Here is a 112,067-nt window from a genome sequence, read left to right on the forward strand (position 1 = left end):
GGATTCACGCCGGTGCTGCTGAACGTCTGCATGATCGGTTCGGCGGTCCTGCTGTCGCCGTATTTCGACGAGCCGATCATGGCACTGGCCTGGGGTGTGTTCATCGCCGGTTTTGCTCAGTTCGGCTTCCAGCTTCCCTACGTCGCCCGGCTGGGCCTGCTACCCCGGCCGCGGGTGCGGTTTGGCGACGAGGGCGTGCGGCGGATCATGCTGCTGATGGTGCCGGCGCTGTTCGGCGTCTCGGTCAGTCAGATCAATCTGCTGCTCGACACGGTGCTGGCCTCCTTTCTGGAAACGGGTAGCGTCTCCTGGCTCTACTATGCCGATCGCCTGTCCGAGCTGCCGCTGGGTGCGTTCGGCATCGCGATCGGCACGGTGATTCTGCCGAGCCTGTCGCGTCAGCATGCCGGTGACGATCCCAAGGCTTTTTCCTCGACGCTGGACTGGGCGCTGCGCATGGTGCTGCTCGTCGGTGTGCCGGCCGCCCTGGCGCTGGGAATTCTTGCCGAACCTCTTATCGCCGGGTTGTTCTTCTACGGAGCGATGACCGAGCAGGCGGTGGTGCAGTCGGCCAACGCGCTGCAGGCTTATTCGCTCGGGGTGCTGGCCTTCATGCTGATCAAGGTGCTGGCCCCTGGATTCTTCGCGCGACAGGATTTGAAGACGCCGGTGCGTGTGGCGATTACCTGCATGATCGCGAACATGGTGTTCAATCTTCTGCTGATCTGGCCGCTCAAGCACGTCGGGCTGGCCCTGGCGACCTCCATGTCGTCGATGCTCAATGCCGGTCTGCTGTTCTGGGGGCTGTATCGCATCGGCGTCTATCGGCCACAGCGGGGCTGGCTGCTGTTCGGCTTGCGCCTGGCTGGCGGCTGCGCGGCGATGGTGGGTTTCGTCTACTGGCTGAACCCGCCTGCGGCCGAATGGTTCGTCTGGGGCTGGCAGCAGCGCGCCTGGCAACTGGCGCTGCTGGTCTGCGGCGGTATTCTGGCCTACGGGGCCGGGCTCGTGCTGCTGGGCTTGAGGCCTCGCCATCTGCGTCACTGACTGCGATCAGCGCCGGTTTAAGCCTGTCCGCAGGGGTGGGGTCTGCGTATAATCGGCCACTTTTCAAGCAAGAAGTGCGGTATGCAGCTGGTTCGTGGTCTTCACAACCTGCGCCCCCGACATCGGGGCTGCGTAGCTACCATCGGCAATTTCGACGGGGTGCATCGGGGGCATCAGGCCATCCTTGCACGTCTGCGCGAGCGTGCGGCCGAATTGGGGCTGCCCAGCTGCGTGGTGATATTCGAACCGCAGCCGCGCGAGTTCTTTGCGCCGGACAAGGCGCCGGCCCGCCTCACCCGTCTGCGCGAGAAGCTGTGCCTGCTCGAGCAGCAGGGTATCGATCAGGTGCTCTGCCTGGCGTTCAACCGGCGGTTGCGCGAGCTCAGTGCCGCGGAGTTCGTGCAAGCGGTGCTGGTCGAAGGGCTGGCGGTACGGCACCTCGAGGTCGGAGACGACTTCCGCTTCGGGTGTGATCGGGCGGGTGATTTCGATTTCCTGCTCCGGGCCGGAGCCGCCGAAGGGTTCAGCGTCGAGGCGGCGACCACGATCGAGGTGGACGGTCAGCGGGTCAGCAGTACACGGTTGCGTGAGGTGCTCGCCCGCGGCGATCTGCAGGCGGCCCAGGCGTTGCTCGGGCGCCCGTTCAGCCTGACCGGGCGGATCGTGCACGGTCAGAAACTCGGTCGCCAGCTCGGCGCCCCAACGGCAAACGTGCAACTCAAGCGCCGTAGTACGCCACTGAGCGGCGTGTACATGGTCAGCCTCGTGCTCGACGGCTCGCCGCACCCCGGGGTGGCCAACATTGGCATGCGTCCCAGCGTCAGGAGTGACGGTCAGCCACACCTGGAAGTGCATCTGCTGGATCTGCAGGCCGATCTGTACGGCCGTCGCGCCCAGGTCGTGTTTCATCACAAGCTGCGCGACGAACAGCGTTTCGCCTCCCTCGAGGCGCTCAAGGCAGCGATAAGCGCCGATATCGCCGCCGCCCGTGATTACTGGCGGGCTTCACTCTCCACCATGAGTCAGGACTGAAATGACCGATTACAAAGCGACCCTCAATCTGCCGTCCACGGCATTTCCGATGAAGGCCGGTCTGCCCCAGCGCGAGCCGGAGATTCTGCAGCGCTGGAACAGCATCGACCTGTATCGGAAGCTGCGGCAGATCGGCGAGGGCCGCCCCAAGTTCGTCCTGCACGATGGCCCGCCGTACGCCAACGGCAACATCCATATCGGCCATGCGGTGAACAAGGTCATCAAGGACATGATCGTCCGCTCCAAGACGCTGGCTGGCTTCGATGCTCCGTACGTGCCGGGCTGGGACTGCCATGGGCTGCCCATCGAACACAAGGTCGAGACCACCTTTGGCAAAAACCAGCCCGCCGAGCTGACCCGCGAACGCTGCCGCGCCTATGCCGCCGAGCAGATCGAAGGGCAGAAGGCCGACTTCATTCGTCTCGGCGTTCTGGGTGACTGGGACAACCCCTACAAGACCATGGACTTCGCCAACGAGGCCGGTGAAATCCGCGCGCTGGCCAAGATGGTTGAGGGTGGCTTCGTATTCAAGGGGCTGAAGCCGGTCAACTGGTGCTTCGACTGCGGATCGGCGCTGGCCGAAGCGGAAGTCGAGTATCAGGACAAGAAATCCGATGCCATCGATGTCGCCTTCGATGTCGAGGACGCCGACAAGCTGGCCGCGGCCTTCGGCGTCGCCGGCTTGGCCAAACGCGCCAGCATCGTCATCTGGACCACTACGCCCTGGACCATTCCGGCCAACCAGGCGCTCAACGTCCACCCCGAGTTCGTCTACGCGCTGGTCGATACCGGCGAGCGCCTGCTGGTGCTGGCCGAGGAACTGGTCGAGTCCAGCCTGCAGCGCTATGGCCTGGCCGGTGAAATCATCGCCCGTTGCGAGGGCAAGGCGCTGGAGCTGATCCGCTTCCGTCATCCGTTCTACGAGCGCTTCGCGCCGGTCTATCTGGCCGATTATGTGGAAACCGGCGCCGGTACCGGCATCGTCCATTCGGCGCCGGCATACGGCGAGGACGACTTCCGCTCCTGCAAGCACTACGGCATGGAGAACGACGACATTCTCGGCCCGGTGCAGAGCAATGGCGTCTATGTCCCTGACCTGCCGTTCTTTGGCGGCCAGTTCATCTGGAAAGCCAATCCGGCGATCGTCGAGAAGCTCGCCGAAGTCGGCGCGCTGCTCAAGCATGAGTCGATCCAGCACAGCTACATGCACTGCTGGCGACACAAGACCCCGCTGATCTATCGCGCTACGGCGCAGTGGTTCGTGGGCATGGACAAGGTCGCCCACGACGGCAGTTCGCTGCGTCGCCGTGCGCTGGATGCCATCGAGCAGACCGAGTTCGTCCCGGCCTGGGGACAGGCGCGTTTGCACGGCATGATCGCTGGGCGTCCTGACTGGTGCATCTCGCGCCAGCGCAACTGGGGCGTGCCGATCCCGTTCTTTCTGCACAAGGAAAGCGCCGAGCTGCACCCACGCACCGTCGACCTCATGGAACAGGTCGCCCAGCGCGTCGAGCGCGAGGGCATCGAAGCCTGGTTCAAACTCGACCCGGTCGATCTGCTTGGCGACGAGGCGGCGCAATACGAGAAGACCAACGACACCCTCGATGTCTGGTTCGACTCCGGTACCACCCACTGGCACGTGATGCGTGGCTCGCACCCCATGGGCCACGAGCAGGGGCCGCGTGCCGATCTCTATCTGGAAGGCTCCGACCAGCATCGCGGCTGGTTCCATTCCTCGCTGCTGACCGGCGCCGCCATCGATGGCCACGCGCCGTACCGCGGCTTGCTCACCCATGGCTTCACCGTGGATGAGAACGGCCGCAAGATGTCCAAGTCCCTCGGCAACGTGATCGCCCCACAGGAAATCACCGACAGTATGGGCGCCGATATCCTGCGTCTGTGGGTTTCGGCCACCGACTATTCCGGCGAGATGGCGGTTTCCAAGCAGATCCTGCAGCGCAGCGCCGATGCCTACCGGCGTATCCGCAACACCGCGCGTTTCCTGCTCTCGAATCTCGACGGCTTCGACCCGGCGCAGCACATGGTGCCGAACGATCAGCTGATCGCGCTGGACCGCTGGGCCATCGACCGTGCGCTGTTGCTGCAGCGCGAGATCGAAGAGGCCTACACGACCTACAAGTTCTGGAATGTCTATCAGAAAGTGCACAACTTCTGCGTGCAGGAGCTGGGCGGCTTCTATCTGGATATCATCAAGGACCGTCAGTACACCACGGGCGCCGACAGTCTACCGCGGCGTTCCTGCCAGACTGCGCTGTACCACATCGCCGAGGCACTGGTGCGCTGGATCGCGCCGATCCTGGCATTCACCGCCGAAGAGATCTGGCAGTACCTGCCGGGCGAGCGCAACGAGTCAGTGATGCTCAATACCTGGTACGAAGGGCTTGCCGAACTGCCGGAAGGCTTCGAGCTGGGCCGGCCGTTCTGGGACAAGGTCATGGCGGTCAAGGCGGCGGTGAACAAGGAGCTGGAAAACCAGCGTAATGCCAAGGTCATCGGCGGCAACCTGCAGGCCGAGGTGACGCTGTACGCTGAGCCGTCGTTGGTCACCGAACTGGCCAAGCTGGGCGGTGAGCTGCGTTTCGTGCTGATCACTTCAGCTGTCGACGTCGCGTCGTTGGCCGAGGCGCCTGCCGAGGCGGTGGAGAGTGAAATGCCCGGGCTCAAGCTGCTGGTCAGGAAGACGGCGCATGCCAAGTGTGGACGCTGCTGGCATCATCTGCCTGACGTTGGCGCCCACGCTGAGCATCCGGAAATCTGCGGCCGCTGCGTCGAGAATATCGAAGGTGCCGGTGAGGTGCGCCACTATGCGTGACCGGGCTCGCTGGACAGCATGCGTCACGGAGGGCGGGCGATGACCGCACGCTTCGGCAAGCTCGCGTGGCTGTGGCTCAGTGTGCTGGTGATCGTGCTCGATCAGGCGACCAAGCACTGGTTCGAGGCCAACTTCAGCCTGTATCAGAAAGCCGATGTGATCCCCGGTTATTTCGCCTGGACCTTGGCCTACAACACGGGCGCGGCCTTCAGCTTTCTCGCCGATCATGACGGCTGGCAGCGCTGGCTGTTCGCAGCCATCGCCATCGGCGTGAGCCTGGTGCTGGTGGTCTGGCTCAAGCGACTGAAGCCTGGCGAGACCTGGCTGGCCATTGCGCTGGCGCTGGTGCTCGGCGGTGCATTGGGCAATCTCTACGACCGCATGGTGCTCGGGCATGTGGTGGACTTCATTCTTGTCCACTGGCAGAACCGCTGGTACTTCCCCGCATTCAACATCGCCGACAGCGCGATTACCGTCGGCGCCGTGATGCTGGCGCTGGACATGTTCAAGGGCAATAAAACCGGAGAAACGGCAAATGACTGACCAGCGCATCGGGCCGGACACGCAAGTCACCCTGCATTTCGCCCTCAGCCTGGAAAATGGCGAAGTGGTCGACAGTACGTTCGACAAGAAGCCAGCCACCTTCAAGGTGGGTGATGGGAGCCTGCTGCCTGGCTTCGAACAGCAGCTCTATGGGCTCAAGGCCGGCGACAAGCGCCAGTTCCGTATCGAGCCGGAGCAGGGCTTCGGTCAGCACAATCCGCAGAACCTGCAGACCATGCCGCGTAGCCAGTTCGAGGAGATGGAGCTTTCCGAGGGTTTGCTGGTCATCTTCAATGATGCGGCGAACACCGAACTGCCTGGCGTGGTCAAGGCCTTCGACGAGCGCCAGGTGACTGTCGACTTCAACCATCCCCTTGCGGGCAAGGCGCTGTCGTTCGAAGTCGAGATCTTCGACGTCAGGCCAGCCTGACCCGCCCGCCGGCGTGTCCGGCGAACTTTCCAGTGCGTGCCGAGACGACCATGCAAATCAAACTCGCCAACCCCCGCGGCTTCTGCGCCGGCGTCGATCGCGCGATCGAGATCGTCAACCGTGCGCTGGAAGTGTTCGGCCCCCCGATCTACGTGCGCCACGAGGTGGTACACAACAAGTTCGTCGTCGAGGACCTGCGCGCCCGCGGCGCGGTGTTCGTCGAAGAGCTCGACCAGGTGCCGGATGACGTGATCGTGATTTTCAGTGCTCACGGGGTTTCCCAGGCCGTGCGCCTGGAAGCCGAGAGCCGCGGTCTGAAGGTTTTCGACGCGACTTGCCCACTGGTCACCAAGGTTCACCTCGAAGTAGCCAAGTACAGCCGCGAAGGACGTGAGTGCATTCTGATCGGCCACCAGGGCCACCCGGAGGTCGAGGGCACCATGGGTCAGTACGATGCGCGTAACGGCGGTGCGATCTATCTCGTCGAAGACGAGGCGGATGTGGAGCGTCTGCAGGTACGCAATCCCGAGGCGCTGGCCTTCGTCACGCAGACGACGCTTTCGATGGACGACACCAGTCGTGTCATCGATGCGTTGCGTCAGCGTTTCCCGTCGATTGGTGGGCCACGCAAGGACGATATCTGCTACGCCACCCAGAATCGTCAGGACGCGGTCAAGCAACTGGCTGCCGAATGTGACGTGCTGTTGGTGGTCGGCAGCCCCAACAGTTCCAATTCCAACCGCTTGCGCGAATTGGCCGAGCGCATGGGCACCCCGGCCCATTTGATAGACGGAGCCGAGGACCTGGAGCGCAGCTGGTTTGCCACAGCAGAAAAGGTTGGCATTACCGCCGGTGCATCGGCCCCCGAGGTGCTCGTTCGCGGCGTCATCGAGCGCCTGATGCAGTGGGGGGCAACCGCCACCTCAGAATTGGATGGGCGGCCGGAAAACGTGACGTTTTCGATGCCGAAGGAACTGCGTTTGAAAGCGCTTTAACGTAACGGTAGTAGTCACACAGGCATGTCAGCCTGCTGTGCTATTGCAGGGCTGCTTATTGGCTAGGGCTGTTCCGGTGCATCCGATACAGCCCTCCCGGAGCGCGGCAAACCTACTTCCAGCAGCTTTCGACAGCCTTGCTGCCAGTGCGACCCCGTATGCCGACGGCATTGAGCGTGAGGTTTCCGCATGCCGTGTCGCCAAACTGCTGCGTTGCGGTGAGGGTATAACCCCCATCGTTGGCTACGGAGCCAACCGTCAGCCGGTATTTACCGTTGTCCGAAGTCACCGTCGTGCCATTCGTATTGCGAAGGCCAAGTCGGGCAATATTCGCCTGGTTCGTGACGTAGGTGTTGTTCTGCGCAAAGAACCGTTCCTGACTTGCCGCGGCATCGTTGAGTAGCGCCTGGCCCTCGCTGCGGTTGCTCCTCTGGATGTATTCGATGTAGTTGGGGTAAGCGATAGCTGCCAGGATGCCCACGATGGCTACGACGATCATCAGTTCAATCAGGGTGAAGCCTTTGGAGCGAGTCATTGTGACTGTTCCCTCTGCTCGACAACACGTACCGACTCTGGATACAGGTAAAGCGAGTCGATAATGGAATGGGGTGACGCTTTGGTGCCACTGAAGCCGACCAGGTATCCCGGCTTGAGTTGCAGGATCGCCGGGGAGCCGCCGAGTAGCGTCTTGTTGGGCAGCGAGTAGGCTTGTCGGTCGACGACTATCAGGTTGCGCCCAAGCTGTACGTCGCTGATGGTACCTACGGCCTCAAAGGTCGCCGCATGCAGCCCACTTGCAAAGCCTATCGCGACTATCGCTGAGTAATACGAATTTCGACGAGTCATGGGTCTCACTCCGCAATCGGTCGCCAGCTCTGGCGTCCCAGGCTGGAAGGGTCGGGATAAACCTGCTTGCATTCGAGCCCCGTGCACAGCTCGTACTTGCTGTCCGGCGTCTGGCCGAGCGTAAGGCCGCCCTCGCCATCCTGGCGTATTGCTGAAATGACGGTATCGGCGTTGTTTGCGCTACGGTGGTCAACAAACGCGTGGTGCTGCGTGCGTCCGCCGGTCTGTGGGTCGATCGCGTACGTCCAGGTCTCGACGCCAGAGGAACACGGGTCGGCATTGGGGACCAATGTCTGGAAGAACAACGTGCGGCCAAGTGTGACCATGTCCTCGATCATCATCTCGCTGTCCAGCGGCAGGTCGAAGTACCAGCCATATTTGCGGCCGTCGTCATCCCATTCTGGATTTGTTGGGGTTGGCGGTACGGCCCATTCGACGCTTTCGCTTCTCAAAAGGCGCGCACCGCGGCCGTTGATTTCGTCTTCGAGCGTCGCGTCCATGCTTTGTGCCTGCAATGACGTCCGGGTCAGATTGGCAGGCTGCAGTGTGGCCGTCGGCGCTAGTGTATCGGTGTCCCAGATGCCATAGATGCTCTGGTCGACCGTCGAACCGTCCTTGTCTCCTTCCTCGAAGTACTTTCCTGTGCCGACGACGATCAGGTAGCCGTGCAATGTAGGGTGGCGAATGATCGAGGGGGCGGCGGTAATGGGTTGGCGAACGCCCGCACCCGTCCTGGCGCGGAACAGCGGGTCACCGCCGTACGAGACCACAAAGCCAATTTCCGCATCGGTGCTCTCGACTTCCTGGCGGAGATAGGGAGCCTCCATCCCACTGGGGGTCAGGTTGAAGCGCCAGAGGTTGCCTTGCAGATCCCCTGCGTAGGCAAAGTCGGCGATCCCGTCGGCGTTGAAATCGGCCAGCTTCGGTGTCGATAAGCCATTGCTCACACCATCGGTGCCGACCACCTCGAGGCTCTTGGTCAGTGCGCCCGTTTCCATGTCGATGATCAGCAGCGCAGCCTTGCCGTTGTCCTTGCTGGTGCTTTCATAACCATTGCCGGTCACCACGGCCCACTTGCCGTTATGCAGACGGGCAATCGTGGGCCGAGGGAAGCTGTAACCCAGCCGAACGGATTTCTCTTGCGGGATATCGCCGTCGTCGAACTCCCAGAGGAGTTTGATATTGCTCGGGTCGGTCACATCCAGTGCGAATAGGCCCTTGCCCCCGGCCCGAAGCGTACCGACCAATACCGTGCGCCATTCGCCGCTCATGTAGACATCGGCCACCACGGGTGAACCGTCGACGTAAAACTGGTGATGGGCGCCTTCATAGCTCTTGCCGGTCAGCTTGTGCAGCTTGGGAAATACGGCGGACGGAACGAAGGCGAAGGTTTCTTCGCCGTTAGTGGCATCGAAGCCGTGCAGCATTCCGTCGTTGGCCCCTACGTAGACCCGCGGTGCTCGCGTCTGCTGTGCCGTCACGAAGTCGGCGTAGCCGCTGTCTGGGTGTAGGCGCTCGGCAAAGCTCGTCAGATAGCGGGCGCCTCTCACGGCGGCTGGCTTGGAGGCAATCATGTCGCCCAGGACGGTGGTGCGTGTCCGGAACAGGGAGCCCTCATCGCCCCGTTGGCCGCGAAGGAAGCTCAGGCGCAGCTGGGCCTTCGTAGTGGCGACGTCTTCGAGAGTGTCGCCATCGTCCGGGTTTTGGCGCAGGTAATAGGCCAGCGTTCCGGCCTGGTTCAAGTCCCCTGCGTTCGTCCATGAGAAGTCGCTCAGGCCGTCCGGGTCGCTTAGCGACCCGTCGGTAGAGCTGGCGATGTAGATGTTTCGTGCAGAGGTCCGGGCGGCCAGCCTGGCTTTGGCGCTCCATTCCTCTTCTACCGACAGCTCGTAGCTGCTGGTGGTCGTATTGTACGTCTTGCTTTTCAGGTAGCCCTTGATGTCTCCGGCCCAGCCGTCTTCGCTTGAATACGACGTCTGGTAAGCGTAGCTGACGAGGCCGCCGGTGCCGTCGTCCTGCATGCCTGAGTTGATTGCCGGACTGGCTGCCGAGGTGGTGCGCTCCGAAATACGGCTCAGGATGTCGGCGAAGGCTGCGACCAGGCTGTCCGGTGAATCCGCACTAAAGAACTCGCCACGGGAGTTGATCGCCGCGTGCCAGAGGTCATAGACGTTGTCGGGGTCATCGTTGCCTACGGTTGGCCAGCGCTTGCCGTTGCTGCCCATGTTCATCAGCTCGGTATGGTTGGCGAACGTCGAGCCGCTCCAGGTGGGCGCGGTGTTGAGCTGCAGCGCGTTGGTCAGGCCCAGGCCCACGGTGAAATTGACCATGTGTTGCCAGGTGGCGGGATTGTTGCGGGGGTCGTTGTCGTCAGTGTCGAAAGGCATGTAGGGAGTAATGCGATTCGCCAGGCCTGATCGCAGATCTGTGGCCCAGTAGTAGTAGGCCCAGTCGGCGAGTGTATTGGCCTGTTCATCCTTGTACGGGTAGTCGAGTACTCCGTCGTTGTTGGTCGACCCGCTGGGTTGGCCATTCCACATGCCGTCGGTCATGAGAATGTGATAACTGGCCCGGCAGCTGTACTCGCTGCCGTCGTCATCTCGATATGCCTTGGCATTGCTCTGCAAAAAGCCGCCGGCTCGTTTTAGAGCTTTGTGTAGTGGCGTTCCGCCTGAGCGTGGCAGGCTGCTCAGCCAGTTGAAGAAATTCACCCGATGCTGGCCTGCGAAGCGCTGGATGGTGTTGTTGTTACAGTTGCCGGACGTGCTGCCTTCGCCGATATCGCAGGTATTGAGTGCGCCCCAGGTCAATCGGACATTTTCCGGCAGGGTATAGAAGGCCAGATTGGCCGCCGTCCGTGTCGCGAGGTTCCGCGTGCGATAGAACGAATACCAGATGGCGAAATTCTTGCGTTCGTCCCCGGTGACGGAAACCTTGGTAAAGCAACTGTTAGCGGGCTTGCTGGTCGGGTTCGATGGGCAAGTGGAACCGCTTACGTTGTAGCGGTAATAAAAAAACTCGTCGACTGTATTGGTGGTACAACCCCACCAGTTGCAACTCTGCGTAGTACCGTACAGCACTGCCTTGCTGCCGTTGGGATTGAAGCCATCCACGGGTACCGCGGCATAGTCCGTAGGGGCGCTGTACTCCTGGACCACCACCTCTCCCGAGCTGTCCAGCGAGATCCGTTTCGGCAGCCGGTAGCTATGGTTCGGGTTGTAATACATCGAGTTCGTCGCATTCGATTGCAGTGCGATCCCCCAATTGGAGCGACCGTCGGGTGCGTATTCCCAGGCCATACTGCCCGAGTCGTCCAGAGTGACCAGCAGGTTCGGGGCGACGCCCTCGGTGAGCGACAGGGGTTGTTGCGAAATGGCGGCCTGGAGGTTGAGCGAGGCGCCAAGAATGGCAATACCCAGTCCTGCACAGAGCAGTGATTTTGCAGTTAGGCTTGTGGGCATATCCGTTCCCTTAGTTGTTCAGGCCGACATAGACATTGGCGCTTGTGGATTGCAGCCCCAAGCGGTCATCGGCCTGGCCATTGATCTGGTAGAAATAGGTCCCGCGTCCTTCCATCACGGCGCCGTACTCGGCGTTCAGGGCTGTTGCGTCGTCCTCGCCAACGCTGATGAGCATCGTATTCCAGTACGCACCGAAGTCGGCGGAGGTGGCGTTGTTGTTGCCAGCCTCGCGCCCGCGATAAGGCATCCAGGTGACCACGTCGGTGTCGCCAGCCGCCGCGGTGTCGTGCCCTGTCTTGTTCTCGGCCGAGCTGCTCGCGAGGAATGCGAGGGGGTCGAGCATGAAGCTCCGTCGATCGGCTTCGTCAGCAATCGCTAGAAGGCAAGGGCGGTTTGCTCCGTTGGTCTGAAGCGTGTTGCTCTTTTGGCAGTTGCTGTCGCTAGGCTCCAGCTTGTCGCGCAGATAGGCCGGGCCGTAAAAGCGGAACTCGCCCTCGCGCAAGGCGGCATCGGCGGCAGCCTGTAGGCGCAGGCTTTCGGCGCGGTTACCGGTGATACGACTCTCCAGTACTACGCCACGCATGCTGGATACCGCCAGAACGGTCAGAATGAGCAGCATGATCAGGGCAACTAGGAGCGCAGCGCCACGCTCCTGGGATGGCTGTTTGAGCGTCATGGCATAAGGTTCCTGATCGTCTGGGTTCCGCGCGCAATCTGATAGATGCGGTCGTCATCGCCTGCCGCTAGTCGCGCTTGAGTCGCGGTGTCGGCGCTGTCGTACCAATCGCTGTATATCTGCGATTCGCCGTCGCGCTGGCTCTCTCGGCTGGCGAGCAGCATGGCGTAGCGTACGGCTCTGATCGGGCCGCTATTGGTCGTCCAGTCGGCTGCCGTCACGAAGCGACCATTGCCTTCGGCGAGTTTCTTCTCGAGCAGGTCCTGGCTGCCAACGCCGAACTCAAGGCGAAAATCGGCGACGCCGTTTAACAGTTCGACATAGGCCGGGCTGGTGGCGCTGAGGCTCTTGCACTGCAGTGCCCCCTCGTCCAGTTCGGTACCCGGGGAGTAGCGCAGCACCAGGGTGACCAAGCTGCTTGCCGGAGCAGGCTTGAACGCCTTGGAATCGTCGAAGGCGACGGTGCTGGCACCCTGACAATCCAGTTCTCCGCTGACCAAGGGCTGGTATCGCAAACAGATTCCTCTGCCGTCCGGGGTGGCCGTCACTGCGCTGCCCTTGGTGAATGCCTCGCAATCGGCGCTCGACGATGTCTGCGGAAAGGCATCTTCGATCAGCTGGTCGGGTGCCCGGCGATAGCCGGCCCGGCTTAGATATTCATTGAACATCAGTGCTGCGAAGCGGCTGTTCTCCTGGTTCGCTGTCTGGCTCTGCTGGAACAGGTGGGTCCGCTTGTTATCCAGATAGATCTGGGAGATGCCTAGCAACAGGAAACTGCTTATCGCCAGCGCTACCAGAAGTTCGATCATCGATAGGCCGCGTTGAGCGGGCATGCCGGTCGGTTTCATAGTTCTGCTCGGGCTCGGTAGATACAGGTGGTGTCGTTCGGTGCCCGGTCGTCCGGGCAGGTGCCTGCCTTGACGGTCCAAGCCAGTTGGATTTCCAGCATCGAGCCCTTGTCGTCGCAGTTCCCTGGTGTCGAACTGCGACAGACATAGAAGGCGTCTTCGAACAGGTCGGCAGCGCCCGGTAGGCTTGCCTGGGCGCTAGCGACCCAGCAATCACGCATTTCCTGCGCCGTCTTGGGGTTGCTCGGGCAATCCGCTGGTGCCGTGGCGAAATCGCTACCAGCTGCCTTGTAGAAGATCGAGGTGTTCTTGAAACCGCTGTAGAAGGGATCGGAAGGGGGAGCCTTCTGAAAGATCTCCGTCGGATTGGCACGAATGATTTCGAGCAGATCGCTGGTCAGCATGACAGCGGCATTTCGCTGCACGGCATCCTGGGTGTACTGAATGCTACGGCCCTGCATCGCGACCATGCCGAGAATCCCGATGGTGGTGAGCACCAGGGTGACCATCACTTCGATCAGGCTGAAACCGTTGCTTTTCATGTCCGTCCTCATGGCGTACAGCTGGTTAGAACGCTGCCGTCGGTGTCTTCCCCGCGAGGGTGCAGCCGCGGCGCTCCGCTGGGTTGAACCTCGACGACAAAGCCCGTTTCAGGGTCGCTTTCCCGGCACAGCGTGATGACTGCGGGGCTGGCTGTTCCATTGGGGCGGAAAGTGATCTGCGTGACGTCTGCCAGAAGCTGGGCCTGACTTGGAATATGTTCCAGCTGCCGCTCGTCGCTGCCGACGCGCAGAATCCAGGGGCCGTCGTCGTCGACGGTAATGGTGGCCGTGGTGCGCCGGGTGACGGCTTCGCCGCGTGCGTACTGCAGCAGACGGACAAGGTCGTCCGCCTTGCCTTGCAAGCGAGTTTTCTGAACCAGAAACGTGAAGTTGGGAACGGCGATCGATACGGCGATCGTCAGCAATGCCAAGGTGATCATCAGCTCGATCAAGGTGAATCCATGCATGTCGCTACGGCGTGACATGGTGGTGCTCCATAAGAAACCTCAGGGGATGATGTCGCCGGCGGCTCTGGATTGTCCTGGCCTTGAAGATAACCGGCGGGTTTCTGCGGACAGCCGGTAAGCCTGCATTATCGAGTGTGACCGGCATCGCAGGCGTGATCGGGGCCAAGCATTTGCGATGTCGCTCGGTGGGGTCAGCTGCTGCACAGCGAAGCGTCTTGATCGTTTTCGCTGGCGCTAGTCAGACGCAGGCGGCCCTGGCGGCTTAGCTTAAGCTGCCAGGCTGTCTCGCTCTCATAGCATTGGAAAAAGGTGCCATTGCTCAATGGCGCCGCACCGGTGCTGCGAAAGCGTATGCTGCCGCCCAGGCCTTTCCAGCGCAGCCCCGCGGCCTCGGGTGGCTGCATGATGCTGAGCGTCCGCCCGGCGCTTACGGAGCGAATGAGCCATCCGCTCGTCCAGTCGGCATTGCAGGTGGTCCCATCATCAGAACCGCAGATTTCGATCGTTTCGCGATTGAGCACCGCTGCGGCGCGCGCGGTCTGGATTGCTGTCCACAGGGCTTGTCGCAACGCCTGCTGGCGATTTCGGTCAGCCAGTCCGCCAAGGGCTGGTATGGCGATCGATACGAAAATGGCCAGTAAGGAAAGGGTGACCATCAATTCGATCAGAGAGAAGCCTTGATTTCGGTTCGGCATGGTGCAGTTCCTTTGCACGTATGATGTTCCGCCGCTCTGGCAGCGCACGTCTTCAGCGCGGCGATCCGGAGAGTCAAGAGGCGGAGTTCTTTTAAATGAGTCTGGCTGCATGTCAAGCGCTAGGCCGGCGAAATGTGAATAGAGGCGGAGGGGAATGTGAAGCAGGGTGTCGTAGTCGTCGGAGGCGGAGTAATTGGTTTGCTGAGTGCGCTTCAGCTGGCCGAAGCAGGTTGTCAGGTCACCCTGCTCGATCAGGGCGATACCGGGCGCGAAGCATCCTGGGCGGGTGGCGGCATCGTGTCGCCGCTGTATCCCTGGCGCTACAGCGAGGCGGTCACGGCGTTGGCGCACTGGTCGCAGGATTTCTATCCGCAGCTGGGCGAGCAGTTGCTGGCGCAGACTGGGGTTGACCCGCAGGTCTACCGGACGGGGCTGTACTGGCTTGACCTTGACGATGAGGAACAGGCGCTTGCCTGGGCGCGCGAGCAGCGCCGCGATCTGCGTGCCGTAGCGATCGACGAGGTGCACCGCGCGGTTCCGTCGCTCGGGCCGGGGTTTGCGCGCGCGGTATACATGCCGGACGTCGCCAATGTGCGTAATCCGCGGCTGCTGCAGTCGCTGCGCGCTGCGCTGGCCGCACTGCCCAACGTGCGGATCGTCGAGAACTGCCGGGCCACCGGGTTCGTGCTGGATGGCAGCCGGGTAGTGGGAGTGCACACGAGCCAGGGCGAGCAGCGGGCCGAAGAGGTTCTGGTCGCTGCCGGCGCGTGGAGCGCGGAACTGCTGGCCACGCTGGGACTGCAGTTGCCGGTCAAGCCGATGAAGGGGCAGATGATCCTCTATAAATGTTCGGAGGACTTCCTGCCGAGCATGGTCCTGGCCAAGCGACGCTATGCGATCCCGCGCAAGGACGGTCATATCCTGGTCGGCAGCACGCTCGAGGACGTCGGCTTCGACAAGCAGCCCACGACCGATGCACTCGACAGCCTGAAGCGGACCGCCGAGGAGCTGTTGCCGGCACTGGCCCAGGCAGAGGTCGTCCGGCACTGGGCCGGGCTGCGGCCGGGTTCGCCCGATGGCGTTCCCTATATCGGTGCGGCGCCCGGTCATGCCGGTCTGTGGCTCAACTGTGGGCATTTCCGCAACGGGCTGGTGCTCGCACCGGCTTCCTGCCGGCTGCTGGTGGACCTGATGCAGGGGCGGGAACCGATCATCGACCCGGCGCCCTATGCTCCCGCTGCGCGGCTGGCTTGAGCGCGCAAGCGGCGCGCGACGCTGCGAGACAGGCTGCTTAGCTGGTAAATTTGCGCATCACGGCCCGCACTGGCGGGCCGCTGTCTTTCTGTGAGGTCAATTGCGTGGCGAAAAAAACCACCTCGCTGGCCGGCCTGGGCGGGCTGGTCTATTCGACCGATGCCGGGCGCCACTGCCCGGCCTGCGGCCAGCCGATCGATGCCTGCATCTGCAAGCAGGCGCAGCTGCCCGAGGGCGATGGCATCGCCCGTGTGCGCCGCGAAACCAAGGGGCGTGGGGGCAAGACGGTCACGACGGTGAGCGGTGTGCCGCTGGCCGAGGCCGAACTCAAGGAGCTGGCGAGCGCGCTCAAGCGTCGCTGCGGCACCGGAGGGGCACTCAAGGACGGCGTCATCGAGATTCAGGGCGATCACGTCCAATTGCTGCTCGACGAGCTCGGCAAACGTGGCTTCAAGGCGAAGAAGTCGGGCGGCTGATAGGCTTCGCCGTCACCACGGCTTTCGCGGATTCGCCTGTCGCGGCTGTCCAAATCGTTGAACTCGCGTCGCCCGCCGACGCTGCCGATTTTTCCTAGGGAGGCCCAGATGCCTGTAAGACGTACGCGCAAAGACGACGGAAGCCAATGGACCGCTGCAGACAGCCGCAGCGTCTATGGCATACGTCACTGGGGCGCCGGCTACTTCGCGATCAACGACCAGGGCCGGGTCGAGGTACGGCCGCAGGGGCCCAAGGGCGAGCCGATCGAATTCTGCCGGCTGATCGAACAGCTGCGTGAGGCCGGCCTGTCGCTGCCGCTGCTGGTGCGCTTCCCGGACATCCTGCAGAACCGCGTGCGGCGGCTGACCGGTGCGTTCGATGCAAACATCGAGCGCCTCGAATACGCCGGTCGCTACACCGCGCTGTATCCGATCAAGGTCAACCAGCAGGAAGCGGTGATCGAAAACATCATTGCCACGCAGAATGTTTCGATTGGCCTGGAAGCCGGTTCCAAACCCGAGCTGATGGCAGTACTGGCACTGGCGCCGAAGGGCGGCACCATCGTCTGCAACGGCTACAAGGATCGCGAGTTCATCCGCCTGGCGCTGATGGGGCAGAAGCTCGGGCACAGCGTGTTCATCGTCATCGAGAAAGAGTCCGAGGTGGACCTGGTGATCGAGGAAGCCGCCGAGCTGAAGCTCATGCCGCAGGTCGGCCTGCGTGTACGCCTGTCCTCGCTGGCATCGTCGAAGTGGGCCGATACCGGCGGCGAGCGCTCCAAGTTCGGCCTCTCTGCGGCCCAGCTGCTGTCGGTGATCGAGCGTTTCCGAGCGGCGGGCGTGGATCAGGGCATTCGCCTGCTGCACTTCCATATGGGCTCGCAGATCGCCAATCTCGCCGACTACCGGCAGGGCTTCCGCGAGGCGATCCGCTACTACGCCGAGCTGCGCGCGCTGGGCTTGCCGGTCGAGTACATCGATGTCGGCGGCGGCCTTGGCGTGGACTACGACGGCACCCATTCGCGCAACGCCAGCTCGATCAACTACGACATCGACGAGTACGCTGGCACCGTGGTTGGCATGCTCAAGGAATTCTGCGACCGCCAGGGGTTGCCGCATCCGAACATCTTCTCCGAGAGCGGCCGGGCGATGACCGCGCACCACGCCGTGCTGGTAATGCAGGTCACCGACATCGAGCGCCACAACGACGAGGTGCCGGAGGTCGGCAACTACGACGAACTGCCGGATATCGTGCAGTCGCTGGTCGATCTGCTCGGCCCGACCGACCCGGAAATGGTCACCGAAACCTACTGGCGGGCCACGCACTACCTGAGCGAGGCCGGCGCGCAGTACGCCTCCGGGCGGCTGACGCTGGCACAGAAGGCGCTTGCCGAGCAGAGCTACTTCGCCATCTGCCGTCGCTTGTACAACCAGCTCAAGGCGCGCCAGCGCTCGCACCGTGCGGTGCTGGACGAGCTCAACGACAAACTGGCCGACAAATACATCTGCAACTTCTCGGTGTTTCAGAGCCTGCCCGACACCTGGGCGATCGACCAGATCCTGCCGATCGTGCCGCTGCAGCGTCTGGACGAAGAGCCGGTGCGGCGCGCCGTGCTGCAGGACCTCACCTGCGATTCGGACGGCAAGATCAAGCAGTACGTCGACGAGCAGAGTATCGAGAGCAGTATGCCGGTCCACGAAGTGCGGCCTGGCGAGGAGTACTTCCTTGGCGTGTTCCTCGTCGGCGCCTATCAGGAAATCCTCGGCGACATGCACAACCTGTTTGGCGACACCGATTCGGTGAACGTCTACCAGCGCGAGGATGGCAGCTACTACCACGCCGGGATCGAGACCCACGACACCATCGAGGACATGCTGCGCTACGTCCATCTCTCGCCGGAAGAGCTGATGACCTACTACCGCGACAAGGTGGCCAGTGCCCGGCTCAGCGCCAAGGAGCGGACCCAGTACATCGACGCGTTACGGCTGGGGTTGACCCGCTCGTCGTACCTGACCCCCTGAGCGGCCAGGGCCGGGTGTGCTGGCCGCGATCATTCGGCCAGCACACCGAAGCCGCGTGTCATCAATACCGCCAGCAGCGGGATGAACAGCAACGCCAGCAGCTCGAGGCGAATCACCAGGCGTACCCAGCGGCCTGTCGCCGGGCTGACCTGCGGGGCGTGCCCGGCCTGCAAGGCCGGCCGCCAGCGCAGAAAGGTGACGGTCGGATAGATCGACAGCAGTGCGACGCCGACGAACAGGCCGATCTTGGCGTGGAACAGGCTGTTGTTCAGGTAATAGGCCAGGCCCTTGCCATAAAAGATCGCCCGCGCGGCGCCGGTCAGCAGCACCAGCCCGGCGGCGATGCCGAACAGGATGTCGGTGCGAAACAGGCTGCGCGCGCGCTCCAGCGTGATCGGCTGGCGGAACAACTGGTGTTCCAGCAGCAGCAGGCCGAACAACAGAAAGAGGCTGAGAAAGTGCAGATAGGCTGCGATGGCGTAGGCCATTTCAGTGTCCTGTAACGGTTTTTCCGGGTGACGATGGGCATGTGCCTGGGAACCAGGCGCCCGATTGTTGCAGACGGAACGCTACCGTGCCGAGAAAGATCCCGCGCAGCAACATGAAAGCGAGAAACGCCAGCCAGAGCCCATGGTTGCCCAGGCCCTGCAGCCACCAGCCCAGCGGCAGCGCCACGGCCACGGCCAGCAGCATGCTGTCGCGCATTTCGCGGGCACGGGTGGCGCCGATGAACAGCCCGTCGAGCAGATAGCTCCACACTGCGATCAGGGGCAGGGCGGCGAGGTAGGGCAGGAACTGCAGTGCGAGCTGGCGTACCTCGGCGATGTCGGTCTGCAAACGGATGAACCAGCCGCCGGCGAAGAGAAAGAACAGCCCGAAGGCGAGGCTTGCCAGCACCGACCAGCCGCATGCCACCACCATGATCCGGCGCAGCTGCAGTGGCGCGCGCGCGCCGATCGCGTGACCGCTGAGTGCCTCGACCGCATGTGCCAACCCGTCCAGGGCGTGCGCCGTCAGCAGCAGACCATTGAGCAGCAGGGCGTTGGCGGCAACCGTGGCATCGCCCAGCCGGGTGCCTTGCACCGTGACCAGAAAGAACACCAGCTGCAGCGCCAGCGAGCGCAGGAAGATATCGCGGTTGACCGCCAGTAGCGGTCGCCAGCTCGACCAGCATCGTAGCGCCGCACGATCGATACGGCCCGGATGCCGTGCCAGCACCCGCCGTGCCAGCAGCAGGCCCAGCAGGGCGCCGCTCCATTCGGCGATCACCGAGGCGCGCGCGGCGCCGGCCACGCCCCATTCCAGGCCGAGCACGAACCAGAGATCGAGCACGACGTTTGTCAGGTTGGTTGTCAGCAGGATTGCCAGCGGCGCCCGGGCGTTCTGCGCGCCGAGCAGCCAGCCGATCAGGGCGTAGCTGGCCAGTGCTGCCGGCAGGCCCAGCAAGCGGGTATGGAAATATTCGCGGGTCAGATCGTCGAGCGCCGTGGATGGCTGCATCAGCTGCAGTGCCCAGGACTTGAGCGGGATGGCCGCGAGGGCCAGCGCCAGCCCGCAAAGCAGAGCCAGCAGCAACCCTTGCAGAAGCACCTGGCGCAGCGCGCCGCCGTCACCGCGGCCGCTGGCCTGGGCCGCGAAGCCGGTGGTGCCCATGCGCAGGAAGCCCATTACCCAGACCATCAGCGTGTACAGGCTGCTGCCGACCGCCACCGCACCCAGCTGGTGGGCATGCGGCAGATGGCCGATCACCGCGCTGTCGACCAGCGCCACCAGCGGCACGGAGAGGTTCGACAGAATCATCGGGGCGGCCAGCGCCCACACCCGGTGATGAGTGGGGGCGTGGCGCCAGGCAGCGAGCATGCGGTTCATCGCGGTCTCCAGTCAGCCGGCTACTATACGGCCGCCGGCGCCGCGATTCAGCTCTGCCGGCCCCGTCTCAGTGGATCAGCCAGCTCAGCAGCCAAAGGCCGAGAAACAGCCAGATCAAACCGGAGATGAACGAGCGGCGCACAAAGGCACTGACGGCCGCCGCCAGGAGCATCAGGCCCAGCACCAGTGCCGCCAGGCTGAGCAGCGAGCGGTCCATGCCCAGGGTGCGGGACAGCCCCTCGAGGAACTCGTGGCCGGCGTTGGCGAAAAATGCGAAGAAGCCGCTGAGCGCCTCGACCACGTAGCGAATCAGAGTACCGATCGCCTGCCCCAGCCATTCGAAAACGCCTTCTACCCGCATCTTGCTCTCCCTGGACGATCGCGACGCTGCAGCGCAGCGCCATTCGTCACTTTGGCTACGGCGGTGCAGGCGAGTTCCGTCACGTCGGGGGAACCCGCCTTGCCTGGCGGGGTCCGTACTCGGCTTGGCCATGCGTGTCGCTTTCGGGACGTCTTGCCTGCGTCATCCAAATGCAACTGCCGGCAGGCAGGCTGCAAGACCGAACCGGAGAACGAACGATGAAGGCGATTGCACGCTTGCGCGAACATGCGGGCCGAAAATTCTGGCTGGGCGGCCTCCTGCTGTGTCTCCTGTATGCCGCCGGCCAGGTGCACCTTGACGAGCGACTGCTGTATTCGCTCCGCACGGCGCTCAACGAGTCGAGCTGGGAGCATCGCAGCCTGTGGCTGCCCGAGTACCGGGTGCGCATCGACGCCCAGCCGGTCGCCACGGTGAAAGGCAACCTCTCAGGGCTGACCTGGGATGAGCGCCGGGGGCATCTCTGGGCGGTGGTGAATTCGCCCTCCGAACTGCTGGCGATCGACCGCGAGGGTGGCTTCATCGCGCGCTACCCGCTGCAGGGCTTCGAGGATGTCGAGGCGGTGACCTATCTGGGCGACGACCTGCTGCTGGTGGCTGAAGAACGCCGTCAGGCGCTGGTGGTGATGCCCGTACCGCAGCAGGCAGGCCCCTTGCGGCGCGCCGATTATCCTTCGCTGACCCTTGCCCTGCACGCGGACGAGAACAGCGGCTTCGAGGGCGTCGGTTACGACCGTGCCGGCGACCGCCTGTTCGTGGTCAAGGAACACTCGCCGCGCAAGCTGTACGAGATTCGCGGCCTGCGGGCTGCGCTCGCTGGCGACATGCGCCTGGAGATCATCGATCGCCAGGCCTGGATCGAGGACAAGGACATGGCAAGCGACCTGGCTTCGGTGCACTTCGACGAGCGCACCGGCCATCTGGTCTTGCTCAGCGACGAGGCGCGCATGCTGCTGGAACTCGACGGCAACGGCGAGATGGTCAGCTTCCGCTCGCTGTGGTCTGGCTTTGCCGGTCTCGAGGATAGCGTTCCGCAGGGCGAAGGCCTGACTCTGGACGCGCGTGGCGACCTCTATCTCGTCAGCGAACCGAACCTGTTCTATGCCTTCGAGCGCCGCTGACGGCGCCGCTTTCAGCCGCGCTGAATCAGCCAGACTCCGCCGACGATCAGCGCCAGGCCGGCCAGCTTGCCCAGGCTGACCGGCGCCTGGCGAAAACCCGCCCAGCCGAAGTGATCGAGCATCAGCGCCATGGCCAGTTGCCCGGCCAGCACCAGCACCATGAACAGCAGGGCGCCGGTCCGGGGTGCGGCGAAGGCGGCGGTAGCGATGAAGAAAGCGCCCAGCAGGCCGCCGCTCAGGTGCCACCAGCTAAGGTTGCGGAAGGCCTCGGTATTGGGCAGCGCTCGCTGCGCCAGGACGATGCAGAGCAGCGCCAGGGTGCCGACGGCGAACGACACCAGTGCGGCGCTCAGGGCGCTGCCGAGCTGGCGGGCCATCTGGCCATTGATACCGGCCTGCAGCGGCAGAAATGCCCCGGCAATGAAGGGTAGGGTGAGCAGCCACCAGGCGACGGTGGGCATGGGCGCCTCCAGGGAACGATCGATGGGGCGCGGATTATCCTCGCCGCTGCCAGCCAAGGCTACCGGCAGCCGGCAGGGCAGCGCGCCGATCGGCTCAGGGGCGCGGCGGATACTGCGAGAGCACCCGTGCCACGGCCTGGCGGATCATGCCGGCGCGCTCCTCGGGGCTGCTGGCCCGGCGCAGGATGTCCTCGCTGCTGGCACGCCAGACAAGTTTGCCGTCGCGGGCGTCGAACAGGTCGATCTGCAGCGTGGCGACCTGATAGTCCACGGTGCGGCTGTCGGCGTAGGTCGGCCCCCAGTAGCCTGGCCAGTAACCGGCCCAGGCCCCGCCGGACAGGGTGGTATAGGTCTGGGTACGCTGGTCGACGATGTACCAGGCCTGCACCAGCAGCCCGGCACCTGCCGCGTCGCGTGCCGGCCGCAGGCCGCGCTGGTCGAGCTGCTCGGCGATGGCGTTACGGATGCGCTGCTCGGTCAGGTCGCTCTTCAGGCGCGGATCGTCCGGGCGGTACTGCACGGCCGGTTCCTTCCAGCTCCAGTTGCGATAGCCGGCGAAATCCCGGCTGGGGTCGAAGTCGCGCTGCAGCTGGGCGGTCTGGCACGCGGCCAGGGCCAGCAGCAGCGGTATCAGAACGAGGTGGCGCAGCATGAGCGATCTCCGACGATAGCGGCCAACGGCCTTGAGGGGTGAGCGCCGGCCTGGGCATCAGCGCGGCGGGTAATCTTCCAGGGCCTGGGCGATGGCCCGGCGCAAGGCGTCGGCCCGCTCGCCGCGGTCATCGCTCACGCGTGCCTCGGCCCGGTTGCTCCAGACCCGACGCCCGAGCGCCGGGTCGAACAGTTCGATCTGCACCACCAGCACCTCTTCTTCGTAGCTGCGCACCAGCGGAACGCTGCCCCAGGCGCCATAGGCACGATCGTAGGGGCCGCGCCCGTAATAGCCGCCATAGTCGTCGTAGACCTGACGGATGCGCCGCTCGTTGCGTACCCCCACGCTCACCTCGACATCGGCCTTCTGCTGCGCAGGGGCCGGTCGCAGGCCGTGCTGGTCGAGAGCGCCTGCGACCATCTCCTGCACTTGTTCCGGGCCGATGACGCCGGAGCCGGCCGGCAGGGCCTGCCAGCGCCAGCTGCGGTAGGCGGAAAAGTCCAGCGGTGCTGCGGGGTAGGCGGAGGGGTCGAGCGCCCGCTCGCTGGAGGCTGCTGGTGCAGGCGGCAGCGGCGTGGAGTCGGCGGTGTATGGATTGCGCGCGGCACACGCGGCCAGGCCCAACAAGCCGAGCAACACGCTCAACGCGCGCGCGCCGCTGCGCAGGGTTCTCGCGGCTGGCGCCATGGTTTCCTCCTCGCCCTCAGCGGGGCCGGCACAGCCAGTGCAGGTAGCGGCCCAGGCCCTGGAAGGTGGGATGGCGTCGATAGGCCAGTTCCATCTCCAGCAGCTCGCCAAGCTCGGTACGCGCCTGGAAATCGCTCGGCATGTAGTCATGGAAGACGCGCACGCCGCTAGTCCGTTCGACCGCGAAATACTCGGCCAGTTGTGCCGCCAGCTCGCGCGGGTCCAGCGGCTGCTGCGGCGTCAGGCTCTGCCGCTCACCGGCGAACGACTGCGTACGCAGCTTCTTGAAATGCCCCTTCAGCAGGTTGCGGTAGATCAGCGCATCGCGGTTGTAGAACGCCAGTGACAGCCAGCCATCGGCGTCCAGCAGGCCATGCAGCACCGGCAGGATCGCTGCCGGTTTGGCCAGCCACTCGAGCACCGCGTGGCAGATCACCAGATCATAGGTCTGCTCCCCGGCGCTCGCCAGCTGCTGCCAACTGGCCTGGATGAAGCGCGCCTCGAGCCCGGCGGCGGCGAAGCGCTCGCGGGCGCCGTCGAGCATCGGGGCGGCGGGTTCGGCGAGCGTGACCTCGTGGCCCTGCTGCGCCAGCCAGAGGCTCATATGACCAAGGCCGGCGCCCACGTCGAGTACGCGCAGCGGCCGTGGCGGCAGGATTTCGGCCAGGTCGGCCTGCAGCACCGCCAGGCGGATCGCACCCTTGGCGCCGCCGTAGATCTTTTCGGCGAAGCGTGCCGCCAGCGCATCGAAGTGGCGGTCGCTCATCGGGCAAACCGCCGTTCGTTGTCGGCCAGCTTGTCCAGCAGCGCCTGCTCCATGTCGATGCCCAGTTCGCTGCACATCAGCAGCAGGTACATGAGGATGTCGCCGACCTCCTGGCCGGCATGGGCGAGGGCCTCGGCCGGCAGCTGACGCGATTCGTCCTCGCTGCGCCACTGGAAGATTTCCACCAGCTCGGCCATTTCCACGCTGGCGGCCATGGCAAGGTTCTTGGGGCTGTGAAAGCGCCGCCAGTCGTTGCGATCGCGGATCGCATGCAGGCGCTGGATGATCTGTTCGATGTTCATTGCAAGGGTGGGTTCGTTCTAGGGGGCTGGGCTATCAGGCCGCCGGGTTAACGGTCTGCCTATAGTGGCAGAACCTGTAGGGGCGAGCTTGCTCGCGAATTACGCCAGGCCCGGCCTTGCCTGCGAGGTCTGCGCAGGCAAGGTGCCGATTCGGGGCTTGGTGGCGCGCGTCAGAGCCGGCGAATCTTCAGTTCGCGGGCGATGGCGATCACGCCGGGCCGATAGTCGTGCTCTTCGATCGCGCGAATCGCCTGCTCCAGCGCCTGTTCGGCGATCTGCGCGTGCTGCTGGGAGATCGCGTTGACCCGGATCGGCAGGAAATCCAGGAGCTGCGCATCGCCGAAGGTGCCCAGCCGCAGCTGTTCGGGCCAGAGCAGATCGCGCTCACGCAGCGCATCGAAGACACCCTCGAGCAGCACATAGGCCGTGGTGACCAGCGCATCGGGCAGCGCGCCGCGGTCGAGCAGGGCGAGCATCTGTTCGCGGCCGCAGGCGCGGCTGAACTGCTCGGCCCGCAGGATGCTGACCGGCCCGCGGTGCTGCGCCAGTGCTTGCTGGAAACCTTCCTCGCGCTGCTGGCTGATGCGCAGCGCCGGGCGCGCGCTGATCAGGGCGACATGCGCCTCGGGCGGCACGTCCAGCGAGCGGGTCAGTTGCGCGCCGGCCTCGCGGTCATCGCTGACCACCGAGCAGAAGTGCTCGGCATCCAGCGCACGGTCCAGCGCGATCACCGGGGTTCCGGTCGCCTGGAGCTTGCGGTAGCCGGCATCGTCCGCTGCCAGGCAGCTGGCGACGATCAGCGCATCGCAGCGCCGCGAGCGCAGCAGTTGCACCACCTGGCGCTCGGTAGCCGGCTCATCGTCGGAGCTGGCGATCAGCAACTGGTAGCCGCGCTGGCGGGCACGCTGCTCGAGCAGCTTGGCCAGACGTGCGTAGCTGGGGTTTTCCAGGTCCGGGACGATGAAGCCGAGCGTGCGCGACTGGCCGCGGCGCAGCCCGGCGGCCTGCTGGTCGAGCTGGAAGCCCTGCTGCTCGGCCACCGCCAGCACACGCTCGACGGTGGCCGGGCTGATTCGCCGCTGCTGCGCCTTGCCGTTGAGCACATAGCTGGCGGTGGTTACCGAAACGTTGGCGAGGCGGGCGAGGTCGGTCAGTTTCAACGAAAAAATCCTGCTGGAACGTGCGCTTGCACCTGGGCGCGGCGGCGCAGTGATGGCCCTGACCAAGACGGATGGTCGGCCTCCGGGCTTCTAGAGTTACGCAAAGTTGCGTAATGTGCCAGCCTTTGCTGAAACGTTTCAGCAGTGATTCAGTCACAGCCCACAGTCGGTGCAATAGCTGATGTCGCCGGCGGGATAAGAACAATCGCGTGCCCGCAAGGAGTGTTTCCATGCTTGAACTCAATGCCCAGCACATCCACATGCATCAGGTCGCCGCCGACAAGAGCGCAGCGCTGGCGCTGCTGGCCGAGGTGCTGGTCGCCGACGGGCTGGTGGCGCCCGGCTACCTGGACGGTTTGCGCGCACGCGAAGCCCAGGGCTCGACTTTTCTCGGCCAGGGCATCGCGATCCCCCATGGCACCCCGGAGACCCGCGATCAGGTGTTCACCACGGGCGTGCGGCTGCTGCATTTTCCGCAGGGCGTCGACTGGGGCAACGGCCAGCAGGTCCACCTCGCCATCGGCATCGCCGCGCGTTCCGACGAGCATCTGCGTCTGCTGCAGCTGCTGACCCGCGCCCTCGGTGAGGGCGACCTCAGTGAGGCGCTGCAGAAGGCCGGCAGCCCCGAAGCGATCATCGCGCTGCTGCAGGGGGCGCCGCAGGAACTGGCGCTCGATGGCGAGCTGGTCGGGCTGGGCGTCGCCGCCGAGGACTTCGATGAGCTGGCCTGGCAGGGCGTCAAGCTGCTCAAGCGCGCCGAGTGCGTGGTCTCCGGCTTCAATGCCGGGCTCGCGCTTGACCAGGCCTTGCCGCTGGGCGAGGGCCTCTGGTGGCTGAGCAGCGAGCAGTCGGTGCAGCGACCGGGGCTGGCGTTCGTCACACCCGCCGCGTCGCTGGATCATCACGGCCAGCCGCTCAACGGCCTGTTCGTGCTGGCCAGTCTCGGTGAAGCGCACCGGGCGATGCTCGAGCGCCTGTGCAACCTGCTGATCGAGGGGCGCGGCGCGGAGCTGAGCCAGGCGACCTCCAGTCGCACAGTGCTCGAAGCACTGGGCGGCGACGTGCCGGCGGACTGGCCGAGCGCCCGCGTGCCGCTGGCCAATGCCCACGGCCTGCACGCACGCCCGGCCCAGGTGCTGACCGAGGTCGCACAGTCCTTTGCCGGCGAGATCCGCGTGCGCCTAGCCGGCAGCCAGAGCGCGGGGGTGTCGGCCAAGAGCCTGAGCAAGCTGCTGGCGATGGGCTCGCATCGTGGGCAGGTGCTGGAGTTCATCGCCGAGCCTTCGATCGCCGACGATGCCTTGCCGGCGTTGGTGCGCGCGGTGGAGGAAGGGCTGGGCGAGGAAATCGAGCCGCTGCCAGCCGGCGGGGAGTCGGCGGAGCAGCCAGCTGCCACCGTGCAACTGCATGAAGCCGCCCAGGATGTGCCCGCCCTGCGGGCCGGCGAGCAGGTCATCGGCATCGCCGCCTCGCCCGGCATCGCCATCGGCCCGGTGCTGGTGCGCAAGCCGCAGGCGATCGACTATCCGCGGCGCGGCGAATCCCCCGTTATCGAGCTGCAGCGGCTCGACGCGGCGCTGGACAAGGTGTTCGCCGAAATCGGCACGCTGATCGCGCAGAGCCAGGTCGCCAGCATCCGCGACATCTTCACCACTCACCAGGCCATGCTCAGGGATCCCGCCCTGCGCGAAGAGGTGCAGGTGCGCCTGCAGAAAGGCCTCAGCGCCGAGGCGGCCTGGATGGAGGAAATCGAAAGCGCGGCGCAGCAGCAGGAGGCGCTACATGACCAGCTGCTCGCCGAGCGTGCGGCGGACCTGCGCGACGTGGGCCGCCGCGTGCTGGCCTGCCTGGCTGGTGTCGAAGCCGAGCAGGCCCCGGATGAGCCCTACATTCTGGTGATGGACGAGGTGGCGCCGTCGGACGTCGCCACCCTCAATGCCCAGCGCGTCGCCGGCATTCTCACCGCCGGCGGCGGCGCCACCTCGCACAGCGCCATCATCGCGCGGGCGCTGGGTATTCCGGCCATCGTCGGCGCTGGGCCCGGTGTGCTCGGCCTGGCGCCCAACACCCTGCTGCTGCTCGATGGCGAGCGCGGCGAGCTGCTGGTGGCGCCGAGCGATACGCAGCTCGATGAGGCCCGGGGCGAGCGCGCCGCGCGGGAGGAACGCAAGCGCCTGGCCCATGAGCGACGTCTGGAGCCGGCGATCACCCGTGACGGCCATCCGGTGGAGATCGCTGCCAACATCGGCGCCGCCGGCGAGACGCCCGAGGCGGTGGCGCTCGGTGCCGAGGGCATCGGCCTGCTGCGCACCGAACTGGTGTTCATGAACCACGCTCAGGCGCCGGATCAGGCGACCCAGGAAGCCGAATACCGCCGTGTGCTGGAAGCCCTCGAAGGCCGGCCCCTGGTGGTGCGCACGCTCGATGTCGGCGGCGATAAGCCGCTGCCGTACTGGCCGATGCCGGCCGAGGAGAACCCCTTCCTCGGTGTGCGCGGCATTCGCCTGAGCCTGCAGCGCCCGGACATCCTCGAAACCCAGCTGCGTGCCTTGCTCGCATCCGCCGACGGCCGGCCGCTGCGGATCATGTTTCCCATGGTCGGCAATATCGAGGAATGGCGCACCGCCAAGGCGCTGGTCGATCGCCTGCGCGTCGAATTGCCGGTGGCCGACCTGCAGGTGGGCATCATGATCGAGATCCCGTCCGCCGCGCTGATCGCGCCGGTGCTGGCGCAGGAAGTCGATTTCTTCAGCATCGGCACCAACGATCTGACCCAGTACACGCTGGCCATCGACCGCGGCCACCCGACGCTGTCCGGCCAGGCCGATGGGCTGCACCCGGCCGTGTTGCGCCTGATCGGCATGACGGTGGAAGCCGCCCACGCGCAGGGCAAATGGGTGGGCGTCTGCGGCGAGCTGGCCGCCGATGCGCTGGCGATACCGATGCTGGTGGGGCTGGGCGTTGACGAGTTGAGCGTGTCGGCGCGCAGCATCGCGCTGGTCAAGGCGCGGGTGCGCGAGCTGGACTTCGTCGCCTGTCAGCAACTCGCTCAGCAGGCCCTGATGTTGCCCGGCGCGCATGAAGTGCGCGCATTCGTCGGGGAGCATTGCTGATGGCGCGCGTACTGACCGTGACCCTCAATCCTGCACTGGATCTCACCGTGCAGCTGCCCGCGCTGCGCCTGGGCGAAGTCAATCGCAGCGACAACCTGCAAGTCCATGCCGCCGGCAAGGGGCTCAACGTCGCCCAGGTCCTGGCCGATCTCGGCCACCAGCTGACCGTGACCGGCTTTCTCGGCGAAGCCAATGCCCAGCCTTTCGAGCAGCTGTTCGCCGCGCGGGGCTTTGCCGACGAATTCGTCCGCGTGGCGGGCGAGACCCGCAGCAACATCAAGCTGGCCGAGGCGGATGGGCGGATCACCGATATCAATGGCCCGGGGCTGGAGGTCGGTGCCGCCCAGCGCGACGAGCTGCTCGCCCGCCTCGAACGCCTGGTGCCTGGCCATGAGCTGGTCGTGGTGGCCGGCAGCCTGCCGCGTGGCGTCGAGCTGCCGTGGTTCGTCGAGCTGCTGCAGCGGCTCGCGCGGCTCGATGCGCGTGTCGCGCTGGACACCAGTGGCGCTGCGCTGCGCGGAGGGCTGGCCCTGTCACCCTGGCTGATCAAGCCCAACGAAGAGGAACTGGCCCAGGCCCGCGCCCTCGATCCGGCCGACGCACAGGCCCTGGCCGACGAGGCGCGTCGCCTGAACGCCCGCATCGAGCATGTCGTGATGTCCCAGGGCGCCGCCGGGGTCAGCTGGTTTTCGCCGGCTGCCGCCTGGCATGCCCAGCCGCCGAAGATGCGGGTGGTCAGCACCGTGGGCGCCGGGGATTCGCTGCTGGCCGGCATGCTCCACGGCTTGCTGGCGGGTTGGCCGGCCGAGCGCACCCTGGCGCATGCCACGGCGATTGCCGCTCAGGCCGTCGGCCAAATCGGCTTCGGTATCACTGATCGGGCGCAACTGGCCGAGCTTGAAGCGGCCGTGCGGCTGCAGCCGCTCAGCCAATAATTACAAGAGGTGAAGGAATGAATCTGCTCATCATCACGGCCTGCCCCAACGGAATGGTCACCAGCGTGCTGACCTCGCGCCTGCTCGAGGCCGCGGCCCAGCGCCTGGGCTGGTCGACCGCCGTGGAAGTCCACGACCCCAAGGCCATCGGTTCGCCGCTCACGGCCGCGCAGATCGCCAAGGCCGATCTGGTGGTGGTGGTGAAAACCGGGCCGTTGTCGCTGCAACGCTTCGTCGGCAAGCGCGTCGTGCAATCGACCCCGTCCGAGGCCCTGCTCGACCCGGAAGGCTTCCTGCGCAGCGCCGCCGATACCGCGACCGAATTGCAGCCGGTCGACGAAGCCGACGCCGCGCCTTCCGCCGGCAAACCCAAGCTGGTGGCCATCACCGCCTGCCCGACCGGCGTGGCGCACACCTTCATGGCCGCCGAGGCGCTGCAGCAGGCGGCCGCGCGCAAGGGCTACGACCTGCAGGTGGAGACGCGCGGCTCGGTGGGCGCGCGCAACGTGCTCGACCCCCAGGCCATTGAGGAAGCCGACGCGGTGCTGCTGGCGACCGATATCGAGGTGGATGTCACCCGTTTCGCCGGCAAGCGCGTGTTCCGCTGCGGCACCGGTGTCGCACTGAAGCAACCGGAGGCGACGCTGGATCGCGCGCTGCAGGAAGCGGCCGTGCTCGGCGGTGGCGTCACGGCAAGTGCCGCTACGGGAGAGCAGAAAGCGGAGAAGACCGGCGTCTACAAGCACCTGCTGACCGGGGTGTCCTACATGCTGCCGATGGTGGTGGCGGGCGGACTGCTGATCGCCCTGTCGTTCGTCTTCGGCATCGAGGCGTTCAAGGAGGAGGGCACGCTAGCCGCTGCCTTGATGAAGATCGGCGGCGAAACCGCTTTCCAGCTGATGGTGCCGCTGCTGGCCGGCTACATCGCCTATTCCATCGCCGACCGCCCGGGTCTGGCGCCCGGCATGATCGGCGGCTTGCTGGCCGGCACGCTCGGCGCGGGCTTCATTGGCGGCATCATCGCCGGTTTCGTCGCCGGCTATGCGGCCAAGGCGGTGAGTCGCTGGATTCCACTGCCGGCCAGCATCGAGTCGCTCAAACCGATCCTGATCATCCCGCTGCTGGCCAGCCTGGTGACGGGCCTGGTGATGATCTACATCGTCGGCACGCCGGTGGCGAAGCTGCTCGCCGGGCTCACCGAGTTCCTCGACACCATGGGCACCTCCAACGCCATCCTGCTCGGGCTGCTGCTGGGCACCATGATGTGCGTCGATCTCGGCGGGCCGGTGAACAAGGCGGCCTATGCCTTCTCCGTCGGGCTGCTCGCCTCGCAAAGCTACGCGCCGATGGCTGCGACCATGGCCGCCGGCATGGTGCCGCCGATCGGCATGGGCATCGCCACGCTGATCGCGCGGCGCAAGTTCGCCCAGACCGAGCGCGAAGCCGGCAAGGCCGCGCTGGTGCTGGGTTGCTGCTTCATCTCCGAGGGCGCGATTCCCTTCGCTGCCAAGGACCCGCTGCGGGTGATTCCCGCCAGCATCGCTGGTGGCGCACTGACCGGCGCGCTGTCCATGGCGTTCGGTGCCAAGCTGCTGGCGCCCCATGGCGGGCTCTTCGTGCTGCTGATCCCCAACGCGATCAACCATGCATTGCTCTACCTGGTCGCGATCCTTGCCGGCAGCCTGCTGACCGGGGCGATCTACGCACTGCTCAAACAGTCCGAGACACAGCCGCTCTCGGTCGGCGCCGCACCCTGAGCGGTGCGCTGCAAGGGCTGAACTAAACGGCCCGCCGCCGTATCCACTGAATGCCGGGGGAGTCTTTGTGTCAGAACGTTTCGCTCCCGGATTTCCAGAACAAGACGGTGGAGGCACTGCATGAGCATCGATCACGGGCCACGGCCCCTGCGAATCACCCTGACGGCCCTGGTGGTGGTGGTGCTGGGCGTGGTGCTGGCTGTAGGCGGCGGCTACCTGGCCACATTGGGCGGCTCCTGGTACTACCTGATCGCCGGTGTCGGGCTGCTGCTGGTTGCCGGGTTGCTGTTCGCTCGCCGACGCGCCGCGCTCTGGCTCTATGCCGCGCTGTTGCTCGGGACACTGGCGTGGACGCTGTACGAAGTCCGTTTCGACTGGTGGCAGCTGGCGCCGCGCATCGACCTCTGGTGCCTCCTCGGGCTCTGGCTGATCCTGCCTTTCGTCAATCGCCATGTCGGCCGCCGGCGGGTCTGGCGTGACGGTGCCAGTGGCCTGCTTGGCGTGGGCCTGTTGGCCGGCGCGCTGATGGCCGGCTACTCGCTGACGCAGGACTACCACTCGATCGAGGGCCAGTTCAGCGACGCGCAGATGCAAGGCCTTGCCCCGGAAGGCCAGGCCGGCCGTGAGGCCGAAGCATGGACCGCCTACGGTGGCTCTGACCGCGGTAACCGTTACTCACTGGCGGACCTGATCACGCCGCAGAACGTCGGCAAACTGAAGAAGGCCTGGGAATTCCACACCGGCGACCTGCCGGGGCCGAACGATCCGGGCGAGTTCACCTACGAGGTCACGCCGCTGAAGATCGGCGACAACCTCTACCTCTGCACCCCTCACAGCATCGCCATCGCCGTGGACGCCACCACCGGAGAGGAGCGCTGGCGCTTCGACCCGAACATCAACCGCGAGGCCGAGTATTACCAGCACATGACTTGTCGGGGGCTGGCCTTCCACGACGCGACCCGCTACGCCGCGAGCCCCGGCGATACCGGGCAGGGAGCGGCGCGTTGCGAGCGCCGCCTGTTCCTGCCGACCAACGACGGTACGCTCGTTGCCCTGGACGCCGACGACGGCAAGCCCTGCGAGGACTTCGGCGATGCCGGCGTGGTGGATCTCAAGGCCGGCCTGGGCGAGGGCGCGCTGGGTGTCTATCTGCCGACTTCGCCGCCGGTGGTCACCGAAAGGCTGGTCATCGTCGGCGGCTCGATCACCGACAACGGCGCGGTGGATTCGCCCGGGGGCGTGGTTCGCGCCTACGACGTGCGCAGTGGCGAACTGGTTTGGAACTTCGACCCGGGCAACCCGGACGCCACCGAGCCCCTGCCACCGGGAGAGACCTATACGCGCAGCACGCCGAACTGGTGGACGACGTCGGTGGCCGACGAGTCGCTGGGCCTGGTCTACATCCCCACCGGCAACCAGACGCCCGACCAATGGGCGAAACCGCGCACACCCGAGACGGAGCGCTTCACCGCTACCCTGGTCGCGCTGGAGCTGGCGACCGGAAAGGTGCGTTGGGAATTCCAGACGGTGCACCACGACCTCTGGGACCGCGACCTGCCTTCGCAGCCAACGCTGGTCGACATCGACGGGCCGCAGGGTGTGGTGCCGGCCATTGTCCAGCCGACCAAGCGTGGTGACCTCTACGTGCTCGACCGGCGCACCGGCGAGCCGATCGTGCCGGTCAAGGAGATCCCCGTTCCGCAGGGCACCGATTACGGCGAATTCACCGCGCCGACCCAGCCCACCTCGGCTTTGAGCTATGCGCCACAGGCACCGCTGCGCGAGCGCGACATGTGGGGTGGCACGCCGCTGGACCAGATGATGTGTCGCATCGAGTTCCGCAAGCTGCGCTATGAAGGTGACTTCACGCCGCCGTCGGAGCAGGGCTCGCTGATCTACCCGGGCAATGTCGGGACCTTCAACTGGCCGTCCGTAGCGGTCGATCCACACCGCCAGCTGTTGTTCGGCGCGCCGAACTACCTGGCCTTCGTCTCGACCATGGTCAAGCGTAGCGAGGTCGCTCCGGATGAGCGCACCGGCGGCGGCGAAACCGGCCTGCAGCCGAACCTGGGCGCGCCCTACATGGTGACGCTCAAGCCCTTCATGTCGGTGATTGGCCTGCCTTGCCAGACGCCGCCGTGGGGGTATGTCACCGCGCTCGACCTGCGCAGCATGAAGAAGGTCTGGCTGCACAAGAACGGCACCAGTCGTGACAGCGCGCCTCTGGGGCTGCCTTTCCCGGTAGGTACGCCGGCGCTGGGCGGGCCGATCGTCACCGCGGGCGGGGTGGCCTTCATGAGCGGCACGCTGGACTACTACCTGCGGGCGTATGACCTGAAGACCGGCGAGCAGCTATGGAAGGGCCGCCTGCCCGCAGGTGGCCAGGCCACGCCGATCACCTACGTGTCGGAGAAAAACGGCAAGCAATACGTGGTGCAGATGGCCGGTGGGCATGGCTCGTTCGGGACGGAGATCGGCGATTCTCTGGTCGCCTTTGTGCTGGATGAGAAAGCGGAGTAGCGAGCGGGGGAGAGCGGGCTCAGGCTTGGTCCCGCAGGCTTGCGCGCCGGCTTTTGTAGGAGCGAGCTCGCTCGCGAAGCTGGCGGGGACGCAGCGGGTCGTGAGTGTCCGGTCGGTCCGGAGTCGTTGCAGAACTTCTCTGATCGCCTGGCCTGAGCCGCCGGAGACAGGCCTTTCGCGAGCGAGCTCGCTCCTACGGGCAGGCTTGCTGGCTTTTGTAGGGGCGAGCTTGCTCGCGAAGCCGGCGGGAGCGCAGCGGTCCGTGCGTATCCGGTTGGTTTGGAACCTTTGCAGAGCGCCCCGGCTCGCCTGGTCTGAGCCGCCGGAGACAGGCTTTTCGCGAGCGAGCTCGCTCCTACGGGCAGGCTTGCTGGCTTTTGTAGGAGCGAGCTCGCTCGCGAAGCTGGCGGGAGCGCAGCGGTCCGTGCGTGTCCGGTCGGTTTGGAGCCTTTGCAGAGCGCCCCGGCTCGCCTGGTCTGAGCCGCCGGAGACAGGCTTTTCGCGAGCGAGCTCGCTCCTACGGGCAGGCTTGCTGGCTTTTGTAGGAGCGAGCTCGCTCGCGAAGCTTCCAGGCAGGACGGGCCCTCTCGTCACAACCAGGCGGCGTCCCAGAGTGGGTAATCGGCGAGACGCCTGACCAGCCCAGCGCGCAGTGGGTTTGCCACGATGTACCGCGCAACACTGCGCAGATCTTCGTCGTTTCGCACAGCGCGGTCGTGATAGCCCTTCTGCCAGATCGCCCCGTGACTTCCGCGCAGGCGGTTGGTGGCGATCGCGCTCCGCGATTTCAGGCCTTGCATCAACTGGCCTAGCGAGCCGCTTTTCAGCTGCACGAGCCAATGCAGATGATCTGGCATGACGACCCAGGCCAGCGAGTCGACCGCGTGTGACTGACCGATCCTATGGATTTCCTGCGCTAGCGATGACGCGGCGGGCCAGTCTGCGAACAGGGTGGTGCGATTAAGCGTTACGCAGGTTAGGACGTAGGTCTGATTGGGCAGGCTGACCCGCCCCTTGCGCAGGTCGCATCCATGAAAGCGCATTCCGTTGCGTCTCTTTCAGTTGTCGTAGTGCTTCGCGAGCAAGCTCGCTCCTACAGGGCACGGACTCGTAGGAGCGAGCTTGCTCGCGAAGCATTTGCCGTTGGCCGCGTCGTCTCAGTGGTGCTCGCGGGTGGCGCGGAATTTCACGTCCGGCCAGCGCTCTTCCATCAGGCTCAGGTTGACCCGGGTCGGCGCCAGGTAGGTGAGGTGGCCGCCGCCGTCGACGGCGAGGTTCTCGTAGGCCTTGTCGGTGAATTCCTTGAGCTTCTTCTCGTCGCTGCACTCGATCCAGCGCGCCGACCAGACGTTGATCGCCTCGTAGGCGCACTCGACCTTGTATTCCTCCTTCAACCGGCTGGCGACCACGTCGAACTGCAGCACGCCCACCGCGCCGAGGATGATGTCGTTGTTGCGCTCGGGAAAGAACACCTGGGTGGCGCCTTCCTCGGCCAGTTCCTGCAGGCCCTGGCGCAGCTGCTTGGATTTGAGCGGGTCCTTCAGGCGCACGCGGCGGAACAGTTCCGGGGCGAAGTGCGGGATGCCGGTGAAGCCCAGCACTTCGCCTTCGGTGAAGGTGTCGCCGATCTGGATGGTGCCGTGGTTGTGCAGGCCGATGATGTCACCGGCCCAGGCCTCTTCCAGCATCTCGCGCTCGCTGGAGAAGAAGGTCAGCGCGTCGGCGATCTTGAGGTCCTTCTTCAGCCGCACGTGGCGCATCTTCATGCCCTTCTCGTAACGGCCCGAGCAGATGCGCATGAAGGCGATGCGGTCGCGGTGCTTGGGGTCCATGTTCGCCTGGATCTTGAACACGAAGCCGCTGAACTTCTCTTCCACCGGCTCGACCACCCGCTCGTGGGCGGCGCGCGACAGCGGCATCGGCGCCCAGTCGACGATGGCGTCGAGCACCTGGTCGACGCCGAAGTTGCCCAGCGCGGTGCCGAAGAATACCGGTGTCATCTCGCCCTTGAGGAACGCCTGCTCATCGAACTCGTGGCAGGCACCCTGGACCAGTTCGAGCTGCTCGACGAAATCGTCGTACATGTCGCCCAGGTGCGCGCGGGCCTCGTCGGAGTCGAGCTTGTCGATGACCTTCTGCTCGGTGCGCTCATGGCCGTGGCCCGGCACGTAGACGATGATCTTGTCTTCGCGCAGGTGATACACGCCCTTGAAGTCGCGGTAGCAGCCGATCGGCCAGGTGATCGGCGCGGCCTTGATCTTCAGCACCGCCTCGATCTCGTCGAGCAGTTCGATGGGGTCGCGGATGTCGCGGTCGAGCTTGTTGATGAAACTGACGATGGGCGTATCGCGCAGGCGGCAGACTTCCATCAGGGCGATGGTGCGCGGCTCCACGCCCTTACCGCCGTCGAGCACCATCAGCGCGCTGTCCACCGCGGTCAGGGTGCGGTAGGTGTCTTCCGAGAAGTCTTCGTGGCCGGGGGTGTCGAGCAGATTGACCATGTGCTCGCGGTAGGGGAACTGCATCACCGAGGTGGTGATGGAGATGCCGCGCTGCTTCTCCATTTCCATCCAGTCGGAGGTGGCGTGACGGTCGGACTTGCGCGACTTCACGGTCCCGGCGACCTCGATCGCCTTGCCCATCAGCAGCAGCTTCTCGGTGATGGTGGTCTTGCCCGCGTCGGGGTGGGAAATGATGGCGAAGGTACGGCGCTTCGCGACTTCGGCGGCCTGAGTGGTCATCTGAATAAGGAACCCGTCGACGGAGTAGTCGGTCTGTCAAAAAAGGCGGGGATTATAGCGGCAAACGACAGCGCCTGTGGCCCGCTCGCCCCTTCGCAAAGCCAGGATTTGTGCAGTTTCCAGGACGCTTTGTTGAGTATCGAGAACAACCGCCAGCGGATGGCCGGTCGGGGCGTTTTTTTGGTTGATCTGGGCCCCCCTTGGTCCTAAAGTTCGCGCCCGAACGTCCATGCTGGCAACGATCCATCCGGCTCAAGTACTGACGACGAGAGATCACCCGTGATACTCGGCGACATGCCTTGGGAAGTAGGCGAACCAAAGTGGGGAAACTGATCAGGCGTTCGTGACGGGCCGTATGCGCCCACTCCCTAATTTCGATTCCGTTTCCCGATTTCGGAGCCCTGGCATGATCAAGATCGAAGACTATTACCCTCGCGCCACCTTTCAGAAGATGAAGGCCTTCGCCGACCAGCACGAAACCCCCTTCGTGGTGATCGACACCGAGACCATCAGCAAGGCCTATGACGATCTGCGCGGCAGCTTCGAGTTCGCCAAGATCTACTACGCAGTCAAGGCCAACCCGGCGGTCGAGATCATCGACCTGCTCAAGGACAAGGGTTCGAGCTTCGACATCGCTTCGATCTACGAGCTGGACAAGGTGATGTCCCGCGGCGTCGGCCCGGAGCGCATCAGCTACGGCAACACCATCAAGAAATCCAAGGACATCCGCTACTTCTTCGAGAAGGGCGTTCGCCTGTTCGCCACGGATTCGGAGGCCGACCTGCGCAACATCGCCAAGGCCGCGCCGGGCTCCAAGGTATACGTGCGCATCCTCACCGAAGGCTCGACCACGGCCGACTGGCCGCTGTCGCGCAAGTTCGGCTGCCAGACCGACATGGCCATGGACCTGCTGATTCTCGCCCGCCAGCTGGGCCTGGAGCCCTACGGCATCTCCTTCCACGTCGGCAGCCAGCAGCGCGACATCTCCGTGTGGGATGCGGCGATCGCCAAGGTCAAGGTGATCTTCGAGCGCCTGAAGGAAGAGGACGGCATCGTCCTGAAGATGATCAACATGGGCGGCGGCTTCCCGGCCAACTACATCGCCAAGACCAACGACCTGGAAACCTACGCCGCCGAGATCATCCGCTTCCTCAAGGAAGACTTCGGCGACGAGCTGCCGGAGATCATCCTCGAGCCGGGCCGCTCGCTGATCGCCAACGCCGGCATCCTGGTCAGCGAAGTGGTGCTGGTTTCGCGCAAGTCGCGCACCGCGGTCGAGCGCTGGGTCTACGCCGATGTCGGCAAGTTCAGCGGGCTGATCGAAACCATGGACGAAGCCATCAAGTTCCCGATCTGGACCGAGAAGAAGGGCGAGATGGAAGAAGTGGTGATCGCCGGCCCGACCTGCGACAGCGCCGACATCATGTACGAGAACTACCGCTACGGCCTGCCGCTGAACCTGGCCGCCGGCGACCGCCTGTACTGGTTGTCCACCGGCGCCTACACCACCAGCTACAGCGCGGTGGAGTTCAACGGCTTTCCGCCGCTGAAGGCCTACTACATCTAAGCCGCGCCGCCGGTTGAAGAACGCCCCGCTTGCCGGGGCGTTTTCATGTCCGGGCGCCGCTGGCGAGGGCGGCGCGGCGCGCGGCGTAGGCGGCGACGATATCCTCGAGTTCGGGGAGCGCCGCGGCGCGCAGCGCGGTCAGAGCCGTGTCGATGAATTTAAGGTGGCCGTTCGCCAGGGCCAGCTGCAGCCAGTGGCGGGCATCGGCCAGGGCGCCTTGCGCCAGCAGCACCGCGGCGTGGCTGAACTGGCCGCGAAAGTCACCGGCTTCGGCCGAACGTCGGTACCAGGCGCGGGCGGCTGCCGGGTCAGCGGCGACGCCAAGCCCGTCTTCCAGACAGCGCCCGACCAGGTTCATCGACTTGGCGTGGCCAGCCTCGGCGGCCTGCCGGTAGAGGCAGTAGGCCGCCGGCAGATCCTGCGGCACGCCGCGCCCGGTGGCCAGCAGGTTGGCCAGGTTGTAGCAGCCCCAGTCGAGCCCCAGCGCGGCGGCGCGGCGATAGAAGGTCGCCGCCTCGGCGACGTCGGCCCGGCAACCCCAGCCGTGCTCCAGGCAGCGCCCGGCCATGTTGCTCGCCATGGCATGGCCGCGCGCCGCGGCGATGCGAAACCAGCTCAGGGCCAGTCGCGGGTCGGCCTCGATGCCGTGACCATCGAGCAGCAGCTGGGCGAGCAATGCCTGGGCGTGCGCATCGCCCGTGGCGGCGCCGTTCAGCGCCAGGCGTGCCAGGGCCCGGGGTTCGTCGCCAAGGGCACTGATGTCGACGGCCTCGCATCGGCGCAGGCGGTGCTCAGACATCGACCCAGCGGCGCAGCAGGTTGTGGTAGGTGCCGGTCAGTTGCACCAGGGATGGGTGGTCCGGCACATCGGCAGTCAGTTTCTGGATGGCCTGATCCATTTCGTAGAGCAGGGTGCGCTGGGCATCCTCGCGCACCAGGCTCTGGATCCAGAAGAACGAGGCCAGCCGTGCGCCGCGGGTTACCGCTTCGACCTTGTGCAGGCTGGTGCTGGGGTAGAGCACCATGTCGCCGGCAGCGAACTTCACCCGCTGCGTGCCATAGGTGTCCTGGATAACCAGCTCTCCGCCGTCGTATTCGTCGGGTTCGCTGAAGAACAGCGTCGCCGACAGGTCGGTGCGCACCCGCTCGGCGCTGTTGCGGACCTGGCGCACCGCATTGTCGATGTGATAGCCGAACTCGCCGCCGGCCGTGTAGCAGTTGAACAGCGGTGGGAACACCTTGTTCGGCAGCGCTGCGGACATGAACTGCGGATGCTGCCAGAGCCGCTGCAACATCGCCTCGCTGATCTCGCGAGCCAGCGGATCGTCCTCGGCCAGCTGCAGGTTGTGTTTGGCGCGCGCCGACTGGTAGCCGGCGGTGACGCGGCCATCGAGCCATTCGGCCGCTTCGAGCGCGGCGCGGATGCGGGCCACCTCTTCTGCAGAAAAGACTTGGGCGATGCGTAGCAGCATGGGCGATACCCCTGCGAGTGATAAAAGTTCGCGTTTGCAGTTCTCAAGCGGGGGCGGAATGTATCAGAATATATTCTCAAACAATATGAATTATCGTTTTGCTTTGCATAACATTCTCAAGGATGCCTTTATCGATGTCGCGTCAAATCCCGGAACCGAATTCCCCTCGCTTGTTTGCTTCTGCCTTGGGCGCCGCTGTCACTGCCCTGTCGCTTCCTGCTGCCGCCGGTGCCGGTCGGCCCGCCGACGAACCGGTGGCGCTGGACGCCGTGACCGTGGTCGGCGACCAACAGGAGGCCTACAAGGCCGACGAATCGGCATCCAACAAGTACACCGCGCCGCTGCGTGAAACACCGAAGTCGGTCACCGTGATCACCGACCAGGTGATTCGCGACACGGGCTCGCTGAGCCTGGTCGATGCGCTGCGTACCACTTCGGGCATCACCTTTGGTGCCGGCGAAGGTGGCAATCCGGCAGGCGACCGGCCGATCATTCGCGGCTTCAATGCCGAGAGCGACACCTTTATCGACGGCCTGCGCGATGTCGGCTCGCAGACCCGCGAGATCTTCAATATCGAGCGCATCGAAGTGAGCAAGGGGCCGGGCTCGGCCTATACCGGCGCGGGTTCAACCGGCGGCAGCCTCAACCTGATCAGCAAGACCGCGAAGCAGCAGGACTTCGGTGATGCCAGCTTCACCTACGGCTCCGACCAGACGCGCCGTTACACGCTGGACGTCAACCGGGTGCTGGCTGACAACGTCGCCGGGCGCCTGAACCTGCTCAAGCATGAAGCCAACGTCGCTGGGCGCGACGGTGTCGAAGTGCGCCGCTGGGGCGTGGCGCCGACGATTACCTTCGGCTTCGACACACCGACGCGGGCAACGCTGTCCTACTATCATCTGGAAACCGATGACATCCCCGATTACGGACTGCCGCTGACCGATGCCACCGCGCCCGACTCGGTGCGCAAGCCGGTTGCGGTCGACCGTGACAACTTCTACGGGCTGAGCAACCGCGACTACCGCGACAGCACGACCGACGCCGGCACGCTGAAGCTCGAGCACGACCTCAACGACAGCCTGACGCTGCTCAACACCACGCGCGTGGTGCGCACCACGCTCGACTACATCGTCACCACGCCGAACGACTCGAAGACCGGCAACCTGTCGCAGGGCCTGGTCTATCGGGCCCCGAAAAGCCGCAATTCCACGTCCGAGGGCTGGGTCAACCAGACCGATCTCAAGGCACTGTTCGCCACCGGCGCGATCGAGCACAGCCTCGTCACCGGCGTGGAGATCAGTCGGGAGGGCGTTCACAATCGCGCCTACTTCATCAGCCCGGGCACCGCAGGCAGCACGTGCAGCCCGGCGCACGTGAGCAGCGGCGACTGCACCAGCCTGAGCAATCCGGACCATGAGGCGGCGTGGACCGGCAGCATCACCGATAGCAACGCCTTCACCGATACCGATACCGATACCCTGTCGGCCTATATCTTCGACACCTTGAAGTTCGACGAGCGCTGGTCGCTGAACGTCGGGCTGCGTTACGACGACTTCGAAACCCGGGCCAGCGGCGTGACCGTCACGCGCGGTACCAACACCGTCGACGGAACGACCGAGCTGGAGAACAAGAGCCATTTCTGGAGCTATCAGCTGGGCCTGGTGTTCAATCCGCTACCCAATGGCAGCGTCTACGCGGCCTGGTCGACCTCGGCCAACCCGGTGGGTGAAACTGCCGGCGAGGGCGCCAGCAATATCGCCGTGGCGACCGAGGAGCTGACGCCGGAGCGCAACCGCAACTACGAAGTCGGCACCAAATGGGACTTCTTCGACGACCGTCTGGGTGTCACGGCGGCGCTGTTCCGCACCGAGAAGACCAACGCCCGCGTACTCGAAGCCGACGGCACCACGAGCAACATTGGCGAAACCCGCGTCGATGGCTTCGAGCTGGGCCTCAATGGGCAGATCACGCCGAAGTGGAATGCCTTTGCCAGCTACACCTATCTCGACGGCGAGATCGTCGAAAGCGGCCGTGTGGATGTCAATGCGCGCCCTGGCAACGGTCCGGCCGATGTCGACTATGTGGTTGGCGGTGCCAACGGCAACGACATCCCGAACACTGCGCAGAACAGCTTCAGCTTCTGGAGCACCTACCAGTTGACGCCGGTGCTGACCGTCGGTGGCGGCGCCAACTATGTCGATTCGCGCTTCGGCGATGTCACCAACAGCGTCGAGGTGCCGTCGTACTGGCGCTACGATGCGATGGCGGCCTATCGCGTGAGCAAGCATCTGGATCTGCAGCTGAACGTGCAGAACCTGACCGACAAGCGCTATTTCGACCAGGTCTACACCAGCCACATGGCCCACGTTGCACCGGGGCGCACGGCGCTGTTGAGCACCAACTTCCACTTCTGATCGACGCAGACGAGAAAGGCCGCCCTTGGGCGGCCTTTCTTGCATCTGAAGTCAGGGCATGCTGCGAGGCAGCCAGGCGATCATCACCGCGCAGAACAGCGCCAGGGCGATGCAGAACCACAGGAAGCGCCGTTGACGGCGCGCGCCCGCACCGTCGGCAAGGGCTGGCAGGGGCATGCCGCAATGACGGCACTCGTCTTGCCCCGAGGGGTTGTCCCGTTGACAGTAAAGGCAGGCGGCCATGGTCTGTTTCCTCCGTAGCCGCAGGCTGTCACAGCCCGCGCTATACGCCCCATGACGGGAATCAAGTCACTCGAACTGTTCCAGGCGCTGCCGGTCGAGCACCGTGATCAGTCGGCCTTCCTGGGTGATGATGCCCTCGTCGATCAGGCGGCGGATGATCCGCGAGAAGGTTTCCGGCTGGATCGACAGATGCCCGGCGACCAGCTGCTTGGCCATCGGCAGCTCGAACGCAGTGGCCTCGGCGCGTGCCAGCTGGGTCATCAGGTAGCGCACCACGCGGTGCGTGGCGTTCTTCAGCGACAGCGTTTCGATTTCGTTGAGACGCTGATGCAGGCGCACGCAGAGCTTGCCGAGCAGGGCGAAGGCCAGGCGCTGGTTGGTCTCGAGCAGGCGCATGTACGCGGTGTTGGAGAACCGATAGACCTGAGTCGGGCAGACCGCCTGGGCCGAGGCTACGTAGTTGGGCGTGTCCATCAGCATCATCGCCTCGGCGAAGGTCTGCCGGTTGCCGATCACCTCGAAGACCTTTTCCTGCCCGTCCGGCGTCAGGCGGTAAATCTTCACCGCGCCCGAGATGACGAAGTAGAAGGAGTGGGCCGGCTCGCCCTGGTGGAACAGGTTGTCACCCTTGTCCAGGTTGAGCAGCTGGCTGGAGGCCATCAGTTCGTCGAGCTGCTCCTCGTTGAGCGGCTCGAACAGGTGATGGCTGCGGAGAATCTGGTGATGTACGCGATGAAGCACCATGCAAGGGCATCCTTTGTTCTAGGTCTGACGAGGCGCGCGTCGCTGACGATAGCACTGCGCGACGCGGTCTTTCGAGTTTGACGGCCGTCAGCGCCAGTGCGGTGCGTCGAACAGCTGCTGATAGCGGGCGAGCGCCGAGCGTGCCTGCCGCAGCGCGGCGTCGCGCTCGGCGCCGGGCCCGCGCAGCCGGTCGGCGGCGCCGAGAAGGTTGCCGAGCACGCCGTGCAGCGCCGTGTCGGCGGCTTCGGGCAGGCGACAGTTGGCCACGAGGTAGGCGCCGGCGGCTTCGAGTTCACCGGCGAGCACCGCGGCAGCCTGGTCGTCGGGTGCCATGCCGGCGCTCTGCAGGGCATCGCGGACCCGGCTCATGCCCTCGCGCAGCGCCGCATCGGTCGCGTGCCCGGCGCTGGCCGGCAGTGCCTCCTGCGCGCTGTGCAGGTGATGAGGTGCGGCGGTCGCGGCGGCTGCCATCGGGGTGGCCAGGCTCAGTGCCAGCGCGCTGGCGGCTGCCAATATCGAGGCCAGGGTCACGCCCCAGGCGAGCGGTTGGATCAGATGCTTCATCGGACGGCTCTCCTGGCCAGGCGGCGTGGTGCGCCGCCTGGCTCGGTTACTGCTGGGCACCGGCGAACAGGATGTTGTTCTCCAGGTGGATATGCTGCATGAGATCGTCACGCAGTTCTTCCAGGCCGCGGTACAGCGCGCGCCAGGTGTTGCAGGCATGCGCCGGCGGGGTGATGTCGTTGGTCAGCAGTGCCAGCTGAGCCAGCGCATTGCCATGCTGGTCGTGTTCGTAGCGCATCACCGAGATCGGGCCATCGGTCTGCGGGGTGCGCATGCCGCGCTGCAGCATGGGGAACAGCACCTGTTCCTCCTTGAGCATGTGGCTCTCGAGTTCCTGCTGCATGCACCAGAGGTGTTCGGCCAGCCCGTTGGGGCATTCGGGCTTGCTGCCGTGGACCTGCTCGACGCGGCTGGCGAGGCGGATCAGCTCCGGCAGCTGATCGCGGTGGCGCTCATGAAAGCGCGCGAGGATATGCTCGATCAGCTCGCCGGAACTGACCTCGCGCCAATCCGGGCCCTGCTGGGTGTCGCCCAGCGCGGCGAGTTCGTTGGCGATCTGCTCGGCATCCAGGCCGAGGCTGCTGGCGGCTTCGCGTAGCGGGACGTTGCCGCCGCAGCAGAAGTCGAGATGGTACTGGCGCAATACCCGGGTGGCCCCGGGAATCGAGCAGGCCAGGGTCCCCAGGGTTTCATCGATCAGGTTCATGGCAATTTCCTGTGAGAGGTTGCGGCTACCAACGCAACCGGCATGCCATGTGTAACCCTTTGATAAAACAAGCTATTCCAGCTGGTGCTGGTGAACATTACCGTCTTCGGGTAGGGTTCTTGTCACCTTGTAAGGTAGTAATGACCATGATGGAAGAAGCCCTACTCGCGGACCTGATCACCGAACTGCCCAACGCCGTGCGGTTGCAGCGGCTCGTGCACACGCTGCAACAGCGCTTTCGCTGCGGTGCGGTCGTACTGTTGCGCCTGGACGACGACAGCCTGCGCCCATTGGCCGCCACCGGGTTGGTGCAGGAGGCCCTCGGCCGGCGCTTTGTGGTCGCGCAGCATCCGCGCCTGGCGGCAATTCTCTCGCAGCGTGAACCGACCTGGTTCGAACCCGACAGCCGTTTGCCCGATCCTTACGACGGGCTGCTCGACGAGCACGTCGGTGAGCCGTTGCCGGTGCACGACTGCATGGGCGTCAGTCTGTTCGTCGAGGGCAAGCTGTGGGGCGCGCTGACGCTCGATGCACTGCATGCCGGGACCTTCGACGATGCCGCCCGCCTGGACCTGCAGCGCTACACGCTGATGATCGAGGCGGCCGTGCGGGTGACCCGCCTCGAACACGAGAACCGCGGCCTGCGCCTGGCGCGCAGCGATGTCTCCGACAGCAGCTTCGACCCGGGGGAGAGCGAGATCCTCGGGCAGAGCGAGGCGATTCGCGGTCTGCTGCGCGAGCTGCAGGTGGTCGCCGACTCCGAATTGCCGGTGCTGCTGCTCGGCGAGACGGGCGTGGGCAAGGAGATGTTCGCGCGCTGGCTGCACCGCCATTCGCGGCGGCGCAACAAGTCGTTGGTGCACGTCAACTGCGCGGCGCTGCCCGAGTCGCTTGCCGAGAGCGAACTGTTCGGCCATGTAAAGGGGGCGTTCTCCGGCGCCACCACCGATCGCCCGGGGCGTTTCGATGCGGCCAACGGCGGCACGCTGCTGCTCGACGAAGTCGGCGAGCTGCCGCTGACGGTGCAGGCCAAGCTGCTGCGCACCCTGCAGAACGGCGAGATCCAGCGCCTGGGTGCGGACAAGCCGCGTCAGGTCGACGTGCGGATCATCGCGGCGACCAACCGCAACCTGCGCGATAGCGTGCGCGACGGCCTGTTTCGCGCCGACCTCTATCACCGGCTGTCGGTCTACCCGGCGCCGATCCCGCCGCTGCGCGAGCGCGGCAATGACGTGCTGATCCTCGCCGGGCATTTCCTCGAACTGAATCGGGCACGCCTGGGCCTGCGAAGCGTGCGCCTGTCGCCGGCGGCCGAGCGCGCACTGCTGGGCTATGGCTGGCCGGGCAACGTGCGCGAACTCGAGCATGTGATCAGTCGCGCGGCCCTGCGTCTGCTCAGCCGCGGCGCCTCGCGCAGCGAGATCCTCACCCTCGAGGCGGACATGCTGGACCTCGACAGCCATGTGCTGCCGAGCCTGGCGGTGGCCACCGAGCCGGCTGCACCCGAGCCTGGTGACACTGTGCTGCCGCTGCGCCAGACGGTCGATGACAGCCAGCGTCGAGCCATCGTGCGGGCGCTCGAGCTGTGCGGGGAGAACTGGGCGAAGGCTGCGCGGCTGCTCGATGTCGACCCGAGCAACCTGCACAAGCTGGCGCGGCGGCTGAAGCTCAAGTAGGCGCGCTCGTCGGCCCGCTGGCCTGGGCGGCGACTCCCGGCGCGCCGTGGTGGTCTATCTTCAATCTGCAACCTGCGAGGAGAACACCATGGCGCTGGACCGGGACGAATTCGAAGCGCTGCTCGACCAGGCGCGCGCGCATGCCGAGCTGGCGGTCAGCCAGGCCGACCCGCTGCACTACCGCGATGCCTTCGAGGCGAGCCTCAAGGCCATGCGCCTGCTGGCCGAGGAATCCGGCGCCTGGCGCCAGATGGTCGCCCGCGCCACCGAGGAATTCGAGGGCGACGAGGGCGTCTGAGCCCGTCGCGAGCCTGCCGTGGCGGGCCGTTCAACCTTGACCCCTATCAATGCTGGCGCCGAGCCGGCTCCCTAGACTGCCCGCTGTTTGCCATCAGCCGGGCGACGCTTGCGTCTGTCGCACGGCGCGCCCGTTTCCATACGTCTAGGAGTTGCCATGCACCTGGTCTGCCCGGCAGGAAGCCTGCCCGCGCTCAAGGCCGCCGTCCAGCAGGGCGCCGATGCCATCTACGTTGGCTTTCGTGACGACACCAATGCGCGTCATTTCGCCGGCCTCAATCTCGACGACAAGCAGCTCGACAAAGGCCTGCAGCTGATCCGCGAGAAAGGCCGCCAGCTCTATGTGGCGGTCAATACCTATGCCCAGCCGGAGGGCTGGTCGCGTTGGCAGCGCGCCGTCGATCAGGCCGCCGACCTGGGCGTGGATGCCTTGATCGCGGCCGATGCCGGCGTGCTCGGCTACGCCAGCAAGCGGCATCCGCAGCTGAAACTGCACCTGTCGGTACAGGGCTCGGCAACCAATGCCGCCGCGCTGGGTTTCTTCCAGGAACGCTACGGCATCAGCCGGGCGGTGCTGCCGCGGGTGCTGTCGCTCAAGCAGGTCAAGCAGGTCGCAGCGAGCAGCCCGGTGCCGATCGAAGTCTTTGCTTTTGGCAGCCTGTGCATCATGGCCGAGGGCCGCTGCCACCTTTCGTCCTACCTCACTGGCGAGTCGCCGAACCTCTGCGGCGTATGCTCGCCGGCCAAGGCGGTGCGCTGGAGCGACGAGGCCGAGGGGCTGACCTCCCGCCTGAACAATGTGCTCATCGACCGCTACGCCGAAGGCGAGTCGGCCGGCTACCCGACGTTGTGCAAAGGGCGCTTCATGGTCAATGGCAAGCGCTTCCATGCGCTCGAGGAGCCGACCAGCCTGAATACCCTGGACCTCATTCCCGAACTGGCCGCCATCGGCGTCACGGCGATGAAGATCGAGGGTCGCCAGCGCAGCCCGGCCTATGTCGAGCAGGTCACCCGCGTCTGGCGCGCCGCGCTGGACAGCTACCTCAAGGCACCGCAGCGCTATGCGGTACAGCCGGCCTGGCGCGAGGTGCTCGACGGGCTTTCCGAGGGCTCGCAGACCACGCTGGGCGCCTACCACCGCGCCTGGCAATAAACGAGGACACCACCATGAAACTAGCTCTCGGCCCCGTGCTGTTCTACTGGGATCGACAGAAGACCCACGACTTCTACGCCAGCATGGCCGATCAGCCGCTGGACGTGATGTACCTGGGCGAAACGGTGTGCTCCAAGCGCCGGGCGATGATGCTTGATGACTGGCTCGGCCTGGCACGCGACTTGGCCGAGGCCTCGCGCGCGCAGCTGGTGCTCTCCGGCCTGACGCTGGTCGAGGCGGCCTCCGAACTCTCCGCCTTGCGCCGCTTGTGCGACAACGGCGAGCTGCTGGTCGAGGCCAACGACATGGGCGCGGTGCAGTACCTGGCGAGCAAGAAGCTGCCCTTCGTCGGCGGACCGGCACTCAACATCTACAACGGCCATGCGTTGGGCGAGTTGGTGGCCAGCGGCATGATCCGCTGGGTTCCGCCGGTCGAGGCTTCCGGGCAGCTGATCGAAAGCGCGCTGCGCCAGGCCGATGAGCTCGGCGTGCAGCGGCCGGAGGTGGAAATCTTCGCCTATGGCCATCTGCCGCTGGCCTATTCGGCGCGCTGTTTCACCGCGCGCGCCGAGAATCGGCCGAAGGACGATTGCCAGTTCTGCTGTCAGAACTACCCGGAAGGCATCCCGTTGCTCAGCCAGGAGAACGAACCGTTGTTCACCATCAACGGCATCCAGACGATGTCCGCCTCGGTCAGCAACCTGCTGGCCGATTATCCGGCGCTGGTCCAGGCTGGCGCCGACCTGTTGCGCTTGAGCCCGCGAGCCGAAGGCATGGAGCAGGTCATCGCCGCCTTCGATAGCGTGCGCCAGGGCGGGCTGCCGCCACTCGCGGTGGACGGCTGCAACGGCTACTGGCATGGCCAGCCGGGCATGCTGCGTGCCGAGGAGGCCGGGCTATGCTGAAGCCGCGCACGCATCTGGTAAACCTCGGTAGCCGCCTGCTGCCCCTGGCGGCAAAGACGCCGTTCCTGCTCCAGCGTCTGGCGCTGGAGCGCAGCCTCAATCAGGTTTTCGCCGAGGCCCTGGCCGACGGCGCATTCGACGTGCTGGACGCACGCTGGATGAAGCTGGAGGTCTGCGATCTTGGTCTGGCCTGGTGCCTCACCTGCGCCAACGGCCGGTTGCGGATCGCCGAGCATGCGCCGGTGGAAGTGAGCATCCGCGGCAATTGGCGCGAATTCCTCCTGCTCGCCAGTCGCCAGGAGGACCCGGACACGCTGTTCTTCCGTCGTCGGCTGATCATCGAGGGTGATACCGAGCTGGGCCTGGCGATCAAGAATCTGATCGACAGCCTGGACCCCGATACCCTGCCGGGCTGGCTGTGGAAGATACTGCAGGGCGCCGGCGAAGAGGTCGCAGCGGCCGGCCGGGCCCAGCCAGCCGGTACCTGACAGGGGTCAGTTGTTCAGCAAGCCAGCGGCCGGGGGCGCATGCGGTCGCTGGCGATGATCGCCTTCATGTCCTCGAACAGCGCGCCGACTTCCTCTTCGCTGCAATCCTGACGATAGCGCTTGCGTAGCCCGTAGCGGCTGAGCGTGACGTGCACATCCGGGGTGACGCCGTGCTGCGCCAGGCAGGCTCGCGCGCAGTGCAGCGGGCAGCCGTCGATGGCCAGGATGCGCCGGCCGGAGTTGGCTTTCCTGACCAGCGCCTCCACCCGTCCGCCAACGCCGGCAATGCAGGACATTTCCGCCAGCCCGGCGCGGTCGAGGCGAACCGCCAGGGTATTGGCCATCTGTGCGACGTTCGAGCAGCCCGAGCAGGAATACACCAGCGGTCCGTTGTTTGACGTGGTCATGAGCACTCCCGATGCGTTGGCGAGGAGGGGGCAGTATCCGCATGCGGGCGGCCGGCGTGCATGACTGCAGTCAAGAACGGGCCGGCGCGTTATTCGTCGTGTGCAGCGAGGGTGTTCGCGTCGAGGATCTCGATGCGCCGACGCTCCACGGATATGGTGCCGGCCTCTACCAGGCGATGAAGGATGCGCGAGAAGGTTTCCGGCTGGATACCGAGCTTGGAGGCGACCAGGCGTTTGGGCACGTCGAGGGTCACCACGCCGTCGCGCTCGCCGGCGGACTGCAGCAGGAAGCGCACCACCCGCCGGCTGGCGTTGGCCATCGTCAGGGTGTCGATCTCGACCATGCGCTGGTGCAGGCGCACGCTGAGGGTGGCGAGAATCTCCAGGCAGATGCCAGGCTGCTCTTCGAGGATGCGTCGGTAATGCGGGCCGTTGAGGCTGACCGCCAGGCTCGCTTTCAGTGCCGTGGCGCTGACCGGGTAATAGGGCGTGCCGCGAAACAGCAGGGCTTCGGCAAAGGAATCGCCGGCGCGCATCACCTCGACGAGCTTTTCCTGGCCGTCGCAGACCACCCGATGCAGCTTTACTTGACCGCTGAACAGATAGTAGAAGCGGTCTGCCTTGTCGCCCTGGTGGAACAGGGTGGCACCGGCCGGTAGCCGCTTGAGATTTGCCAGCGCGCAGACCTCCTGCATGGCGGCATCCGGTAGCCGGCTGAACAGGTGGTGGCTGCGCAGCGCGGTGATGAGGGACATTTCGGTAAGCATCGGTCCTCCCGGCGCACGAGATGCAGTTGATCGAGGGGCATGCTAGGAGGCTCGGCGGCTCGGCTTCCTTGACGCTGGACAAGTAAGCCGGCTGCGCCGATCTGTCGCGTTAAAAAAATTTCCAGCATCCGCAGCAAATTGACGGTCATCAATTTATCTGCGGCCTACCTCCCTACCATGCACAGCATCTTGTGTTTTCTGAATGAACAGCAACTAGATGTTGTGAGGAGCGAGGGGTGGACATGACTGTCGGAAAGGCACCGACGCGGCTGCGCAAGCGCGATGGCAGGGACATGCCGTTCAGTACGGAGAAGATCGCGCGCGCGATTGCCGCCGCGGGCAGGAGTACCGGGGAGTTCTCCGAGCAGGCCGCGGCGACGCTGGCCGAAGCGGTAGCACAGCAGCTGAGCGGCGAACCGCATGTCGAAATCGAGCAGGTTCAGGACCGCGTCGAACGAGCACTGATGGCGGCGGGGTACTTCGACACGGCGCGCGCCTACATCGTCTACCGCGAGCGCCATGCGCGCCTGCGTCGTGACAAGAAGGCGGTGGTGGACGTCGCCGCCTCGATGAACGAATACCTCTCGCGTGAGGATTGGCGCGTACGGGCCAACGCCAACCAGGGCTATTCACTGGGTGGGCTGATCCTCAACGTGTCGGGCAAGGTCACCGCCAACTACTGGCTGGACGAGGTCTACAGCCCGGAGATCGGCACGGCGCACCGCGAAGGCGATCTGCATATCCACGACCTGGACATGCTCGCCGGCTACTGCGCGGGCTGGTCACTGCGCACGCTGCTTACCGAGGGCTTCAACGGCATTCCCGGACGGGTCGAGGCGGGCCCGCCGAAGCACCTGTCCAGCGCCCTGGGGCAGATGGTCAACTTCCTCGGCACGCTGCAGAACGAGTGGGCCGGCGCCCAGGCGTTCAGCAGCTTCGATACCTATCTCGCGCCGTTCGTGCGCAAGGACCAGCTTGGTTTCGATGAGGTGCGCCAGGCGATCCAGGAGTTCATCTACAACCTCAACGTGCCGTCGCGTTGGGGCACGCAAACGCCGTTCACCAACCTGACCTTCGACTGGGTCTGCCCGGAGGACCTGCGCGAGCAGATCCCCTATATCGGCGGCGAGGAAATGCCCTTCGCCTACGGCGAGCTGCAGGCGGAGATGGAGTTGATCAACCGCGCCTATATCGAAGTCATGCAGGCCGGCGACGGCCTCGGCCGCGTGTTCACCTTCCCGATTCCGACCTACAACATCACCCACGACTTCCCCTGGGACAGCGACAACGCCGAGCGCCTGTTCGAGATGACCGCGCGTTACGGGCTGCCGTACTTCCAGAACTTCCTCAACTCGGACATGCAGCCCAACCAGGTGCGTTCCATGTGCTGCCGCCTGCAGCTGGACGTGCGCGAGCTGCTCAAGCGTGGCGGCGGGCTGTTCGGCTCGGCCGAGCAGACCGGTTCGCTGGGCGTGGTGACGATCAACTGTGCGCGGCTGGGTTACCTCTACCGCGGCGACAAGGCGGCCCTGCTCCAGCAGCTGGATCGCCTGCTGGAGATGGCGCGGCAGAGCCTGGAGGTCAAGCGCAAGGTCATCCAGCAGCATATGGATGCCGGGCTCTACCCCTACACCAAGCGCTACCTCGGCACCCTGCGCAATCACTTCTCAACCATCGGCGTGAACGGCCTGCACGAGATGCTGCGCAACTTCACCGATGACGCCGAGGGGCTCGACAGCGAAGCCGGCCGCGCGCTGGCGCTCGAGGTGCTCGATCACGTGCGGGCGCGGCTGGTGCAGTTTCAGGAAGACACCGGGCACCTCTACAACCTCGAGGCGACGCCGGCCGAGGGCACCACCTATCGTTTCGCCAAGGAAGACCGCAAGCGTTTTCCGGGCATCCTCCAGGCGGGCACGGCCGAGGCGCCGTACTACACCAACTCATCGCAGCTGCCGGTGGGTTTCACCGACGACCCGTTCGAGGCCCTGGCGCTGCAGGACGAACTGCAGTGCAAGTACACCGGCGGCACGGTGCTGCACCTCTACATGGCCGAGCAGATTTCCTCGGCCGAGGCCTGCAAGAAGCTGGTGCGCAACGCCCTGTCGCGCTTCCGCCTGCCCTATCTGACGGTGACGCCGACCTTTTCGATCTGCCCGGTGCACGGTTATCTCGCCGGCGAGCACGAGTTCTGCCCGAAATGCGATGAGGCGCTGCTGCAGCAGGCCGAAGCGGTCCGGGCCGTCTGAGCTGCGACCCCATGCCCCGCAGCTCCGCACAATGCGGCGCTGCATACTCACACCCCAGCAAGTAAGGAGAAGCAACATGAGCCAAGCCAGCCAACTGCCCCAGGACCAGCGCCAGCGTTGCGAAGTCTGGACCCGCGTGATGGGCTATCACCGCCCGGTCGCCGCGTTCAATCCTGGCAAGCAGTCCGAGCACCGCGAGCGCCTGCATTTCACTGAAGCGGCGGCGCGGTGACCGCAGCACTTCGCGTCGGGGGGCTCGTCCCCCTGACCACGCTGGACTTTCCCGACCATCTGGCCTGCGTGCTGTTCTGCCAGGGCTGCGGCTGGCGCTGTCGCTACTGCCACAACCCGCAGCTGATTCCTGCCTGCGGCAGCGAGGAAAAGCCCTGGTCGGAGATTCTCGGCTTTCTCGAGCAGCGCGTCGGCCTGCTCGAGGCGGTGGTGTTCAGCGGCGGCGAGCCAACCCTGCAGACCGCGCTGCCCGAGGCCATCGCCCAGGTGCGGGCGCTGGGCTACAAGGTTGGCCTGCACAGCGCCGGCATCAAGCCGAAGCTGTTCGCCAACATCCTGCCGCTGGTGGACTGGGTCGGTTTCGACGTCAAGGCGCTACCCGAACAGAGCGCGGCGATCACCGGCGTGGAGGGCAGCGGCAAGGCCAACTGGAAGAGTCTTGAGCATCTGCTGGAAAGTGGCGTCGCGCACGAATGCCGGACCACCGTGCATTGGCAGCTGTTCGATGCCGATAGCCTGTGGGGGTTGGCCCAGCGTCTGCGCCGGCTGGGTGTCGAACGCTTCGCCGTGCAGTGCGTACGCACCGCGCGCATGCTCGACGAAGACCTCGCCGAGAGCCGCGCACCCTACGACCAGCAGCGGCTGTGGGAACGCCTGGATCGGCTGTTCCCGACCTTCGTGTTGCGCGGCTGATCGCCGGCGTCGACCGCGAGGGCAGCAGGCGCCCTCAGCTCCAGCCCCAGAACTGCAGATACCAACCAAAGCCGACCAGCGCGCAGGCGGCGATGACCGGCGCGAAGGCGAGGAGTCGACGCAGGCCGTGGCCGCCGCGCACGCTGATGACCTTCCAGGCCAGAAGCAGACTCCAGGCGATGGCCCCGAACAGCAGCGCCGCGCGTGCCGGCTGCGCCCAGTCCAGGGCGAAGCCTTCGTAGCGCAGGAGCTTGACCGTCGTTGCGGACAGCCCCAGGAACAGGCCCGCACCGCCCAGCGGCGTCAGCGCCAGGGCCAGGTGCTCGAACACGTCGCCACCGCGGCCCATGAGCCAGGTCGCACCGCGCAAGAGCAGCCAGAGCGCCGAGCCGATCAGCAGCGAACAACCGAAGATGTAGAGCAGGATGACCGTGCCGTCGAGCCAGGTGAAGGCATCGTTGACCTGCGGGTAATGCGTCAACAGCCACCAGGGGGCATTGGCTTCCAGTGGCCAGAAGATATCGCGCTCGACCAGCCATTCCGCGAGCGCCTGCTTGAGGGTGATGAACCAGGGGCTGACCGTCCACTGGAACGCGCCCATCGCCAGGCCGATCATGCCGAACAGCAGCAGCGTGCTGTCCCAGTGGCTGCGCGATTGCGAGCCGACGATGAGGATCTCTTCGTTCGGTGAGCGCGCGCTGAGCTGGACCGCGCCACGCTGCCCGCTGCAGCGGCCGCAGGCATGACATTCGCTATTGCCGCGCATGCGGCGGATGTCGATCAGTGGGGCGCAGTTGGGCGTGGCCAGGTGCGGCGGCTGATTTTCCAGCCAGCGCTGCTCGTCGACCTTGTAGTGCAGCGGCGCCAGCCGCGAGAGCAGGCTGAACACGCCGCTGACGGGGCATAGATGGCGGCACCAGACGCGCTTGCCGCGTCCATAGAGAAAACCCACGATCATGGCCGCGACCGTCGAACCACCAAGGATCAACAGCGCCGCCTGGGCGTAGTCGTAGACGCTGATCAACTGCCCGTAGACAGTCGTGAGCACAAAGGCGACGGTGGGCCAGCCGCTCCAGCGGATCCAGCGTGGCGTGCCCCGACCCAGGCCCTTCCAGCTGATCCACTCGCTGAGCGAGCCCTCCGGGCAGAGCACGCCGCACCAGAGTCGGCCGAAAAAAATCATCGACAGCAGGACGAATGGCCACCAAAGGCCCCAGAAGACGAACTGCGCGAACAGGGTCAGGTCATCCAGCATGCGTGCCTGCGAGGGCGGCAGGCTGAGAAACGCCGGCAGCACCAGCAGCACTACGTAGAAACCGACCACGATCCATTGCACGGTGCGAATCAGGCTGGCATGACGGCGCATCCCGTCGCCGAGTCGTGCCAGCAGGGGTGTCGCGCTATTCATGCCGGCTCCGCGGCCAGTGAGCGCTGCGGGCGGGGGCGCAGCCACAGCCAGACTGCCAGCCAGTAGAGGGCCATGGTCAGCACGGCGGCGAGCGAAGGCATGGCGCGATAGCCGGTAAGCCCGGCGAGCGTGCTGCCCAGGGTGCTGCCGTCATCGAGCAGGGCAGAGGTATCCCAGAGGGGGTCACCCAGGAAGCCATAGACCTGCTCGGGCAGCTCCATGCCCATCAGCTGGCCGGCGAAGCGATCCAGGCCAGCCATCAGCAGGGCGCCGCCCAGCAGCAGGAGCAGTACCTCGCTGACCTGGAAGAAACGCCGCCAGCTGAAGAAGCGGCTGCCAGCCTGCAGCAGGCCATAGGTGAGCAGGGCCAGGGCGAAGCCCAGCAGGCCACCGATGACGAAGCCGGTGAGGTCCTGGCCTTGTTGCTGGTTGCCGATGCCATAAAGGAACACCACGGTCTCGCTGCCCTCGCGGCCGACCGCCAGCATCGCCAGCACGGCCAGGCCGATACCGTTGCCCTGGCTGAGCCGCTCGGCGGCGGTGTTCTGCAGGCTGGCCTTCAGCGTGCGCCCGTGCTGGTGCATCCAGCCGACCATGTGCAGGATCAGCAGGCTGGCCGTGACCAGCATGGCGCACTGAAACCACTCGCCGGCACTACCGGCCAGCCACTCGCCGGCCTGCAGCACTCCCCAGGCCAGCAGCAGGGCCAGGCCAAGGCCCCCGGCTACGCCGCTCCAGAGCATGCGCAGTGCGCCGCCTGCCGCCGGCTGCTGGCGCAGCCAGGCATGCAGGATGCCGATGACCAGCAGGGCCTCGACGCTTTCGCGCCAGACGATGAACAGGGATTGGCCCATGGTTGTCTCCTTGCAGGGACTACTTGGCGACGATCTCGCCTTGCGGGAGGTCCAGATGGAATTCGTCGAAGAACGGATAGCGGCCCGGCTTGAGCGGGTGGATCACCACGAAGGAGGTGACGCCCGGCGAGAGGACCTTCTCCACGCGAAGCGGCGTACTCTCGAACTCGGTCGGCCCGCTGCCGGCGTTGTGCACGACGATCTTGAAACGCTGGCGTGCCGGGACCTCGATGGTCGACGGTTCGAAGTGGCCGTCACGGATGGTCAGCTCGTAGGTCGGCAGCCCCGCCTGCGCGCCAGCGGCGAAGCTGGCGAGCAGCGTTGCGCACAGGGCGCGTCGCAACAGCGGGAGGGCCATCAGTAGCCGCCCTTCTTGCCGATGCCGGCATAGGTGAATTCGTATGTCAGCTCGCAGGACTCGAACCAGGGGCCGACGCCGGTTTCCTTGTCGGTATGACGGCCGAACATGGCATGGCCGGAGCCGGGTGGGAGGATCTTGTAGGTCAGCTGGTACTTGCCGGGGCCGAGCAGTTTGACGTTGTCGCCGTAATGCGGCCCGTCATTGGCGACCATCGGGTGGAAGTCGCCCTTGATCACTTCGTCCGAGCCCTTCTTGCGCAGCTCGTACTGGATGCCGAGGTAGGGCACGAAGCTGCCTTCCTGCCAGCCGTTCGGGTTGTTTTCCAGGGCGCTGATGTCAGCTTCCAGGTGCACATCGGACTCGGCCGCAGCACGCATCATGCCGGCCGGATCCATCTCCACCGGTTGCAGGTAGACCGCACCGACTTCCATACCGCCGCATTGCTGCGGTTCGCCGATCGGGTATTCCTTGGCCTGGGCCAGTGGGGCGAGCAGCAGGGTGGCGGTGGCTAGCATGATCGGATGGCGCATGAGTGGTACTCCTGACGAGGTGTGACGCGAATGATCTCGCTTGCGCCTTCTAATGATAATGATTCGCGTCAATGTTGAAAGAAATAAATTGTTACGGCGACAACTTGTCGCAGACTTGCGCGCGGTGAAGAGGTGTGCAGACGGCGAAGCCGAGCCTGTACGCCGCTGCGCTGGCGAACCGGAGGGACGGCGATCCTCTAACATGATGCCCCTCGGTTTTCAGAGGCTGCCATGCAATCACCTGTCGAACTGGACGCTCGCACCGCTCGGGTCCTGCCGTGGCTGATCGCCACTGCCTTCTTCATGCAGACGCTCGACGGCACCATTCTCAATACGGCGCTGCCGGCGATGGCGCGCGACCTGGCCGAGGATCCGCTACGCATGCAGGGCGTCGTCATCGCCTACATGCTCACGGTCGCGCTGTTGATTCCCGCCTCGGGCTGGCTGGCCGATCGCTTCGGTTCACGGCGCGTGTTCTTTGTCGCCATTGCGCTGTTCACCCTGGGCTCGCTGTTCTGTGCGCTGTCGAGCAGCTTCAACCTGCTGGTCATCTCCCGCATCGTGCAGGCGATTGGCGGGGCGCTGATGCTGCCGGTCGGTCGGCTGGTGGTGCTGCGGGCCTTTCCGCGCAGCGAGTTCGTGCGAGTGATGACGTTCATCGCCTTGCCGGGCATGGTCGGCCCGCTGCTGGGGCCGACGCTGGGCGGCTGGCTCGTCGAGTACGCCTCCTGGCACTGGATCTTCCTGATCAACCTGCCGGTCGGCCTGCTCGGCAGCCTCGCCGCGCTGCGCTTCATGCCGGATCTGCGTGGGCCGGAGCGGACGCGCTTCGATACGCTGGGCTTCGCCCTATTCGGTGCGGCGATGGTGTTGATCACCATCGCGCTCGAAGGGCTTGGCGAGCTGCAGCTGCCGCATGCGCGCGTCATGCTGCTGCTCGCGACCGGCGTCGCCTGCCTTGCGGCGTACTGGCTGCGTGCCGGTCGCATCGAGCAACCGCTGTTCAGCCCCAGGCTGTTTCGCACGCGCTGCTTTGCCGTCGGCATCTTCGGCAACCTGTTCGCCCGCCTGGGCAGTGGCGCGTTGCCGTTCCTGTTGCCACTGCTGCTGCAACTGGCGCTGGGTTATTCGCCAGCCGAGGCCGGGATGATGATGGTGCCTCTGGCGATTGGCGCCATGCTGACCAAGTCGATCGCACGTCAGCTGATCGACCGGCTCGGCTACCGACGCATCCTGGTCGGTAACACCTTGCTGCTGGGGGCGCTGATCGCCAGTCTGGCGCTGTTCGACCAGCGTACTGCTGGGCTCTGGGTGCTCCTGCATCTGGGGCTGATCGGCATGGTCAACTCCATGCAGTTCACCGCGATGAACACCGTGACGCTGGTCGGGCTGAGCAATCGCGACGCCAGCAGCGGCAACAGCCTGCTCTCGGTAGTGGTCCAGCTGTCGATGAGCCTGGGCGTGGCCACGGCCGGCGCTCTGCTCGGAGGCTTCACCAGCCCCGGCGCGACGGGCGACGCCTTGCTGCACGCGTTTCGTCTGACCTTTCTCTGTGTCGGCGCCATGGCCATGCTCGCCTCGGTGCTGTTCCTGCAGCTGGACCGTATGCCAGCGCGCCCGGCTCGGGCGTCGGCCCGGCTGGGTGTGGATGACTGAGGGAGCGGTCATCCGCCCACTTCCTTGACATGTCGTGCTGCAGGCAAGTGCGCTTTCGAGCCGTATCAGCCGCGGTACGCCGCCGGTGCGCACCAATTGTTTACCTGTGCAAGTAAACAATATCGACCTGTCGTCAGTCTGGACATATCGTGGCGGCGTTGCGATTGGCGCATAGGGAGTGCGAGACAATGCCGATGAGTCTGTCCTGGATGGTCATGCTGTTTTCATCCTTCGCGGCGCTGCTGCTGATGTTGCTCTGCTGGCTGCAGTGGCTGCGCTGCAAGGCGCAGTGCGTCGAGCTCGACGTGTTGCGCGGGCTGATGCAGGGTGTGGGCGAGGTGATTCGCCGCCTTGAGCAGCGGAACGCCGAGCTGGCCGCTGGCCTGCGCGCCGAGCGGGCGCAGGCTGAACAGTTGCGCCGCCAACTCCAGTTGTTGCGCGGCCTGGGTTAGCCGGCAGTCCTCCGGTCGGCCATCTTGCGGCGCGCTGTGCTAAGGTCCGCCTCGCCGCGGGACGACCCGCCGGCCTGCCTGAGTCTGCGGGGACGACCCTGCCTGTGCATGGAGTTTGTAGCCATGAATATGGCCTGGATCATGCTGGTCGTCGCCGGCTTGCTGGAAGTTGCCTGGGCGTTGGGGCTCAAGGCATCCGAGGGATTCACCCGTCCGCTGCCTACAGTCTTCACCCTGCTCAGCATGGCGGCGAGCTTCTATCTGCTCGCGCAGGCGATGAAAAGCCTGCCGGTCGGTACCGCCTATGCAATCTGGGTGGGCATCGGTGCACTGGGTACGGTACTGCTCGGCATTCTGTTGTTCGGTGAGAGCGCCGGGCTCTGGCGCCTGCTCAGTCTGCTGCTGCTGGTGGCCGGCCTGCTGGGCCTCAAGCTGACCGCCTAGTGCCGGTTGGGCTACCCGGCCAGGTACTTTGCCGGCCGCGCCTGGCGCGATATGTTGATCGAAGGATGCCGAGAAACGGGGCGGCCCCGCCCCGACCGGAGAACAACAGGAGCATTCCATGAAAACGATCGCCCAGGTGCTCAGCGCCAAGCAGATACAAGGGGTCGTCACCATCGCCCCGACCGACTCGGTGCTCGATGCACTGAGGTTGATGGCCGAGAAGAATGTCGGCGCGCTGCCGGTCGCCGATGCCGGTGGAAAGCTGGTAGGCATCATCAGCGAGCGCGACTACGCACGGAAAATGGTCCTGCTCGGGCGCTCGTCGTTTGCCACGCCGGTGAGCGCGATCATGACCTCGTCGCTGGTCACGGTGGAGCCGCGGCAGACCCTGCGAGAGTGCATGCAGATCATGACCGACAAGCACCTGCGCCACCTGCCGGTGGTGGAAGAGGGGCGCACGCTCGGCCTGCTGTCCATCGGTGACGTGGTCAAGGAAACCATGGCCGAGCAGGACAGCCTGATCCAGCAGCTCGAACAGTACATCCGCGGCGAATAGCTGCCGCCGGGCCCCAAACCAGACGGGGTGAGCGACTGCATGCGGGTCGCTGCCTCTTTCATTGCCGGCTGAGGAAAGCCTGACTACCGCGTTCGGGTTTTTCTTGATTGCTATCAAGCGGGTTTCGATAGGCGCCTTCTTAAACTGGCCACGCCAAGCCAATAGGAGGCGACCATGTCCGAGACCTTCACCAAGGGTATGGCCCGGAATATCTACTTCGGAGGAGGCGTGTTCTTCTTCCTGGTATTCCTGGGCCTTACCTATCACACAGAGCAGACTTTCCCCGAGCGATCGAACGAATCGGAAATGACCGAGGCGGTCGTGCGCGGCAAGGCAGTCTGGGAAAACAACAACTGCATCGGCTGCCACAGCCTGCTCGGTGAGGGCGCCTACTTCGCGCCGGAGCTGGGTAACGTCTTTGTTCGTCGCGGCGGCGAGGAGGGCTTCAAGCCGTTCCTGCATGCCTGGATGAAGGCCCAGCCGCTGGGCGCGCCGGGTCGCCGGGCGATGCCGCAATTCCATCTGACCGACCAGGAAGTGGACGACATGGCGGAGTTCCTCAAGTGGACTTCGAAGATCGACACCAACAGCTGGCCGCCAAACAGGGAGGGCTGAGAGATGAGCATCATGAATCCGCATCTCAAATTCCAATCGCAAGCCGTCGCCAAGCCGTACTTCGTGTTTGCGCTGATGCTCTTCGTCGGGCAGATCCTCTTCGGTCTGATCATGGGGCTGCAGTACGTCGTTGGCGACTTTCTGTTCCCGCTGATTCCATTCAACGTCGCACGGATGGTGCATACCAACCTGCTGATCGTCTGGTTGCTGTTCGGCTTCATGGGCGCGGCCTACTACCTCATTCCCGAGGAAGCCGACCGCGAACTGCACAGCCCGAAACTGGCGATCGTCCTGTTCTGGGTGTTCGCCGCAGCCGGCGTGCTGACCATTCTCGGCTATCTGCTGGTGCCCTACGCCGGGCTGGCGAAGCTGACTCACAACGAGCTGCTGCCGACGATGGGGCGCGAGTTCCTCGAGCAGCCGACGATCACCAAGATCGGTATCGTGATCGTGGCGCTGGGCTTCCTCTACAACATCGGCATGACCATGCTCAAAGGTCGCAAGACCGTGGTCAGCACGGTGATGATGACCGGTCTGATCGGCCTCGCGGTGTTCTTCCTGTTCTCCTTCTACAACCCCGAGAACCTGGCGCGTGACAAGTACTACTGGTGGTGGGTCGTTCACCTGTGGGTGGAAGGCGTCTGGGAGCTGATCATGGGTTCGATGCTGGCCTTCGTCCTGATCAAGATCACCGGCGTGGACCGCGAAGTCGTGGAGAAGTGGCTGTACGTCATCATTGCCATGGCGCTGATCACCGGCATCATCGGTACTGGTCACCACTTCTTCTGGATCGGCGCACCGGGCGTCTGGCTGTGGCTGGGTTCGATCTTCTCCGCGCTGGAACCGCTGCCGTTCTTCGCCATGGTGCTGTTCGCCTTCAACATGGTGAACCGTCGCCGCCGCGAGCACCCGAACCGCGCCGCTTCGCTCTGGGCAGTGGGCACCACGGTCACCGCGTTCCTCGGTGCAGGCGTGTGGGGCTTCCTGCACACCCTGGCGCCGGTGAACTACTACACCCACGGTTCGCAGCTGACGGCCGCCCACGGTCACCTGGCCTTCTACGGTGCCTACGCGATGATCGTGATGACGATGATCAGCTACGCCATGCCGCGCCTGCGCGGGCTGGGTGAAGCGCCGGATGCACGGGCGCAGACCATCGAAGTCTGGGGGTTCTGGCTGATGACCATCTCGATGATGGCGATCACCCTGTTCCTCACCGCCGCCGGCGTGGTGCAAGTGTGGCTGCAGCGTCTGCCCGCCGATGGCGCTGCCATGTCGTTCATGAACACTGCTGATCAGCTGGCCGTCTTCTTCTGGCTGCGCCTGATCGCCGGGGTGTTCTTCCTGATCGGCCTGATCTGCTACCTCTACAGCTTCCGCCAGCGTGGCCGGGTGACCGTGGCTTCCACGGTCGCGGCTACCGCCTGAGTCGGGACGCAGTGAGCATCGACGGCCCGGCTGACTAGCGGGCCGTCGTCGTTTTCCAAGCGCTACGAGGTGATCACCATGGCATTCGCCATCGAAGTCGAAGAGTGGGTCGGTAGCGTCTGGCACCGTTTCATCACTCGCCGCGCCAGCCCGGACTTTCCCGAGGCGCGCGTCGAACTGCAGGAGATGCAGCGGCCGTTGTCGCTATTGTTTCGCGCCATGGGCGGTGCCAGCGGTATCGGTGTCGAGGCGGCCAGCGCACGCGACCTGCTGGTGCGGCGCAATCTGTTGCAGCAGGTCGCCGGCACCTGCAAGCAGCTGCCTGTGGCCTGGTGCGACAGCAGCAACCTGAGGCTGCCGGAAAGCCTGGCGGTCTATCCGGACCCGGCCTTGAATCGCGACCTCTATCGCTGGCTCGCACTGTTGGCCGCGCAGGCCGGTGAGATGCGCCACTGGGCGCGCGACAACCAGCGCTGGACGCAGCGCCTGCTCGAACAGTTCCCGGCAATGCGCTCGCGCTATCGCCGATTGGTCGAGGCGCACCTGCAGTTGCGTCCGGATCCGTCCGACCTGCCCCGTGGCGAGGCCGCCCTGGAGCAGGCCGTGTGTCAGGCGCTGCGAGAACCCGGTTGTGTCGTGCAGTTCCCGCGCAGCGAACGTGCGCCCTGGCCCGTACCGTTGTGGCTCTATCCGGCGCAGAACCTGGGCGAACCGCAGAGTCTGGATCAGGGCGCGGACGGCGAGGGTGCTCTGGAAAGTCCGCCTAACGGCCAGAGCCGACAGCGCAAGCGGGCCCGACGCGTCGAGGACAGCACCAGCAAGAGTGGCCTGCTGCTGTTTCGTCTGGAGAACCTGTTCAGCTGGTCCGAGCATGTCGAGCTGGATCGCTGCGGCGACGATACCGAGGACCTGGACGCCGCCCGCGTGGCCGAGGACCTGGACGAACTGGCCCTGTCGCGCCAGCGCATGCGCCAGGGTGGCGGGCTGAAACTCGACCTGGACCTGCCGGCGGCAGACTTCGACGACATTCCATTGGGCCCCGGAATCAAACTGCCGGAGTGGGACTATCGCAAGCAGAGCCTGCAGAAGGACTTCGTCAACCTCCAGATGATGCTGCCGCGGGGCGCCGAAGCGAAGCCGCTGCCGATACGTCTGGCGCCGCTGGCGCGGCGCTTGCGGCGTCAGTTCGAGCACCTGCGTACCGATCGTCAGTGGCTGCGCCAGCAGCCGCAAGGCTCGGAGCTGGACCTTCAGGCTTGGCTCGACTTCCACGTCGAAAGGCAGAACGGCCATTGTGCCGAGCGCGGTCTGTTCATGGAGCAGCGGCAGAATCGCCGTGACCTGGCCTGCCTGTTGCTGGCCGATCTCTCGATGTCGACCGATGCGCATCTGGATAACGAGCACCGGGTCATCGACGTAGTGACCGACAGCATGCTGCTGTTTGGCGAGGCGCTGTCGACTGTCGGCGATCAGTTCGCCCTCTATGGGTTCTCCTCGCTGCGCCGCCAGCAGGTGCGCATGCAGGAGCTCAAGAGTTTCCGCCAGGCCTATGGCGATGAGACGCGCGGGCGCATTCAGGCACTCAAGCCGGGCTACTACACGCGCATGGGGGCGGCGATCCGCCAGGCCACCCGTCTATTGGCCGAGTGCAAGCAGCGGCGCAAGCTGCTGTTGCTGGTGACCGATGGCAAGCCGAACGATCTGGACCTGTATGAAGGGCGCTACGGTGTCGAAGATACGCGCCAGGCGGTACTGGAGGCGCGTCAGCAGGGACTGCTGCCTTTCTGCATCACCATCGACCGCGAGGCCGGCGATTACCTGCCGTACATGTTCGGGGCCAACGGCTACACGCTGATCAAGGAGCCGCAACAGCTGCCGGTGCGTCTGCCGCAACTGTACAGGCAGTTGACCCAACGCTGAGTCAGCAGCGGCTGGTGAGGCCTCTGCCAGGGACAGGGAGAAAAGAAAGCCCGGCGATAGCCGGGCTTTGTTCATTCGGTTTCCAGCGGCTCCGGGATCGGAACCGGAACGGGTTCGGCCGCATCGACCTCGCGCTGGATTTCCTCGAGCAGCGAGCCCGGCGTCGGCCGCTCGGCCGGCTGCTGGGCCGGCTTTTCGCTGACGCTGGACGGCGTCGGCGAGGTGCCGAGAATCTCTTCGTCGCGGCTGACACCGGGCATGAAGTCGCCGGCCAGGCCTACCAGTTGATCGTTGCCGTCGAACACCAGGCTGACCCGCTCCTGCTGACGCTGGCTACCGCCAGGCTGGATACTGTAGAGGTAATCCCAGCGATTGGCGTGGAAGGTGTCGGTGATCAGGGGGTTGCCCATGATAAACCGCACTTGCTTACGGGTCATTCCGGGGCGCAGCTGATCTATCATGTCCTGCGTGACGACATTGCCCTGTTGAATGTCGACCTTATATACCCCAGGAAACGAACAACCGGCGAGTGCGAACAGGCCCACGAGCGTGAGGCTGGTCAGCATGAGCTTGGTGTTTTGCATCGGTGGGTGACTTCCACTATCTTGGCTGGGCAAAGAACCCGGATCATACCCGTATTGAAGGAGGCTGCGAAACAGCAGCAGCGAGAAAGCCAACCATGGTTGAGAACAACGAACTTCGTAAAGCTGGTCTGAAAGTAACCCTTCCCCGGGTGAAGATTCTGCAAATGCTCGACAGCACGGGCCAGCGCCACATGAGCGCCGAGGACGTCTACAAGGCGCTGATGGAGGCCGGTGAAGACGTCGGTCTGGCGACTGTCTACCGCGTTCTGACTCAATTTGAGGCGGCTGGCCTGGTGGTTCGCCACAACTTCGATGGGGGGCATGCCGTATTCGAGCTGGCCGACGGTGGCCATCACGACCATATGGTCTGCGTTGATAGCGGTGATGTCATCGAGTTCTTCGATTCGGAGATCGAAAAGCTGCAGAAGGAGATCGTCGCTCGCCACGGCTACGAGCTGGTCGATCACAATCTGGTGCTCTACGTGCGCAAGAAGGGCTGATCAGCGCGGTCGATACTGAAACCCCGCCCATAGTGGCGGGGTTTTTCATTTATGGCGGCTGCAGCTGCTCTCGCGGCGAAGCGTTATGCCTGCGCGGTAGAGACCATCTGCCGGGCATGGGCCAGCGACTGTTCGGTCAGGTCGACCCCACCGAGCATTCTGGCGATTTCTTCGACCCTGGCGTCGCCATTCAGCTCGGCAACTGCGGTGCGGGTTTCGTCGACGCCGCGCGCCTTGTGCACGAACAGGTGGTTGTGGCCCTGGGCGGCTACCTGCGGCAGGTGGGTAACTGTGAGTACCTGGCCGCGCTCGCCGAGACGACGCAACAGTTGGCCGACAATCTCGGCCGTAGGGCCGCCGATGCCGACATCGACTTCGTCGAATACCAGCGTCGGCGTGCGCGAGGTCTGTGCGGTGATGACCTGAATCGCCAGGCTGATGCGCGAGAGTTCACCGCCCGAAGCGACCTTGGCCAGGGCACGCGGCGGCTGACCGGGGTTGGCACTGACCAGGAACTCCACCAGTTCCAGGCCGTGTGGCGGGTTCTCGCCCGGCGCGACCGGCTTGAGCACCACGCTGAAGCGCCCGCCCGGCATTCCCAGGCGCTGGATCTCGTCTTCCACCGCTTCGCCCAGGCAGGTAGCCGCCGCCTGACGAACGCGGCTCAGCTCTTCGGCCTTCTCGAGGTAATGCCGTGCGTAGGCTTCGAGCTCCTCGCCCAGACGTTCGACGGCCTCGTCATCGGCGTTCAGGCTTTCCAGCTCGCTCAGCAGGCGTTGCTGCAGCTCGGGCAGTTCGGCCGGCTGTACACGATGCTTGCGTGCCAGGCCGTAGATGGCATCCAGTCGTTCTTCCAGCGCTTGTTGGCGCTGGGGGTCCGCGTCGAAATGGTCGATGAAACGGTTGAGCTCGCCAACTGCTTCCTCGACCTGGATCTGCGCACTGGCGAGCAGGTTGACGGCTTCGCCCAGCGCGCCGGATTGACCCTGGAAAGCCGTCAGGCGTTGCAGGCTTGACGTGAGCGCCGATAGCACATTCCCGGCATCGTTCTCGCTACAGAGTTCCATGACCTGCTGGCAGGCGCCGAGCAGTTGCCCGGCATTGGCGAGGTTCTTGTGCTCCTGCTCCAGTTGCTCCAGTTCATGTTCGCCCAACGCCAGATTCTCCAGCTCTTCGAGCTGATAGCTGAGCAACTGATGGCGTGCACGTTGCTCGTCGCTCGCGTTGCTCAGGCGGTCGAGCGTCTGGCGTGTTTGCTTCCAGCGCTGCGCAGCGAGATGGACCTGCCGGGCCAGCTCCTGAGCGCCGGCGTACTCGTCCAGCAAGCGGCGATGCGTGTCTGGCTTGAGCAGCGATTGATGCTCGTGCTGGCTGTGAATATCGATCAAAAGCTCGCCGAGCGCCTTGAGATCGCCTTGCGGGCAGGGCGACCCGTTGATGTAGCCGCGCGAACGACCTTCGGCCGTAATCACGCGGCGCAGGATGCACGGTCCGTCGTTGTCGAGGTCGCGCGCGGCCAGCCAGGCCTGGGCATCAGGGATATCGGCCAGATCGAAGCTGGCAAGGATATCTGCCTTGTCCGCACCCTGGCGGACCACGCTGCTGTCGGCGCGATCACCAAGTGCGAGGCCCAGCGCATCGAGCATGATCGACTTGCCTGCGCCCGTTTCGCCGCTGATCACCGTCATCCCTCGCTGCAGTTCGAGATCGAGGTGTTCGACGATGGCGTAGTTGTGGACCGACAGATGGACCAGCATGGCGGCGCTCCAATTGATGTGGCTGGCTATTTATACAGTGCTTTTTCGGCGCCCTTCAAGCACCGTCGAACGCTGCATCGAGTCGGCTGCGGCGGATGTGTCGCCTTTTTGCGCATATCTGCTCCCGGTGCCTTGAAGCGCTCTTCGCTGCCCCCATATAGCGGCACATGCGCGGGGGATGCCCCGCATTGAGACAGATATGGAGGAGCGCATGGCCGACGAGCAGAACCTGGATAACCAGCCCCCGGAAAATCCCGAAGCCGAAAACAGCGTGGCCGAGGATCTTGCCGCGCGCGTGCAGTCGCTCGAAGAGCAGCTCGCCGCGGCGCAGGATCAGTCGCTGCGCGTGGCTGCCGAGTTGCAGAACATCCGCCGACGTGCCGAGCAGGACGTGGAAAAGGCGCACAAGTTCGCCCTGGAGAAGTTCGCTGGCGACCTGTTGCCGGTAGCCGACAGCCTGGAGCGTGGCCTGGAGCTGACACGGCCGGACGACGAGACCAGCAAGGCGGTGCGCGAAGGGCTCGAGCTGACCCATAAGCTGCTGCTCGACACGCTCGCACGGCACCAGCTCGTGGCAGTCGACCCGGTGGGTGAACCCTTCAATCCCGAGCACCACCAGGCGATGGCAATGGAGGAGAGCATGCATGCCGAGCCAGGCAGCGTGATCAAGGTGTTCCAGAAGGGCTACCTGCTCAATGGGCGGCTGTTGCGGCCGGCCATGGTTGTTGTCAGCAAGGCTCCGGCAGACGCGCCGCCTTCGATCGACGAGAAGGCTTGAAATAGCGGGCGCAGGCCCCATCTGCTAGGCAAGCGAAATTAAAGCTTTATCCGGCGCCAGGCTGAAGGCGCGGACCAACCAAGATTCGGAGAGAGATATGGGCAAAATCATCGGTATCGACCTGGGGACCACCAACTCCTGCGTCTCCATCATGGAAAACGGCAACGTCAAGGTCATCGAGAACGCCGAGGGCGCGCGCACCACGCCTTCGATCATCGCCTACACCAATGATGGCGAAACCCTGGTCGGCCAGTCGGCCAAGCGCCAGGCGGTGACCAATCCGCAGAACACCCTTTATGCAGTCAAGCGTCTGATCGGTCGTCGCTTCGAAGAGGACGTCGTGCAGAAGGACATCAAGATGGTGCCCTACAGCATCGTCAAGGCCGACAACGGCGATGCCTGGGTGGAGGTGAAGGGCCAGAAGATGGCGCCGCCACAGATCAGCGCCGAAGTCCTGAAGAAGATGAAGAAGACCGCCGAGGACTATCTGGGTGAAGCCGTGACCGAGGCGGTGATCACCGTGCCGGCCTACTTCAACGACAGCCAGCGCCAGGCCACCAAGGACGCCGGTCGCATCGCCGGCCTGGACGTCAAGCGGATCATCAACGAGCCGACCGCTGCGGCGCTGGCCTACGGCATGGACAAGGCCAAGGGCGACCATACCGTGATCGTCTATGACCTGGGCGGCGGTACCTTCGACGTGTCGGTGATCGAGATCGCCGAGGTCGACGGTGAGCATCAGTTCGAGGTGCTGGCCACCAATGGCGATACCTTCCTCGGTGGTGAAGACTTCGACATTCGCCTGATCGACTATCTCGTCGACGAGTTCAAGAAGGAAAGCGGCATCAACCTCAAGGGTGATCCGCTGGCCATGCAGCGCTTGAAGGAAGCGGCCGAGAAGGCCAAGATCGAGCTGTCCTCCAGCCAGCAGACCGACGTCAACCTGCCGTACATCACGGCCGATGCGTCCGGTCCGAAGCACCTGAACGTGAAGATCTCCCGTGCCAAGCTGGAGTCGCTGGTCGAGGATCTGGTCGAGCGGACCATCGAGCCGTGCCGCATCGCACTGAAGGATGCCGGCATCGACGTCTCCAAGATCGACGACGTGATCCTGGTCGGTGGCCAGACCCGCATGCCGCTGGTGCAGAAGCAGGTCGCCGAGTTCTTCGGCAAGGAGCCGCGCAAGGACGTCAACCCGGACGAAGCCGTTGCCATGGGTGCTGCCATTCAGGGCGCGGTGCTGGCTGGCGACGTCAAGGACGTGCTGCTGCTGGACGTGTCGCCGCTGACGCTGGGCATCGAGACCCTCGGCGGTGTGATGACTCCGCTGATCGAGAAGAACACCACCATCCCGACCAAGAAGTCGCAGGTGTTCTCCACCGCCGACGACAACCAGAGTGCCGTGACCATCCACGTGCTGCAGGGTGAGCGCAAGCAGGCGGCGCAGAACAAGTCGCTGGGTCGCTTCGATCTGGCTGACATCCCGCCGGCGCCGCGCGGCATGCCGCAGATCGAGGTCACCTTCGACATCGATGCCAACGGCATTCTGCATGTGTCCGCCAAGGACAAGGCGACCGGCAAGCAACAGTCGATCGTGATCAAGGCCAACTCCGGTCTGTCCGAGGAGGAGATCGAGCAGATGGTGCGCGACGCTGAGGCCAACGCCGAGGAGGATCGCAAGTTCGAGGAGCTGGTGACGGCGCGCAACCAGGGTGATCAGCTGGTGCATGCCACGCGCAAGATGTTGACCGAGGCTGGCGACAAGGCCAGTGCGGATGACAAGGCCAGCATCGAGAAGGCGCTGGGCGAGCTGGAAGCAGCGGTCAAGGGCGATGACAAGGCGGAAATCGAAGCGAAGATCGCTGCCGTGTCCCAGGCGTCCACTCCGCTGGCCCAGAAGATGTATGCCGAGCAGCCGCAGGGCGGCGAGGGGCAGGCCGAGGCAGGCAAGTCGCAGGCGGGCGATGACGTCGTGGATGCCGAGTTCGAAGAGGTCAAGGACAACAAGTAAGCTTCCGCTTATGACCCCTGGGGTTTCCAGGGATGCGGCAGCGCCTCGGGCCTGCCGCTTTTCGCTCCAGCTCGACCGGCTGCCTCCGGTCGGGCCGACTGCCACGCGGGAGTTCACTCCCGCGTCGGCGTGTCTGGAGGGCATGAATTGAGGGTTCAGGAAAGTTATGGCCAAACGTGATTATTACGAAGTGCTGGGTGTCGAGCGCGGCGCGAGCGAGGCGGATCTGAAAAAGGCCTACCGCCGCCTCGCCATGAAGCACCACCCGGACCGTAATCCGGGCGACAAGGCGGCTGAAGAGGCGTTCAAGGAGGCCAACGAGGCCTATGAAGTGCTCTCCGATGCCAGCAAGCGGGCAGCCTATGACCAGTATGGTCACGCCGGGGTCGACCCGCAGATGGGTGGGGCTGGCGGTGCAGGTTTTGGTGGTGCCAACTTCTCGGACATCTTCGGTGACGTCTTCAGCGATTTCTTTGGTGGCGCCCGCGGAGCTTCGCGTGGCGGCTCCCAGCGCGGCAGCGATCTGCGCTACACGCTCGAGCTGGATCTCGAGGAGGCTGTGCGCGGCACCACAGTGACCATTCGGGTCCCGACGCTTGCCGAGTGCAAGGTCTGCAACGGCTCTGGCGCGAAGAAGGGAACCACGCCGGTCACCTGTACGACCTGTGGTGGTATTGGCCAGGTGCGCATGCAGCAGGGGTTCTTCTCCGTGCAGCAGACCTGCCCGCGCTGCCATGGCAGCGGCAAGATGATCTCCGACCCATGCGGCAGCTGCCACGGGCAGGGGCGTGTGGAAGAGCAGAAGACCCTGTCGGTGAAGGTGCCGGCTGGTGTCGATACCGGCGATCGCATCCGTCTGTCCGGCGAGGGTGAAGCCGGTACCCAGGGCGGTCCGGCGGGGGACCTCTATGTTGTGGTCAGCGTGCGCGAGCATCCGATCTTCCAGCGCGACGGCAAACATCTGTACTGCGAAGTGCCGATCAGCTTTGCCGATGCCGCGCTTGGTGGTGAGCTGGAGGTGCCCACGCTTGATGGTCGAGTGAAGCTGAAGATTCCCGAGGGTACGCAAACCGGCAAGCAGTTCCGCCTGCGGGGTAAGGGAGTCGCACCCGTGCGTGGGGGCGCGCCGGGCGATCTGATGTGCCGCGTCGTGGTGGAAACGCCGGTGAACCTGAGCAAGCGTCAGCGCGAGATACTCGAAGAGTTTCGCGCCTCGCTGCAGGGCAACACCTCCCATTCGCCCAGGGCCAGTGGCTGGTTCGAGGGTGTGAAGCGCTTTTTCGGCGACGTGTGAGTGCCGGCCGAAGGCTGCCGCGATGCGCGCAAGCCTTCGGCCTTCCGTGACCCTTGGAGCTATTGGATATGCGACGTATTGCAGTGATGGGTGCCGCCGGGCGCATGGGCAAGATCCTGATCGAGGCGGTACAGCAGACCGCGGGCGCGGCTGGCCTGACCGCGGCGATCGATCGCCCGGACAGCACCCTGGTCGGGGCTGATGCCGGCGAACTGGCGGGCATCGGGCGTCTCGGCGTGCCCTTGTCGGGCGACCTGGCCAGGGCCGTGGACGAATTCGATGTCCTGATCGACTTCACGCATCCTTCCGTCACCTTGAAGAATCTGGAGATCTGTCGTCGGGCCGGCAAGGCCATGGTGATCGGTACCACCGGGTTCTCGGCCGAGGAGAAGGAGCGCCTTGCGCAGGCGGCCAAGGATATTCCCGTCGTCTTCGCTGCCAACTTCAGCGTGGGTGTCAACCTCTGCCTGAAGCTGCTCGATACGGCCGCGCGCGTGCTCGGCGACGATGTGGATATCGAAATCATCGAGGCCCACCATCGGCACAAGGTCGATGCGCCATCCGGCACCGCGCTGCGCATGGGAGAGGTGGTGGCCGAAGCGCTCGGGCGCGACCTGCAGAAGGTCGCCGTCTATGGTCGCGAGGGGCAGACCGGCGCGCGGCAACGCGAAACCATCGGCTTTGCCACAGTGCGTGCCGGGGATGTGGTGGGAGACCACACGGTGCTGTTCGCCGCCGATGGCGAGCGTGTGGAGATCACCCACAAGGCCTCCAGCCGCATGACCTTCGCCAAGGGTGCGGTGCGCGCTGCGCTATGGCTCGACGGCAAGCCGGCTGGCCTTTATGACATGCAGGATGTGCTCGGGCTGCATTGAGCGGTCATCCGGCTACTCTGTCGGGGTGGACCAAAATAGGCTTTTTCTGTAAGCTGCCCGCTTTAGTGTGTCCACTAAAAGTTGCGCAGAAATGAATCAAACAAAAAAGCGGGATGACCTTCATACGTCATCCCGCTTTTTTACAATCTGCGTCTGCTCCAGCCTTGATCTACGGGAGGTCTCTTGACTAAGCCAGCCATTCTCGCCCTTGCTGATGGCAGCATTTTTCGCGGCGAATCCATCGGCGCCGATGGCCAGACCATCGGTGAGGTGGTGTTCAACACCGCCATGACCGGCTATCAGGAAATCCTTACCGATCCTTCCTATGCCAAGCAGATCGTCACCTTGACGTACCCCCATGTCGGCAACACTGGCACCACGCCGCAGGACGCCGAGTCCTGGCGCGTCTGGGCCGCTGGTCTGGTCATCCGCGACCTGCCGTTGCTGGCCAGCAACTGGCGCAGCAAGCAGTCGCTGCCGGATTATCTTAAGGAGAACGGCACCGTTGCCATCGCCGGCATCGATACGCGCCGCCTGACGCGTATCCTCCGTGAGAAAGGTGCGCAGAACGGCTGCATCCTGGCTGGAGCGGATGCCACCGAAGAGAAGGCGCTCGAGTTGGCGCGCAGCTTCCCGGGGCTCAAGGGCATGGATCTGGCCAAGGAAGTCAGCGTCAAGGAGCGTTACGAATGGCGCTCCTCGGTGTGGAGTCTGGAAACCGACAGCCACGCGGAAATCCCAGCAAGCGAATTGCCGTACCACGTGGTCGCCTTCGACTACGGCGTCAAATACAACATTCTGCGCATGCTCACCGCGCGCGGCTGCCGGGTGACCGTGCTGCCCGCACAGACACCGGCCAGCGAGGCGCTGGCGTTGAATCCCGACGGCATCTTCCTGGCCAACGGTCCAGGCGACCCCGAGCCGTGCGACTACGCGATCAAGGCGATTCAAGAGGTGCTCGAGACCGACATTCCGGTATTCGGGATCTGTCTTGGCCATCAGCTGCTGGCACTGGCCTCCGGCGCCAAGACCGTGAAGATGCCCAACGGCCACCACGGTGCCAACCATCCGGTGCAGGATCTAAAGACCGGGGTGGTGATGATCACCAGCCAGAACCATGGGTTTGCCGTGGACGACGCGAGCCTGCCAGCGAACGTTCGCGCCACGCACAAATCCCTGTTCGACGGCACGCTGCAGGGCATCGAGCGTACCGACAAGGTGGCTTTCAGCTTCCAGGGGCACCCCGAGGCGAGTCCTGGTCCGCACGACGTCGCGCCGCTGTTCGATCGTTTCATCGAGGCCATGGCCAAGCGACAGTAAACGAGTCGTCCTGAAAGTGTAGCGAGCGCGGTCTGGGCAAGGCGCCCGGAACGCAACGACGAGACAGTACAGGTAGTACGGCGAGGAAGTGAGTACCGCGCAACGCAGCCCAGGCGGCGCGCAGTAACTCTCCAGATGACTCGCCGACCGACCTAAGGATTCGAGTAACGAAAATGCCAAAACGTACAGATATCAAAAGCATCCTCATCCTCGGTGCTGGCCCCATCGTCATCGGCCAGGCCTGCGAGTTCGACTATTCCGGTGCGCAGGCGTGCAAGGCGCTGAAGGAAGAAGGCTTCCGCGTCATCTTGGTGAACTCCAACCCGGCCACCATCATGACCGACCCGGCCATGGCCGACGCCACCTACATCGAGCCCATCAAGTGGCAGACCGTGGCCAAGATCATCGAGAAGGAGCGCCCCGACGCGCTGCTGCCGACGATGGGCGGCCAAACGGCGCTCAACTGCGCGCTGGACCTCGAGCGCCACGGCGTGCTGGAGAAGTTCGGCGTCGAGATGATCGGTGCCAATGCCGACACCATCGACAAGGCAGAGGACCGCTCCCGCTTCGACAAGGCCATGCGTGACATCGGCCTGGCCTGTCCGCGCTCGGGTATCGCCCACAACATGGATGAAGCCTATGGCGTGCTGGAGCAGGTCGGCTTTCCCTGCATCATCCGGCCGTCCTTCACCATGGGTGGTACCGGCGGCGGCATCGCCTACAACCGTGAAGAGTTCGAGGAGATCTGCGCTCGCGGTCTGGATCTGTCGCCGACCAATGAGCTGCTGATCGACGAGTCGCTGATCGGCTGGAAGGAATACGAGATGGAGGTGGTCCGCGACAAGAAGGACAACTGCATCATCGTCTGCTCCATCGAGAACTTCGATCCGATGGGCGTTCACACCGGCGACTCCATTACCGTCGCGCCGGCACAGACCCTGACCGACAAGGAATACCAGATCATGCGCAACGCCTCGCTGGCGGTGCTGCGTGAGATCGGTGTGGAAACCGGTGGCTCCAACGTGCAGTTCGGCATCTGCCCGAATACCGGGCGCATGGTGGTCATCGAGATGAACCCGCGCGTGTCGCGTTCTTCGGCGTTGGCCTCCAAGGCCACCGGCTTCCCGATCGCCAAGATCGCCGCCAAGCTGGCGGTCGGTTACACCCTCGACGAGCTGTCCAACGACATCACCGGAGGCCGTACCCCGGCGTCTTTCGAGCCGTCGATCGACTACGTAGTGACCAAGGTGCCGCGCTTCGCCTTCGAGAAGTTCCCCAAGGCCGACGCGCGCCTGACCACCCAGATGAAATCGGTCGGTGAAGTCATGGCCATCGGTCGCACCTTCCAGGAATCCGTGCAGAAGGCCCTGCGCGGTCTGGAGGTCGGCGCCACCGGCTTCGATCCGAAGCTGAACCTGGAAGACAGCGAGGCCGAGAGCACGCTCAAGCGCGAGTTGACCGTACCGGGCGCCGACCGCATCTGGTACGTGGCGGATGCGTTCAGGGCTGGCAAGAGCATCGAGGATGTGTTCGCCCTGACCAAGATCGATCCTTGGTTCCTCGTACAGATCGAAGACCTGGTCAAGGAAGAAGAGCAGGTCAAGACGCTGGGCCTTTCCAGTATCGATCGGGACCTGATGTGGAAGCTCAAGCGCAAGGGCTTCTCCGACGCGCGCCTGGCCAAGCTGCTCGGCGTGACCGAAAAGAACCTGCGCAGCCACCGCCACAAGCTCAAGGTGCTGCCGGTGTACAAGCGTGTCGACACCTGTGCGGCCGAGTTCGCCACCGATACCGCCTACATGTACTCGACCTACGAGGAAGAGTGCGAGGCCAACCCGTCGAGCCGCGACAAGATCATGATCCTCGGCGGCGGCCCCAACCGTATCGGCCAGGGTATCGAGTTCGACTACTGCTGCGTACATGCCGCGCTGGCCATGCGTGAAGACGGTTACGAGACCATCATGGTCAACTGCAACCCGGAAACCGTCTCCACCGACTACGACACCTCCGATCGTCTGTACTTCGAGCCGGTGACCCTGGAGGACGTGCTGGAAATCGTCCGCGTCGAGCAGCCGAAAGGCGTGATCGTCCAGTACGGCGGTCAGACGCCGCTGAAGATCTGCCGCGCCCTGGAGGAAGCCGGCGTGCCGATCATTGGCACCAGCCCGGACGCCATCGACCGCGCCGAGGACCGAGAACGCTTCCAGCAGATGGTTCAGCGGCTGAACCTGCGTCAACCGCAGAATGCCACCGCGCGTAGCGAAGAAGAGGCCATCGCCGCTTCCAAGGCCATCGGTTATCCGCTGGTTGTGCGTCCGTCCTACGTGCTGGGCGGTCGCGCGATGGAGATCGTCTACGAGGAAGAAGAGCTCAAGCGCTACATGCGTGAAGCCGTACAGGTATCCAATGACAGCCCCGTGCTGCTGGATCACTTCCTCAACTGCGCCATCGAGGTCGATGTCGATGCTGTCTGTGACGGCGAGACCGTGGTGATTGGCGGCATCATGCAGCACATCGAGCAAGCCGGCGTTCACTCCGGCGACTCCGCGTGCTCGCTGCCGGCCTATTCGCTGCCGCAGCATATCCAGGACGAAATCCGCGAGCAGGTGCGCAAGATGGCCCTGGAACTCGACGTGGTCGGTCTGATGAACGTGCAGATGGCGGTGCAAGGCGAAGACATCTACGTGCTCGAGGTCAACCCGCGTGCCTCGCGTACCGTCCCGTTCGTGTCCAAGTGCGTTGGCGAGTCGCTGGCCAAGGTCGCCGCGCGCGTCATGGCGGGCAAGACTCTCGCGGAAGTGGGCTTCACTCGCGAGATCATTCCGACCTACTACAGTGTGAAAGAGGCGGTGTTCCCCTTCGCCAAGTTCCCGGGCGTCGATACCATCCTCGGTCCGGAAATGAAGTCGACCGGCGAGGTCATGGGAGTCGGCGACAGCTTTGCCGAAGCGTTCGCCAAGGCTCAGCTGGGTGCTAGCGAAATCCTGCCGACGTCGGGTTGCGCGTTCATCAGCGTGCGCGAGGACGACAAGCCGCTGGTTGCCCAGGTTGCGCGTGACCTGGTCGAGCTGGGCTTCGAAGTGGTAGCCACCGCCGGCACCGCTAAAGTGATCGAAGCGGCTGGGCTGCCGGTGCGCCGGGTGAACAAGGTGACCGAAGGCCGTCCGCATGTGGTCGACATGATCAAGAATGACGAGGTGACGCTGGTCATCAACACCACCGAGGGGCGGCAGTCGATCGCCGACTCCTATTCCATTCGTCGTAACGCCCTGCAGCACAAGATCTGCATCACCACCACCATTGCCGGTGGTCAGGCGATCTGTGAAGCGCTGAAGTTCGGTCCCGAGAAGACCGTGCGCCGTCTGCAGGATCTCCATGCAGGAATCAACGCATGACCAAATTCCCCATGACTGTCCAGGGCGCACGCGCCCTGGAAGAGGAGCTCAAGCACCTCAAGACCGTAATGCGTCCGCAGATCACCCAGGCTATTGCCGAGGCGAGGGAGCTGGGCGATCTGAAGGAGAATGCCGAATATCACGCCGCGCGCGAGCAGCAGGGCATGGTCGAGGCGCGTATCCGTGATATCGAAGGGCGTCTGCAGAATGCCCAGGTCATCGATGTGTCGAACATCCCGCATACCGGCAAGGTGATCTTCGGCACCACGGTCGATATTGCCAATGTCGATACCGACGAACAGGTGACCTACCAGATCGTTGGTGATGATGAGGCGGACATCAAGCAGGGCAAGCTGTCGGTCAGTTCGCCGATCGCGCGTGCCCTGGTCGGCAAGCAGGAAGGCGACGTCGTGACGGTCCGAACCCCGAGCGGAGTGGTCGAGTACGAGATCGTCGAGGTTCGCCATATCTGAGCCGTTGCGTGCCGCCGCGATGAGCTGGCGGCTGGCCCAGACGTTTTGGGTTGGCGGGCTCTGGATGTTGCACTTCGTTCTGCTGCCGGCGCTCGCCCGAATGGGCTGGGCGCCGCTGCTGGTAGACGATGTGGCGGACGTATTGCGCCCTTTGCTGGTCGGCTTCGCGGCCTTCTGTGTGGCCCTGCAGGCGATGGTGCTCGTGCAGTTGAACGGGTTGCGGCGCTTTGTACTGGACTTGCGTGGTCAGCTCTTGCTGCTGGCGTGGTGTGCGGCGGCGTTGTTTTTCGCCGTCCGCCACTTTCTGCCCCAGGCATCGGCGTTCTGGGTGACCTTCGGCTACCTGGCAATGGCCGTGATTGGTGTGCTGCTGGTGTTGCAGCCGGCTCCTCGCGCAGGCGAGTGAGCCGCTGCTATCGATCAGGCCTGATGGCGGTGCAGGTTGGATAGCTGCTTGTTGGGCTTCGGGTTGCGTCGGTAGACCAGAGCCATCTTGCCGATGGTCTGGACAAGCTCGCAGCCGGCGATCCCGCATAGCTCTTCCATCAACGCGCGTCTATCGTCGCGCTCGGCCAGGCGGAACTGTATCTTGATCAGCTCGTGATCGTTGAGCGCTCGATCGAGCTCTGCCAGAACGCCTCCGCTGAGGCCGTTTTCCGCTACGATCAGCACAGGCTTCAGTTGGTGGCCGATGGCCTTGTACTGCTTTTTCTGCTCATTGGTGAGCGGCATATCGCGACCCTTGCATCGAACTTGATAAACGGCGGCTAGTGTAACCGACAGGCCTGCACCCGCCCAGATGAGGTAACAGCTTGGCACGCTCCAAGACGAGCCCGCGGTGGCTCAAAGAACATTTCGATGATCCCTACGTCAAAATGGCACAGAAGGACGGCTATCGCTCGCGCGCCAGCTACAAGCTGCTCGAGATCCAGGAGAAGGACCGCATCCTGCGTCCGGGCATGACGGTGGTTGATCTGGGGGCGGCGCCAGGTGGCTGGTCGCAGGTTACCAGCCGTCTGATCGGGGACAAGGGGCGCCTGATCGCTTCGGATATCCTGCCGATGGATACGATCGCCGATGTCACGTTCATTCAAGGCGATTTCACCGAGGACGCGGTGTTTGCTCAGATCCTCGAGGCCATTGGTGAGCATCCGGTCGATCTTGTTATTTCCGACATGGCCCCCAATATGAGTGGTGTGCGGGCTGCCGACCAGCCGCGGGCCATGTTCCTCTGCGAACTTGCGCTGGATCTTGCCATGCGCGTGCTGCGCCCCGGCGGAGACTTCCTGATCAAAATCTTCCAGGGTGAAGGTTTCGATGCTTATCTGAAGGAGGTCAGGCAGAACTTCGACAAGGTGCAGATGCGCAAGCCCTTGTCGTCTCGTGATCGATCGCGCGAGCAGTACTTGTTGGCGCGTGGCTTCAGAGGTGGCCAGGACTGACTTGCGGCGCCGCGTTTCATACCGGGTTACAGACGGAGTGCCAGCTTCGTCACGTTGTGTAGTAAGTTAAACCGGCAAGGCTTTCGGCCGTCATGCGGGTCCGTGTTGCGGACCTGCTCCAGAGGGTAGTTATTTTGAACGACATGGCAAAAAACCTGATTCTGTGGCTGATCATCGCCGCCGTTCTGGTCACGGTGATGAACAATTTCTCCACCCCGAACGAGCCGCAGACGCTGAACTACTCGGACTTCATCGAGCAGGTCAAGGAAGGTCGGGTCGAGCGTGTGACGGTCGACGGCTTCGTGATTATCGGTAAGCGCAACGACGGCGAGACGTTCAAGACTGTCCGTCCGGCTATCCAGGACAACGGCTTGATCGGCGATCTGATCAACAACAACGTCGTTATCGAGGGCAAGCAGCCGGAACAGCAGAGCATCTGGACCCAACTGCTGGTCGCGAGCTTCCCGATTCTGGTGATCATTGCTGTGTTCATGTTCTTCATGCGGCAGATGCAGGGCGGCGCCGGAGGCAAGGGCGGCCCGATGAGCTTCGGTAAGAGCAAGGCACGCCTGCTTTCCGAAGACCAGGTCAAGACTACCTTTACCGATGTCGCTGGCTGTGATGAAGCCAAGGAAGAGGTTCATGAACTCGTTGAGTTCCTGCGCGATCCGGGTAAGTTCCAGCGCCTGGGCGGCCGTATTCCGCGCGGTGTTCTGATGGTCGGTCCGCCCGGGACCGGTAAGACCTTGCTGGCCAAGGCGATCGCGGGCGAAGCCAAGGTGCCGTTCTTCACCATCTCTGGCTCGGATTTCGTCGAGATGTTCGTCGGTGTCGGTGCGAGCCGTGTTCGCGACATGTTCGAGCAGGCGAAAAAGCATGCGCCTTGCATCATCTTCATCGACGAGATCGACGCTGTGGGCCGTCATCGTGGTGCCGGGCTGGGTGGCGGTCACGACGAGCGCGAGCAGACCCTCAACCAGTTGCTGGTCGAGATGGATGGCTTCGAGATGAACGACGGGATCATCGTCATTGCCGCCACCAACCGGCCGGACGTACTGGATCCAGCGCTGTTGCGGCCCGGGCGCTTCGATCGCCAGGTCGTGGTCGGCCTGCCCGATATTCGCGGGCGCGAGCAGATACTCAAGGTCCATATGCGCAAGGTGCCGGTCGGTGACAATGTCGATCCGGCGGTCATCGCTCGGGGTACGCCCGGATTCTCCGGTGCGGATCTGGCCAACCTGGTCAACGAAGCGTCTCTGTTCGCCGCGCGCGCCAACAAGCGTCTGGTGGAGATGCGCGAGTTCGAACTCGCCAAGGACAAGATCATGATGGGCGCCGAGCGCAAGTCGATGGTCATGTCCGAAAAGGAAAAGCTGAACACGGCATATCACGAGGCAGGGCATGCGATCGTCGGTCGGGTAGTTCCCGAGCACGACCCGGTATACAAGGTTTCGATCATTCCGCGTGGCCGCGCGTTGGGTGTGACAATGTTCCTGCCGGAGGAGGATCGCTACAGCCTGTCCAAGCGGGCGCTTGTCAGTCAGATCTGCTCCTTGTTCGGCGGGCGTATCGCAGAAGAGATGACGCTTGGTTTCGAAGGCGTTACGACGGGCGCTTCCAACGACATCATGCGGGCCACGCAGCTGGCGCGAAACATGGTGACCAAGTGGGGGTTGTCCGAAAAGCTCGGCCCGTTGATGTATGCCGAAGAGGAAGGCGAAGTGTTCCTCGGGCGCAGTGCCGGCAGCCAGCATGCAAATGTTTCTGGCGAAACGGCCAAGCTTATCGACGAGGAGGTTCGGGCGATCATCGATCACTGCTATGGCACCGCCAAGCAGATTCTCTCGGACAACCGTGACAAGCTCGACATGATGGCCGAGGCGCTGATGAAGTACGAAACCATTGATGCCGAGCAGATCGACGACATCATGGCTGGACGCGAGCCGCGGGAACCGCGCGACTGGCAGGGAGGCTCGGGCGCATCCGGGACGCCGTTGTCTTCTGAAGGCGGGCGCCCGGAAACTCCGATCGGAGGTCCTGCCGGCGAGCACTGATCTTTCCAGGAATATTGAATGACCGATGCTTCATTACAGACCCGGCTGACCTTCGGCAGCCGGGTTCTTGATTTGGCCCGTCCGCAGGTGATGGGCATCCTCAATGTAACTCCCGATTCCTTTTCCGATGGTGGCCGCTTCGCCGGGCGTGATGCAGCGCTGCGGCATGCTGCGCAGATGGTGGCCGCTGGTGCTGCGTTCATCGACGTCGGCGGTGAGTCGACGAGGCCCGGTGCGCGTCAGGTCTCTCCTACCGAGGAACTCGAGCGCGTCGCGCCGGTGGTCGAGGCTATCGCGCGGGATCTCGATGTCGTGATATCGGTGGATACCTCGACTCCGGCAGTGATGCGTGAGGTGGCGAGGCTAGGGGCCGGACTGATCAATGATGTGCGCTCCCTGCAACGGGATGGCGCTCTGGATGCCGCTGCAGCGACCGGGCTGCCGGTTTGTCTGATGCATATGCTGGGCGAGCCGGCGGACATGCAGGACGATCCGCGGTACGAGAACGTAACCGCCGAAGTGCGGCAGTTCCTGGCTGACCGCATGGACGCATGCGAGGCGGCCGGCATCGCTCGCGAGCGAATTATCCTTGATCCGGGCTTCGGTTTCGCCAAAACCGTGGAACATAATCTCTCGCTGTTCAAAAACCTCCAGCAGCTCGAAGCGCTGGGGCGCCCACTGCTGGTCGGAGTCTCGCGCAAGAGCATGATCGGTAAGGTGCTTGGGCGCGAGGTCGATGGTCGCCTTTATGGCAGCTTGGCGCTCGCCGCGTTAGCGGTGGCAAAAGGAGCCAGCATCATACGTGTGCACGATGTCGCCGAAACGGTCGACGTCGTCAGAATGATTGCCGCGGTCGAAAACGCGGTTTAGGGAAGGATTCGATGAGAAAGTATTTCGGCACCGACGGTATTCGGGGGCATGTCGGTCAGTATCCGATTACCCCGGATTTCATGCTCAAGCTCGGCTGGGCCGCGGGAATGGCGTTTCGCAGGCAGGGCAAGTGTCGGATCCTGGTCGGCAAGGACACCCGCATCTCCGGTTACATGTTTGAGTCGGCCTTGCAGGCCGGTCTCTCGGCTGCCGGTGCCGATGTGTTGCTGCTCGGGCCTATGCCCACTCCCGCGGTCGCCTACTTGACCCGAACGTTCCATGCCGACGCCGGGATCGTCATCAGCGCATCGCACAATCCGCACCATGATAACGGCATCAAGTTCTTTTCCGGGCGCGGTACCAAACTCCCGGATGAGGTAGAGCTGATGATCGAGGAGCTGCTCGATGCGCCGATGAGCGTGGTCGAGTCTGCGCAGCTCGGCAAGGCGTCGCGAATCAACGATGCGGCTGGCCGCTATATCGAATTCTGCAAGAGCAGTGTGCCGACCAGTACCGACTTTTCCGGTCTCAAGATCGTGCTCGACTGCGCCCACGGTGCGACCTACAAGGTGGCGCCGAGCGTTTTCCGTGAATTGGGCGCGCAGGTGACTGTGATCGGTGCCCAGCCGGACGGATTGAACATCAATGCCGATGTCGGCTCGACGCACATCGCTCAGCTCCAGAAGGCTGTGGTTGAGCAAGGCGCCGATCTGGGTATCGCGTTCGATGGTGACGGTGATCGCGTACTGATGGTCGACCATACTGGTGCGGTAGTCGATGGCGATGAACTGCTGTTTATCATTGCCACCGACTTGCAGGAGCGTGAGCGGCTCACCGGCGGAGTTGTCGGGACCCTGATGAGCAATCTTGGGCTCGAGCTGGCGCTCAAGGATCGAGAGATCCCGTTCTCGCGGGCCAAGGTTGGTGATCGCTACGTGATCGCCGAAATGCTGGAGCGGGGATGGCAGCTGGGCGGTGAGAATTCCGGTCATATCGTCTGCTCCCAGCACACCACTACCGGTGACGCGATCATCGCTGCGCTGCAAGTGGTTCTTGCGCTGCGTCGTCGCGGGCAGACGCTCGCTCAGGAGCGCTTGGCCTGGCGTAAGTGCCCACAGGTCCTGATCAACGTCAGGCTCAAGGGAGGCGTCGATCCGCTGAGCAATCCCGATGTGCAGGCGGCCTGTGACGAGGTGGACCGCCAAATGGCCGGTCGCGGGCGAGTATTGCTGCGCAAATCGGGCACCGAGCCGTTAGTGCGAGTGATGGTAGAAGGCGACGAGGAATCGGTAGTGCGTCAGCATGCTGAGCACCTCGCAGCGGTGGTGGCAAAAGTTTGTGAATAACAGGCTTGCCAGGGTGCGGGTCGTTGAGTAACATCTGCGCCCACTTTGACCGACGAGGTAAAGCATGCGGCGCAAGATGGTTGCAGGTAACTGGAAGATGAACGGTACCCGCGCCAGCGTTGCAAAGCTGATCGATTCGTTGCGCGAGCAAGAATTATCGCCGGATATTGATGTGGTCGTCTTTCCATCCGCAATGCATCTTGAAAAGGTGATTGCGAGCGTCGCGGGAACGCCGATCTCTGTTGGGGCGCAGGATTGCTCGGTAGAAAGTGGTTTTGGTGCCTTGACGGGGGAGAGTTCAGCGGCGCAATTGGCTGATCTCGGTGTCGAGTGGGTGTTGGTCGGTCATTCCGAGCGGCGCTTGATACTGGGAGAGGGGCTGGAAACGATCAGTCGAAAGTTTGCTGCGGTGCAGGCAAACGGTTTGGTGCCTGTGCTGTGCCTTGGCGAAACGCTCGAGCAGCGAGAGTCAGGGCGAACCTTGGAAGTGGTGCGCGAGCAGTTGTCGAGCGTGATTGCTGATAGAGGTATCGCCAGTTTTGCTGGTGCTGTTATCGCGTATGAGCCGGTTTGGGCGATTGGTTCCGGTTTGACGGCAGCGCCCGAGCAGGCGCAAGAAGTTCATGCGGCAATTCGTGGAATGCTCGCGGAGCATGATTCGGAAGTCGCAGAGGTGGCGCGGCTGCTATATGGCGGCAGCGTTAAGGCGGATAATGCAGCGCAGCTGTTCGCCATGCCGGATATCGATGGGGGGCTTGTGGGTGGCGCTTCCCTGAAAGCAGATGAGTTCGGTGCGATTTGTCGCGCCGCGGGGAACTGAACAGATGTTGCAGACTGTTGTGATTGTGGTGCATCTGCTGGTTGCTCTGGGTGTGGTTGTATTGGTGCTGCTGCAGCACGGCAAGGGTGCCGATGCGGGAGCCTCATTCGGGTCGGGGGCATCGGCAACGGTGTTCGGTAGTCAAGGTAGTACTACCTTTCTGAGTCGATTTACTGCTATACTGGCCGCCGTTTTTTTCGTGACCAGCTTGGGCTTGGCTTTTTTTGCGAAGCAGCAGGCAGGCGCGTTGTCGGAGGCAGGCTTGCCTGATCCGGCGGTGTTGGAGGTTCCGGCTGCGGAGCCAGCAACTGGTGATGTGCCGGTTCTGGAAAAAGGAGCGTCAGACGTTCCTCAGGAGCAGCAGAAGCCGTAAGGGTTTTGCCGAGGTGGTGGAATTGGTAGACACGCTACCTTGAGGTGGTAGTGGCCATAGGCTGTAGGGGTTCGAGTCCCCTCCTCGGTACCAAACAAGTAGGCCCGCCAAGTGCGGGCTTTCTTGTTTCTTGACGTGCTGGTGCGAGTGGTTGTATGATTCGTGCCCAGTTTGGCGCGGGGTGGAGCAGTCTGGTAGCTCGTCGGGCTCATAACCCGAAGGTCGTTGGTTCAAATCCAGCCCCCGCAACCAGTTGATAAAAAGCCCCTTCAAAAGGGGCTTTTTATTAGCTTCAAGCCAGGTCGCCGGCACTTACAGGCGGCTGTCAGGGATGGGCGTTGCGCCCATTTTTCATTTCTAGAGCATGCGCGAGGGACTTCGATGTCGAGCAAGCTAGAACAGTTGCAGGCCTTGTTGGCCCCCGTGGTCGAGGCGCTCGGCTATCAATGCTGGGGGATCGAGTTTCTGTCCCAGGGGCGCCATTCACTGTTGCGGGTCTATATCGATCATCCGGACGGCATCTTCATCGAAGACTGCGAAAAAGTGAGCCGTCAGTTGAGCGGTGTCCTCGACGTGGAGGACCCGATCAGTGTGGATTACACGCTCGAAGTGTCCTCGCCAGGCATGGATCGTCCTCTTTTCACGCTGGAGCAATACGCTACGCATGTGGGCGACCAGGTGAAAATCAAGCTGCGTTCGCCTTTCGAAGGGCGGCGCAACTTTCAGGGCGTCCTGCGCGGCGTAGAGGACCAGGATGTCGTAGTGCTGGTGGATGATCATGAGTATCTGTTGCCGATCGATCTGATCGACAAGGCCAACATTGTTCCCCGTTTTGATTGAGCGCGGATCCCGCGAACCCAAAGGATTGCGATAGGCGAGGCGTACGATGAGTAAAGAAGTACTGCTAGTTGTAGAGTCGGTATCCAACGAAAAGGGCGTGCCGGCCAACCTGATATTCGAAGCGCTCGAATTGGCCCTGGCGACCGCCACCAAGAAGCGCTATGAAGACGAGGTCGATCTGCGCGTGCAGATCAATCGTCAGAATGGAAGTTACGAAACCTTCCGCCGCTGGACGGTGGTCGAAGAAGCGGATTTCGAGGATCCGGCTCACCAGCTGACCCTGGACATGGCGCAGGAGCGCAAGCCCGATGCGAAGATCGGAGATGTACTCGAGGAAAAGATCGAGTCCATCGAGTTCGGCCGCATCGCCGCGCAGACGGCTAAACAGGTCATCGTGCAGAAGGTTCGCGAGGCTGAGCGTGCGCAGGTCGTCGAGGCTTATCGTGATCGCGTTGGCGAGATCATTTCCGGCACGGTGAAGAAGGTCACACGCGATAGCGTGATCGTCGATTTGGGCAATAACGCTGAGGCGTTGCTGGCTCGCGAAGACATCATCCCGCGGGAAACCTTCCGTGTTGGTGCTCGGATGCGCGCGCTGCTGAAGGAAATCCGTACGGAGAATCGTGGCCCGCAGCTGATCCTGTCGCGTACGGCCCCGCAGATGCTCATCGAACTGTTCCGTATCGAAGTTCCGGAAATCGCCGAAGGGCTCATCGAGGTCATGGCTGCCTCGCGTGATCCGGGCTCGCGCGCGAAAATCGCTGTTCGTTCCAAGGACAAGCGTATCGATCCGCAAGGCGCCTGTATTGGCATGCGAGGCTCGCGCGTACAGGCCGTCTCCGGCGAAATCGGCGGCGAGCGCGTCGATATCGTGCTGTGGGACGAGAACCCGGCCCAGTTCGTGATCAATGCTATGGCGCCGGCCGAAGTCGCTGCGATCATCGTCGACGAAGATGCTCACGCCATGGATATCGCTGTGGCCGAGGATAACCTCGCCCAGGCCATTGGGCGTGGCGGTCAGAACGTGCGCTTGGCCAGTCAGCTGACTGGCTGGACGCTGAATGTGATGACCGAGTCGGATATCCAGGCCAAGCAGCAGGAGGAGACCGGCGACATCCTTCGTCACTTCGTAGACGAACTGGACGTCGATGAGGAGCTGGCGCAGGTACTCGTCGAGGAAGGCTTTAGCACCCTCGAAGAAATCGCCTATGTCCCGATGGAGGAAATGCTTGGCATCGACGGCTTTGACGAAGACATCGTCAATGAGCTGCGCACCCGCGCCAAGGATCGTCTGCTGACCAAGGCGATTGCCACCGAGGAGAAATTGGCCGACGCCCAGCCGGCGGAAGATCTGCTCGCGCTGGAGGGCATGGACAAGGAATTGGCAGTCGAGTTGGCAGTCCGCGGCGTTGTTACCCGCGAAGACCTGGCCGAGCAGTCGATCGATGATCTGCTCGAGATAGACGGCATCGATGAAGAGCGTGCCGGCAAGCTGATCATGGCCGCCCGAGCCCATTGGTTCGAGTGAGTTAATTAAGCGGCCTGAGGAGAGAAATGCATGACGCAAGTCACGGTGAAAGAACTGGCCCAGGTGGTCGACACACCGGTCGAGCGCCTGCTTCAGCAGATGCGCGAAGCGGGACTGTCGCACACCAGCGCCGAGCAAGTAGTGACCGATAACGAAAAGCAGGCTCTGCTGGCGCATCTGAAGAGCAGCCATGGAGCCAAGGTGGACGAGCCGCGCAAGATCACGCTGCAGCGCAAGACCACCACCAAACTGAAAGTGGGTGGCAGCAAGACCATCAGCGTCGAAGTGCGCAAGAAGAAGACCTTCGTCAAGCGCAGCGCCGACGAAATCGAGGCGGAAAAGCAGCGCGAACTCGAGCAGCAGCGAGCCGCCGAAGAGGCCGCGCGCGCCAAGGCTGAGGAAGAGGCTCGCCAGCGCGCAGAGGAAGAGTCCCGTCGGCAGGCTGAAGAGCGCGCCCGCGCCGAGGCCGAGGCGAAGCCCGCACCCGTTGCACCGGCTGCTGCGGTAGAAGCGCCTGCGCCGGCGGCTGAGGAGCGTAAGCGCGAGGAGCCCCGCCGCGTGGAAGAACCGCGTCGCACGGAAAAGGCGCGCGACGACGATGAGCGTCGTGACCGCAAGCATGCGCAGCACCGCCCGTCGCTCAAGAGCAAGGCGCCGCTGACTCGCACCGTGCGCAGTGGCGACGACGACGCCGACGGTTTCCGTCGCGGCGGTCGTGGCGGCAAGTCCAAGCTCAAGAAGCGCAATCAGCATGGCTTCCAGAGCCCGACCGGGCCGGTGGTGCGTGAGGTTTCCATCGGCGAGACCATCACCGTGTCGGAGCTGGCGCAACAGATGTCGGTGAAGGCCGCCGAAGTCATCAAGTTCATGTTCAAGCTTGGTTCGCCGGTCACCATCAATCAGGTGCTCGATCGCGAAACCGCTCAGCTGGTAGCGGAAGAGCTGGGGCACAAGGTCAAGTTTGTCAGCGACAACGCGCTCGAAGAGCAACTGGCCGAATCGCTGAAGTTCGAAGGCGAGGCTGTTTCCCGTGCGCCGGTGGTGACGGTCATGGGCCACGTCGATCACGGCAAGACCTCGCTGCTCGACTACATCCGTCGCGCCAAGGTTGCTGCGGGCGAGGCGGGTGGTATCACCCAGCACATCGGTGCCTACCACGTGGAAACCGACCGTGGCATGGTCACCTTCCTCGACACCCCCGGTCACGCAGCATTTACCGCCATGCGTGCGCGTGGTGCGAAGGCGACCGACATCGTCATTCTGGTGGTGGCGGCCGACGACGGCGTGATGCCGCAGACGCAGGAAGCTGTGCAGCATGCCAAGGCAGCCGGTGTGCCGATCGTGGTCGCTGTGAACAAGATGGACAAGCCGGAAGCCAATCCGGACAACATCAAGAACGGCCTGGCTGCGCTCGACGTGATCCCCGAAGAGTGGGGTGGCGATGCGCCCTACGTTCCGGTTTCGGCCAAGGCCGGTACCGGTATCGACGAACTGCTCGAAGCGGTCCTGCTGCAGGCCGAGTTGCTTGAACTCAAGGCGACGCCGACCGCGCCTGGCCGTGGTGTCGTCGTCGAGTCGCGTCTGGATAAGGGCCGTGGCCCGGTAGCCACCGTGCTGGTTCAGGACGGTACGCTGCGCCAGGGCGACATGGTCCTGTGCGGCGTCAACTACGGCCGTGTTCGGGCGATGCTCGACGAGAATGGCAAGCCGATCAAGGAAGCCGGGCCGTCCATTCCGGTCGAGATCCTCGGCCTCGACGGCACGCCTGAGGCCGGCGACGAGCTGATCGTGGTGGCCGACGAGAAGAAGGCGCGCGAGATCGCGCTGTTCCGTCAGGGCAAGTTCCGCGAGGTCAAGCTGGCCCGTGCGCATGCCGGCAAGCTGGAAAACATCTTCGAAACCATGGGTCAGGACGAGAAGAAGACGCTGAACATCGTCCTCAAGGCCGACGTTCGTGGCTCGCTGGAAGCGCTGCAGAGTTCGCTCGGCGACCTGGGCAACGAAGAAGTGCAGGTGCGCGTGATCGGTGGCGGTGTCGGTGGTATCACCGAAAGCGACGCCAACCTTGCGCTGGCATCCAACGCCGTGCTGTTCGGCTTCAACGTGCGTGCCGATGCGGGCGCACGCAAGATTGTCGAGCAGGAAGGCCTGGATCTGCGTTACTACAACGTCATCTACGACATCATCGAAGACGTCAAGAAGGCGCTGTCCGGCATGCTTGGCAGTGATGTGCGGGAGAATATCCTGGGCGTCGCCGAAGTCCGCGAGGTGTTCCGCTCACCGAAGTTCGGCGCGGTCGCCGGCTGCATGGTCCTCGAGGGCAATGTCTACCGCAACCGTCCAATCCGCGTGCTGCGTGACGACGTGGTGATCTTCGAAGGCGAGCTGGAGTCGCTGCGTCGCTTCAAGGACGATGTCGCCGAAGTGCGCGCCGGCATGGAATGCGGTATCGGCGTGAAGAGCTACAACGACGTGAAGGCTGGCGACAAGATCGAGGTATTCGAGAAGGTCGAAGTGGCGCGTTCGCTATAACCACCCAGGCGGCAAGCTCAAGCGGCAAGCTTCAAGTGCGACCTGTTCCACTTGGCGCTTGCCGTTTGGCTTTGCGGCTCGATGAATTCCAAGCCTGCAGCTTGCAGCTAGAGGCAGTTTTATGGCCAAAGACTACAGCCGAACACAACGTATCGGCGATCAGATGCAGCGAGAGCTGGCACTGTTGATTCAGCGTGAAATCAAGGATCCGCGCCTCGGGCTGGTGACCATTACCGGGGTTGACGTCACCCGTGACCTGTCACACGCCAAGGTATATATCACCGTGATGGGCAAGGATGACGACGAGCAGGCGATCTCCACCAACCTGCACATTCTCGGCGAGGCGTCCGGATTTCTTCGTATGCAACTGGGCAAAGCAATGAAGGTTCGCACCATTCCCCAATTGCACTTTCTATACGATGCGAGCATTCGCCGCGGCGTCGAGTTGTCCTCGCTCATCGAGCGCGCCGTGGCAGAAGATCGCAAGCACGGCGAAGGGCGCGAGGAGTAAGCGTGGCTCAGGTCAAACGCATTCGTCGCTCGGTGAGCGGCATCATTCTGCTCGACAAGCCGCGCGGCTTCACCTCCAACGCTGCGTTGCAGAAAGTGCGCTGGCTCCTCAATGCCGAAAAGGCTGGACACACCGGCAGCCTGGATCCGCTCGCGACCGGGGTGCTGCCGCTGTGCTTTGGTGAGGCGACGAAGTTTTCGCAGTACCTGCTCGATGCCGACAAGGCCTACGAGACGGTGGCGCAGCTCGGCGTGACGACCAGCACGGCCGATGCCGAGGGCGACGTGCTCGAGCGCCGTCCGGTAGCGCTGTCCGCGGCCGACATCGAAGCCGTGTTGCCTCGTTTCCGCGGCGATATCCAACAGGTCCCGCCAATGCACTCGGCGCTGAAGCGCGATGGGCAGCCACTCTATAAGCTGGCCAGAGCCGGAGAAGTAGTGGAGCGTGAGGCGCGTTCTGTTACCATTACGCGCCTCGAATTGCTGGAGGTGATCGGCGACCGTGTGCGGCTCGCGGTTTCCTGCAGCAAAGGCACCTACATCCGCACCCTGGTCGAGGATATCGGCAGAGCGCTCGGCTGTGGTGCGCATGTGGCAGAGCTGCGGCGGACCCAGGCGGGTCCCTTCGTTCTGGCTGACACGGTCAGTCTTGAGGCGTTGGAGCAGGCTCATGGCGAAGGTGGCAGCGAGGCGCTCGACCGCTTCCTGAAGCCGGTCGATTGCGGTTTGCAGCATTGGCCATTGCTGAGCTTTTCCGAGCACAGCGCCTACTACTGGCTACATGGCCAGCCTGTACGCGCGCCGGATGCGCCAGCTTTCGGCATGGTTCGAGTGCAAGATCAGAACGGGCGCTTCATCGGAATCGGTGAAGTGTCGGACGATGGGCGTGTAGCGCCGCGTCGGTTGATTCGGTCGGAATGACCGATCGCCTCCGTTATGGGGGCGTCGAGGGTGGCTGTCAGCAGGCACGGTCATGCCTCTTACTACTCACACGGGAGCCTATCCCGGCCTGTTCACTCAAGGAGCCCATCATGGCACTGAGCGTTGAAGAAAAAGCCCAGATCGTTAACGAGTACAAGCAAGCTGAAGGCGACACCGGTTCTCCGGAAGTGCAGGTAGCCCTGCTGACCGCCAACATCAACAAGCTGCAGGACCACTTCAAGGCCAACGGCAAGGACCACCACTCCCGTCGTGGTCTGATCCGCATGGTCAACCAGCGTCGCAAGCTGCTGGATTACCTGAAGGGTAAGGACACCACTCGTTACAGCACCCTGATCGGTCGTCTGGGCCTGCGTCGCTAAGACGCTGCGAGCTGGAAGCCTGAAGCTGGAAGCCTGAGGTTGAGAGTCGGAGCCACGCTCCGCTACAGCTTCGGGCTTTCGGCTTTTTGGTTTTTGCAGGAGTGATCGGGCCGACTCCCGAGGTTCCTGCCGATTTCCCCAAAGGCAACAAAGAGAAGGAAAACACCGTGAATCCGGTAACCAAGAAATTTCAGTTCGGTCAGTCGACCGTAACCCTGGAGACTGGCCGTATCGCCCGTCAGGCCACCGGCGCCGTGCTGGTCACCGTCGATGACGACGTGGCTGTGCTGGTCACCGTGGTAGGTGCGAAGAATGCCGATCCGAGCAAGGGCTTCTTCCCGCTGTCGGTCCACTATCAGGAAAAAACCTACGCAGCCGGCAAGATTCCCGGCGGCTTCTTCAAGCGTGAAGGGCGTCCGTCGGAAAAGGAAACCCTGACTTCGCGCCTGATCGACCGGCCGATTCGCCCGCTGTTCCCGGAAGGCTTCATGAACGAAGTGCAGGTAGTCTGCACCGTCGTTTCCACCAGCAAGAAGACGGATCCGGACATCGCATCGATGATCGGTACTTCTGCTGCGCTGGCCATTTCGGGCATCCCCTTCGACGGTCCGATCGGCGCCGCGCGCGTCGCGTTCCACGAGAGCACCGGCTACCTGCTGAACCCGACCTACGAGCAGCTCAAGGCCTCGAGCCTCGACATGGTCGTGGCCGGCACCGAGGAAGCAGTGCTGATGGTCGAGTCCGAGGCGCAGGAGCTGACCGAAGACCAGATGCTCGGCGCCGTGCTGTTCGCCCATCAGGAGTTCCAAGCCGTCATCCAGGCTGTCAAGGAATTCGCCGCCGAGGCTGGCAAGCCGAAGTGGGAGTGGAGTGCCCCGGTCGAGAACACCGCGCTGCTGTCGGCCATCAAGGCCGAGTTCGGCGAGGCGATTTCCGAGGCCTACACCATCACCATCAAGCAGCAGCGTTACAGCCGTCTGGATCAGCTGCGCGAGCAGGTCATCGCCCGCTTCGCCACCGAGGGCGAAGGCCAGCCGAGCGTCGGCGAGGTCAAGGAGGCGTTCGGCCTGCTGGAGTACCGCACCGTTCGCGAGAACATCGTAAACGGCAAACCGCGTATCGATGGCCGTGACACCCGTACCGTGCGCCCGCTGAAAATCGAGGTCGGGGTACTGCCCAAGACCCACGGTTCGGCCCTGTTCACCCGTGGTGAAACCCAGGCGCTGGTTGTTGCGACCTTGGGTACCGCGCGCGATGCGCAGCTGCTCGACACGCTGGAAGGCGAGAAGAAAGACGCTTTCATGCTGCACTACAACTTCCCGCCGTTCTCCGTCGGCGAGTGTGGGCGTATGGGTAGCGCCGGCCGCCGCGAAATCGGCCATGGCCGTCTCGCTCGTCGTGGCGTCGCCGCCATGCTGCCGTCGGCCGATGAGTTCCCCTACACCATTCGCGTGGTATCCGAGATCACCGAATCGAACGGTTCGAGTTCGATGGCTTCGGTGTGCGGTGCCTCGCTGGCGCTGATGGACGCCGGCGTGCCAATGAAGGCGCCGGTAGCCGGTATCGCCATGGGCCTGGTCAAGGAAGGTGACAAGTTCGCCGTACTGACCGACATTCTCGGTGACGAAGACCACCTGGGCGACATGGACTTCAAGGTTGCCGGCACCGCCAACGGCGTAACCGCGCTGCAGATGGACATCAAGATCCAGGGCATTACCGAAGAGATCATGGAGATCGCTCTGGGGCAGGCGCTGGAAGCACGCCTGAACATCCTTGGTCAGATGAATCAGGTCATTGCCCAATCGCGCAGCGAGCTGTCGGCCAACGCTCCGACCATGCTGGCGATGAAGATCGACCAAGACAAGATTCGCGACGTGATCGGCAAGGGTGGCGCCACCATTCGCGCCATCTGCGAAGAAACCAAGGCCTCGATCGACATCGAAGATGATGGCTCGATCAAGATCTTCGGCGAAACCAAGGAAGCGGCAGAAGCGGCCAAGCAGCGCGTGCTGGGCATCACTGCCGAAGCCGAAATCGGCAAGATCTACGTCGGCAAGGTCGAGCGCATCGTCGACTTCGGCGCTTTCGTCAACATCCTGCCGGGCAAGGACGGTCTTGTGCACATTTCGCAGATCAGCGATCAGCGCATCGAGAAAGTCACCGACGTGCTGAAGGAAGGCCAGGAAGTCAAGGTGCTGGTGCTTGACGTGGACAACCGTGGCCGCATCAAGCTGTCGATCAAGGATGTCGCGGCAGCCGAAGCTTCGGGCGTCTGACCGTCTCGTTGCGTAAGAGAAAGGGCCTTCGGGCCCTTTTTTCGTATGAGCTGACGGCGGATATCACATGCAGTTTGCAAGCCGGACGGTAGGCAAAATTGCACTCTGCAACAGCCAGTCAACCACTTTGGTTTATCAAGTTACTGATTTAAAAGGGAAATAACTTTCTACGAAACCTGGCACGTCGGTTGCGACTCTGAACAAGAGAGCGGGGCGGGAGCAAGAGCCCCGTAAACCACGAGAACAGGAGTGACAGCTATGAAAATTCAGACCCTTACCGCTGCCGCCGTTGGTGCTGCTCTGAGTGTTTCGGTCGCCGGATACGCGATGGCAGCCAGCACGCCTGCCATCGACGACAGCCAAGCGACTATGCTCGCGGCCAATGACGCCTCCCGGGAGGCTGAGCACGCCATGGAAGAGGCAGGCGATGCTGTCTCCGATGGCTGGATCACCACGAAAGTGAAGTCCGTGCTGCTGGTCGAAGACGCGACCCCGGGCATGCAGATTGAAGTCGAAACCAAAGACGGTGTGGTATCGCTTTCCGGCACCGTAGCGACCGAGGCCGAGAAAGAGGCGGCGATCGCAAAGGCCAAGGGCATCAAAGGCGTACGCGAAGTGGCTGCCGACGGCCTGAAAGCCGCCGACTGACCGTTAGCCTGTACTGAAACCCCGCCCCATGGCGGGGTTTTTTATTGGCCCCGCTGGCTGTCAATGTTGCGCAGCCGGCCTCCCTCGAAGCGTAGGTAGTGGTACATGCCGTGGGTGGGGCCGTAAACCCATTCCTCGACCGCGACTTCCTGGCGGAACCCATAGTCGTCGACGATCTCCTTGTAGCCGGTCAGCGAGCGTCCCTGTGGTTCGCCACACTTGCCCAGGACCTCCGAGGTGGACGCATCCAGGCTGACCAGGCGACTTCCACAGCGGTATGTCGAGCCTGCCTCAACGACGGCACTGAGGAGCAACATAAGGGGCAGCATGGCAAGCGCAGCTAGGCGCACGCGCGTTCTCACTGTGCCCGCCGGGTTTCGACCCGGATCAGTCGATTGGCTTCAAAGGTCAGGATGCTGAGCATCCCGTTGCTTGGCCCGTACACCCATTCCTCAAGGACGAACTCGCGTCGGTCGTTCGGACCGAGCGTATAACCTATCGGCGTGCGATGTGTCGGTGGACCGCACTTGCGCTCCACTTCGAAGCTGCGGTCGCCGCTGCTGACCAGCTGGCTGCCACAGCGAAAGGTGTCGGCCGCGGCGATCGAGGGGGCCGCGAACAGCGAAACCAGCACCAGCTGCCATGCCAATGACTTCATTACTCACTCCCGAGATGCAACACAACGGTGATTTCGCCATCAGGTTGCGCGTCGATCGTGCTGGTGTCCAGCAGGTAGACGCGTTGCGGATCCAGGCCCAGGTCGGTCAGCTGGTTCTTGATCGTAGCGGCCCGCTCGCGTGCAAGGTTGCGCAAGAGTATGGCGCTCGACGACCAGGAGTCGATGACCGCTTCGCGCAACTGCTGGGCACGGGCGTCCTCCTCCAGTTCGCGCCACTGCTCTGGTGGCTGGCGTCCGAGGCGACTGCGATAGATGCCTTCGAGCAACGCCGGTTTCTCGTCGTCGGCGACGACGAGCTCGTCTTCGCTGCCCGGCACCTTTTCTCCGCGGCGTTGCAGCACGCGGTAGAACGTTCTCTGATACTCGCGTTCAAGTCGCTGCTCGGCCAACGCTCTGCCTTCGCTGGCCGCGCTGCGGCCCTCTACCTCCAGCACCAGTTGCGGGCGCTGTTGCAGCGCCTGGGCCAAGGCTTTCAGGTTGGCGCGTGCCTGGGCGTCGAGCTCGCTGCTTGCTGGAGCAAACGCAATCTGGCTGAGATCCTCCTGTCCGCCGTCTACCAGCCCGGCAAGGAATTTGAACGGAGCCTGGGCGGCGCGCAGGACAAGATTACGTAGCGTCTGCCAGATGATCGGCATGACGCTGAACTGCGGATCGTTCAGGTTGCCCTGGACCGGCAGCTTGATGTCGATCGTGCCGTGGGTGTCCTTGAGCAGGGCGACCGCGAGGCGGACCGGTAGGTCGACGGCATCGGGACTGTCGACCTTCTCGCCGAGCTGAAGCTGCTCGAGTACCACCCGGTTCTGTGCGTCGAGTTGCCCCTGCTGGATGCGGTAATGCAGGTCCAGGTTCAGACGGCCTTTGCGAATACGATAGCCGGCGAATTTGCTGGAATAGGGCGTGAGCGTAGTCAGCTCAACCTGGCGGAAGCTGGTCGCGATGTCCAAGCGCTGCAGCGGGTCGAAGGGCGTCAGGCTGCCCTTGATGGCGACCGGCGCATAGCGGTCGACCTTGCCGGTGATATCGACCGGCGCGGCGGGCTGCTGTTGATTGTCGAGCGTGCCGATGTGGCCGTCGAGATCCTGAATGGCGGTGGCGAACGGCGGGCGCAGGCTGAAATCGGCAAAGTTGGCCGAGCCATCGGTCAACCGGATGCCGCCAATATGCAGCGCCAACGGGGCGCTGGCCGGGCCGGCCGGCGCGGCAGCGGCTGGCTCTCCAGGCTGGTCGACCAGCAGCTCGTTGATGTTCGTGCTCAGGTCCGGGTTGATGATGAAGCGCGCATATGGCTGATCGATATCGACCGTTTCGATGGCCAGTCGCTGGGGTTGGTGCTGATAGTCGATGCCTTCGAGCCGCAGTCGCTGCCATTTGACGAAGTCGCGGTCCTTCAGCGTGTCGAGCGTATGCAGTTGGGTGATCTCGGCCGTACCGGTTGCCGAAAAAGCAAGCGGTTCGGCTCCATCCAGCGTCAGCTGCAGGTCGCTCGAGAGCATGCCGCTGCGCAGTTCGAGTCGAATGAAGGGGGCGAGATAGGCCTGCGCCACGCGCAGATCGAGATCCCGGGTGCGAACGTCGAGCCGACCGCTCAACGGAGCCAGTTGCAGCTCGCCGGTAGCCTGCAGGTTGCCCTGGCGACCGATTCCGGTATCCAGATCGACCTTGAAAGGCGTTTTTGCTTGGCTATCGAACTGTCGAAGGGTGAGCTTCAGGGGCGCGAGTTCGAGGGCAACCTCCTGCTCGGGCAAGCGGTCAGTCAGGTGGATGCGATAGTCGGCCAGCTGCGCCTCGCTCAGTTGAATCCGCCAGGCGGGCTCGCTCGGTTGCGCGGCAGGTGTCTTGCTGTCCGTGGCTGTCGGCTCGGCGAACAGCCGCTGCCAGTTCAGTGCACCGTCCTGCTCGCGTATGACCCAGGTTTCCAGCCCGGCGCTGCGCACTTTGCCGATTTGCAGGCGCTTATCGGCCAGGTCGAGCTTTGTTTCCGCGACTTCGAGGCGCTCCAGACGCACGAGTGGATTGCCCTGCAGATCATCGATCGCCAGCGGCGCGAGCGTGGCGTCCAGGTCGAGCAGGCGCAGCTGGAAGGCCTCGCTCAAATCCAGTTCGTAGCGCGTACTGGCGCTGAGCGTGCCGCGCTCGAGAGCCAGGGGCGCTGCGTCGCGGACGTATGGCCAGAAGTCCGCCAGCGCCACGGAGTCCACGGTCAGGCTGCCACTGGAGCGCAGTGGGGCGAGGTTCAGCTGGCCCTGCCAGCCGATGTGCCCGCCGCTTGGGCCAGAGGCCGCCAGCGTGGCGTCGGCGGCCCCATCCTCCCGGGTGACGAGGTTGTGCAGCTCCAGATTCAGCTCGTCGTAAAGCAGGTCGATAGGCTCGCTGGGGCGCTTATCAATGAAGCGCAATTGGCCGGCGCTGAGTCGGAAACGGTCCAGTTGCAGCGGAAATATCTCGCCTTCGGCGGCCGGCGTCTCGGGCTCGGATTTTTGCTCGGGGGCTCTGAACAGCTGGGCCAGGTTGAAGGTACCGTCCTTGGCAAAGCGCAACTGCGCTCGCGGTGCCTCCAGGTGCACTTCGCTCAGGTGCAGGGTGCGCCGGAACAGGCTGTCCCAGGCGAGATCGACATACAGGTGATCGAAGCCGACGTCGTGTTGCTCGGCTGTGCCCAGTGACAGAGCGAAGACATCGAGCTCAAGGCTGAACGGGTTGAATTCCATTCGCGCCAGGCTCGCCGGAACGGAGGCGTATACGGCGAGCTGCTGGTTGGCGATGCGCTGAGCGAGCCCGGGCAGGATCAGAAAGCCGAGCAGGGCGTAGCAGATGAGTGCGGTTGCCGCGGCGATCGCCAGGCGCTTCAGACCGTTGCGCATTTGCCAAGGTTTCCTCTGGATAGGTTGGCTTGGAGTATGGCACGTCGTCCCGGTTCCTCATGCGATCGACGCCGCGCTGCGGCTGCTCAACGTGGCGGTAATCCCATGCGACGTCGTGCCCGATGCACCGAACCGTTGCGCACCGCCCAGCGCAGCACGCCCGCCGTGGCCCGGACCTGATGACGGGTCAGCCAGCGCCGCGCCGGTGACATCGAGATCCCGAACATCTCGCAAGCCCATTGCGGAAGCAGCTCGATGCCGGCCCTGAGCATCAGCCTGGCGAACGGTTGCGCCAGGCGACTGGGTGCCGGGGCGGCAAGCAGGATGCGAAGAATTTCGTGCGAGCGGTGATCGCAAACCAGCTCGCCGCGAATGGCCTGCAAATAGCCAGCGGTCGCCTCGCGGGTGGTCGGCACACGGGTAGCCCCGAGCCGTCCGGCAATTATCGAAACCTCGGCGAGATAGCGGTCCTGGTCCGCGGGAGACAGAGCGGGATTGCGGTAGCGCAGATGCGCCTCGAGAAAGCAGCTGACTTCGGCCACATGCACCCAGGTCAGCAACTCGGGGTCCGATGCCGCATAAGGGCGGCCGTCCTCGGCCTGCCCGGTGACGCCCAGGTGGATACGACGAACCCGTTCGAGCAGTCGTTCGGCATCATCGGTGCTCGCAAAGGTGGTTCCGGCGATGAATTGCCCGGTGCGGCGAAGCCGGCCAAGGAGATCCTCGCGAAAGCGGGAATGGTCCCAGACACCGGCCAGCGCCAGCGGATGCAGGGCTTGCAACAGCAGCGCGGCAATGCCGCCGACGAGCATCGAAGTGAAGTCACCATGGACGCGCCAGCAGAGCGAATCCGGACCGAAGAGGCCGGGGTCGCCCGCGGGTGACTCGTAGTCGATGCCCGGCAGGGCCAGCCCGGTCAGGCTGAGCACCTGCGTTTCGATGTGCCGGCGGAGCCGCTCCACGACGCTCTGGGCGGCAACGTCAGCCGCGGTGGCGGCCGCGGAAGTAGTCGATCAGGCCTTGGGTAGACGCATCCTCGGCCGCCGAGCTCTCGTAGCTGGTCAGACGGTTGTAGACGCCCTTGCCCAGTTCCTTGCCCAGCTCCACGCCCCACTGATCGAAGGAGTTGATACCCCAGATCACGCCTTGCACGAATACCTTGTGCTCGTAGAGCGCGATCAGCGCACCCAGGCGCCCGGGGCTGATGCTCTCCATCACCAGGGTGTTGCTCGGGCGGTTGCCCGGAATCACCTTGTGCGGTGCCAGCCGGGCGATCTCGGCTTCGGCCAGGCCCTTGGCGCGGAGCTCGGCTTCGGCCTCGCTGCGGGTCTTGCCAAGCATCAGCGCCTGGCTCTGCGACAGACAGTTGGCGTAGAGCCATTCGTGGTGATCGGCGACGGGGTTGTGGCTGACCACCGGAACGATGAAGTCGGCCGGTATCAGCGGGGTGCCCTGGTGCAACAGCTGGTGGTAGGCGTGCTGGCCGTTACAGCCAACACCACCCCAGATGACCGGGCCGGTGCTGCAGGATACGGGGCTGCCGTCCTGGCGCACGCTTTTTCCGTTGGACTCCATGTCCATCTGCTGCAGGTGCTTGACGAAGTTGCGCAGGTAATGGTCGTAGGGCAGGAAGGCGTAGCTCTGTGCGCCCCAGAAGTTGTGGTACCAGATGCCAAGCATCGCCAGCAGGACCGGCATGTTGCGCTCGTAGGGCTCGTGCAGGAAGTGCTGGTCCATGCTGTAGGCGCCGGACAGCAGGTCCTTGAAGTTGTGCATGCCGATGGCAAGGGCGATCGGCAGGCCGATCGCCGACCAGAGTGAATAGCGCCCGCCAACCCAGTCCCACATGGGGAATACGTTCTTCTCACGGATACCGAAGTCGATCGCCGCCTGTTTGTTGCTGGTCACCGCGATGAAGTGCCGGTAGAGCTTTTCTTCGCTGCCGCCGCGAGCGAGATACCAGGTTCGTGCGGCCTGGGCGTTCTTCAGGGTTTCCAAGGTGCCGAACGACTTGCTCGAAACGATGAACAGGGTGGTTTCCGCATTCAGATTCGCGGTCACCTCGCGGAACTCGCTGCCGTCGATGTTGGCCAGGTAGTGGCAGCGCACGCCGCTTTGCTGGGTGAACGGCAGCAGGGCCTCGGACACCAGCTGCGGGCCGAGGAAGGAACCGCCGATACCGATGTTGACCACGTCGGTGATCGGCTTGTCGTTGTAGCCCCGCCAGAGATGGTTGTGGATACGCCCGACGATATCCGTCATCTGCGCCAGGGAGCCGTGCACTTCGCGCATCAGGTTGTGGCCGTCGACCATCAGGCTGTCGCCGAGTGGGCGGCGCAGGGCGGTGTGCAGTGCCGGGCGCCGTTCCGAGGCATTGACCGGTTCGCCGTTGAACATGGCATGGGCCGCCTGCTCGACGCCCGCCTCACGGGCCAGGTTGACCAGCAAGGCGCGGGTTTCGTTGGTAATCAGGTTCTTCGAGTAGTCGAGAAAGAGTCCACAGCAGGAGACCGATAGCTCGTTGAAACGCTCCGGGTCCGCCTGGAAGGCCTCGCGCATGTTGAAGTGCTGCATGGCCAGGCGGTGCTCTTCCAGAGCTTTCCAGGATGGCAGGGCGGTGACATCGAGAGGGTTCAGGTAATAGCTCATGATGAGGCGGCTTCCTTTGCTATGTCAGGCCATCATATGGCAATGCAGGAGGGCGGTAGCAATGCATGGCCGGCGCTACCGCCGAGTCTGCTCAGACCTGTGCCGTGCCGCTGTGTTCCGCAGGTTCTTGGCGGCCTGGTCGATACGAAAAAGCCCGAAGCACAGACTGCGCTTCGGGCTTTCGGGCATCGCCGTGGCAGGTCAGGCAACCTGGACCGGAATGGCGTTGCTGGTGTGGCTGAGGTCGCCATCGGCGCCCATGTAGAGCACGTGCGGCTTGAAGTTCGCCAGCTCGGCTTCGCTGTAGTGGGCGTAGGCGCAGATGATCAATCGGTGGCCGACACCCGCCTTGTGCGCGGCGGCGCCGTTGACCGAAATGATATTCGAACCTTCCTCGCCGCGAATGGCGTAGGTGGTGAAGCGCTCGCCGTTGTCGACGTTGTAGATCTGGATCTGTTCGTACTCGCGGATCCCGGCCAGGTCGAGCCACTCACCATCGATGGCGCAGGAGCCTTCGTAGTCGAGTACGGAATGGGTCACCACGGCGCGGTGCAGTTTTGCCTTGAGCATGATGGCGTGCATGGCAGGGTCCTCCGGGGGCGCAAGCGGCGCAGAGTGTGCCCGAAGCCTTGGGTGTGTTCAAGGCTGCGGGAGGGCGGGTTCAGTGGGCGGTCGTGCTGGTTTCCACCAGGATGTTGTCGAGCAGGCGTGTCCTGCCGAGAAACGCTGCTACGAGGATGGCGACCTCGCGCGAGTGCTGATCGGCCGGCTGCAGATCGACGGCGTTGCGCAGCTCCAGATAGTCCGGACGTAGCCCGGCCTGACGCAGGCGGTTCAGGCCGCGCTCGACCAGCGCCGAATAGTCGCGCTCGCCGCCGGCAATCGCATCGCGCAGTTCGCACAATGTGCGATACAGCTGCGGGGCGATGGTCCGCTCTTCCGTGGTCAGGTAGCCGTTACGCGAGGACAGCGCCAAGCCGTCGTCGGCGCGCACGATCGGTTCGGAGATGATCTGCACCGGCATGTTCAGGTCGCGCACCATGGTGCGGATCACTGCCAGCTGCTGGAAGTCCTTTTGGCCGAACACGGCCAGGTCGGGCTGCACCATGTTGAACAGCTTGGTCACCACCGTCGATACGCCATCGAAATGCCCAGGCCGACTGGCCCCGCACAGCCCCTCGGACACACCCGGCACGCGCACCAGCGTCTGGTCTGCCTGACCGTGAGGGTACATTTCCTCGACACTGGGGGCGAACAACAGGTGGCAACCGGCGTTGACCAGTTTTTCCTGGTCGGCGGCCAGTGTCCGCGGATAGCTGGCCAGATCCTCGTTCGGACCGAACTGCAGCGGATTGACGAAAATGCTGGCGACGACGAAGTCGGCGCGTTGGCCGGCCTTCTTGATCAGGGCGATATGCCCGGCATGCAGGTTGCCCATGGTCGGCACGAAGCCGATGCGCTTGCCCTCGCCGCGGGCACGCGCCACGGCGGCACGCAGATCGGCGACGGTCTTGACGATGTTCATGCGGAAAACTCGTGTTCGGCTGCAGGGAACTCGACCGCTTTCACGGCGCGGACATAGGCGGCAATGGCGGCCGGAATACTGCTCTGTGCCTGCATGAAGTTCTTCACGAACTTCGGTACCCGACCGCTGAGCGAAAGGCCGAGCATGTCATGCAGCACCAGAACCTGCCCATCGGTGGCGCTACCGGCGCCAATGCCGATCACCGGGATGCGGACCGCTTCGGTGATGCGGGCCGCCAGCTCGCTGGGCACGCATTCGAGCAGCAGCATGGCCGCACCGGCAGCCTCCAGGGCACGGGCATCGGCGAGCATCTTCTCGGCCTGCGCCTCGCCCCGGCCCTGCACCTTGTAACCGCCGAACAGGTTGACCGCCTGTGGCGTCAGGCCCATGTGCGCGCAGACGGGGATGCCGCGCTCAGCCAGCTGGCCGATCGATTCGGCCAGCCAACCGGCACCTTCGAGCTTGATCATGTGCGCTCCGGCCTGCATCAGCATCGCGGAATTGTTCAGCGTCTGCTCGAGCGTGGCATTGGCCATGAACGGCAGGTCGGCGACGATCATGGCGCCGCGGTTACCGCGTTTGACGCTGGCTGTGTGATAGGCCATGTCGGCAACACTCACCGGCAGCGTGCTGTCGTGACCTTGCAGGACCATGCCGAGCGAGTCGCCGATCAGCAGCATCTCCACCCCCGCATCGCATGCCGTGCGGGCAAAGGTGGCGTCGTAGCAGGTCAGCATGACGATCTTCTCGCCCTTCTGCTTGAGCCCTTGCAGTGTGGTCAGGGTTACGTCTGGCATGAGCCGTCCTCTTCGGGGCCTCTGAGGGGTCTGTCGCCGGGCCGTGCGCAGCTGCGTGCGACAATCGGTACCAGCAGAGGGCGCTTATACTCGGGTTGACGCCCAGCTAAGTCAATGATGGGTGTTACCCGGGTGTTACGGTCGTTACCGCAATGCGTTACAGATCGGTCGCCAAGCGTTCCAGTCCGGTGAAGGGGCACGCGGCGATCAGCTCGTCGAGCGTACGGCCGTCCGGAAGGCGAAAGCCGGTGGGCACGAGCTCGGCCAACGGATATAGCACGAAGGGGCGCGCGTGCATGTGGTAATGCGGCACGGTCAGTCGCGGCTCGCTCAGCGATCGATTGCCGAACAGCAGGATATCCAGGTCAAGGGTGCGCGGGCCCCAGCGCTCGGCCTTGCGTTGACGCCCCTGGGCGAGTTCGATCGCCTGCAGTGCATCGAGCAGTTGCAGCGGCGCAAGCCCGGTATCCAGTGCGGCGACCGCATTCACATAGCGCGGCTGGTCACTTGGCCCGAGTGGATCGCTGGCATAGAACGAGGAGACCGCCATCAGCTCGGTATTCGCGATGCCGGCGAGTGCGGCGATCGCATCGCGGAGCTGCTGCTCGGGCTCCGCCAGATTGCTGCCCAGCCCGATATAGGCGCGCTCCATCAGTCGGCCGCGGCCGGCGAGCCACTGCCGCGACGGCGACGCCCCCCGCCGCTGCGGCGGCGTTTGCGCGGGGCGCCGCCTTCGTCGCGGCTGCTGAGCTCGCGAATCATGTGGCGGCGCTCGCTGTCGTCGACGTCCTGATAGCGCGTCCACCATTCGCCAAGGCCGTGGGTCTGTTCGCCAGCGCTCTCGCGCAGCAGCAGGAAATCATAGCCGGCTCGGAAGCGCGGATTCTCCAGCAGCTGATCCGCGCGGCGGCCCTGCCGGCGCGGCAGGCGTTCCTGCATATCCCAGATCTCGCGCATCGGGATGGTGAAGCGCTTGGGAATCGCAGTGCGCTGACACTGTTCCCAGATGATGTCGTGCGCCGCCTCTTGCATGGCGGGGATCGGCGGCATGCCGCGATCTTGCAGCTCGAGCACGCGTGCTGGCAGGGCGGGCCAGAGCAGCGCAGCGAACAGGAACGCCGGTGTGACCGGTTTGCCCTGCTGGATGCGCAGATCGGTATTGGCCAGGGCGTTGCGGATCAACGTCTCGGCATAGTCGGGGTTGCGCTCGAGCGCCACGGCGGTCGCCGGGAACAGCGGTGCGAAGAGCCCATATTCCTGCAGCAGGTCGAAGGTCTGCTCGGCACGACCGCCCATGAACAGCTTGAGGACCTCTTCGAACAGCCGTGCCGCCGGGATGTCTTCCAGCAGCTCGGCGAGGTCGTGAATGGGCTCGGCACTGTGCCGTTCGATCTCGAAGTCGAGCTTGGCGGCGAAACGTACGGCACGCAGCATGCGTACGGGGTCTTCCTGGTAACGCTGCTCGGGATCGCCGATCAGCCGCACCAGACGATTGCGGATGTCATGCACGCCGTGGGTGTGATCAAGGATGCGCTCGGTGCTGGGATCGTAGTACAGGGCATTGATCGTGAAGTCGCGACGCTGGGCGTCGTCTTCCAGCGTGCCGTAGACGTTGTCGCGCAGAATGCGTCCGCTTTCGTTGCGAGCGGCCTGGTGGTGGTCCTGCTCCTCGTCCTCATGCGGGTGGTGGGCGCGGAACGTAGCCACCTCGATGATCTCGCGGCCAAAGTGCACGTGGACGAGTTTGAAGCGGCGGCCGATTACCCGCGCGTTGCGAAATTCGGCGCGCACCTGCTCTGGCGTGGCGCTGGTGGCGACGTCGTAGTCCTTGGGGTCGAGCTTGAGCAGCAGGTCGCGGACGCAACCGCCGACGACGTAGGCCTCGTAGCCGGCCTGTTGAAGGCGCTCGACGACATTGACGGCGTACCGGCTGATTTCGTTTCGATGCAGCGAGTGTTGCCGGCTGGTCAGTATTTCGGGAGAGCGTCGGGCGTGCGGGACGCGGCGCAGGGGAAAGCGAAATGACTGGAACAGCTTTTTCAGCATGAGGGAGGCACTGTTGGCGAGATAGCGGAACGGCACGCGAATGCCGGCAAACGTGCGCGGATTCTAGCACCGGGTAGCAAGCGATGGTGAACGAAGGAGGCGGGGGTGTCAAAACTGTGAGGCGATAGCACAGAGGGGAGCCGAAGCTCCCCTCTGGAAAGATTGTCGCGTGCTGTTGTTATTGTTCGCAGGCGTTTGTTTTTGTTTTCACCTGTTCCCAGGGATCAGTATCGCTGGGAAGAACGCTCCGATCAGGAGCCAATAGCAAACGGATTTCTTTGGTCGCTGAGTTGCCTGTCGGCCGGTACGGGTGCCGCTTACATGCAGTTCTTGTTCTTCTCGGTCCGGTCAGCTGGCCAGTGGCCTTGGCAAGTCCTCTCCAAAAGAATCAGTTAGCTGCGCCTCCGCGTTGTTGTCGTTGTTTTGCTGGAGCCGTTACGTCTTGTTCTTATTGTGGGGTCGCTTGTTATTGTTGTTGTGCCATGTGGTAAGCAGGTGGCGTGCCAGTTTTGGAAAATCCTTATATTTCAGGTGCTTGTGTAATCTGGGGAGATACAAGGCAATAAAAAACCGGGTTCTTCGTTACCGATGAACCCGGTTCCCTGTTACTCGTCGCTGCGACGGTAACACCTGCCTACCCGGTAGCGCCCGACTTGCGTCGCGGTATCCCCAGGCGCTGGCGGCGCTCCCACAGGCATTTGCGGCTGATGCCGAGCTTGCGGGCCAGCTCGGTTTCGGTCATGTGGTCCTGGTGCTCAAGGACGAAGTGCTGGAAGTAGTCCTCGAGCGACAGATCTTCGGTGGGCTCGTTGGAGGCGCTTGCGGCGAGAGGCCCGCAGTTCGGCTCGAAGTCATCGTCGATGTCGTCGAGTTCGATATCCAGCCCCAGCAGCTCGGCGCTGATTTCCGGCCCTTCGCTGAGAATCGCGGCTCGCTCGATGGCATTTTCGAGTTCACGCACGTTGCCTGGCCAGGAATAGCGTCGGATCGCCTGCTCGGCCTCGCGCGAGAAGTGCATCGGCTCGGTGCCCATGCGCTCGCACTGGCGATCGAGAAAGGCGCTGGCGATCTCCAGTACGTCGTGGCCGCGCTCGCGCAGCGGCGGCAAGCGCAGCGCGATGACGTGCAGACGGTAATAGAGGTCCTCGCGAAACTGCCCGGTCTTGGCCAGGGTCTTGAGGTCGCGGTGGGTGGCGGCGATCAGTCGCACGTCGACCTTCTGCGAGTGCACCGAGCCGACACGACGGATCTCGCCTTCCTGAAGCACCCGCAACAGGCGTGCCTGGGCTTCGAGCGGCAGCTCGCCGATCTCGTCGAGGAACAGCGTGCCGCCGTCGGCCGCTTCGACGAGTCCGGCGCGCCCGGCACTGGCGCCGGTGAAGGCGCCTTTTTCATGGCCGAACAGCTCGGATTCGATGAGGGTTTCCGGAATCGCCGCGCAGTTGACCGAGATCATCGGCGCCTTGGCGCGGCGTGAGAGGTTGTGCAGCGCGCGGGCGACCAGCTCCTTGCCGGTGCCCGATTCGCCCTGGATCAGCACGTTGGAATCGGTCGGGGCGACTTTGCGAATCTTGCCGAACAGGTCGAGCATTGGCGCGCAGTGGCCGATGATGCCGATATCGCTCGCCTGGTTGCTGCTGGCGGCGGTCGAAGGCGGGGCCTCGCGCGCGATGGCAGGCTGGCTGGCAAGCTGCTGGCGGTCGCTGAGGATACGCGCCACGGTCTGCAGCATCTCGTCGTGGTCGAACGGCTTGGCGATGTAGTCGACCGCTCCTAGCTTCATCGAGTCCACCGCCGAGCGCAGGCTGGCGTAGCTGGTCATGATCAGCACCGGGGTGCCTTCGGCGAGTCTGATCAGCTCGGTGCCCGGCGCTCCGGGCAACCGCAGGTCGCTGACGATCAGATCGAAGGCGGGGATGCTGTAGCGCTCCTGCGCCTCCTGCACCGAACCGGCTTCGCTGACCTCGTACTGATTGCGTTCGAGCAGGCGTCGCAGGGCGGAGCGGATGATGGTTTCGTCTTCGACGATCAGTATGTGTGACATCGGTACTCTCTCGGCGGTCTGGAGGCGTCCCGGCGTCGAGCCGGACGGCGTCGCCTCTTCAACTTGCGGCATGTGATGCCTCGACATGCCGCGGCAGGGTGATGCGGAAACGGGTGCCGCGCTGCGTTACCGGGTCAGCCGGGCTGTCGATATCGATCTGGCCATAATGCTCTTCCACGATCGAATAGACCAGCGCGAGGCCCAGCCCGGTGCCCTCTCCAGGGTCCTTGGTGGTGAAGAATGGCTCGAACAGCCGATCCTGGATGGCCTTGGGAATTCCGCTGCCCTCATCCTCGACGATCAGGTAGACCGTCTGCTCGGATTGCTCGCTGTTGATGCGGATCGTGCCGCCTGGCGACGAGGCGTCCCGCGCGTTGGACAGCAGGTTGATGACCACCTGGGCCAGGCGCTGGGCGTCGCCCTCGGCCAGGTGCTCGGCGTGGCACTGATTGACGAAGCGGACTTCGGTGCGTTGACGGTTGAGCGAGAGCAGGGCAATGGCTTCCTGGGTGATATCGCGCAGGCTCACCGGATACAGGCTCTGCTGGCGGCTGCCGGCATGCGCGAAGCTCATCAGTGACTGCACGATCCGCGAGACGCGCTTGGTCTGCTCGATGATCTGGCTGCTGATCTCGATGATCTCCCCGTCGCCCTCGCGCTCTTCGCGCAGATTCTGCGCCAGGCAGGCGATGCCGGTGATCGGATTGCCGATCTCGTGGGCGACCCCGGCGGCGAGCCGGCCGATACTGGCCAGGCGCTCGGAATGCACCAGCCGATCCTCCAGCTCCTGGGTCTCGGTGAGGTCTTCGACCAGCAGGACCAGGCCGCTATTGCCGGGCGCCAGTGGTTCGGCGATGGCCGCCTTGTGCAGGTTCAGGCAACGCCGGGTGCCATCGAGCGACAGGCGCTTCTTGTGCAGATGCTCGTCGGCCTGGGCGATGAAATCCACCAGCAGGCTGCGCCAGGGTTCGGCGATGGTGGGCAGCCGCGAACCCACGACCTGCAGCGCGGGAATGCCGGTCAGCTCTTCCAGGGCACGGTTCCACATCAGGATTTCCTGATCCTTGGCCAGCGAGCAGACCCCCATCGGCAGCTCCTGCAGGGTCTGCCGGTGGTAGCGGCGCAGGGCGTCGAGCTCGGCGGCCAGGCCGGTCAGGCGCGAGTGGTAATCCTCCAGGCGGCTCTCGATGAAGTGGATGTCCTCGGTGACGTAGCCCTCTGTGCCATGTTTGTAGGGCAGGAAATTTTCGACGATGTCCTGCGCGACGCTGGGGCCCATCAGGCCCGACAGGTTGGCTTCGATGCGATCGCGCAGCCGGCGCAGGGCGTAGGGGCGGTGCTCGTCGAAGGGCATCTTCAGGTCGCGCAGGGCCTGTTCGACCTCGCGCTGGGCGATCTTGGCGCCCAGCGGTTTGGCCAGCTGGGTGGCGAACTCCTGGGGTGAGGCGGCCAGCAGTTCGCGGCGCTGCGGTCGCCGCAGATTTTCCACGGCGCAGGCCTCGGCCGCGCTTTGCTCCTCCGGGCTGCTGTCGGTGAACAGCGAAACCAGGGTGAAGGCCAGGACATTCACTGCCAGCGAGGCAATTGCCGCCAGGTGCCAGCTGGTGTCGTCCAGCACGTAGACCATGTTCAGCAAGGGGATGTAGAAGCCATCCAGGTTGCCGACCAGCGGCAGCAGCATGGTGGTCAGCCAGACGCCGATTCCCGCCACCAGCCCGGCGATGTAGCCGCGCCGATTGGCGGTCGGCCAGTAGAGCACCGAGAGCACGCCAGGAAGGAACTGCAGGGTCGCGACAAAGGCGACGATCCCCAGGTTCGACAGGTCCTGCTCGGCGCCGAGCAGCAGGTAGAAGCCGTAGCCGGCCAGGATGATCGCCAGGATCAGGCTGCGCCGCGTCCACTTCAGCCAGCGGTAGATGTTGCCTTCCGAGGATGGCTGGTAGAGCGGTAGGACCAGGTGGTTGAGTGCCATTCCCGACAGGGCCAGGGTGCTGACGATGATCAGCCCGCTGGAAGCCGACAGGCCGCCGAGAAAGGCGAGCAGTGCCAGCGCTTCGTTGCCGGCGGCAATGCCGAGACCAAGCGTGAAGTATTCCGGGTTGGTGCTTACCCCGAGCTTGAGCCCGGCCCAGAGGATCAGCGGTACTGCCAGGCTCATCAACAGCAGATACAGCGGCAGCCCCCAGCTGGCGCTGACCAGCGCACGCGGGTTGATGTTTTCGGCAAAGGTCATGTGAAACATGTGCGGCATGACGATCGCCGAGGCGAAAAATACCAGCAGCAGCGTGCGCCAGGGCCCTTCCTGCAGGGGCGTATGCAACGCCTGCAGCGCCGACTGGTTCTGCAGCAACCAGAGCTCCAGCTGGTGCGGGCCGCCGAATACCACATACAGCGCATACAGGCCGATCGCGCCAAAGGTTGCCAGCTTGACCACCGACTCGAAGGCGATGGCGAAGACCAGGCCTTCGTGTTTCTCCCGGGCGGCAATATGGCGTGCACCGAAGAGCACGGTGAACAGCATGATCAGCGCGCAGTAGCCGAGCGCGACGCGCTCCTGCATCGGCTCCAGGGTCAGGATGCCGATCGCGTCGGCCACCGCCTGGATCTGCAGGGCGAGCAACGGCAGCATGCCGACCAGCATGACGATCGTGGTTAGCGCGCCGGCCCAGGTGCTGCGAAAGCGAAAGGCGAACAGGTCGGCCAGCGAGGCGAGCTGATAGGTGCGCGTGATACGCAGGATCGGGTAGAGCAGCACGGGTGCCAGCAGGAAGGCACCGCACACGCCCAGGTAGGTGGCGAGAAAGCCATAGCCGTACTGATAGGCCAGCCCGACCGTGCCGTAGAAGGCCCAGGCGCTGGCATAGACGCCGAGTGACAGCGTATAGGTCAGCGGATGGCGAATGATCGCCCGCGGGATCAGCCCACGTTCGCTGAACCAGGCGACGCCGAACAACGCCAGCAGGTAGGCGGCACTGATCAGTACCAGGTGGCTCAGGCTAAAGTTCGTCGGCATCACGCTGGCTCTGCAGGATGAAGGTCACCACGATGAGGATCAGCCACAGCAGATAGGGCCGATACCACGCGCCGTTGGGGTCGATCCACCAGTCCATGATGGCTGGGGAGAACAGGTAGATCCCCACCACCAGGAGCAGCACCAGTCGGTAGATGTACATGCCGCCTCTCACATCGGAAGTGGGCCCGATGGTAAAGGAAGCCGCTGCCGGCTAGAAGCGCGCTGCCTCTGCGAAGCGCGTGCGATCAGCGCAGCTGGGCCTCGGCCAGCGTGCGGCAGCGAGGAATGCGCGTCGCATCCCAGTGGGCTGTCGCCCAGCGCAGCACCTCCTCCGGCGTGCCCTGCGCCAATGCCGGGTCCGGCTGCTGGCCGAGCGCGCGCAATGCGCGCAACAGCAGAGGCGCGGCCTCGTGGGGCTGCAGCGGCGGTGAGCGGTAGCGCTTGCCCAGCTTGTGGCCGTCGGGCTGGATGATCAGCGGCAAATGCAGGTAACGCGGACGTGGCAGGCCCAGCAACTCCTGCAGGTAGAGCTGGCGTGGCGTGGAGTCGAGCAGGTCGGCGCCGCGAACCACGTCGGTCACGCCCTGCTGGCCGTCATCGAGCACCACGGCGAGCTGGTAGGCGATCAGGCCGTCGCGCCGGCGAATGACGAAATCGCCCACCTCGCGTCCCAGGTGCTGGTGAAACTCACCCTGTACGCGATCATTGAAGCTGTACTCGCGGGCTGCTACGCGAAGACGGATGGCGGCGTCCTGCAGCGGCGGGTTGGCGTCACGACAGAAGCCCGGGTAAACGCCGGCATGGGCTTGCAGTTGCTTGCGCGAACAGTTGCAGGGGTAGGCCAGCCCGTGGGCAAGCAGGTCGTCGATGACCGCGTTGTAGAGGGGAAGACGTTCGCTTTGGCGCAGAACCGGCCCGTCCCACTGCATACCGTAGGCTTCGAGCGTATGCAGGATGGCGTCCTGCGCGCCGGGCATCTCGCGCGGTGGATCCAGGTCTTCCATGCGCAGCAGCCAGATGCCGCCGACGGCACGCGCATCCAGGTAGGAGGCCAGCGCGGCTACGAGCGAGCCGAAGTGCAGGAGGCCACTGGGGGTAGGTGCGAAACGCCCGACATAGCGTTCGGCTGCGGGAGTGGGCGTGGAACGGGCGGGCATCGATGGGGCGACAGGGGGAAAAGAAGCGGGGCGCCTAAGCGCCCCGTCGGGATCAGGAACCGAGTTGCTTTTCCTTGATCTCGGCCAGCGTCTTGCAGTCGATGCAGAGCGTGGCGGTCGGACGGGCTTCGAGGCGGCGGATACCGATCTCGACACCACAGGACTCGCACCAGCCGTACTCGTTGTCCTCGATCAGCTGCAGGGTTTCGTCGATCTTCTTGATCAGCTTGCGCTCGCGGTCGCGGGCGCGCAGCTCCAGGCTGAATTCCTCTTCCTGGCTGGCGCGGTCGGCCGGATCCGGGAAGTTGGCGGCCTCATCCTGCATGTGGTGCACGGTGCGATCGACTTCCTCCATCAGCTCCTGCTTCCACTTGTTCAGGATGCCGGTGAAATGAGCGCGCATCTTGTCGCTCATGTACTCCTCGCCGGGGGCTTCCTTGTACGGCTCGAAGGCGCGAATCAGTTGACTGCTAGTCGGTGTCGCTTTGGTAATGGGCATGGATGAACGCCTCTCGCTATGTCCATTGCGCAGATGGTGGTCCCCGCCGGCCCGTGCCGGCCCTGCGGCTGCAAGCGGGCGAACTTACCAGATCGGCTCGGGGCGCGCTACTCCCCTAAACGATGGTGGCTTCTGGCTTTGCGGGGCCTTGGTTAGAATCCCTGTTTTGACCGATCAGGTAGGTCCGATGACCTCGTCTTTCAGCGCACGCAGCCGTGCGATCGAACCCTTTCATGTCATGGCGTTGTTGGACCGGGCCAATCAGCTGCAGGTTCAGGGCCATGACGTCATTCACCTGGAAATCGGCGAACCCGACTTCACCACGGCGGCGCCCATCGTCGCGGCGGGGCAGGCGGCACTCGCGGCCGGCCACACCCGCTACACCGCCGCGCGAGGCTTGCCGCAGCTGCGCGAGGCGATCGCTTCCTTTTATGGGCTGCGCCATGGTTTAACCATAGACCCCGAACGCATTCTTGTGACGCCCGGTGGCTCCGGTGCCCTGTTGCTGGCCAGCAGCCTGCTGGTCGATCCGGGCAAGCACTGGTTGCTGGCCGATCCCGGCTACCCGTGCAATCGGCATTTCCTGCGCCTGGTCGAAGGGGCTGCGCAGCTGGTGCCGGTCGGCCCGGAGAGCCAGTACCAACTGACGCCCGAACTCGTCGAGCGCCACTGGGACGCCGCCAGCGTCGGCGCGTTGGTGGCCTCGCCAGCCAATCCCACCGGCACGGTGCTGGATCGCGCACAGCTGGCGGCGCTTTCGGCTGCATTGCGCGCGCGCGGCGGCCACCTGGTGGTCGATGAGATCTATCACGGGCTGACCTACGGCATGGACGCGCCCAGTGTTCTGGAAGTCGACGACCAGGCCTTCGTACTCAACAGTTTCTCCAAGTACTTCGGCATGACCGGCTGGCGGCTGGGCTGGCTCGTCGCCCCGCCGGCCGCGGTGCCGGAGCTGGAGAAGCTGGCGCAGAACCTCTACATCAGTGCCCCGAGCATGGCCCAGCATGCGGCGTTGGCGTGTTTCGAGGCGCCGACGCTGGAAATCCTCGAGGCGCGTCGCGCCGAGTTCGCCAGGCGTCGTGACTTCCTGCTGCCGGCGCTGCGCGAGTTGGGCTTCGTGATAGCGGTGGAGCCGCAGGGCGCTTTCTATCTGTATGCCGATATCCGCGCCTTCGGCGGCGATGCCTACCGATTCTGTCAGCACATGCTGGAAACCGAGTTCGTCGCCATCACGCCCGGTCTCGATTTCGGTCGTTACCAGGCCGGGCACCATGTGCGATTCGCCTATACCCAGGCGCTGCCGGTGCTGGAGCAGGCGGTGGCGCGCATCGCCCGTGGCCTGCAGAGCTGGCGGCCCTGATGCGTTACCCGCAGCCGCTCGAGACGGGCACGTTGGTTCGTCGTTACAAGCGCTTCTTCGCCGACGTGCTGACCGATGGCGGCGAGCCGTTGTGCATCCACTGCCCCAACACCGGTTCGATGCTCAACTGCATGGGGGAGGGCGCGCGCGTATGGTTTTCCCGCCATAACGATGCGCGTCGCAAGCTGCCGGGCACCTGGGAGCTGGTGCAGACGCCACATGGTCGCCTGGCTTGCGTGAATACGGCGCGGGCCAATCGGCTGGTCGAAGAAGCGCTGCTCGCCGGTGTGATCGCCGAGCTGGATGGCTTTACCGCGCTGCGGCGGGAGGTCGCTTATGGTCAGGAAAAGAGCCGAGTGGACTTTCAATTGAGCTTTCCCGGCGGCGAGGTCTATGTGGAAGTCAAAAGCGTCACGCTTGGATTTGCCGACGACCCGATCGCAGCCTTTCCCGATGCGGTCACCGCGCGGGGGGCGCGGCACC

General features: G+C 64.1%; 105 protein-coding genes and 2 tRNA genes (2 of these 107 running past the window's edge). 58 read left to right on the top strand and 49 right to left on the bottom strand.

The annotated features are described in order from the left end of the window. The 6 genes from murJ to ispH form a co-directional block, all read left to right on the top strand. A protein-coding gene (gene murJ, locus AC0KXH_RS03975) for a murein biosynthesis integral membrane protein MurJ (protein ID WP_488224200.1) crosses the window boundary here: on the top strand, window positions 1-1,047 show its 3' portion. Its footprint begins 501 nt before the window's first position; 1,047 of the gene's 1,548 nt are visible here — the last part of the coding sequence; the start codon falls outside the window, past its left edge; it ends in the stop codon at window positions 1,045-1,047. Window positions 1,048-1,128: 81 nt separating this feature from the next. Continuing rightward, window positions 1,129-2,079, top strand: coding sequence for a bifunctional riboflavin kinase/FAD synthetase (ribF, locus tag AC0KXH_RS03980; protein ID WP_212542538.1), 951 nt, complete (start codon window positions 1,129-1,131; stop codon window positions 2,077-2,079). A 1-nt stretch (window position 2,080) separates the two neighbouring features. Next, a complete protein-coding gene (ileS, locus tag AC0KXH_RS03985) occupies window positions 2,081-4,912 on the top strand; it encodes an isoleucine--tRNA ligase (RefSeq protein ID WP_488224201.1) in 2,832 nt (943 codons plus the stop codon). A 39-nt stretch (window positions 4,913-4,951) separates the two neighbouring features. Further along, window positions 4,952-5,455: a signal peptidase II gene (gene lspA, locus AC0KXH_RS03990; RefSeq protein ID WP_041103835.1), complete on the top strand. Its 504-nt coding sequence runs from the start codon at window positions 4,952-4,954 to the stop codon at window positions 5,453-5,455. After that, window positions 5,448-5,885 carry an FKBP-type peptidyl-prolyl cis-trans isomerase gene (gene fkpB, locus AC0KXH_RS03995; RefSeq protein WP_043218677.1) on the top strand — a complete coding sequence of 146 codons (438 nt, stop codon included), beginning with the start codon at window positions 5,448-5,450 and terminating at the stop codon, window positions 5,883-5,885. Before lspA ends, fkpB begins: the two co-directional genes overlap by 8 nt. A gap of 50 nt (window positions 5,886-5,935) precedes the next feature. Further along, window positions 5,936-6,880, top strand: a complete 945-nt coding sequence (gene ispH / locus AC0KXH_RS04000) for a 4-hydroxy-3-methylbut-2-enyl diphosphate reductase (protein WP_041103839.1) — start codon at window positions 5,936-5,938, stop codon at window positions 6,878-6,880. 112 nt (window positions 6,881-6,992) lie between these two features. On the opposite strand, the gene AC0KXH_RS04005 is transcribed toward ispH, so the two are convergent. From AC0KXH_RS04005 to AC0KXH_RS04040, 8 genes are all read right to left on the bottom strand, one after another. Continuing rightward, a complete protein-coding gene (locus AC0KXH_RS04005) occupies window positions 6,993-7,415 on the bottom strand; it encodes a type IV pilin protein (protein WP_041103841.1) in 423 nt (140 codons plus the stop codon). Further along, entirely contained in the window at window positions 7,412-7,726 is a 315-nt protein-coding gene (locus tag AC0KXH_RS04010) for a PilY2 family type 4a fimbrial biogenesis protein (RefSeq protein WP_488224202.1), read from the bottom strand. Before AC0KXH_RS04010 ends, AC0KXH_RS04005 begins: the two co-directional genes overlap by 4 nt. A 5-nt stretch (window positions 7,727-7,731) precedes the next feature. Beyond that, window positions 7,732-11,187 (bottom strand): pilus assembly protein, encoded by a 3,456-nt coding sequence (locus AC0KXH_RS04015; protein WP_488224203.1) that lies wholly within the window; start codon window positions 11,185-11,187, stop codon window positions 7,732-7,734. A gap of 10 nt (window positions 11,188-11,197) precedes the next feature. Then, window positions 11,198-11,863 carry a pilus assembly PilX family protein gene (locus AC0KXH_RS04020; RefSeq protein ID WP_213150202.1) on the bottom strand — a complete coding sequence of 222 codons (666 nt, stop codon included), beginning with the start codon at window positions 11,861-11,863 and terminating at the stop codon, window positions 11,198-11,200. Next, window positions 11,860-12,711 (bottom strand): PilW family protein, encoded by an 852-nt coding sequence (locus AC0KXH_RS04025; protein WP_488224204.1) that lies wholly within the window; start codon window positions 12,709-12,711, stop codon window positions 11,860-11,862. Before AC0KXH_RS04025 ends, AC0KXH_RS04020 begins: the two co-directional genes overlap by 4 nt. After that, window positions 12,708-13,253, bottom strand: coding sequence for a type IV pilus modification protein PilV (pilV, locus tag AC0KXH_RS04030; RefSeq protein WP_041103849.1), 546 nt, complete (start codon window positions 13,251-13,253; stop codon window positions 12,708-12,710). The genes AC0KXH_RS04025 and pilV overlap by 4 nt, the downstream gene beginning before the upstream one ends. 8 nt (window positions 13,254-13,261) lie before the next feature. Further along, window positions 13,262-13,738 (bottom strand): GspH/FimT family pseudopilin, encoded by a 477-nt coding sequence (locus AC0KXH_RS04035; protein ID WP_061340127.1) that lies wholly within the window; start codon window positions 13,736-13,738, stop codon window positions 13,262-13,264. A 173-nt stretch (window positions 13,739-13,911) separates the two neighbouring features. Continuing rightward, entirely contained in the window at window positions 13,912-14,415 is a 504-nt protein-coding gene (locus AC0KXH_RS04040) for a GspH/FimT family pseudopilin (protein WP_041103853.1), read from the bottom strand. Window positions 14,416-14,571: 156 nt separating this feature from the next. On the opposite strand from AC0KXH_RS04040, the gene thiO reads away from it, so the two are divergent. The 3 genes from thiO (at window position 14,572) to speA (ending at window position 18,167) form a co-directional block, all read left to right on the top strand. Continuing rightward, window positions 14,572-15,669, top strand: a complete 1,098-nt coding sequence (gene thiO, locus AC0KXH_RS04045; RefSeq protein WP_488224205.1) for a glycine oxidase ThiO — start codon at window positions 14,572-14,574, stop codon at window positions 15,667-15,669. A 104-nt stretch (window positions 15,670-15,773) separates the two neighbouring features. Continuing rightward, window positions 15,774-16,145 (top strand): translation initiation factor Sui1, encoded by a 372-nt coding sequence (locus AC0KXH_RS04050; RefSeq protein WP_041104563.1) that lies wholly within the window; start codon window positions 15,774-15,776, stop codon window positions 16,143-16,145. Between the two features lie 108 nt (window positions 16,146-16,253). After that, a complete protein-coding gene (speA, locus tag AC0KXH_RS04055; protein WP_041103857.1) occupies window positions 16,254-18,167 on the top strand; it encodes an arginine decarboxylase in 1,914 nt (637 codons plus the stop codon). Window positions 18,168-18,196: 29 nt separating this feature from the next. Here the strand turns inward: speA and AC0KXH_RS04060 are convergent, their stop codons facing one another. The 3 genes from AC0KXH_RS04060 to AC0KXH_RS04070 all read right to left on the bottom strand — a co-directional run bounded on the left by AC0KXH_RS04060 (window position 18,197) and on the right by AC0KXH_RS04070 (window position 20,397). Next, complete coding sequence (locus AC0KXH_RS04060) at window positions 18,197-18,655, bottom strand: DUF2214 family protein (RefSeq protein WP_041103859.1); 459 nt, start codon at window positions 18,653-18,655, stop codon at window positions 18,197-18,199. 1 nt (window position 18,656) lies between these two features. After that, complete coding sequence (locus AC0KXH_RS04065) at window positions 18,657-20,036, bottom strand: MATE family efflux transporter (RefSeq protein ID WP_043218690.1); 1,380 nt, start codon at window positions 20,034-20,036, stop codon at window positions 18,657-18,659. Window positions 20,037-20,103: 67 nt separating this feature from the next. Next, window positions 20,104-20,397, bottom strand: a complete 294-nt coding sequence (locus tag AC0KXH_RS04070) for a hypothetical protein (RefSeq protein WP_041103862.1) — start codon at window positions 20,395-20,397, stop codon at window positions 20,104-20,106. 218 nt (window positions 20,398-20,615) lie between these two features. Between AC0KXH_RS04070 and AC0KXH_RS04075 the strand changes: the two genes are divergently transcribed. Next, on the top strand, window positions 20,616-21,536 hold the full coding sequence (locus tag AC0KXH_RS04075; protein ID WP_061336886.1) for an SdiA-regulated domain-containing protein: 921 nt from the start codon (window positions 20,616-20,618) through the stop codon (window positions 21,534-21,536). Window positions 21,537-21,547: 11 nt separating this feature from the next. Here the strand turns inward: AC0KXH_RS04075 and AC0KXH_RS04080 are convergent, their stop codons facing one another. The 6 genes from AC0KXH_RS04080 to cra form a co-directional block, all read right to left on the bottom strand. Further along, the gene (locus tag AC0KXH_RS04080; protein ID WP_488224206.1) at window positions 21,548-21,997 is read right to left on the bottom strand and encodes a DMT family transporter; all 450 of its coding nucleotides are present in this window, start codon (window positions 21,995-21,997) and stop codon (window positions 21,548-21,550) included. A 94-nt stretch (window positions 21,998-22,091) separates the two neighbouring features. Beyond that, window positions 22,092-22,649, bottom strand: a complete 558-nt coding sequence (locus AC0KXH_RS04085) for a DUF4136 domain-containing protein (protein ID WP_041103868.1) — start codon at window positions 22,647-22,649, stop codon at window positions 22,092-22,094. Window positions 22,650-22,706: 57 nt separating this feature from the next. After that, entirely contained in the window at window positions 22,707-23,336 is a 630-nt protein-coding gene (locus AC0KXH_RS04090; RefSeq protein ID WP_052813384.1) for a DUF4136 domain-containing protein, read from the bottom strand. A 16-nt stretch (window positions 23,337-23,352) separates the two neighbouring features. Continuing rightward, window positions 23,353-24,102, bottom strand: a complete 750-nt coding sequence (locus tag AC0KXH_RS04095) for a methyltransferase domain-containing protein (RefSeq protein WP_488224207.1) — start codon at window positions 24,100-24,102, stop codon at window positions 23,353-23,355. Continuing rightward, window positions 24,099-24,404, bottom strand: coding sequence for a nucleotide pyrophosphohydrolase (locus tag AC0KXH_RS04100; RefSeq protein WP_041103871.1), 306 nt, complete (start codon window positions 24,402-24,404; stop codon window positions 24,099-24,101). The genes AC0KXH_RS04095 and AC0KXH_RS04100 overlap by 4 nt, the downstream gene beginning before the upstream one ends. 170 nt (window positions 24,405-24,574) lie before the next feature. Then, window positions 24,575-25,564, bottom strand: coding sequence for a catabolite repressor/activator (cra, locus tag AC0KXH_RS04105; protein WP_224109476.1), 990 nt, complete (start codon window positions 25,562-25,564; stop codon window positions 24,575-24,577). Window positions 25,565-25,794: 230 nt separating this feature from the next. Here cra and ptsP point away from each other — a divergent pair, with 230 nt between their 5' ends. The 4 genes from ptsP (at window position 25,795) to AC0KXH_RS04125 (ending at window position 33,889) form a co-directional block, all read left to right on the top strand. Then, window positions 25,795-28,677 carry a phosphoenolpyruvate--protein phosphotransferase gene (ptsP, locus tag AC0KXH_RS04110; protein ID WP_488224208.1) on the top strand — a complete coding sequence of 961 codons (2,883 nt, stop codon included), beginning with the start codon at window positions 25,795-25,797 and terminating at the stop codon, window positions 28,675-28,677. Further along, window positions 28,677-29,612, top strand: a complete 936-nt coding sequence (pfkB, locus tag AC0KXH_RS04115; RefSeq protein ID WP_488224209.1) for a 1-phosphofructokinase — start codon at window positions 28,677-28,679, stop codon at window positions 29,610-29,612. The genes ptsP and pfkB overlap by 1 nt, the downstream gene beginning before the upstream one ends. 17 nt (window positions 29,613-29,629) lie before the next feature. Beyond that, complete coding sequence (locus tag AC0KXH_RS04120; protein ID WP_488224210.1) at window positions 29,630-31,369, top strand: PTS fructose-like transporter subunit IIB; 1,740 nt, start codon at window positions 29,630-29,632, stop codon at window positions 31,367-31,369. Window positions 31,370-31,489: 120 nt separating this feature from the next. Further along, entirely contained in the window at window positions 31,490-33,889 is a 2,400-nt protein-coding gene (locus AC0KXH_RS04125) for a membrane-bound PQQ-dependent dehydrogenase, glucose/quinate/shikimate family (RefSeq protein ID WP_488224211.1), read from the top strand. A 590-nt stretch (window positions 33,890-34,479) separates the two neighbouring features. Here the strand turns inward: AC0KXH_RS04125 and AC0KXH_RS04130 are convergent. Further along, entirely contained in the window at window positions 34,480-34,932 is a 453-nt protein-coding gene (locus AC0KXH_RS04130; RefSeq protein ID WP_488224212.1) for an REP-associated tyrosine transposase, read from the bottom strand. A 114-nt stretch (window positions 34,933-35,046) separates the two neighbouring features. Beyond that, window positions 35,047-36,630: a peptide chain release factor 3 gene (locus AC0KXH_RS04135; RefSeq protein ID WP_041103878.1), complete on the bottom strand. Its 1,584-nt coding sequence runs from the start codon at window positions 36,628-36,630 to the stop codon at window positions 35,047-35,049. 406 nt (window positions 36,631-37,036) lie between these two features. On the opposite strand from AC0KXH_RS04135, the gene AC0KXH_RS04140 reads away from it, so the two are divergent. Then, on the top strand, window positions 37,037-38,197 hold the full coding sequence (locus AC0KXH_RS04140; RefSeq protein WP_041103879.1) for a type III PLP-dependent enzyme: 1,161 nt from the start codon (window positions 37,037-37,039) through the stop codon (window positions 38,195-38,197). 43 nt (window positions 38,198-38,240) lie between these two features. Here the strand turns inward: AC0KXH_RS04140 and AC0KXH_RS04145 are convergent, their stop codons facing one another. Both AC0KXH_RS04145 and AC0KXH_RS04150 read right to left on the bottom strand, forming a co-directional pair. Then, the gene (locus tag AC0KXH_RS04145; RefSeq protein WP_213150187.1) at window positions 38,241-38,996 is read right to left on the bottom strand and encodes a tetratricopeptide repeat protein; all 756 of its coding nucleotides are present in this window, start codon (window positions 38,994-38,996) and stop codon (window positions 38,241-38,243) included. After that, the gene (locus AC0KXH_RS04150) at window positions 38,989-39,669 is read right to left on the bottom strand and encodes a Fe2+-dependent dioxygenase (RefSeq protein ID WP_200627941.1); all 681 of its coding nucleotides are present in this window, start codon (window positions 39,667-39,669) and stop codon (window positions 38,989-38,991) included. The genes AC0KXH_RS04145 and AC0KXH_RS04150 overlap by 8 nt, the downstream gene beginning before the upstream one ends. A 134-nt stretch (window positions 39,670-39,803) precedes the next feature. Between AC0KXH_RS04150 and AC0KXH_RS04155 the strand changes: the two genes are divergently transcribed. After that, the gene (locus AC0KXH_RS04155; protein ID WP_312201784.1) at window positions 39,804-42,083 is read left to right on the top strand and encodes a TonB-dependent receptor; all 2,280 of its coding nucleotides are present in this window, start codon (window positions 39,804-39,806) and stop codon (window positions 42,081-42,083) included. Between the two features lie 51 nt (window positions 42,084-42,134). Here the strand turns inward: AC0KXH_RS04155 and AC0KXH_RS04160 are convergent, their stop codons facing one another. From AC0KXH_RS04160 to ytfE, 4 genes are all read right to left on the bottom strand, one after another. After that, on the bottom strand, window positions 42,135-42,326 hold the full coding sequence (locus AC0KXH_RS04160) for a hypothetical protein (protein ID WP_041103885.1): 192 nt from the start codon (window positions 42,324-42,326) through the stop codon (window positions 42,135-42,137). A 66-nt stretch (window positions 42,327-42,392) separates the two neighbouring features. Next, a complete protein-coding gene (locus AC0KXH_RS04165; RefSeq protein WP_041103887.1) occupies window positions 42,393-43,070 on the bottom strand; it encodes a Crp/Fnr family transcriptional regulator in 678 nt (225 codons plus the stop codon). Window positions 43,071-43,157: 87 nt separating this feature from the next. After that, window positions 43,158-43,634 (bottom strand): DnrO protein, encoded by a 477-nt coding sequence (locus AC0KXH_RS04170; protein WP_488224213.1) that lies wholly within the window; start codon window positions 43,632-43,634, stop codon window positions 43,158-43,160. A gap of 46 nt (window positions 43,635-43,680) precedes the next feature. Continuing rightward, complete coding sequence (gene ytfE / locus AC0KXH_RS04175; protein WP_488224214.1) at window positions 43,681-44,340, bottom strand: iron-sulfur cluster repair protein YtfE; 660 nt, start codon at window positions 44,338-44,340, stop codon at window positions 43,681-43,683. A 146-nt stretch (window positions 44,341-44,486) separates the two neighbouring features. On the opposite strand from ytfE, the gene norR reads away from it, so the two are divergent. The 5 genes from norR (at window position 44,487) to ubiT (ending at window position 48,859) form a co-directional block, all read left to right on the top strand. After that, complete coding sequence (norR, locus tag AC0KXH_RS04180; protein ID WP_488224215.1) at window positions 44,487-46,016, top strand: nitric oxide reductase transcriptional regulator NorR; 1,530 nt, start codon at window positions 44,487-44,489, stop codon at window positions 46,014-46,016. 88 nt (window positions 46,017-46,104) lie between these two features. Next, window positions 46,105-46,314: a hypothetical protein gene (locus AC0KXH_RS04185; RefSeq protein ID WP_041111285.1), complete on the top strand. Its 210-nt coding sequence runs from the start codon at window positions 46,105-46,107 to the stop codon at window positions 46,312-46,314. 156 nt (window positions 46,315-46,470) lie between these two features. Next, entirely contained in the window at window positions 46,471-47,466 is a 996-nt protein-coding gene (gene ubiU, locus AC0KXH_RS04190) for a ubiquinone anaerobic biosynthesis protein UbiU (RefSeq protein WP_041111283.1), read from the top strand. Between the two features lie 14 nt (window positions 47,467-47,480). Then, window positions 47,481-48,371 (top strand): U32 family peptidase, encoded by an 891-nt coding sequence (locus AC0KXH_RS04195; protein WP_043218725.1) that lies wholly within the window; start codon window positions 47,481-47,483, stop codon window positions 48,369-48,371. Beyond that, entirely contained in the window at window positions 48,365-48,859 is a 495-nt protein-coding gene (gene ubiT, locus AC0KXH_RS04200; protein WP_488224216.1) for a ubiquinone anaerobic biosynthesis accessory factor UbiT, read from the top strand. The genes AC0KXH_RS04195 and ubiT overlap by 7 nt, the downstream gene beginning before the upstream one ends. A gap of 14 nt (window positions 48,860-48,873) precedes the next feature. Here the strand turns inward: ubiT and AC0KXH_RS04205 are convergent, their stop codons facing one another. Both AC0KXH_RS04205 and AC0KXH_RS04210 read right to left on the bottom strand, forming a co-directional pair. After that, window positions 48,874-49,266, bottom strand: coding sequence for a putative zinc-binding protein (locus AC0KXH_RS04205; protein WP_212542566.1), 393 nt, complete (start codon window positions 49,264-49,266; stop codon window positions 48,874-48,876). 89 nt (window positions 49,267-49,355) lie between these two features. Continuing rightward, the gene (locus tag AC0KXH_RS04210) at window positions 49,356-50,033 is read right to left on the bottom strand and encodes a Crp/Fnr family transcriptional regulator (RefSeq protein ID WP_041111275.1); all 678 of its coding nucleotides are present in this window, start codon (window positions 50,031-50,033) and stop codon (window positions 49,356-49,358) included. 242 nt (window positions 50,034-50,275) lie between these two features. On the opposite strand from AC0KXH_RS04210, the gene AC0KXH_RS04215 reads away from it, so the two are divergent. The 3 genes from AC0KXH_RS04215 (at window position 50,276) to AC0KXH_RS04225 (ending at window position 53,203) form a co-directional block, all read left to right on the top strand. Next, on the top strand, window positions 50,276-52,279 hold the full coding sequence (locus AC0KXH_RS04215; protein ID WP_488224217.1) for a ribonucleoside triphosphate reductase: 2,004 nt from the start codon (window positions 50,276-50,278) through the stop codon (window positions 52,277-52,279). Between the two features lie 76 nt (window positions 52,280-52,355). Then, window positions 52,356-52,511 (top strand): anaerobic ribonucleoside-triphosphate reductase, encoded by a 156-nt coding sequence (nrdD, locus tag AC0KXH_RS04220; RefSeq protein WP_003287967.1) that lies wholly within the window; start codon window positions 52,356-52,358, stop codon window positions 52,509-52,511. After that, complete coding sequence (locus tag AC0KXH_RS04225; RefSeq protein ID WP_488224218.1) at window positions 52,508-53,203, top strand: anaerobic ribonucleoside-triphosphate reductase activating protein; 696 nt, start codon at window positions 52,508-52,510, stop codon at window positions 53,201-53,203. Before nrdD ends, AC0KXH_RS04225 begins: the two co-directional genes overlap by 4 nt. A 34-nt stretch (window positions 53,204-53,237) precedes the next feature. Here the strand turns inward: AC0KXH_RS04225 and AC0KXH_RS04230 are convergent, their stop codons facing one another. Genes AC0KXH_RS04230 through AC0KXH_RS04245 form a run of 4 tightly spaced genes read right to left on the bottom strand, consistent with a single transcriptional unit; the run spans window position 53,238 to window position 56,356 of the window. Next, complete coding sequence (locus tag AC0KXH_RS04230) at window positions 53,238-54,611, bottom strand: 4Fe-4S binding protein (RefSeq protein ID WP_488224219.1); 1,374 nt, start codon at window positions 54,609-54,611, stop codon at window positions 53,238-53,240. Further along, a complete protein-coding gene (locus AC0KXH_RS04235) occupies window positions 54,608-55,465 on the bottom strand; it encodes an FTR1 family iron permease (protein WP_043218731.1) in 858 nt (285 codons plus the stop codon). Before AC0KXH_RS04235 ends, AC0KXH_RS04230 begins: the two co-directional genes overlap by 4 nt. A 19-nt stretch (window positions 55,466-55,484) precedes the next feature. Next, the gene (locus AC0KXH_RS04240; RefSeq protein WP_052264517.1) at window positions 55,485-55,823 is read right to left on the bottom strand and encodes a cupredoxin domain-containing protein; all 339 of its coding nucleotides are present in this window, start codon (window positions 55,821-55,823) and stop codon (window positions 55,485-55,487) included. Then, window positions 55,823-56,356, bottom strand: coding sequence for an iron transporter (locus tag AC0KXH_RS04245; protein ID WP_043218734.1), 534 nt, complete (start codon window positions 56,354-56,356; stop codon window positions 55,823-55,825). Before AC0KXH_RS04245 ends, AC0KXH_RS04240 begins: the two co-directional genes overlap by 1 nt. Before the next feature lie 231 nt (window positions 56,357-56,587). Here AC0KXH_RS04245 and mdtD point away from each other — a divergent pair, with 231 nt between their 5' ends. The 7 genes from mdtD to AC0KXH_RS04280 all read left to right on the top strand — a co-directional run bounded on the left by mdtD (window position 56,588) and on the right by AC0KXH_RS04280 (window position 63,427). Further along, a complete protein-coding gene (gene mdtD, locus AC0KXH_RS04250; protein WP_488224220.1) occupies window positions 56,588-58,012 on the top strand; it encodes a multidrug transporter subunit MdtD in 1,425 nt (474 codons plus the stop codon). A 194-nt stretch (window positions 58,013-58,206) separates the two neighbouring features. Next, window positions 58,207-58,464 carry a hypothetical protein gene (locus tag AC0KXH_RS04255; RefSeq protein WP_200627960.1) on the top strand — a complete coding sequence of 86 codons (258 nt, stop codon included), beginning with the start codon at window positions 58,207-58,209 and terminating at the stop codon, window positions 58,462-58,464. Between the two features lie 129 nt (window positions 58,465-58,593). Continuing rightward, on the top strand, window positions 58,594-58,908 hold the full coding sequence (gene sugE / locus AC0KXH_RS04260) for a quaternary ammonium compound efflux SMR transporter SugE (RefSeq protein WP_173425404.1): 315 nt from the start codon (window positions 58,594-58,596) through the stop codon (window positions 58,906-58,908). Between the two features lie 118 nt (window positions 58,909-59,026). Continuing rightward, entirely contained in the window at window positions 59,027-59,464 is a 438-nt protein-coding gene (locus tag AC0KXH_RS04265; RefSeq protein ID WP_041111261.1) for a CBS domain-containing protein, read from the top strand. A 174-nt stretch (window positions 59,465-59,638) separates the two neighbouring features. After that, a complete protein-coding gene (locus tag AC0KXH_RS04270) occupies window positions 59,639-60,079 on the top strand; it encodes a c-type cytochrome (RefSeq protein ID WP_041111259.1) in 441 nt (146 codons plus the stop codon). A 3-nt stretch (window positions 60,080-60,082) separates the two neighbouring features. Then, window positions 60,083-61,507 carry a cbb3-type cytochrome c oxidase subunit I gene (locus tag AC0KXH_RS04275; protein ID WP_041111257.1) on the top strand — a complete coding sequence of 475 codons (1,425 nt, stop codon included), beginning with the start codon at window positions 60,083-60,085 and terminating at the stop codon, window positions 61,505-61,507. 78 nt (window positions 61,508-61,585) lie between these two features. After that, window positions 61,586-63,427, top strand: a complete 1,842-nt coding sequence (locus AC0KXH_RS04280) for a nitric oxide reductase activation protein NorD (protein ID WP_041111255.1) — start codon at window positions 61,586-61,588, stop codon at window positions 63,425-63,427. Between the two features lie 71 nt (window positions 63,428-63,498). Here AC0KXH_RS04280 and AC0KXH_RS04285 read toward each other — a convergent pair whose 3' ends face one another. Continuing rightward, a complete protein-coding gene (locus AC0KXH_RS04285) occupies window positions 63,499-64,011 on the bottom strand; it encodes an outer membrane protein assembly factor BamE (protein ID WP_041111253.1) in 513 nt (170 codons plus the stop codon). Between the two features lie 95 nt (window positions 64,012-64,106). On the opposite strand from AC0KXH_RS04285, the gene fur reads away from it, so the two are divergent. Continuing rightward, window positions 64,107-64,511 carry a ferric iron uptake transcriptional regulator gene (gene fur, locus AC0KXH_RS04290; protein WP_041111251.1) on the top strand — a complete coding sequence of 135 codons (405 nt, stop codon included), beginning with the start codon at window positions 64,107-64,109 and terminating at the stop codon, window positions 64,509-64,511. Window positions 64,512-64,594: 83 nt separating this feature from the next. On the opposite strand, the gene recN is transcribed toward fur, so the two are convergent. Then, the gene (gene recN, locus AC0KXH_RS04295) at window positions 64,595-66,268 is read right to left on the bottom strand and encodes a DNA repair protein RecN (protein WP_488224221.1); all 1,674 of its coding nucleotides are present in this window, start codon (window positions 66,266-66,268) and stop codon (window positions 64,595-64,597) included. Between the two features lie 199 nt (window positions 66,269-66,467). Between recN and grpE the strand changes: the two genes are divergently transcribed. The 8 genes from grpE (at window position 66,468) to AC0KXH_RS04335 (ending at window position 76,820) form a co-directional block, all read left to right on the top strand. Then, on the top strand, window positions 66,468-67,046 hold the full coding sequence (gene grpE / locus AC0KXH_RS04300; protein ID WP_074519915.1) for a nucleotide exchange factor GrpE: 579 nt from the start codon (window positions 66,468-66,470) through the stop codon (window positions 67,044-67,046). 97 nt (window positions 67,047-67,143) lie between these two features. Next, complete coding sequence (gene dnaK, locus AC0KXH_RS04305) at window positions 67,144-69,057, top strand: molecular chaperone DnaK (RefSeq protein WP_312762697.1); 1,914 nt, start codon at window positions 67,144-67,146, stop codon at window positions 69,055-69,057. A 166-nt stretch (window positions 69,058-69,223) separates the two neighbouring features. Then, window positions 69,224-70,351: a molecular chaperone DnaJ gene (gene dnaJ / locus AC0KXH_RS04310; RefSeq protein ID WP_041111245.1), complete on the top strand. Its 1,128-nt coding sequence runs from the start codon at window positions 69,224-69,226 to the stop codon at window positions 70,349-70,351. Between the two features lie 68 nt (window positions 70,352-70,419). Then, entirely contained in the window at window positions 70,420-71,226 is an 807-nt protein-coding gene (gene dapB / locus AC0KXH_RS04315) for a 4-hydroxy-tetrahydrodipicolinate reductase (RefSeq protein ID WP_061336870.1), read from the top strand. Between the two features lie 183 nt (window positions 71,227-71,409). Then, a complete protein-coding gene (gene carA / locus AC0KXH_RS04320; RefSeq protein WP_041111241.1) occupies window positions 71,410-72,546 on the top strand; it encodes a glutamine-hydrolyzing carbamoyl-phosphate synthase small subunit in 1,137 nt (378 codons plus the stop codon). 173 nt (window positions 72,547-72,719) lie between these two features. Further along, the gene (gene carB, locus AC0KXH_RS04325; RefSeq protein ID WP_041111239.1) at window positions 72,720-75,941 is read left to right on the top strand and encodes a carbamoyl-phosphate synthase large subunit; all 3,222 of its coding nucleotides are present in this window, start codon (window positions 72,720-72,722) and stop codon (window positions 75,939-75,941) included. Further along, a complete protein-coding gene (gene greA, locus AC0KXH_RS04330; protein WP_200627968.1) occupies window positions 75,938-76,414 on the top strand; it encodes a transcription elongation factor GreA in 477 nt (158 codons plus the stop codon). The genes carB and greA overlap by 4 nt, the downstream gene beginning before the upstream one ends. 4 nt (window positions 76,415-76,418) lie before the next feature. Beyond that, complete coding sequence (locus tag AC0KXH_RS04335; RefSeq protein ID WP_212542577.1) at window positions 76,419-76,820, top strand: DUF4149 domain-containing protein; 402 nt, start codon at window positions 76,419-76,421, stop codon at window positions 76,818-76,820. 14 nt (window positions 76,821-76,834) lie between these two features. Here AC0KXH_RS04335 and AC0KXH_RS04340 read toward each other — a convergent pair whose 3' ends face one another. Next, window positions 76,835-77,146 (bottom strand): YhbY family RNA-binding protein, encoded by a 312-nt coding sequence (locus tag AC0KXH_RS04340; RefSeq protein ID WP_488224222.1) that lies wholly within the window; start codon window positions 77,144-77,146, stop codon window positions 76,835-76,837. A gap of 80 nt (window positions 77,147-77,226) precedes the next feature. Between AC0KXH_RS04340 and rlmE the strand changes: the two genes are divergently transcribed. The 16 genes from rlmE to AC0KXH_RS04420 all read left to right on the top strand — a co-directional run bounded on the left by rlmE (window position 77,227) and on the right by AC0KXH_RS04420 (window position 92,954). Further along, the gene (rlmE, locus tag AC0KXH_RS04345; RefSeq protein ID WP_041111231.1) at window positions 77,227-77,856 is read left to right on the top strand and encodes a 23S rRNA (uridine(2552)-2'-O)-methyltransferase RlmE; all 630 of its coding nucleotides are present in this window, start codon (window positions 77,227-77,229) and stop codon (window positions 77,854-77,856) included. 143 nt (window positions 77,857-77,999) lie between these two features. Then, entirely contained in the window at window positions 78,000-79,910 is a 1,911-nt protein-coding gene (gene ftsH / locus AC0KXH_RS04350; protein ID WP_061337038.1) for an ATP-dependent zinc metalloprotease FtsH, read from the top strand. A gap of 18 nt (window positions 79,911-79,928) precedes the next feature. Next, window positions 79,929-80,780, top strand: coding sequence for a dihydropteroate synthase (folP, locus tag AC0KXH_RS04355; protein WP_488224223.1), 852 nt, complete (start codon window positions 79,929-79,931; stop codon window positions 80,778-80,780). A gap of 11 nt (window positions 80,781-80,791) precedes the next feature. Beyond that, window positions 80,792-82,126 carry a phosphoglucosamine mutase gene (glmM, locus tag AC0KXH_RS04360; protein ID WP_061336868.1) on the top strand — a complete coding sequence of 445 codons (1,335 nt, stop codon included), beginning with the start codon at window positions 80,792-80,794 and terminating at the stop codon, window positions 82,124-82,126. A gap of 64 nt (window positions 82,127-82,190) precedes the next feature. Further along, window positions 82,191-82,946: a triose-phosphate isomerase gene (tpiA, locus tag AC0KXH_RS04365; protein ID WP_488224224.1), complete on the top strand. Its 756-nt coding sequence runs from the start codon at window positions 82,191-82,193 to the stop codon at window positions 82,944-82,946. Between the two features lie 4 nt (window positions 82,947-82,950). Further along, window positions 82,951-83,319 (top strand): preprotein translocase subunit SecG, encoded by a 369-nt coding sequence (gene secG / locus AC0KXH_RS04370; protein WP_041111224.1) that lies wholly within the window; start codon window positions 82,951-82,953, stop codon window positions 83,317-83,319. A 7-nt stretch (window positions 83,320-83,326) separates the two neighbouring features. After that, window positions 83,327-83,412: transfer RNA gene (locus tag AC0KXH_RS04375), tRNA-Leu, on the top strand. Window positions 83,413-83,494: 82 nt separating this feature from the next. Further along, window positions 83,495-83,571: transfer RNA gene (locus AC0KXH_RS04380), tRNA-Met, on the top strand. Between the two features lie 129 nt (window positions 83,572-83,700). Beyond that, window positions 83,701-84,159: a ribosome maturation factor RimP gene (gene rimP, locus AC0KXH_RS04385; RefSeq protein ID WP_041111222.1), complete on the top strand. Its 459-nt coding sequence runs from the start codon at window positions 83,701-83,703 to the stop codon at window positions 84,157-84,159. A 46-nt stretch (window positions 84,160-84,205) separates the two neighbouring features. Further along, entirely contained in the window at window positions 84,206-85,687 is a 1,482-nt protein-coding gene (gene nusA / locus AC0KXH_RS04390) for a transcription termination factor NusA (RefSeq protein WP_043218764.1), read from the top strand. Window positions 85,688-85,717: 30 nt separating this feature from the next. After that, the gene (gene infB, locus AC0KXH_RS04395) at window positions 85,718-88,219 is read left to right on the top strand and encodes a translation initiation factor IF-2 (RefSeq protein ID WP_061336866.1); all 2,502 of its coding nucleotides are present in this window, start codon (window positions 85,718-85,720) and stop codon (window positions 88,217-88,219) included. A 121-nt stretch (window positions 88,220-88,340) separates the two neighbouring features. Next, on the top strand, window positions 88,341-88,730 hold the full coding sequence (gene rbfA, locus AC0KXH_RS04400; RefSeq protein WP_041111216.1) for a 30S ribosome-binding factor RbfA: 390 nt from the start codon (window positions 88,341-88,343) through the stop codon (window positions 88,728-88,730). A 2-nt stretch (window positions 88,731-88,732) separates the two neighbouring features. Continuing rightward, a complete protein-coding gene (truB, locus tag AC0KXH_RS04405) occupies window positions 88,733-89,650 on the top strand; it encodes a tRNA pseudouridine(55) synthase TruB (protein ID WP_041111214.1) in 918 nt (305 codons plus the stop codon). A 110-nt stretch (window positions 89,651-89,760) separates the two neighbouring features. After that, complete coding sequence (rpsO, locus tag AC0KXH_RS04410; RefSeq protein WP_003293213.1) at window positions 89,761-90,030, top strand: 30S ribosomal protein S15; 270 nt, start codon at window positions 89,761-89,763, stop codon at window positions 90,028-90,030. A 167-nt stretch (window positions 90,031-90,197) separates the two neighbouring features. Then, window positions 90,198-92,306: a polyribonucleotide nucleotidyltransferase gene (gene pnp, locus AC0KXH_RS04415; protein WP_041111212.1), complete on the top strand. Its 2,109-nt coding sequence runs from the start codon at window positions 90,198-90,200 to the stop codon at window positions 92,304-92,306. A 258-nt stretch (window positions 92,307-92,564) separates the two neighbouring features. Then, a complete protein-coding gene (locus tag AC0KXH_RS04420; protein WP_041111210.1) occupies window positions 92,565-92,954 on the top strand; it encodes a BON domain-containing protein in 390 nt (129 codons plus the stop codon). A 41-nt stretch (window positions 92,955-92,995) separates the two neighbouring features. Here AC0KXH_RS04420 and AC0KXH_RS04425 read toward each other — a convergent pair whose 3' ends face one another. From AC0KXH_RS04425 to dksA, 15 genes are all read right to left on the bottom strand, one after another. Further along, entirely contained in the window at window positions 92,996-93,271 is a 276-nt protein-coding gene (locus AC0KXH_RS04425) for a DUF2845 domain-containing protein (protein ID WP_061340570.1), read from the bottom strand. A 41-nt stretch (window positions 93,272-93,312) separates the two neighbouring features. Continuing rightward, a complete protein-coding gene (locus AC0KXH_RS04430; RefSeq protein ID WP_043218771.1) occupies window positions 93,313-93,612 on the bottom strand; it encodes a DUF2845 domain-containing protein in 300 nt (99 codons plus the stop codon). Next, window positions 93,612-96,494, bottom strand: coding sequence for a DUF748 domain-containing protein (locus AC0KXH_RS04435; protein ID WP_488224225.1), 2,883 nt, complete (start codon window positions 96,492-96,494; stop codon window positions 93,612-93,614). The genes AC0KXH_RS04430 and AC0KXH_RS04435 overlap by 1 nt, the downstream gene beginning before the upstream one ends. Window positions 96,495-96,580: 86 nt before the next feature. After that, window positions 96,581-97,456 (bottom strand): oxygenase MpaB family protein, encoded by an 876-nt coding sequence (locus tag AC0KXH_RS04440; RefSeq protein WP_488224226.1) that lies wholly within the window; start codon window positions 97,454-97,456, stop codon window positions 96,581-96,583. Between the two features lie 19 nt (window positions 97,457-97,475). Next, window positions 97,476-99,143, bottom strand: coding sequence for a glucose-6-phosphate isomerase (gene pgi, locus AC0KXH_RS04445; protein ID WP_041111200.1), 1,668 nt, complete (start codon window positions 99,141-99,143; stop codon window positions 97,476-97,478). Between the two features lie 201 nt (window positions 99,144-99,344). Next, on the bottom strand, window positions 99,345-99,725 hold the full coding sequence (gene panD / locus AC0KXH_RS04450) for an aspartate 1-decarboxylase (RefSeq protein ID WP_488224227.1): 381 nt from the start codon (window positions 99,723-99,725) through the stop codon (window positions 99,345-99,347). 79 nt (window positions 99,726-99,804) lie between these two features. Continuing rightward, window positions 99,805-100,668 (bottom strand): pantoate--beta-alanine ligase, encoded by an 864-nt coding sequence (gene panC / locus AC0KXH_RS04455; protein WP_488224228.1) that lies wholly within the window; start codon window positions 100,666-100,668, stop codon window positions 99,805-99,807. After that, complete coding sequence (panB, locus tag AC0KXH_RS04460; RefSeq protein ID WP_061336863.1) at window positions 100,665-101,465, bottom strand: 3-methyl-2-oxobutanoate hydroxymethyltransferase; 801 nt, start codon at window positions 101,463-101,465, stop codon at window positions 100,665-100,667. Before panB ends, panC begins: the two co-directional genes overlap by 4 nt. 157 nt (window positions 101,466-101,622) lie before the next feature. Further along, window positions 101,623-102,117 (bottom strand): 2-amino-4-hydroxy-6-hydroxymethyldihydropteridine diphosphokinase, encoded by a 495-nt coding sequence (folK, locus tag AC0KXH_RS04465; protein WP_200293505.1) that lies wholly within the window; start codon window positions 102,115-102,117, stop codon window positions 101,623-101,625. After that, entirely contained in the window at window positions 102,117-103,511 is a 1,395-nt protein-coding gene (locus tag AC0KXH_RS04470; protein ID WP_061337037.1) for a polynucleotide adenylyltransferase PcnB, read from the bottom strand. Before AC0KXH_RS04470 ends, folK begins: the two co-directional genes overlap by 1 nt. Window positions 103,512-104,145: 634 nt before the next feature. After that, the gene (locus tag AC0KXH_RS04475; protein WP_041111189.1) at window positions 104,146-105,555 is read right to left on the bottom strand and encodes a sigma-54-dependent transcriptional regulator; all 1,410 of its coding nucleotides are present in this window, start codon (window positions 105,553-105,555) and stop codon (window positions 104,146-104,148) included. A gap of 58 nt (window positions 105,556-105,613) precedes the next feature. Beyond that, window positions 105,614-108,568, bottom strand: a complete 2,955-nt coding sequence (locus tag AC0KXH_RS04480; protein WP_488224229.1) for a sensor histidine kinase — start codon at window positions 108,566-108,568, stop codon at window positions 105,614-105,616. Next, window positions 108,552-108,728 carry a hypothetical protein gene (locus AC0KXH_RS04485; protein ID WP_003095129.1) on the bottom strand — a complete coding sequence of 59 codons (177 nt, stop codon included), beginning with the start codon at window positions 108,726-108,728 and terminating at the stop codon, window positions 108,552-108,554. Before AC0KXH_RS04485 ends, AC0KXH_RS04480 begins: the two co-directional genes overlap by 17 nt. An 85-nt stretch (window positions 108,729-108,813) precedes the next feature. After that, the gene (gene gluQRS / locus AC0KXH_RS04490; RefSeq protein WP_312940180.1) at window positions 108,814-109,725 is read right to left on the bottom strand and encodes a tRNA glutamyl-Q(34) synthetase GluQRS; all 912 of its coding nucleotides are present in this window, start codon (window positions 109,723-109,725) and stop codon (window positions 108,814-108,816) included. A gap of 52 nt (window positions 109,726-109,777) precedes the next feature. Then, window positions 109,778-110,224 (bottom strand): RNA polymerase-binding protein DksA, encoded by a 447-nt coding sequence (dksA, locus tag AC0KXH_RS04495; protein WP_041111182.1) that lies wholly within the window; start codon window positions 110,222-110,224, stop codon window positions 109,778-109,780. A gap of 187 nt (window positions 110,225-110,411) precedes the next feature. Here dksA and AC0KXH_RS04500 point away from each other — a divergent pair, with 187 nt between their 5' ends. Both AC0KXH_RS04500 and sfsA read left to right on the top strand, forming a co-directional pair. Next, entirely contained in the window at window positions 110,412-111,584 is a 1,173-nt protein-coding gene (locus AC0KXH_RS04500) for a pyridoxal phosphate-dependent aminotransferase (RefSeq protein WP_043218791.1), read from the top strand. Next, on the top strand, window positions 111,584-112,067 hold the 5' portion of the coding sequence (gene sfsA / locus AC0KXH_RS04505; protein ID WP_041111178.1) for a DNA/RNA nuclease SfsA. The gene runs 224 nt beyond the window's last position; the window shows 484 of its 708 coding nt (coding positions 1-484); it begins with the start codon at window positions 111,584-111,586; its stop codon lies beyond the right edge, outside the window. Before AC0KXH_RS04500 ends, sfsA begins: the two co-directional genes overlap by 1 nt.

Source organism: Stutzerimonas sp. CXK-1 (assembly GCF_057738225.1).

Coding starts and splice junctions, on each gene's coding strand:
- fur (WP_041111251.1), top strand. CDS start 64,107: ATGGTTGAGAACAACGAACTTCGTAAAGCTGGTCTGAAAGTAACCCTT.
- AC0KXH_RS04470 (WP_061337037.1), bottom strand. CDS start 103,511: ATGCTGAAAAAGCTGTTCCAGTCATTTCGCTTTCCCCTGCGCCGCGTC.
- ftsH (WP_061337038.1), top strand. CDS start 78,000: ATGGCAAAAAACCTGATTCTGTGGCTGATCATCGCCGCCGTTCTGGTC.
- AC0KXH_RS04015 (WP_488224203.1), bottom strand. CDS start 11,187: ATGCCCACAAGCCTAACTGCAAAATCACTGCTCTGTGCAGGACTGGGT.
- recN (WP_488224221.1), bottom strand. CDS start 66,268: ATGCTGGTCCATCTGTCGGTCCACAACTACGCCATCGTCGAACACCTC.
- AC0KXH_RS04075 (WP_061336886.1), top strand. CDS start 20,616: ATGAAGGCGATTGCACGCTTGCGCGAACATGCGGGCCGAAAATTCTGG.
- AC0KXH_RS04210 (WP_041111275.1), bottom strand. CDS start 50,033: ATGCTTACCGAAATGTCCCTCATCACCGCGCTGCGCAGCCACCACCTG.
- AC0KXH_RS04165 (WP_041103887.1), bottom strand. CDS start 43,070: ATGGTGCTTCATCGCGTACATCACCAGATTCTCCGCAGCCATCACCTG.
- norR (WP_488224215.1), top strand. CDS start 44,487: ATGATGGAAGAAGCCCTACTCGCGGACCTGATCACCGAACTGCCCAAC.
- nrdD (WP_003287967.1), top strand. CDS start 52,356: ATGAGCCAAGCCAGCCAACTGCCCCAGGACCAGCGCCAGCGTTGCGAA.
- AC0KXH_RS04040 (WP_041103853.1), bottom strand. CDS start 14,415: ATGCCGAACCGAAATCAAGGCTTCTCTCTGATCGAATTGATGGTCACC.
- dnaJ (WP_041111245.1), top strand. CDS start 69,224: ATGGCCAAACGTGATTATTACGAAGTGCTGGGTGTCGAGCGCGGCGCG.
- AC0KXH_RS04420 (WP_041111210.1), top strand. CDS start 92,565: ATGAAAATTCAGACCCTTACCGCTGCCGCCGTTGGTGCTGCTCTGAGT.
- AC0KXH_RS04215 (WP_488224217.1), top strand. CDS start 50,276: ATGACTGTCGGAAAGGCACCGACGCGGCTGCGCAAGCGCGATGGCAGG.
- AC0KXH_RS04020 (WP_213150202.1), bottom strand. CDS start 11,863: ATGACGCTCAAACAGCCATCCCAGGAGCGTGGCGCTGCGCTCCTAGTT.
- pfkB (WP_488224209.1), top strand. CDS start 28,677: ATGGCGCGCGTACTGACCGTGACCCTCAATCCTGCACTGGATCTCACC.
- ubiU (WP_041111283.1), top strand. CDS start 46,471: ATGCACCTGGTCTGCCCGGCAGGAAGCCTGCCCGCGCTCAAGGCCGCC.
- dksA (WP_041111182.1), bottom strand. CDS start 110,224: ATGCCCATTACCAAAGCGACACCGACTAGCAGTCAACTGATTCGCGCC.
- ptsP (WP_488224208.1), top strand. CDS start 25,795: ATGCTTGAACTCAATGCCCAGCACATCCACATGCATCAGGTCGCCGCC.
- carB (WP_041111239.1), top strand. CDS start 72,720: ATGCCAAAACGTACAGATATCAAAAGCATCCTCATCCTCGGTGCTGGC.
- AC0KXH_RS04265 (WP_041111261.1), top strand. CDS start 59,027: ATGAAAACGATCGCCCAGGTGCTCAGCGCCAAGCAGATACAAGGGGTC.
- AC0KXH_RS04140 (WP_041103879.1), top strand. CDS start 37,037: ATGATCAAGATCGAAGACTATTACCCTCGCGCCACCTTTCAGAAGATG.
- AC0KXH_RS04425 (WP_061340570.1), bottom strand. CDS start 93,271: ATGTTGCTCCTCAGTGCCGTCGTTGAGGCAGGCTCGACATACCGCTGT.
- AC0KXH_RS04170 (WP_488224213.1), bottom strand. CDS start 43,634: ATGAAGCATCTGATCCAACCGCTCGCCTGGGGCGTGACCCTGGCCTCG.
- AC0KXH_RS04475 (WP_041111189.1), bottom strand. CDS start 105,555: ATGTCACACATACTGATCGTCGAAGACGAAACCATCATCCGCTCCGCC.
- AC0KXH_RS04120 (WP_488224210.1), top strand. CDS start 29,630: ATGAATCTGCTCATCATCACGGCCTGCCCCAACGGAATGGTCACCAGC.
- AC0KXH_RS04070 (WP_041103862.1), bottom strand. CDS start 20,397: ATGCGGGTAGAAGGCGTTTTCGAATGGCTGGGGCAGGCGATCGGTACT.
- AC0KXH_RS04235 (WP_043218731.1), bottom strand. CDS start 55,465: ATGGGCCAATCCCTGTTCATCGTCTGGCGCGAAAGCGTCGAGGCCCTG.
- AC0KXH_RS04025 (WP_488224204.1), bottom strand. CDS start 12,711: ATGAAACCGACCGGCATGCCCGCTCAACGCGGCCTATCGATGATCGAA.
- AC0KXH_RS04155 (WP_312201784.1), top strand. CDS start 39,804: ATGTCGCGTCAAATCCCGGAACCGAATTCCCCTCGCTTGTTTGCTTCT.
- dnaK (WP_312762697.1), top strand. CDS start 67,144: ATGGGCAAAATCATCGGTATCGACCTGGGGACCACCAACTCCTGCGTC.
- folP (WP_488224223.1), top strand. CDS start 79,929: ATGACCGATGCTTCATTACAGACCCGGCTGACCTTCGGCAGCCGGGTT.
- AC0KXH_RS04145 (WP_213150187.1), bottom strand. CDS start 38,996: ATGTCTGAGCACCGCCTGCGCCGATGCGAGGCCGTCGACATCAGTGCC.
- AC0KXH_RS04135 (WP_041103878.1), bottom strand. CDS start 36,630: ATGACCACTCAGGCCGCCGAAGTCGCGAAGCGCCGTACCTTCGCCATC.
- AC0KXH_RS04185 (WP_041111285.1), top strand. CDS start 46,105: ATGGCGCTGGACCGGGACGAATTCGAAGCGCTGCTCGACCAGGCGCGC.
- AC0KXH_RS04205 (WP_212542566.1), bottom strand. CDS start 49,266: ATGACCACGTCAAACAACGGACCGCTGGTGTATTCCTGCTCGGGCTGC.
- AC0KXH_RS04500 (WP_043218791.1), top strand. CDS start 110,412: ATGACCTCGTCTTTCAGCGCACGCAGCCGTGCGATCGAACCCTTTCAT.
- AC0KXH_RS04240 (WP_052264517.1), bottom strand. CDS start 55,823: ATGGCCCTCCCGCTGTTGCGACGCGCCCTGTGCGCAACGCTGCTCGCC.
- AC0KXH_RS04435 (WP_488224225.1), bottom strand. CDS start 96,494: ATGCGCAACGGTCTGAAGCGCCTGGCGATCGCCGCGGCAACCGCACTC.
- AC0KXH_RS04275 (WP_041111257.1), top strand. CDS start 60,083: ATGAGCATCATGAATCCGCATCTCAAATTCCAATCGCAAGCCGTCGCC.
- ribF (WP_212542538.1), top strand. CDS start 1,129: ATGCAGCTGGTTCGTGGTCTTCACAACCTGCGCCCCCGACATCGGGGC.
- ytfE (WP_488224214.1), bottom strand. CDS start 44,340: ATGAACCTGATCGATGAAACCCTGGGGACCCTGGCCTGCTCGATTCCC.
- gluQRS (WP_312940180.1), bottom strand. CDS start 109,725: ATGCCCGCCCGTTCCACGCCCACTCCCGCAGCCGAACGCTATGTCGGG.
- AC0KXH_RS04195 (WP_043218725.1), top strand. CDS start 47,481: ATGAAACTAGCTCTCGGCCCCGTGCTGTTCTACTGGGATCGACAGAAG.
- panB (WP_061336863.1), bottom strand. CDS start 101,465: ATGCCAGACGTAACCCTGACCACACTGCAAGGGCTCAAGCAGAAGGGC.
- panC (WP_488224228.1), bottom strand. CDS start 100,668: ATGAACATCGTCAAGACCGTCGCCGATCTGCGTGCCGCCGTGGCGCGT.
- pgi (WP_041111200.1), bottom strand. CDS start 99,143: ATGAGCTATTACCTGAACCCTCTCGATGTCACCGCCCTGCCATCCTGG.
- ileS (WP_488224201.1), top strand. CDS start 2,081: ATGACCGATTACAAAGCGACCCTCAATCTGCCGTCCACGGCATTTCCG.
- ispH (WP_041103839.1), top strand. CDS start 5,936: ATGCAAATCAAACTCGCCAACCCCCGCGGCTTCTGCGCCGGCGTCGAT.
- AC0KXH_RS04100 (WP_041103871.1), bottom strand. CDS start 24,404: ATGAACATCGAACAGATCATCCAGCGCCTGCATGCGATCCGCGATCGC.
- AC0KXH_RS04150 (WP_200627941.1), bottom strand. CDS start 39,669: ATGCTGCTACGCATCGCCCAAGTCTTTTCTGCAGAAGAGGTGGCCCGC.
- AC0KXH_RS04270 (WP_041111259.1), top strand. CDS start 59,639: ATGTCCGAGACCTTCACCAAGGGTATGGCCCGGAATATCTACTTCGGA.
- pilV (WP_041103849.1), bottom strand. CDS start 13,253: ATGAAAAGCAACGGTTTCAGCCTGATCGAAGTGATGGTCACCCTGGTG.
- AC0KXH_RS04480 (WP_488224229.1), bottom strand. CDS start 108,568: ATGCCGACGAACTTTAGCCTGAGCCACCTGGTACTGATCAGTGCCGCC.
- secG (WP_041111224.1), top strand. CDS start 82,951: ATGTTGCAGACTGTTGTGATTGTGGTGCATCTGCTGGTTGCTCTGGGT.
- mdtD (WP_488224220.1), top strand. CDS start 56,588: ATGCAATCACCTGTCGAACTGGACGCTCGCACCGCTCGGGTCCTGCCG.
- AC0KXH_RS04285 (WP_041111253.1), bottom strand. CDS start 64,011: ATGCAAAACACCAAGCTCATGCTGACCAGCCTCACGCTCGTGGGCCTG.
- grpE (WP_074519915.1), top strand. CDS start 66,468: ATGGAGGAGCGCATGGCCGACGAGCAGAACCTGGATAACCAGCCCCCG.
- rimP (WP_041111222.1), top strand. CDS start 83,701: ATGTCGAGCAAGCTAGAACAGTTGCAGGCCTTGTTGGCCCCCGTGGTC.
- AC0KXH_RS04125 (WP_488224211.1), top strand. CDS start 31,490: ATGAGCATCGATCACGGGCCACGGCCCCTGCGAATCACCCTGACGGCC.
- AC0KXH_RS04255 (WP_200627960.1), top strand. CDS start 58,207: ATGAGTCTGTCCTGGATGGTCATGCTGTTTTCATCCTTCGCGGCGCTG.
- sugE (WP_173425404.1), top strand. CDS start 58,594: ATGGCCTGGATCATGCTGGTCGTCGCCGGCTTGCTGGAAGTTGCCTGG.
- tpiA (WP_488224224.1), top strand. CDS start 82,191: ATGCGGCGCAAGATGGTTGCAGGTAACTGGAAGATGAACGGTACCCGC.
- AC0KXH_RS04130 (WP_488224212.1), bottom strand. CDS start 34,932: ATGCGCTTTCATGGATGCGACCTGCGCAAGGGGCGGGTCAGCCTGCCC.
- AC0KXH_RS04005 (WP_041103841.1), bottom strand. CDS start 7,415: ATGACTCGCTCCAAAGGCTTCACCCTGATTGAACTGATGATCGTCGTA.
- AC0KXH_RS04160 (WP_041103885.1), bottom strand. CDS start 42,326: ATGGCCGCCTGCCTTTACTGTCAACGGGACAACCCCTCGGGGCAAGAC.
- AC0KXH_RS04060 (WP_041103859.1), bottom strand. CDS start 18,655: ATGGCCTACGCCATCGCAGCCTATCTGCACTTTCTCAGCCTCTTTCTG.
- greA (WP_200627968.1), top strand. CDS start 75,938: ATGACCAAATTCCCCATGACTGTCCAGGGCGCACGCGCCCTGGAAGAG.
- folK (WP_200293505.1), bottom strand. CDS start 102,117: ATGGAGCGCGCCTATATCGGGCTGGGCAGCAATCTGGCGGAGCCCGAG.
- AC0KXH_RS04010 (WP_488224202.1), bottom strand. CDS start 7,726: ATGACTCGTCGAAATTCGTATTACTCAGCGATAGTCGCGATAGGCTTT.
- AC0KXH_RS04245 (WP_043218734.1), bottom strand. CDS start 56,356: ATGCGCCATCCGATCATGCTAGCCACCGCCACCCTGCTGCTCGCCCCA.
- infB (WP_061336866.1), top strand. CDS start 85,718: ATGACGCAAGTCACGGTGAAAGAACTGGCCCAGGTGGTCGACACACCG.
- AC0KXH_RS04095 (WP_488224207.1), bottom strand. CDS start 24,102: ATGAGCGACCGCCACTTCGATGCGCTGGCGGCACGCTTCGCCGAAAAG.
- dapB (WP_061336870.1), top strand. CDS start 70,420: ATGCGACGTATTGCAGTGATGGGTGCCGCCGGGCGCATGGGCAAGATC.
- AC0KXH_RS04230 (WP_488224219.1), bottom strand. CDS start 54,611: ATGAATAGCGCGACACCCCTGCTGGCACGACTCGGCGACGGGATGCGC.
- AC0KXH_RS04280 (WP_041111255.1), top strand. CDS start 61,586: ATGGCATTCGCCATCGAAGTCGAAGAGTGGGTCGGTAGCGTCTGGCAC.
- lspA (WP_041103835.1), top strand. CDS start 4,952: ATGACCGCACGCTTCGGCAAGCTCGCGTGGCTGTGGCTCAGTGTGCTG.
- rbfA (WP_041111216.1), top strand. CDS start 88,341: ATGGCCAAAGACTACAGCCGAACACAACGTATCGGCGATCAGATGCAG.
- AC0KXH_RS04085 (WP_041103868.1), bottom strand. CDS start 22,649: ATGCTGCGCCACCTCGTTCTGATACCGCTGCTGCTGGCCCTGGCCGCG.
- AC0KXH_RS04430 (WP_043218771.1), bottom strand. CDS start 93,612: ATGAAGTCATTGGCATGGCAGCTGGTGCTGGTTTCGCTGTTCGCGGCC.
- AC0KXH_RS04090 (WP_052813384.1), bottom strand. CDS start 23,336: ATGGCGCCAGCCGCGAGAACCCTGCGCAGCGGCGCGCGCGCGTTGAGC.
- rpsO (WP_003293213.1), top strand. CDS start 89,761: ATGGCACTGAGCGTTGAAGAAAAAGCCCAGATCGTTAACGAGTACAAG.
- ubiT (WP_488224216.1), top strand. CDS start 48,365: ATGCTGAAGCCGCGCACGCATCTGGTAAACCTCGGTAGCCGCCTGCTG.
- AC0KXH_RS04065 (WP_043218690.1), bottom strand. CDS start 20,036: ATGAACCGCATGCTCGCTGCCTGGCGCCACGCCCCCACTCATCACCGG.
- AC0KXH_RS04080 (WP_488224206.1), bottom strand. CDS start 21,997: ATGCCCACCGTCGCCTGGTGGCTGCTCACCCTACCCTTCATTGCCGGG.
- AC0KXH_RS04340 (WP_488224222.1), bottom strand. CDS start 77,146: ATGCCGCTCACCAATGAGCAGAAAAAGCAGTACAAGGCCATCGGCCAC.
- AC0KXH_RS04485 (WP_003095129.1), bottom strand. CDS start 108,728: ATGTACATCTACCGACTGGTGCTGCTCCTGGTGGTGGGGATCTACCTG.
- nusA (WP_043218764.1), top strand. CDS start 84,206: ATGAGTAAAGAAGTACTGCTAGTTGTAGAGTCGGTATCCAACGAAAAG.
- fkpB (WP_043218677.1), top strand. CDS start 5,448: ATGACTGACCAGCGCATCGGGCCGGACACGCAAGTCACCCTGCATTTC.
- panD (WP_488224227.1), bottom strand. CDS start 99,725: ATGCACGCCATCATGCTCAAGGCAAAACTGCACCGCGCCGTGGTGACC.
- AC0KXH_RS04035 (WP_061340127.1), bottom strand. CDS start 13,738: ATGTCACGCCGTAGCGACATGCATGGATTCACCTTGATCGAGCTGATG.
- glmM (WP_061336868.1), top strand. CDS start 80,792: ATGAGAAAGTATTTCGGCACCGACGGTATTCGGGGGCATGTCGGTCAG.
- speA (WP_041103857.1), top strand. CDS start 16,254: ATGCCTGTAAGACGTACGCGCAAAGACGACGGAAGCCAATGGACCGCT.